The following is a 115343-nucleotide window of genomic DNA, read 5'->3' on the forward strand; positions in this document are numbered from 1 at the left end:
TGATATTTCCCACTCACTAGCAATGTGGAAGTAAGTTCGGTATTCCCGCCAATATTGTAAGCAAACTAAAGCTTGGTCTTCCAAGCTTAACTTGTTTGGATAACCTCGTGTTTGCTTCAAATTAGCTGCATCTTTTAACACCTTAATCATTTCATCAAACGTGCGTTGTTGCACCCCAACCAAACGTTTGAACTGCCGATTCGATAACTTTTTTGTTTGCTCGTATCGCATAAGTAGATTGATTCAAGCGACAAAACCCAATATCATACCATAAAATATTTTTGCAAGAGGTCTAATGTTTTGCGTGACTTAAAAGTAATAGGCGATCGTGCAGCACATAACAGACGATATAACGCTGTCCGTGCTGACTTAGAGAAAATTCGATTAGGCGTTCGGTTAGTAGTAGACGAGTTAATTCAATTAGCAGAATTAAGGCGTTAGGTTTTTTTATCTCCCCAACCTGTTAAACTCTGCGAAGAAAAGGCGGGGAGATTTTTACATGAAATTTGAGTGGAATCCAGATAAAGCGACACTAAACTTTGAGAAACATGGTGTTTCTTTTCAGGAAGCCGCAATTGTATTTAATGACCCCCTATCTATAACTTTTCCCGATCCTGACCACTCCATTGCAGAAAGTCGCTACGTTATTATTGGCTTATCTAGTTTTGGACAACTCTTAGTTGTTGCACATACTGATAGACAGGAAAATATTAGAATTATCAGCGCCCGAAAAGCTACCCGCCAAGAGAAGAGGTTTTATGAACAAGGAAGTTGAAAACGAAATGGAAGATGAATTACGTCCTGAGTACGACTTCGCTCAAATGCAAGGGGGGGTTAGAGGTAAATATGTTGAGCGATATGGTACAAAAACCAATCTAGTACTTTTAGACCCCGATGTTGCCCAAGCTTTTCCTAATGGTGAGGCGGTGAATGAAGCATTAAGATTATTAATGCATATTGCCCAACGCCAGCAGCCCAACACTACTGTGCAACAAACAGAATAAAAGTTGTCGGCTGGAGTTAAAGTCAAGAAGCGATCGCCAATTATCACCATAGAATTACAGTTGTAAGTCACTGATCGCAAGCACCGCAGTTCTTGAGGCGCATGGTGAAAATCCAGTAAAATCAAGGTATGAAATTCGAGTGGGATGAGCAAAAGAATCAAGCAAATATTGAAAAGCATGGACTTGATTTTGCAGACGCGCCTAGAATGTTCAATCTACCACTCCGTATTTCTCTAGATGAACGTCAAAACTATGGCGAGGATCGATGGATTGGACTGGGAATACTTGATGGGCGTGTTGTAGTTGTAGTTTTTACAGAACCAGACGAGCAAACAATCCGAATTATTTCACTTCGCAAAGCTCTGCCTTATGAACGAAAACGCTATGAACAATTCCTCAAAGACGAACTGGGACAAAGTTGACTCCCTCACAGAGGATGAAATCGATACATCTGATATTCCTCCGTTAACCGAGGAGTTTTTCGATAAGTCACGGTGGTGGAAACCTGTAACACCAATGAATGTTCTTGTCCAAGTAGATCCCGACACACTGGCCTGGTTCCAATCTCAAGGTGAGGATTATGAAAAGAAAATGGCTGCGGCACTACGGATTTATGCAGAGGCTCACAAGGTGTAGTCTTAAAACTAATCTCATTAGCAGAATGTTATCTGAATAAACAAGTGCCTCGCAGTGATATTGACCGTATCAGATTTTTCTTTGTGAATTATATCAATATCAAGCTACGATGATGAGCGATCGCTTTCGTGTATAGCAGTTTTTATTTAGATGAAATACGCTTCAACCCCTCCCCACAAGCGGCTACTGTGTACACACAAGTTTTATAAAGTTGCTGCGTAACGTAACGTGAGTGAATTTTTATAAGCCGATACATTAACAGTGCAGGTCGATGCATTAACAGTGCAAATCAACAGAGTTGTATGTACACCGTAGCCACAAGTAAACAGGGGAGCGTTTGCGTAAGCAAATGTGTGACGGGGTGACGACTGTATCGCAACGAACTAGATAACCTCTATAATTCTAGATTTTCAACACACTAACAGTTAAGTCCAATATAAAATATTCGCATTTGGGAAGCGATTTAGAATTTCAGCTTCAAAAAAGCGTTTCATTGTCTTGGTTATATCAGCATCATAAACATACTTAATGCCGCCAAACTTATTGCGCTTGATACGGCGTTTTTCCTCATCCATGTCTAATTTTGATTGCGGATACCAAGTCTGTAAAACTTCTTTTGAGCCAGGTGTAAAACGATGTGAAATTAGCTCAAAAGTCAAGTCACAATTGAAATCAAGTGCTTCGCTAATTGAGTCAAACAAGCGACTGTAGTGTAGCTGCCAATCATCTATAGGCATAATCGGTGCAAAGACTAATCCTATAGGATAGCCGCCACCACCCTTGTCTGATGGTAAAGCTAACTTACGCAACGCCTTCAGCCGCGCTGCTACAGATGCTGTACCGCCTTCAAACCTTCCGGAAATAGGTGCAGCATTGACGCTCATCCGGCATTGAGTGTGACCATTGTGAGGTAAATCGAGTAAGCTATCTACCGCATCAAACTTTGATACCCAGCGTAAATTTGCATTTTTCCGAGTACCAAAATAACGGATGCATTCAGCAAGGCTACCTGTTAAATGCTCAATACTTATCGGGTCAGTGTAGCAACTAACCTCATAAGTTGTTATTTGTTCTGCTCGTTCGTAGACAGTTAAGTTTTCTAAAATTTGCGGTAAGTTAGCAAAAGTACGAATAACTGGCGGGCCTGATAAACTACCAGCCAAATAACAGTATTGGCAGTGTCCCGGACAACCCTCAGCAATGTGAAATTGCCAGTCAGCCGAAGGTGGGATCGGACTAAGCTTAAACTGGCTAGGTGGTGCAGTGACAACCGCGAGAGTACGCTTAGCAAGATTGTAAGTCTCGCGTTCATTTTCACCACGCAAGCCAGTCAGACGGTTACGCGGTAACTCTTTTATTGGTAAGTTAAGTGACTGCACGCGCTCAAAAATCTTTTGTCCCCAAGGCTCATCCAAAGCAGCAGGAGTAAACATGACCTCTTGAGGCATCCACAACCTTGTTGGTTGTGTTAGTAAGTCTGTTTTTGAAATTAGGTCTTTCATATTATTGAGCAAAATTGCTGTGCGTTATCTTTATGGCTGATATCTGCAATTAGTTCTCTACTAATTTATACAATTATTTTTTGATATATTAGGATTGTCATAACTCTATTTTAAAATCACAATTAAGAATTTCTAGCTATCAATGAGCGGATGTTACTCAAAAAAGAGTAGTTTCCCTCACCCTCTATTTGTTCCCATATTAAAATTATCTGTTTAAACAACAACTGTTTAATACTTAAGATAGAAGCTAAAAAATTAGTATGGTTTATCTTAGTCCTCAAGACATAGTTTTCTTTTTTTAACCACTACTTAACCTAAAAACAAAAATAGTTTATTATCCTTGATTTTATTTTTAATTTCTATAGAAATCTACCAAGTATTTCAAGTACATTAATTAGTAATTTGTAACCGACTGTCAAAAAAAAATTTAGCAATCAGTAATTGTTACCTACTTTCACAAAAGATGTAAACCGATGAATTATAACCACTCAAAGCACAATGGCAATTGTACTCCGCGTTTCAAAAAATGCCATCGGCGGACAGAACAAGTTGAAATCCAGGTGCAAGATGACCGCACGGGCATGGATGCAGTCACACTCAAACGCGCTCTTTTAGATAATCTCTACTACATTCAGGCGAAGGATCAAAACTGGGCGAATGCGCATGATTATTACATGGCTTTGGCGTATACTGTACGCGATCGCTTACTCCACCGTTGGCTGAAAACTGTAGAACAAACGTATTTCCACAAAGATGTCAAAATCCTCTGTTACTTATCTGCGGAGTACCTAATTGGGCCGCAGTTGGGGAAAAATTTGATGAATGTTGGACTTTATCAAGAAGCTCGTAATATTCTGCAAGAACTAGGGTTTAATCTTGATGATGTGTTGGAACAAGAAGACGAACCAGCATTAGGCAATGGTGGTTTAGGACGACTAGCAGCTTGCTTTTTAGATTCTCTTTCTAGCCTAGAAATGCCTGCGATTAGTTACGGTATTCGCTACGAATTCGGAATTTTTCAGCAAGTAATTCAAGACGGCTGGCAGGTAGAACGCCCAGACCGCTGGCTGCGATTTGGAAATCCTTGGGAAATTCCCCGTCTCGATTATATTGTAGAAGTTAAGTTCGGCGGACACACTGAGGCTTACACTGACGAACATGGACGCTATCAAGTACGCTGGATACCAGAGCGAACCGTGTTAGGCACACCCTACGATACGCCAATTTCCGGTTATAGCAGCAATACAGTGAATACACTCCGTTTGTGGAGTGCCAAAGCCAGCGAAGATTTCAACTTGCAGATTTTTAACAGTGGCGATTTTACCGACGCTGTAGCAGAAAAAGTTTTTTCCGAAAATATTACCAAAGTGCTTTATCCAAATGACCAAAACTATCAAGGTAAAGAACTACGTTTAGAACAGCAATACTTTTTTGTTTCTTGCTCGCTGCAAGATATGATTCGCAATTATCTACAGACACATGAGAATTTTGACCAATTCTCTGGAAAAGTTGCGATCCAAATCAATGACACTCACCCATCTATTGGCATTGCAGAAATGATGCGGTTGTTAGTGGATGTTCATCAATTAGATTGGGACAAAGCGTGGGATATTACCCACAATAGTTTTGGATTTACTAATCACACTCTGCTATCAGAAGCGTTGGAACGTTGGAATATTGATTTGTTTGGTCATTTGTTGCCTAGACATTTAGAAATTATTTTTGAAATTAACAGCAGGTTCTTAACACAGGTTCGTCTCAAGTATGCTGGAGATAATGAGAAAATAGCTAGACTTTCACTGATTGAGGAAGGTTCAGAGAAGAAAGTCCGGATGGCACATCTTGCTTGTGTAGGTAGTCATGCTATTAATGGTGTTGCTGAACTACATACTGAGTTGCTAAAAAACAACTTGTTTCCAGATTTTTATCAATTGTTTCCCGAAAAGTTTAGCAATAAAACTAATGGTATTACTCCCAGACGTTGGATACTACTTGCTAATCCGAAACTAGCACTGTTAATTACTAACAAGATTGGCAAAGACTGGATTAAGAATTTAGATGAACTCAAGCAATTAGAAGCTTTCATAGACAATGCAGATTTTCGCCAATCTTGGTGGCAGACTAAATATGAAAACAAGCAAGATTTGGCAGAATATATTTTGCAAACAACTGGTATTGAGATAAATATTAATTCTTTGTTTGATATTCAGGTAAAACGCTTCCATGAGTATAAACGTCAGCATTTAAATATACTGTACATTATTACTCTCTATAATCACATCAAGAAAAATCCCAACCTTGATATAGTACCACGGACTGTAATTTTTGGTGGAAAGTCAGCACCAGGTTACGCAATGGCGAAGTTAATAATTAAGCTAATTAATTCTGTTGCTGATGTTATTAATAATGACGCTAATGTAGGTGATAAGCTGAAAGTAATCTTTTTACCCAACTACAATGTTTCATTAGCACAGCGAATTTATCCTGCTGCTGACCTTTCTGAGCAAATTTCTACTGCTGGAAAGGAAGCTTCTGGTACTAGTAACATGAAGTTTGCGATTAACGGAGCGCTGACAATTGGTACACAAGACGGAGCCAATATTGAAATTCGCGATCGCGTCGGTGCAGAAAACTTTTTTCAGTTTGGATTAACTGCTCCTGAAGTTGCTCAACTGAAAGCACAAAAATACAACCCGTGGAATTATTACAACAACCATCCTGAACTTAAACAAGCAATTGACCAAATTGCTAATGGCTATTTTTCTGATGGAAATACAGACTTATTTCAGCCATTAATAGATACGCTGAAAAATCAGGATGAGTATATGTTATTTGCAGATTATCAATCTTATATCGAGTGTCAACAAAAAGTTAGTCAAGCTTATCAACAACAAGAAAATTGGATCAGAATGTCAATATTTAATGCTGCTCGCACGGGTTATTTTTCCTCAGACCGTACCATTCGTGAATATGCTCAAGATATCTGGCATCTTCAGCCAGTAACTATTAATTTAAATGATAGTCAAGAACGAAAGGCAGGCGTGAAAGTAAAAGAAACATCATTATCAATTTAGAAGTAATTAGTAAGCTATTCCATATTTAAGAAAGCATATAATACCAATTCAAAATTAAAAATGACGCTCTCTATGAGAGGCTGCGCCAACGCTAACGCCAATTTTTTGACCTGTACAATCCGCCAAAAGGATACTCAGAGGAGCTAAAGCAAGAATGTTTAAAAATTCCTCAATTAGTCCTCTGAATCCAGTCGCCGGATAAAAATTATCAATTACGAATTATGTTGACTTATCCCTGGTTTTGTATTTAAGGGACTTGCATTCCGCGTTGCACAGCCGGGCGTTGCTGTACTGTCTCTACCCAGCGTTTGAGATTTGGGTAATTGTCGAGTGTTAAATCTTGAAATTCATAAATTGCTACCCACGGATAAGTTGCAACATCTGCAATTGAATAGTTACCACAGATAAATTCATTGTCTTGCAGTTGTTTATTTAAGACACCATAAATGCGTAAAGTTTCCTTTTCATAACGCTCGATAGCATAGGGAATTTTTTCGGGTGCAAAGCGTTTAAAGTGGTTAAGTTGTCCAAACATTGGCCCGACTCCTGCCATTTGGAACATCAGCCACTCTAGAACTTGAAAACGGCTTTTTTGCTCAGTTGGTAAGAGTTTGCCTGTTTTTTCAGCTAAGTAAATTAGAATTGCACCCGATTCAAAAACTTTAATCCCAGTCTCTTGGTCAACAATGGCGGGAATTTTACTATTGGGATTGATGGCAATAAATTCAGGTGTAAATTGCTGTTGAGTAGTAATGTCAATTTTGTGGACATTGTAGGGCAATTCTACTTCTTCGAGCATCACGGAAGCTTTGCGTCCATTGGGCGTGGTGAAGGTGTAAAGATCAATCATCTGCTGCTACCTCAAAATCTTAGTAATTTCCGATGGTAGTGTAGCTTTGATTGAGAAATCAGGCTATTGGCCGATAGAGAGATCACAGTAATAATACAAGAGGGTTAATAAGTTATACCGTTTGACTTTAAAATTGATGCAAATAGGCAGCAGGGGAGCAGGGAGCAGGGGGCAGGGGGAAAGAATTAAAGACCAATCATTTGTATCAAATTATTTCGTGAAATGGTATTACTGGTAATACACATCGACAGCATTTGCTCACTGTTCCAATTGGTAGGGTGCAGCTTGTTTGGTTGTGTTGCAAAAAGTTGTAAAAGATAAAAGCTCTGTATAAATCTGAACGGTTTTATCAAGGTAAAGCATCTCGCCCGATTATATAATTCATTTTTTCTCAGATTAGGGTAAGATAACTAACCTACCAGGTAGATAAAAATGGAAAATTCAAATCGAACAATTCTCGTCACCGGGGCTGGTGGCAATGCGCTTGTGCTGCGAGCCATTCTCGGACAGGAACCACGCACACTACGGCAGTACATTGAAGAGTTGGCACGCAAAGCCTCTGCATGATGCCACACTTGTCTAAGCCGAAATCAGACTAAACAGCAATGTCAACTGCACTCGTATCTGCTTAAAAATCTACCTTAAAGATACTGCCGTATTGCATTGATAACACCTCTTAGCGATCAACCGCTATTCGCTTGTTGGGGTCTTGCTTTCTTACCCAAGTCAAGAATTTCTGCATTTGTGGCTGATTGCGGAGTTTATCTAGAGTATTAAGTTCCTTTGCCAATAACTTGTTATCAAATAAAGCATGAATTTGTCGATGGCAGGCAGAACAGATATTTATAGTCAGACCTGGGTCTTGCTTTTTGCGTTTAGTATTTTGTCGTGGAACTAAATGGTGGACAGTTAAAGAGGCTATTTCTCTTTCACATAGTTCGCAGGAAATTGCTGTTTTTGGATTCTGCATTTGTAAAACCAACTAGTATTTGACTTAGCTTTTGACGGCTCTTTCAATTAACTTCTACAAAATAGTTTGATTCTATTTAATTTTCACTCTAGCAATTTGAAAACTTGAGTGCCGATCTGGTTTTCTTGCTGACCTTGATACAATATTGCCGCTGCAAGAAACGTGCAATCTATAATTGTGGTATTAGAAACGTCAAAAGTGTCATCATGGCGATCGCCTGAGAACGATACCCACTTGTTTGAGAAGCGATCGCTAATTATATTTTGTCATTAAAAAAGCTTTATATATCAACACCCTCACCTGCGCTGTTTTTGAATACAGTTAACGCTTACCAACATACCGCGGCAATTAAAGCCGCAGTTGAATTGAATGTTTTTACTGCCATTAGTCAAGGAATTGAGTCCAGTCAATCCCTTGCACAAAAGTGTCAAACCTCTGAGCGAGATATGCGAATGTTGTGCGATTACTTGGTGATTATGGGCTTTATCACAACGGAAGCAGAAGGCTATAGGCTGACGCCTGATTCAGCGATGTTTTTGGATCGGCAAAGCAAATTTTACATGGGAGATACAGTTGAGTTTCTACTATCCCCAATGATAACTAATGGCTTTAAGGATCTGACTGCCGCCTACTGAACAGCAAGTAATAATTGCATACCAATGGATTGATGACGAGAATGATGTTAAAAATGCCTATTATAAACCATTTAGTTGCAATTGTGAGAATAAGTCAGACTTGCTACGATCGCATTAGAAACCTATAGCATCTGACTATGACAAAGCAGGACACTCCACTCACACCAGAAGCGCTCATAAAAGAAGTCTGTCGGCGAATTCGGGTAGCCCGTAGCTATTGGGATGCTCACAACAACGCTGCCTGTCGGGGTGAACGCAACCGAGCCTTAGCTCTTTACAACACTTTAAGTAAGGAACAAAAACAGCAGGTTCCGCAGGTGTTACGGGTATGGTTGCGTTATCGTAGTGAAAAGTATTTTGGCCCACACCGAACACCGCCCAAGTCAGCACGGAAATCAAAATAACTTTTACTAACCCGGCGTTGTAAGTTATCAAATTTTAGATCTGAATACGGTTTCAATTATCCATTGGGGAATTGAAAGTTTTCACAGAGCCATAAAAGATATATGTAGTATTTGTAGATTCATAATCTAAGTAGCAAAATAGTCAAAAAATAATTAAAGGTTAAATACTCAGATGAAATCTATACAAGACAAACGGGCATTAGTCACAGGTGGGAACCGAGGAATTGGGTTTGCTATTGCCCAAGGTCTACTGGCAAAAGACTATGAAGTGATTATCACTTCGCGATCGCTTGAGAACGCAAAACTTGCGGCTGAGAAACTTCAAGGAAAGGTAATTGCCATTGAATTGGATGTCACTGATGATCGCTCTATCAATCAAGCAGTAAAAACCCTGCACCATAAAATTGATCGGTTAGATATTTTAATCAATAATGCTGGCGTATATCCAGACAAAGATGTAAATATCCTCACCATTGACCGGGAGTTACTTGATTTTGCAATGAATGCTAACACGTTTGGGCCAATTCGGATGGTGCAGGCATTTTTACCCCTATTGGAAAAATCCTCGGATGCTAGAGTAGTTAACGTTTCAAGCGGATATGGAGCATTAGCAGACTTGTCTGACGATGTTCCAAGTTATTGCCTATCGAAGCTGGCATTAAATGGCGCAACGATTATGCTGGCACAAGCTTTGCACTCCAAAGGGATCGTTATTAATTCGATTTGTCCGGGGTGGGTTAAAACAGATATGGGTGGGTCATCAGCACCGCGATCGCCAGAGCAAGGAGCCGATACTGCAATCTGGTTAGCAACTGATGCTCCACGCAATATCAGCGGTAAGTTTTTGCGCGATCGCAAAGTAATTTCTTTTTAAATGGTTCGGATGATAATCCATACAAGCTAAACCCATTCCCAATCTCTGCTGCCAATTGACGGCGACCGAGTTTTTGAATATGCAACTTTAACAACCTAAGTCAAGTACAAGTCTGGCGATCGCATTAGTAGGTTTATGTATATTACAATCCAATTTGATTGCGTGAAAAAACTTAAATATATCTACTAATGTAATCAAGCTAAATTATTGCAATAAATTTTATTGTGTGTAAGCCAGAAAGCCCACACCAGAAGAGTTAAATAGCTTCTCCTCCAAAAGTTTTCTCATCCACTATTTTAATCTTGATAGGGTACTACCTTACGTGTATTTCAGGCAATCAAATATAAGTCATATAGGCTTCTATGGTACGGAGGTTCTGGTGATTAGAATGTCTTAACTAATAAGCTGATACCAGAGATTCTTTTGCCAAAAACCTTAAGAATCTTTCTTTGTAGTCATGCAGCAGCATCCAAAATAAATAAATTGATAGTTAAAATACGATTGTTCTACACTCAAACTAAATTTAGTCAAATACAGGTGTCAATGAAATCTATCCAACGTCCATCCAAACCATCATCACAACAGCCAAAATCCCCCAACCCAAGCCTAAAGCCTGAACTTGTCGCTTACCAATCACGAGAGCAACCCCCAGTTACACTTGAGCCAGATCCAACTCCGATTGATGAGCCGTCAGAAGTAGAGCAGCAAGCCCAAGCGATTCCTGTTTTTACCCCAAGCACGAACGCTACTGAAAAACCGCAATCTTTAGAGAAAGGCAAAGCCGAATCTACATACCCTGTTCTTAGAAAATCCAATTCACCGCAACAGCCTAAGCAGCAGCCCCAATTTAGACCCCGCGATGATGAAGAATTACCATCCCAGCAGTGCCAGCATATCCAATTTTTAGACTGTCACAAACCAGTAGGGCGAATTATCTTTGAATGCTATCACTGCCAACAGGGAATACTCAGCGAGTTTACTGGAAACCCAGTAATGGGAGAATACTTTGGTCGTCCTTCAGTGATTCAGGTAAAAATCAAATGCCCTAATTGTGAGCAGACAGCTATTAGATTGACAACGGGAAAGGTGCTTTCGATAACGGCGATCCCTTCACCTTGGAGGTAGTGCTGAAAAAAACCCAACCCAATGAAGGCTGTCTTTAGTGAAGTAATGTTAAAGCTTGAGGCTATAAGGGACTGATAAATAAAAAATATCCCACTGTTCACAGTCAACGCTCAACAGTCATCAGTCATCAACTTCATAGAGGATAATTTATTTCTTAGAGTTCCCTCATCTGAAATTTGATGAATTTTTGAGATTTACTCAAGCAAAACTATGCCAGTTAATTTAATTATTTTAATTGCGGCAGTGATTGTCGCTGTGTTAATCTTTCGGGCATTGCTCTCTTTATTAAAGACATTTGTGACTACTGCGATCGCAATCGTTGTCATTGTGCTTATTTTGAGGATTTTTGGCTTTAGTCCACAAGACCTGATGCACGAAATTGTTAACTTGCCTCAAATTTTTAAACATTTGGGGAGTGGGAATAAGTAATCAATAGCAGCAAATACTACTCTAAAAATAAGCTTTATTCTTCATCATCTTTATTCCCCTTTTGTTCTTCAGCTTTTGATTAACTCATCCCTTAATGCCATGTGCTTTAATAATCACTACGAGCGCTTCTGGAGTCATGAGGTAGCAAACCCCTAGAATACTGTGAATTTCGGGTGGTGTTGGGTTAAAAAAGAAACTATGAAAATCATCAAACCCATCACCAATTTCTTAGAAACTCGTGCTAGTGCCCCTGCATACGGCGGTTGGGTGCTAGTGGCAACGGCTATTTGTTTTTTTGGCGCAGGTATCAATACGATGGCTGGTTGGCTGTACGCCATTAGCGGCATTAGTTTTGCCCTTTTGGCTGTAGCAGCCATCTTACCACCGCGATCGCTCACAAATCTATCCATTACTCGCCGCCCCATTCAGCCTGTGTCAGCAGGCGATGAACTAACGGTAGAATTAGAAATCTATAACCAGACACAGCAGCCTGTAAGTTTATTGCAAATTGAGGATATATTGCCTTTCGTCTTGGGGAAACCAGTACAAAAGGCAATCGAGACAATTCCTAGCCAAGGCAGTCACCGTTGGGTGTATTCCTACCCTACCCAACGCCGGGGCGTCTATCGCTGGCATACAGTCGAACTCGGTTCTGGTGCGCCTTTGGGGTTGTTCTGGTGTCGTCGTCAGCGTGATTGTGCTGCCAGGGCGATCGTCTATCCTACAGTATTACCGTTGGCTACCTGCCCTTTAGTAGATGAAATGGGGCAAGAAGAAAGCAAAAGAAGCGATTCCCCTGGTCAACCCCAAAAGACAGCGACAACAGGACTAGTGCGATCGCTACGTCCATACCGCATCGGAGATCCCACCCGTTTGATTCACTGGCGCACTAGCGCCCGTTACGGAGAATTACGGGTGCGGGAGTTAGAAATGGTGACTGGTGGACAAGAGATAGTTATTGCCCTTGATAGTGCTAGCAATTGGCAAGAAGAAAACTTTGAACAAGCAGTAATCGCCGCAGCCTCATTGTATTTTTATGCACAGAAACAGCAATTACACGTGCAACTATGGACAGCATCTACAGGTTTAATTAAAAGTGAGCGCTTTGTTTTAGAAACCTTAGCAGCAACTACTACCTTAGAAGAAGCCAGTACAGTAGTTCCCAAAAGTCATCCCTTGATTTGGCTGACTCAAAACTCCCTAAGCCTTTCTACTCTGCCTCAAGGTAGTCGCTGGGTTTTGTGGCAGAATATTTTGTCACCAGCAGAACCAGAAGTCATCAATTGGGAACATCCTGGGATAATTTTGCAAAGCGATCGCCCACTGCAAACCCAACTGCAAAAAACAATAGGTTTATATTAATCAATACTTTCACTAAAAAACCATACCCTAGAAGGATGTGGCTATACGAAAAAAGCTTGCCTGTAAAAGCTGTAAAGCTTTTAGCCTCAGGATGTGGGCTTCTTCTTTCTAGCCCCGACTTCTAATGATTACAAGCCTGATATAAGTTTGCTCAACCGATCGCGCTTGGCATCTTCCCTTAGACGCGTCACAGCGTCGCTTGTTGATGAGAATAAATCAATCTTTTGACTTTTAAATAATGTCTGAAGATGCAACTTGTATTTTGATTAGTTTAGAAGTCAAGCTTCTGTGATTTCCTAGATTGTCTGCGATCCCAGTAGACTAGACATATCAGCCTTTGAGCAAAAGTAAAACAATACGAGTAACTAAGGTTGGGGAAATACACCCAGTAATCCCCTACTACGACTGAGGTACAATGCAAAGAAATATTTAAATTATGAGCGTCCGATCCACATGATCACATCAGAAGTTAACACAAAATCCAGCGATAAAAGCCTAGAGGCAATGCGGCATTTTTCTGAACAATACGCCAAGCGTACTGGAACATACTTCTGTTCTGAACCTTCAGTTACCGCAGTGGTGATTGAAGGATTAGCCAAACATAAAGATGAACTGGGTGCGCCTTTATGTCCGTGTCGCCACTACGAAGATAAACAAGCTGAGGTTCACGCTACATATTGGAACTGTCCGTGTGTACCCATGAGAGAACGCAAAGAGTGTCATTGCATGTTGTTCCTCACTACTGACAACGAGTTTGCTGGAGACAAACAAGAAATCTCTCTCCAAACAATTAAAGAAGTGCGAGACAGCATGGGATGAGCGAAAGCATACCCCAAGAGTTTTGGCAAGGCATAGAACAGTTCAATTCTGGTCAGTTTTATGCCTGCCATGACACTTTAGAGGCTCTGTGGATTGAAGCCAGCGAACCAGAAAAAAGCTTTTATCAAGGCATTCTGCAAATTGCTGTGGCACTTTATCATTTGGAGAATCGTAACTGGCGAGGTGCGGTAATTCTGCTGGGAGAAGGCAGCAATCGCCTGCGGCGTTACCCATCTAGTTACGGTGGTATTGATGTAGATGAGCTATTGAGTCAAAGCGTAGCATTGTTGAAGACATTGCAACAAATAGGAGCAGATAAGATTAGCGCTGGCGATCTGGGTGAAAATGAAGCTTTATCTTTGCCTAGAATTGTGCTAGTTAGCGATTAATCAAGTTTAAGTATGCGAATGAAAACAAGGAAGATAGGGAGAAAAATTACTTTCTTGTCTTTCTTGTTTTTCTTTTTTGGAAAAGATTTCAGTTGTTATTAATGCGATCAACAAGTTACAAATAGACTTTGATCCTGAGAATTCCTATGCTCACTTAATTGATGTTATTAGAAGGGTTAATAGAAACTTTATTACGAAAGCCGTGTTTTTCTCATGTCAGTAGATAGTTGTCAAAAGCTAAAAACTATTTATACCGCTATCTACCATTTTCATGATTAGCAAAACCAAAAAGGTTGTTTGTACCGCATCTGCAATTTTGGCTGCCTTTTGGCTGCAAAGTTCATCATTGGCTAGTGAAAAATTTATCAACGTTGGTGTGGATGACGATGGGAATCCGTTTTTACTGGACACTACCACAATGGGAGACAGCGAAAAAGGCTTTGGTAGTGTGATTAAGGTCTATCAACAAAGTGACAATTTGATGACTGAAGTACTGCTTCAGACTTCATGTGGCGATGACAAACTTTGGATTGTTGGAGCTAGAGTCTATTCTTCAAATGGTGTCAAGTTAAGCGAAAACAAGCAACGAGAGGAAATTTCTGCACGGGGCAGCAGTCCTGGAGCTAATGCAATTCGCTACTATTGCCAAAGTATTGGCGCTCGTGGATGGTAAATTTTTTAGTTTTCAAAATTCTGTAGATGCGATCGCTCCCCTCCACAATCGCCTACAGCCAGCCTTTCACCTCCAAGGTCATCCTGAAGGGCTACCGAGTCACTAATGACCTAGAAATTGCAAATCCCTCTCTAGCCCATGCTGAGAGGGATTTTGGGTATTGGGTATTTGGTATTGGGTTTTTTGACTGCTAGGTTAAATTACTTGCTTTCTCAACTGCTTGCTTTAACTCTTCAAAGGTAATACTACCGTCTTCATCTGAATCATACTGTGCTAGTAACTCTCGGGGGCTACTGGTACCTGTTTCTGCCGAGATGACTGCACTTAAGCCAGGACTAAAAAAAAGCTCATTAATGGAGACTTTGCCGTCTTGATCAAGATCCAATTTATTGAAAAGAGATTGAAGCTCTTGCTCGGTTGCCATAAGTTTGTATCTGAATTAATTTTTCAATTTAATATCTCATTAATATCTCAAAATTAAACAAACTTATATCCTTAGACGTAGAAACAGCTGTCACTCAGGCTGAGATCAAGTGTAGGCTATGATACTGGGTTTACAGTTGGGACAATGAAATTTAATCGGTACCGTCGAGCCAAAGTTCCTACTCAACAATAGATACAGCTAATTTTCAGTCATCGCTTAGACGATGAGTGCGATCGCTATACCTGCCCCACGAGCAAATGCTAAAGGGTAAGGGGTAAAGGTTTGAATTTACCCTTTTCTGTTTCCCCTTGAACCGAACCATATTGCTCCCTGACCTACTAAAAAAATCGCGAAGTATTAGGATTTAATATAAAGTTTTATGAAACCTTGAGGTCGGGGGTAGCGTCACTATTTCAGCGAGTAGTTATCGTGAATCACTCCAGATTGTACGTTTCGTTTCTGGATAAAGTACTTGAGATAATTAAAACACAAGCTCAAATTCTCAATCCTAAATTGCAATCATGCCCTGCTATAAATTGTCCATATCCCAGATGCGTCGTGTTGGATTAGCCTTAATGCTCCCAGTTGCCCTGTTAGGAACTTTTGCTTTCCCGAACCAACTGCAAACCGCTACTGCACAAACATCAAAAGAAAATCGCCCTCTGACTATCCGTGCTGATGTGCAAGAATATAACGCCAAAACTCAAGTAATTACAGCTCGCGGCAATGTGCAAATGTCGTATCCTGCTCGCCAGCTTCAGGCAACAGCTGCCCAAGCGCAGTACTTTAGTAAAGAACGCCGGATAGATTTTAGTGGTAATGTGTATATTTTGCAACAGGGAGGCAACAGTATTCGGGCGGAAAGGGTAACCTATTTAATTGATGAAGGGCGATTTGTCGCCTTACCCCAACCTAATACTCAGGTAGAGTCCATCTACATGGTGCAAGAATCAGATAATAATGCACAAACTGCCACACCCGCCCCAAAGACACCCCAATTCAAGCGTTCTAATTAGCATCTACTACAAAGAAAGGCTGCCTGTAGCGTGAAAATTGTTTTAGAGAATATTCACAAATCTTATAACAAGCGAGTAATTGTCAATCGTGTCAACCTTTCTGTAGCTCAGGGCGAAGTCGTTGGTTTACTAGGTCCCAATGGGGCTGGTAAAACTACGACTTTTTATATTGCTACAGGTTTAGAAAAACCCAATCAAGGAAAAGTGTGGCTAGGTAATCTAGATATTACAGGAATGCCAATGCACAAAAGGGCACGATTGGGTATTGGCTATCTAGCACAAGAAGCAAGTATTTTTCGCCAACTCTCGGTACAAGATAATATTCTATTAGTGTTAGAGCAAACTAATGTGCCACGATGGGAGTGGTCAAGGCGACTAACAACTTTACTGCGGGAGTTTCGCTTGGAAAAATTAGCTAATAGTAAAGGAATTCAACTTTCTGGTGGTGAGCGACGCCGGACTGAATTAGCTAGGTCTCTGGCTGCTGGGCGAGAAGGGCCAAAATTTTTACTTTTGGATGAACCATTTGCGGGAGTCGATCCTATAGCAGTCTCAGAAATTCAGCATATTGTGGGACAATTGCGCGATCGCGGTATGGGTATTTTAATTACAGATCATAATGTCCGCGAAACCTTGGCCACTACTGACCGTGCATACATCATGCGTGAAGGACAAATTCTCGCGTTTGGTACTGCTGACGAACTCTACCAAAACCCCCTCGTGCGGCAATATTACTTAGGCGATAGCTTTCAAGTCTAAATTAAAAATTACAATTGAATTCAGGAATCAGAATTGATGAATTGGTGAATTCAAGAGTCAGGAGTAAGAAAATTTTCTATTTAGCTTTCAGGCTGAGATACTGTACTCTATTTAATCACAAACTGCTATATTTTGTTAAAAAATTAAAATAATAACTTATTGTTCATTTTTGAGGATGAATTTATTAGTTAATATTTGAGTTATTCTGAACTAAATTTTGATACTAAATACAGTAGATATAGCTAAGTGGGGTACAGAATTTAAACTTGAAAATCAGATATGAAAACTATTTTACTCCTGACTCTTGAATTCTAAACGGCAGTCACTCTGGGGAGACACGCCAGTTCCTCCAGTTGAGGAAACCCCGACACTGCACTGCCTCCTTTGAAATTCTGCTGTATGCTTGACTTTACCAGGGTTGCTAATATTTAACTTTTAAAGTTGCTTATGATGTCAAAGAAATTTACGTCTTTCTACAGCTTGCATTCGCTGCTGCCTTTTACGATTATGGATCGTTATCTTGGCAGCGAATTGTTGCCACCGTTTTTCTTTGGTGTCGGAGCTTTTTCTTCAATTGGTGTGACTATTGATGCTGTATTCGATCTAATTAGAAAAATTGTCGAATCTGGGCTACCTGTAGACATTGCTATTCAGGTTTTTTTATTAAAGTTTCCCAACTTTATCGTTTTAGCCTTCCCCATGTCTACACTGCTGGCTACTTTGATGACCTACAGTCGTCTTTCTAGTGAGAGTGAACTAGTAGCCTTGCGTGGTTGTGGGGTGAGTGTTTATCGCATGGTGTTAACTGCTGTAATGTTAAGTCTTCTGGTTACAGCAATGACATTTATATTTAATGAACAAATTGCACCAGCCGCAAATTACCAAGCAGCAATGACTCTGGATAAAGCCCTCAAATCAGACAAGCCAACTTTTAAACAGCAAAATATTTTCTATCCTGAATATCAGGATGCTACGCAGCCCGATGGCAGTAGAAATAGGATATTGACACGCTTGTTTTACGCGGACCAATTTGATGGTAAGCGTATGACAGGCTTAACAATTATAGACCGCTCAACCAAAGGTCTGAATCAAATTGTGGTATCAGAATCCGCTCAGTGGAATGGTTCTCAAAATGTTTGGGATTTTTATAACGGCACAATTTATTTTGTGGCTGCCGATCGCTCTTATCGCAACATCGTTAGATTTGAACATCAACAATTGCAACTACCCCGGACGCCATTAATTTTGGCAGAAAAAAGCCGGGACTATGATGAAATGAATATTAGTGAAGGGTTAGCTCAACTAGAAGTAGAACGCCTCGGTGGCGATCGCCAAAAAATCCGCAAACTTGAAGTCAGGATTCAACAAAAAATCTCCTTGCCCTTTGTGTGCGTAGTTTTTGGCTTAGTCGGCGCCGCGATGGGAAGCATACCCCAGCGCACCGGCAGAGGTACTAGTTTTGGGATTAGCGTCATAGTGATTTTTTCATATTATTTAATTTTCTTTATTAGTGGGGCGATCGGACAAGCAGGTGTTCTCTCTCCCTTTATGGGAGCTTGGTTACCCAACTTTGTTTTTTTAGGAATAGGTATATTTTTATTGATGCGAGTCGCTAAGCGGTAAATATCAGGGACACGGTGACGCTCTGACGCGGGGAAATAAAACACAGAGAGTATATTTTGATAATTCTCCGCCTCAGAGCATCTCCCACTCTTTGCGTCCTCTTGTTTCCGTTTCCCACACCTCAATTACGGATGATAATTTCGACATTCTGGTGCATCTGGATTTTCCTGGCAATATTTCTCAAAAGTCACTTTAGCTGACACCATACCCTCAGCTTTCTGATGAGCTGCTTCCGCCTGGAGTTCTTCTACCTCATCCCAAGCAGCCGCACAGGCCTTAGAATAAGCACCTTGTTCAGTGCAAATAGCACGAGCCTGTTCAATTGCTTTTTGAATTCTCTCTTCTAGTAGTAGCACTTTTGGCGCTTCCACAAAGTCGCTTTTGGTCAAAATGTCGGTAATTGAGATGATACCCAACAATTTACCTTGAATCACAGGCGCTCGATGAATACCAGTGTTAGCAAATAACCGTGCTACATATTCCACACCCAAATCAGGGTTTACCACAATGCAAGGTTTACTCATAATTTCGTAAACCCGCACTTGCTTTGGATCTTTACCGTAAGCCGTTATTTTATAGACAATATCTGTTTCCGTGACAATCCCATAGGCATCATTGTCATGGCGACGATCCACAACTAGCGCACGCAATCTTTTTTGTTTCATCAGCCCCACCGCTTCAGCAACAGTTGCCGATCCACGAATGGTAACTACATTTTTGGTCATGATATCTTCAGCTTTCATCATTGCTGTAGTCTCCTGAAAAATAGTACAGTGCCGCAGGACGCCTTCAGAAGCGTATCAAGGCATTGCAGCGCACAGTTTGCTAATTAGAAGCTGAAAAAGTTGAATTTTTGCCCAGCTACAACAATAAACTTAGAGCAATTGTCAATTCGTGATGTTATCGAATGTGACCAATGCCTAAAAACTAGCTCGAATTCATACTCTTTTTTTAACGGACTTCCAGAAAATAAATTATCCAATTTCATGCCCATCAAAACGACTTTCTCTCCCCCTGCTCCCTGCTCCCCTGCCCTCAAGGCGTTCGCGTAGCGATCGCATTTTTCCACCTCATAATTCGTAATTTGTAATACTCGCCTGCGGCGAGAAGCAAGCTACGTAATTCGTAATTAAGAAAGTCTGATTTAGTTTGGGTTGTGGGGTTTGGATCTGTATGATTATTTTTGGGAAATGGTATTAGTGCTAAATTTTGGTGCTGATAAGTTTTCCAAATAATTAATATTATTACAAATTATTACGTATTTTGTCATATATTAATATTTGCAGCTCTGCTTGCAGATATCTATATTTGTTTAGCGGCGAATAGAATTCGCCAGAATATTTAAACCCATGAGTCAAATAGTCTGGATCGCAAGACATGCTAACCGCCTCGACTTCGTAAACCCCGATTGGTTTCTCACCGCCGAACGACGCTACGATCCACCTTTGTCTGATGATGGTATGATCCAAGCCCAACAGTTAGCAAAGCGTTTAAAAGGAGAGAAGATTGCTCATATTTTTGCTTCTCCCTTCTTGCGAACCGTACAAACAGCAAATGCAGTTGCACAAGTGCTCAACTTACCAATCAAACTCGAAACAGGCTTGAGTGAGTGGCTAAATCCAGTTTGGATGACAGAAGAACCCGAAAGACTCTCAACTCCAGCGTTAACAGAATTATTCAACAGAATTGACATTGCCTACACTCCGCGCATCGCTGCCAATTATCCTGAAACTCAGCAAAAAGTGCGAGAACGTTCTGGACAAACTGCTAGATGTTTAGCTACTGAATTTTTTCCAGACAATATCCTCCTAGTAGCACATGGTGCATCCGTGTTGGGGGCAGCAATGGGGTTAGTGGGAGAAATTGCCAAAACAGAAGTTAAAGCTTCTTTATGTTCTTTGGTAAAAGTGGTACGTGACGAACCAGAATGGTTATTAGAACTAAAGGGAGACACTTCCCATTTAACCCACATAGAAGAAGTGATTCGATTTGCTTAAATCCTAAATTTGGATTTGCAATCATGGCTTTCGCTACGTTGGGTGTATCCTCCAAAAAATAATTTGCGAATAAGTTCTATGACTTTATTACTTGCAGGAGATATCGGCGGTACGAAAACTATTTTGCGGTTAGTTGAAGCCTCAGACTCACAAAGCTTACATACTATTCATCAGCAAAGTTACCAAAGTAGCGATTTTCCAGATTTAGTACCGATAGTGCGGCAGTTTTTGGTTAAAGCTAACACATCAATACCACATAAAGCTTGTTTTGCGATCGCCGGCCCCATTGTCAAAAATACAGCTAAGTTGACTAATTTAGCTTGGTTTCTGGATACCGAACGTCTACAAGAAGAATTGGGTATCCCGCAAATTTCTTTGATTAACGACTTCACCGCTATTGGCTATGGCATTTTAGGTTTACAAAAACAAGACTTGCACCAGTTACAAGCTGGCAAATTGCAACCGGAAGCTCCTGTTGCGATTATTGGTGCTGGTACTGGCTTGGGGCAAGGATTTTTAATTAAGCAGGGAAACAACCATCAAATCTTTCCCTCAGAAGGGGGACACGTTGATTTTGCACCCCGAAACGAGATTGAGTTTCAATTGTTGAAATACCTGCTCAATAAACATGATATTCAACGCGTTTCTGTAGAACGCGTAGTTTCGGGAATGGGAATTGTCTCAATTTACCAATTTTTGCGCGATCGCAAATTTGCCACCGAATCACCAGACATTGCCAAAATTGTCAGAACTTGGGAACAAGAAGCCGGACAAGAAGAGAGAAGTGTCGATCCTGGTGCTGTTATTGGTAGAGCAGCAGTAGAAAAACGCGATCGCCTTTCGGAACAAACTTTGCAATTATTCATAGAGGCTTACGGTACAGAAGCCGGAAATCTCGCTCTCAAACTCCTACCTTACGGTGGCTTATACATTGCTGGTGGAATTGCACCCAAAATTCTGCCATTAATTCAAGATAGCGGTTTCTTACTCAATTTCACCCAAAAGGGTAGGATGCGCCCCCTCCTCGAAGATATACCCGTGTATATTATTCTTAACCAGCAAGTGGGGCTAATTGGTGCTGCTTTATGTGCTGCTGGGTTATAACAGCTAGCATCATCAGTGAGATTAGCATCTTAAAGGCAAAAAATATGACAATTAAAAGTCTATTGTCATTCGTCGCTGCTACCTTTATTTGTGGTAGTTCCGTTTTAGTCGAGGCGCGTCAACCCAAAGCTCCAACGGCTGTTGCTAAACCAACTGTTTCTCAACCTGCACAGCCACAATGGAAATTATTTACTGCTCCAGATGGGCGCTTTAGTGTTTTGATGCCAGGAAGACCGAATAGAAATACACAATTTCAAAAAACTTACATGGGGGAAATTAACTTAGAAATATTTGTCGCTCAACCACCAAAACAGCAAGTAGCATATGTAGTGACTTACAATGATTTTCCTTACAGTTATGGAGAAATGACCGATCCTCAAGCTGTACTTAATAATGCACGGGACATGGCTCTCAAAACGACGAAAAGTAATTTAATTAGTCAACGAGACATTCGCAGTTCAAATAATCATCCCGGCAAAGAAATTGAGTACATCAATTCTGGAGGAAAAATCACTAAAAGTAGAATGTATGTTGCTGAGGGAAGACTATATCAAGTAATGGCAATAACGACGAAAAAACAGCAAAAGACGTTAGCTAAAACTATTACAGGGTATTTAAATTCCTTCCAGATAGTTTTCAAAAAGTGAATTGAATAATTCAGGAGTTAGGAGGAGGCAGTGCAGTCTCAGGGGTTTCCCCTATGAACAACTGCTGTTGAAAATTCATTCTAAATTTTATCCAACTGGCAAATGAATAAACCGATTTAAAACCCTCACCAAATCATAACTTTGGTAGTCTATCCAAACGGCAGTAAAACGAACAATCAGCGGAGGATTCATACCCACCGCTGATTCGATTTTGACGGCTCGCGTTCCGGAATTGACTGATGAGTGTAATGTCCAGCCTATGCAGTTGTTGATAGTAACAGATCCTAATACGGCACAAGTGCGGGTTTTTAAAGTATCTATGCGGTTCGTGTCTGCTATTGAAGCGGTACGCTGGGTGAACCAGAAGACTAATTTAAACCTACACCCTTGAGAAACAATTAATATAGCAGTCCTAAATCATTTTAGATCCAGAGTTGACGATAGCGGCTTAGGGGTTGACGATAGCGGCTTAGGGGTTGACGATAGCGGCTTAGGGGTTGACGATAGCGGCTTAGGGGTTGACGATAGCGGCTTGGGGGTTGACGATAGTGGCTTGGGGGTTGACGGTAGCGGCTTGGGGGTTTATTTTTGTTTGGTGCGATCGCTTAATTATAAAAACTCATTGCCAGCAAAGCAATCTCGAAAAGAGCGATCGCTCTTGAACACCATTTTTTCAGACTAGATGCAGGGTTCGTCTTTGTTTAGTGCGATCGCTTAATTATAAAAACCCATTGCCAGCAAAGCAATCTCCGAAAAGTGCGATCGCTCTTTGATGCCATTTTTGAAGATTAGCTAGCTGTGCGATCGCTTAATTATAAAACTCATTGCAGCAAAGCAATCTCTGAGCGTTACGATCGCTCTTTGATGCCATTTTCTCAGATTAGCTCTGCGGATCGCTTAATTATAAAACTCATTGCCAGTAAAGCAATCTCGAAAAGAGCGATCGCTCTTTGATACCATTTTTTTAGATTAGATGTTGTGATAAATCGCTTGCAAAAGTTTAGGATAATGCTGAGAAATACATTTATAGCCAGTTAATCCAAAAATATTATGGCAGATTGACTGATAACTGATAACTAAAATCACTTAGATGGTTCTGGTTGTAAACCAAGCTTGGCACGAAAATCTTGATTATATTTGGCATATTCCCAATTTTTAGCAGATTTAACTTGCTCAGGAGTCAAGTTGTTGGCATTGCTGAGATTGGCATTGCTGAGATTGGCATTGCTGAGATTGGCATTACTGAGATTGGCATTGCTGAGATTGGCATTGCTGAGAGTAGCACCGACAAGCTCGGCATCGCTGAGATTGGCATCACTGAGCTTGACACCGCTTAGCTTGGCATAGCTAAGTTCAGTATTACTGAGCTCAACACCCGTAAGGTTAGCATTTTTGAAGTTAGCATTTTTGAAGTTAGCATTACTGAGGTTGGCATTGCTGAGGTCTATGTCGCTGAAATCTTTGTTAGCTAAACTTTGACCAAGTTCTACTAATTCTACTAATGCTTTAGTTCTCTTCCAATGATACTTTTGTCCTTTCACATTGTTAAAGTCTTTCCAAGAGTTGCTGATTTTAATCTCCTTCTCAACAATATTCAAATATACCGATAAACTCAGGGGAATAATCAAGAAAAATCCAACGGACTTAAAGCGATTATTCCGCTTTTGCCTGACACTTGCTTCAATAAAATCTTCAGCTTGTTTAGATAATCTCAAATGTTCAGCTTGCTTTTGGTAAAAAACCTTTGCATCTTTCAAAGGTTTTCCCTGAAATAGGTAATCCTTTGCCTTGCCTCTATCTCGCCATTCAACAGCAGCAGCTTCAATTTTCCGCTTTTGTCGCAATATATCCCGACTTTCCTCAATCCACTTGCGTAATAGTGGCCAATTGCGAATTAGCGTTTCATGGGCAACATCAACGACAGCAACTTTTCCAGGACTTAATCCTTTCTCAATTAACGTACTAGTAACAACTAATTTTTCATCAGCTAACTGTTGAATTACTCTATTAATCAAAATTTCTGGATGCTGTGAAGTGACTAAATCCCGTTGCAAAACCTGTCTGCGCGTGTCTTCTGTTCCTTCTCCCAACTGCGTCAATTCTAAAAAAATCCGCTTTGTTGCTTGCTGTTCCTCAGGTGATAATGACTTATAAACTTCTGTAGCGCGTATTTGCAGTGTTCCTCTGACTCTACCCAATCGGCTATAGGCAATAAGAGTTAACTTTTCCTGAGTTCTTTGCTGCCATAGTTGTGTCAGTGTGTACTGCAACAATGGTAAACTCCCCAGTGAGTTCTCTACATCTGCGATCATTTCAAAAACTAATTCAGGTTCTATTTCTAGATTCACCTGTTGGGCAGGTTTGGTAATTGCTGTTTTTAATTCCTCTCGATTCATCGGTGTTACTGTTACTAAATGCTTTTGAATTTTATTAGCTAGTCCCCCATACTCTTGTTCCAGACATTTGCCAAAGAAATCAGCCCGCATTGTAATTATTAGACACAGTTTATTATCATCACGCTGCAAAGCACCTAGCACACATTCAAAAAACTGCTGTCGTTTTGTAATGTCTTGACATTGAGTAAAAGCTTCTTCAAACTGGTCTACCACTAACACCACGCGCTGAGTTTTACTAGCAATAATCAACTGTCCTAAACCAACTGCACCTCTAGCGATTAATTCTTCAGCTTTTGCTAATTGTGAGGCGCGTTCAATATCTGATAAATCCGATTCTACAAATGCCAATGCTAAATTTTGTAAGGGATTAATCCCTGGGCGAAATATTTTCAAATGCCAAGTATCGCTACCTGATAACCTACGTCCTAGCTTTAATTGATAAAGTAAACCTGCTCTGATAACACTAGATTTGCCACTTCCTGATGCTCCCAGCACCGCGAGGAAGTTACCCGATCGCACTTTTTCTAAAAATTCATCAGTTAACGCTGTTCTGCCATAAAATAATTTGGCATCTGCTTCTGTGCAATCGAAATAAGACAATCCTTTGTAAGGACAAATAGCTGATATTTCTACTGTGGAATTCACAGGAGAAGAATTCCATTTCCGGGTGAGATTAATTGCTTCACCAGAGTTAGCAAAAATGGGACGCTGGGGAAAGGGATGATATTGTTGATTGAGTAAGTCTACTAAAGTGTAGTTACTCACCCAACGGTCTTGTTTTGGTTCCAAACCTTGAAGCAGTGCAGCAGTGAGAACGCTGTGTTGGCTGTTAATCTCTTCAAAAGCAACTTCAAAATCACGAGAAGCCGCAATAAAACACCTATCTCTGCCTTTACCCCGATCACCTGGATCTGCCTCTGCAAAATTTAGCACCTCTCCGCTATAGCAGCAATCCAAAATCACAATTTGTTGTCTAACTTCACTTTCTTGCAGCAGTCGCCGCAGCCATTGTAGAGATAATCCCCAATTACCCGCATCGGGGTTGACTTCACTCGTTGCTAAAAAGCCTTCTTGAATTCCGACATTTTTCCGCAACCCATGACCAGAAAAATACAGCAGCGCCGTATCTGGCGGTTTACCATCTGGTTTAAACAATTGGACGATCGCTTTTTCTAACTGAGTTAAATTAACTTTAGTTTGCTTACCAATGCGAATTGTCTGGTTTTCCTTATCTTTGACTGCTGGTAGCCGCGTTACTTGAAATTCGCCGTACTGTTGTAAAATTTGAGCGATCGCTTCACCATCCGCATCTGGTGCGTTAAGACTCTTTAAGCGGTCATACGTATTAATTCCCACCACCAAAGCGTCTCGACTCATATTAGTAAGCTATATGATAGTTTAGTCGCATTATTTCCAGCTTCTACAAGAAATTTACCGCATTTTCCGTAAAAATGTGTAGGGTAGCACAGCTGTGCTACCCTACCCGCAATTCTTTTAGACGAGATTTATTCCATGACTCAACTCACACCTATCTATTTAGAAGATGGCACGATTATTTACATTGAAGCCACAGATAGTATAGATGCACCACCAGTTAACATTGAAGTTTCTCCACAGGGAGAAGAAGAAGCACTAATTGATAAAGGATGGGATGCTGATGCTGCACAAAAACAAATAGTGCAAAATTTCCAAGCAATTGAAGGTACAATTCGGGCTTACACTGTTTATTCACTCAATGCTTTTAAGAAAATCCCTGTTGCTAATATTGATAAAGTAACTCTAGAATTTGGCATCAAAGTTGGCGGTGAAGCAGGCATACCTTACATAACTAAAGGTACGGCTGAAAGTAATCTTAAGATAACAGTAGAGTGTTCATTTCCTGAGCAACCGGAAAAGAAAACTCAGCAATCATGAGTGAGAATATTGAGGCAGCCAAAATTTATATTATCATTGCGGCTATTAATGAAGCCGGGAATATTAAAGAAACAATTGCTACTAGTCAAGTTTCAAAGCCTCTCTTTGTTGTGGGGAGAGATTTGGAGAGGGGTTTATAGTATACTTTACGACTTTTCAAACATGCTTTAAAACTTATCGAAAGTCACAGTCGCCGTTACCATTTATATCACGCAAATTGTCCCCAAAGCGTTAAAAGCCGTCATAGCAGACTGTAGTCTATTTAACTGCTTGCGAGAAATTATCGATTGCTAAAACGTTTATACAGGAAAGCTTCAATAGTATCTGTCAATTATCAAACGGACAAAACAATTCAAAGGCTGTATTTCTTGTTARACAAGCATAAAAATAAAAGGCTCAGCCATTTAAATTTATCAGGGTTTTGAATTTTGAATTCCCTTAAAAGCCAGTTGACTTTACTATTTTCAATTCTTAAATGAGGTTTCGCCAATGACCAATTCAGAATTCGAGAGAGTCACTGTTCGCCCAATGGATGAGTATAATCAAAAGTTAGTATCTTATGTCCATCCGCCAAATTGGGTTAATCCTCAACCCGCTAAGGTTTACGACTTGGTAGTAATTGGTGCTGGGACGGCGGGATTAGCGGTGGCGGCGGGTGCAGTCGGTCTGGATTTGGGTTTAAAAGTGGCGTTAATTGAAAAGCATCTCATGGGTGGAGATAGCTTAAATGTTGGTTGCGTACCATCTAAAACTATGATTCGCTCTACTCGCGTAGTTGGTGAAATCTGGAATGCTAAAGACTTGGGAGTTAATATTCCCCAACATAATATTGATGTTGATTTTCCCACAGTCATGGCCAGAGTGCGGCGGGTAAGAGCTGATATCAGCCATCATCACTCAGCAGAACGATTTGAAAATTTGGGGGTTGATGTTTTCTTGGGTAGCGGTCGATTTGCAAGTAAAAATACCGTGGAAGTTGACGGTAAAACTCTTTACTTTAAAAAGGCTGTAATTGCAACTGGAGCCAGAGCCGCACAACCCACGATTCCAGGACTTGAACAAGCAGGTTACCTCACCAATGAAACGGTTTTTTCTTTAATTCAACGGCCAGAACGTTTGGCGGTGATTGGTGGCGGCCCTGTTGGTTGCGAATTGGCGCAGGCTTTGCGGCGCTTGGGTTCTGAGGTGGTACTTTTTCAGAGCGGTTCTCAGATCCTCAGTAAAGAAGATGCTGAAGCTGCTAAAATTCTGCAAAAGGTTTTAATTAGTGAAGGAATCCGCTTGGTGTTGAATTCCAAGTTGGAAGAAGTGGTAACAGTTACCGAAGGTAAACGGCTTTACTTTTCCTCCAATAGTTACCGAGATTCTGTGACAGTAGATGAGATTTTAGTTGCTACCGGGCGTGTGCCGAATGTCGAAGGTCTGAATTTAGAAGCAGCAGGTGTGGAATACGATCAGCGCCAAGGTGTGAAGGTGAATGATTACCTGCAAACAACTAATTCCAAAATCTATGCAGTTGGTGATATCTGCATGAAGTGGAAGTTTACTCATGCTGCTGATGCGGGAGCGCAGATTGCGCTTAAAAATAGCTTATTTTCTCCGTTTGGCTTCGGACGTACCAAACTCAGTAGCTTGGTAATGCCTTGGGTAACTTATACCGACCCGGAAATTGCCCACGTAGGAATGTACGAACACGAGGCACAGAAGTTAGGCATTGAAGTGACAACGATCGCCATTCCTTTTAGTAGTGTAGACCGAGCGATCGCTGATGGTGAAGAGTTAGGATTTCTCAAAATCCACCACAAAAAAGGTGCCGATGAAATTATCGGTGCAACCATTGTCGCCCGTCATGCAGGTGAAATAATCTCACAACTGACTACAGCAATTGTGAATAAAATCGGTTTGAGTAAGTTAAGTACTGTGATTCATCCTTATCCTACTCAAGCCGAAGCAATAAAAAAAGCAGCTGATGCCTATCGTCGTACACTCCTGACATCAACTACTAAAAAATTGTTAAGGTTTGTAACAATGTTATCTTGAATTGGGTATTGGGGATTGGGAAAGAATTATTTTAATCGTTCCCCAGTCCCCACTGATTTTAAACAGGTTTCCAGCTATCAATCTCACCTGATATCAAGTCTACGTAGTACAACTTGCCATCATCTCCAGCTCTTACATCCACAGGCACTCCTAAATTAGAAGCAAACCGTGTAACTGAAGTAACTTTGTTCTGACTGTCCAATTTTAAAGCATCGATAGTTCCCTGACTGGGATCGAAGATGAACAAAGCATTGTTAAAACTACCACCCGTATAAAAAGTACCTACACCGGTGGAAGTGGAACCGATTGAATGATCGTGGGCGTAAATTGGTGCTGTAACGGTTGTGCCACTTGCGTAGAACTTCTTCGCTGCATCAAGATTAGCATAGGCGCTTTGCTTGATGTTAACGAGATTACCATTTGCATCAACACCACCTTCATAGTATGGCCAGCCAAAGTTTTTACCTGGTCCACCAGTATCCACCTCTTCCCATTTGTACCAGCCCGTGTCACCGATAACAGGAATATTAGTTCGTTGATCTATGGTAAAGCGGAAGGGGTTACGCAGACCTAAGTTATAGACTTTGGAACGATTGCTGTTAAGGTCTTTGTTGTAAATGCTATTGTCGTTAACGTTGTAAAAAGGATTACTTGATAAACCCTGACCAGTAATAGCGTTAATGTGCAAGATTTTACCAGATAGATTATCGATATCCTGGACGCGTTGGGCTCGAGGGTCTGCTCGGTTGTAAGAAGTACCATCACCAAGGCTAACAAACAGTGTACCATCGTTACCAAAGCGTACACTACCACCAGTGTGAGTTGCACTATCAGTGGCCAGAAAATCCTGGACGTTTGTGATGTTGTTGTTTTTGACAGCGTTTATATATTCTTGGGCGTTAGCAAATAATTTGCCAGTGGTTTTGTTTACAATACCTGATGGTGCAGCGTTATTGGTATCATCGCTAGCATCAACTAGTGTGCTGTCTTCGTCTGGGTGACTAATGTACTGCCAAGTGCTATTTTTGCCTAGTAATATAAATTCACTGTTAGCGATCGCAGTTTTGTAACCAGTGTTGGGGTCGGCTGTGTATCTAACTAACCGTACTGCGCGGTTACCTCGCTGATCGGGATTGTCTAAGGTGCTATTGGCATTATTCTTGTCACTTTTTGGATTCGTTTCTGGTGGATCGTAAGTAAACAACAGATAAACATAGTTGTTACCAGTCGGACTCTTACCAAAATCTGGATGTACGGCCATGCCTAGCAAACCGCGATCGGATACATTATTTACTTCTCCAGAAATATCAATAAATGGCTTTGATTCTAAGACGTTTGTAGCGGTGTTGAACACTTTCACCACCCCATTTTTCTGGGCGATGAACATCAGCTTATCGTCGGCTGACCAGTCAAACTCTATAGGCCCATCCAACCCAGAAACCACAGTCTTTTTCTGAAAGTTACCTGTGTCATTATCAATAATAGTCACACTTGTCTGATTAATCGGCAGCGACACCCCAACTGCATTACTAAACTTCAAATTAAACTTTTCATCCGCTTCTGTGACGTTATCATCTATAATCTTAATAGAAATGCTCTTACTGGTTTCTCCGGCTGCAAAGCTCAAGGTTCCAGCTTTAGCCACATAGTCAGATCCAGCTTTAGCAGTTCCATCCACAGTTGTATAGTCTACACTAGCGGCTCCCGAAGCATTACCGCGTGTAACTGTAACTGTTGCAGTACCATCGTTCTCATTAACTGCTGGCTGAGTGAAATTGAGACCTTGACTATCATTATCTATAATTGTGATTGCCAGAGTTCTATCCAATCCTAGTGTTGCACCCTCAGGCTGATCGATAGCGATACTAAAAGTTTCATTTGATTCAGCTAACGAATCGTCAATAATCCGAATTGCTACCTGTTTACTACTTTCTCCTGGAGCAAAGGTGAGTGTCCCGCCCATTTCCTCACCACCATTCCCGTAGTCATCGCCTGGTGTTGCAGTATTAGCTAAGGTAGCATACTTAATTGAAGAAGTACCACTTAAATCACCGCTTCTCAGTACAGTAACGGTCACACTACCATCACCTTCGTTCACACTAGTGGGAGATTGCTTCAAAGTGATAGTAGTTGGGCTAGTCACGGCTGAGGAATACAGTTGAGACTGAGGAATAATTTCCTTGATCTGAGAAGCGCTTGACCAAGATAGTCGAGAGACAGCAGAGTAGGTATTGTCGAAGTACTCTAGTTTAATATCGTACTTTTGACCTGCAACCAAATTGATTGAGCCACTATATTCTGTGTTCGATTGATTGACAAAGTGGTCAATCAACAGTTGGTTATTCACCCAGAGTCGCACACCATCATCACTACTGGTGTAGAAGTTGTAAKTCTCGCTGTACTTAGCTTGTACYTGACCTGTCCAACGCACTGAGAAGGTRTCTGGTTCGATGGTGGAAGGAACTGGAGAACCACTACCCCAACCAAAGTCCACTGTCGCATCTGTGCGAGTTACTTTCAAGTTGGTGAAGTCAGCRTTGTCGTAGTATTGTCCTTGCAGTCCGTTGCCATTACCAGCAGGTGGATTAGTGGGTGTAACCTGACTATAAAGYTGAGACTGAGGAATAATTTCCTTKGTCTGAGAGGTGCTTGACCAAGAYARTCGKGAAACAGCAGAGTAGGTATTGTCGAAGTACTCCAGTTTAATATCGTACTTTTGACCTGCAACCAGATTGATTGAGCCACTGTATTCTGTGTTCGATTGATTGACAAAGTGGTCAATCAGCAGTTGRTTATTYACCCACAGTCGCACRCCATCATCACTAYTGGTGTAGAAGTTGTAATTCTCGCTGTACTTAGCTTCTACTTGACCTGTCCAACGCACTGAGAAGGTATCTGGTTCGATGGAAGGATCTGGAGAACTATCACCCCAACCAAAGTCAACTTTTGCATCTGTGCGAGTTACCTTCAAGTTGGTGAAGTCAGCGTTGTCGTAGTACTCTGCTTTGAGTCCATCTCCCTGAGAAAGCACGCTGCTAGCTCGAGCCAATATACTTGGTTGCGCCTGATCTAGGGCTGCTAGAGTTGATTGACCACCAGTTACTGGACTTGTAGATGTTGACGAGAGTTGATTGAGATTTTGATTCTGTAAATCATTCATTGAAATATATGCCTTACAAGAGAGCTAAAACTAATGCCACGATCAATTGCTTGATGGGTAGTTTTAAATTGAATTTTTGGAAAGAAAATCTGTGACGTTTCTAATCTAATTTATTTATTAATACTATATTAATGAACGCTGATACACATTTTTCTATCTATTATTTCGCCCATTTAGTTTACTACTTTGCTGCCTATTTATATCAATGTAAGAATAAAATAATATGGCTTGACATATTATTTTATATCTCGACTAATAGCAGAATTAATTTAGGGCATGTTAACTCTAATCAAGCTTTGTTTTGTATCTGTAAATTTCAAAGTTTGTGAGATGTGTAATTCAGTTGGTTCAATTTGATATTTAACAAATATAAATCACCATTTGAAAACTTAATAACTTATCTGATGTCTAACAACTGCTTAAAATATGTATATACGTAAGTAGCGTTTAATTCCTCACTTTATGTACTTAAGTGTACCTCTTTAATTAATCAATTAAACATTTCACACTATATCACCGTGTTATGTCTATCTATTTGGTGCAACTTTGTTTAAATATTTACATTCAATATAAATTTTTAAAGGTATATGAAAGTTTTGATGATTTCTAAATAAAAATTACCGACATACAGAATAATCTCATGTTTTTTTCTTTCTATATCGTGATTATATAAAAATCTTATAAAGAAAACTTTGCATATTTAAAGATTTTAAAAAGTGGTATTTATTACTTACTTTATTTTGATTATCAATTTAAAACTTTGTTACAATAATTAGTATAAATARAGTATTTACTTAATAATATTGTTATCATTTGTAACTAATTAATAAAAGTTTTCAAAAATTTTAAATTAATTAAACTTGGAAAAATCACAAGTTTGACGTTGTATAACCCCACTTTCCCCTAGACTAATGGCAGCAACCTTATTCAAACTAGGCTGAGGAAAGTGAACTTTGACTGAAACAAACAATTTAAACTCTACCCTCCAAAACCTCTCACGCAGGCAATTGCGGGATTTAGTGAGGACTCAGCTGCAAATGCTGTTAGAGGCAGGGGACTTGCAGGGAGTAAAAGCTATTCTTGTACCTGTGCAGCCAGCTGATATTGCGGAGGCAATTGAAGGTTTACCAGAAGTAATGCACGCTTTGGCTTTTCGCTTGCTTTCTAAGGATGAAGCGATTGAGGTTTATCGGTAAATCAATATTTTCAAACAAATTTATTAAAAGTTGCTCGCAAGCGGGTTTTATGGTTGTGTAATTCGCGGGATGAACACCGATGAAATTTGCTCGGTTGGCTCGTTGCAGGTAACTCGGCAAGAAGCGATCGCAGGTGCTGTACTAGGCGTTTTAATTTACTTTAATTTCGCACGATTCGTTTTAAAGTTATAATCATTAGTCATTTGTTATTTGCAAAGTCCAAATGACTAATGACAAAGGACAAATCATCAACTTTTACAATTCAGATGCCGTATCTGGAGCAACAATTTCGCCAGTACCTAATTCTAGGAGCGAATCTTGGTCAGTAATTAGTTCGCTAAGCTCCTTTACTTGTAAATTCATTTCCTCGCAAGCTTGTCTGAGTTCTTGTGAAAATTTGTTGAGATCTTCACCATAGCCACATTGATAAGCAGCAGTTTCGATTCCTTGCTTGGCATTTGCTCTAGCACAATCTACTAGTTCTCTGCCATGCAATGGTGTAGGAGATGCCATAGACGTAATTGTTATTTATTGAATGTTTGCTGTTAGACAGATTATCTATATTTCAATATTTAGTCATCTTCCAAATGGAGGAATATTAAGGTATAATTATCAGATATGAATTAAAACTTAACAGTTAAAAATTAAGACTTAGCAGCTAAGAGCTAATAACTATAAATTTATAACTCATAACTCCAAAACTATCAACTATTAACTCCTAACTCCTGACTTCCGATTTTTTAATTTAGCCGTTGACAACATCTTTGCCATTAACATGTAACACTTGACCCGAAACCTAAGAAGCGTCATCTGATGCTAAATATACACAGCTGGGTGCAACTTCTTTTGGTTGTCCGGGTCGTTCTAATTGATCATATATCGCACTGGCAGTTTCCAGATGATTAAATGTCCAGATAAATAATGGCTATAGCGCTAATAATCTTTTTATCAAGGGCGATAAATCTGATTTTTGCACTAATTATGCACGGTTACTTATTTTATGTTAATTGTTCTATGATGTCCTCTATCTTCACGGTAGGGATTTTACTTTTTTTTGCAGACAATTCTATTTCACTACTCTAATTCTGCCTCTAATTCTTTGAATTTTTTGTACTGCCTATCTTTATGCTGCCAGTATTTATTTACTGTTTCTTTAGCTGCAACTGCACTTCCATATTCTGTTCCACCTTCGCGAATTAACCTTTCTCTGACTTTTTTTCGCAAGTCAGAGATGATTTTACCATTAATTTTGCGGGTTTTAGCCCAATCTAAAATAGTTTCTGGATAAGAACTAATACCAATATATTTACCTTCAATAATTTCTGGAAGACTATAACCTTTTAGTTCGCCAATCCAATAATAAATAAATTTCAGGTCTGGGTCTTTTTCTGGAATGTTTTTGTTTGGGTTGTAAATCCGAAAAGTATCACTTAAAGGATTAGTAACACCTGATTGCATCTGCCACTGCCAATTATCAATTGCTAAATCTCCATCTACTAAATAGTTCATGTAGTGTCTAGCACCATGATGCCAAGAAATACCACAATTGATAGTTAAAAATGTGGCACACATCGCCCTGGTGCGAAAATTCATCCAACCCATAGTTTTTAGTTGTCGCATACTGGCATCTATTAGAGGAAAGCCTGTTAATCCCTCTTGCCAACCATGAAATAGTTCTTGCTTTTCTGGTGGTAAATCTAGAGGTGTATACCATTGATCAAATTCTGGATAGCGATTTTTGTAAGCTATTTCTGGGTAAAAATAAAGGCGCTGTGTAAAACTATCGTGCCAGCGTAGACGGTCGCGAAAAGCTTTTAATGAAAATTCTGCCTTCGGCTGATTTATAAGCTCTGCGGCTCGTGCTTTAGTACGTTGGTAAACAATACGAGTTGAAATTGTACCAAAAGTTAGATATGGTGATAAATGCGATGTTGCACCTTGCTGTGCTAGCCAAGGGCGTGAAAGTTTCCAATGATAACCATTGAATCTACTTTTAATAAATGAATTTAATGTAGCTTCTGCCTGGGTTTCTCCACCACTAAAATATATTTGTTCTGTTTGCCAAAAAGCTCGATATTTCTGTTTAAGTTCAGTCAAGGTAATTTGAGGTACATTTAATGAAAGTAATACAGGATTAATTTTAGTAGGAGTTGGGTAAATAGATTGTCTTTGATATGTGTAATACTCGTTAAACCACTGCTCACGATTATCTTGGGATTGTAAAAAGTTATTGAGTCCGAGATGATATTCAAGATTTAATGCTTGATAAAAATTAATTATAGTTGTATCTCGATTAATACCATACTCAACTTGTACATCACGATTAAAAAAAAGCTTTGGTTTATATCCCTGCTGTATTAATTGTTTGGTTAACTCTTGTAGTATTTCTACAGAATTACCTTCAAAAAATATTAATTTGCTACCTAATTGCTGAAGGTTATTATCTAAATTCTCTAAAGACTCAAATAAAAACCGCACCCGTGCTTTACCTACATCAACCCACTGATAAAACCAAGGGTCGATGATAAAGAACGGTAAAACTGCGGCATTATTGGCAGATGATAAGGCGACAATTTCGTTGTCTGCCAAACGTAGGTCTCGGCGAAACCACAGAAGGTGCATAGCTTGATTTTCTCTATCTTTATAATACAATTGTACTAACTAATTGGAATAATGGAACTAGAACCATGACCTATGCCTACAGTATGGATGATGGAGTGCAGGTAGCCAATCAGGCGGCTACTGACATTGAGGCGTGGTTATGGGGAAAGCCAGAAACCATCAGCGTCAACAATGTTGAAAATGACCCCAACTACCAATACAGAGATATTGACCTGATTTGGACAACGCAAACGGATAAAATTTTGATTGAAATTAAAGGCGATAGGTGGAACAAAACTCGTAACTTGTTTTTTGAAACTCATAGCAACCTAGAAAAGGGAACTCCTGGCTGCTTCATGTACACTGAGGCAGATTGGCTATTTTATTACTTTGTGAATACTCGTCAACTCTACAAGCTACCGATGCCAAAAACGCGAGAGTGGTTTCAGATCACGATGAAGCGGTTTCGAGAGCGTGCCACAACAACACCAGCGGGGATTAGTTATTATACAACTATGGGGCGACTTGTGCCGATTACGACAGTAATGATGGAAGTACCAGGGATTAAGATGGAGCAGCTGTAGGGATGCGATCGCTCCTATTGTGAGAGGAAAACGGGAAAGCGATCGCACATTCACGTAGACATCGCATACAAAAAAGCCCAGTCATCTTATAACTGGGCTTTTAGCTGTCTCAATCAATTATTGGAGGTTGAATAGTCTGATCATCAGCCATTAGGCAGTAGGTTGTTCCAGATTAACTTTGACAACTTTGTTCTTTTCTTGCTCAGTTTTTGGCAATGTTAAATTCAAAATGCCGTCTTTATAATCTGCGGTGACATTAGTATTTTGAATTCTAGTTTTCAGAGGAATTACACGTTGGAATTTTCCATAGTAGAATTCGCTCTTGGTAGTGCCCTTGTTTTCTGTTTTAGTTTCAGACTTGCGCTCACCACTAATGTGAACAGCATCTTCGGTGACTTGGATATCCAAGTCTTTAGCATCTAGTCCTGGCAGTTCTAGCTTGAGATGAATCGTATCATCAGTTTCTTGTAGTTCAGCAGCCGGAACTTTGATTAAGTCTTTTTCAAACCGTGCAGATGGTACTCTGGTATCTCCAAGTAAGCCGTTGATGTGACGTTCTAAAGCGTTCAATTCTTGCCAGGGGTTGTAACGAACTAACATATTAATTTATCCTTCGTATCAGTAGTAGTTTGCTCAAGAACTTAGGATTTAATTCCTTGCTTTGATTACCATCTTATGAAAAACTAATAAGATTGTCCGTTCGGTTGTTTCACCTAATAATTGATGATTACCGCCAAATTTATTTGGCAGATTATTAGGTGTAGAAAACTGTAATATTATTGGTTCGGTAAACCCTATAAATATTAAGAATACAGTAATATAAAGGTTTTCACTTCGTTGCAATAGAGTCAGAACTTTCGAAAATTAATTTTGAATTGGTAAGCTGTTCCATATTTAACTTGCATATTTTGGATTGTTGCTTAATTGCTCAATTCCTGTCCCCATATCCTGATCTCCCCATCACCCTTACAACAGTTTTCATGTATTTAGACTACACTCTTGTATTTCTCTGTGCGCCTCTGCGCCTTTGCGTGAGATAAAAAAGATGTGGTTCATTTACCTGAAAATAGCTGTAAGATGCAAACTAGATGTTTTACAGCCTATTAGTTGTGTTCTAGCAGGTTGACAATCTTCCTCACTAACTCCTCTGGTTCTAATGGCTTGGTAATATGAGCTTGAAACCCAGCATTTAGGGCTTTTTGTTGGTCAAGATCTCCGCCATAACCGGTAAGTGCGATCGCCGGAATCGTTCCTCCCTGATTCGGTGGGCGCAAACGAATCTGCTCCATCAGCATATAGCCATCCATATCAGCCATACCTATATCACTCACAATTACATCAGGAATGAAACTATCAAGTACTTGCAATGCTTCTAGCCCAGATGCTACGGCTGTCACTTTTGCGCCATTTAGTTCTAATAAAAATGCTTCAAACCTGCTTGAAAACCGATCATCATCCACGAGCAAAATTTGCAGGTTGCTTAAAGGAGTCTGGGCGCTTGATGTTTTAGGGTTGGTTCGCTCAAGTACAATTGGTGCTGATTGGTTCAAGATCGGTATTTTAACTGTAAAGGTTGCGCCCTGATTTTCACCCAAGCTTTCTGCCTTGACTGTGCCACCGTGCAGTTCTACAATTTGGCGGACGATCGCCAGCCCCAAACCCAACCCTCCAAATCTGCGTGTCGTCGAGCTATCTTCTTGCCGAAAATAATCAAACACATGTGATAGAAATTCCGGTTGAATGCCAATGCCTGTATCGATCACCCGAATTTGAGCCTGCCCTACAATTTGCCTTAATTCAATGATTACTTGTCCGTCATCTGGTGTAAATTTGACAGCATTGGTCAGCAAGTTCCACACCACTTGCTGCAAGCGGGCAGCATCACCAGAGATAGGTGCAGTCGGCTGAAGATCAATCTGTAAGTTAATATTCTTTGCTTCTGCTGTTAAACGCACTGTTTCCAGGGCAGCAGAAATAACAGAAATTAAACTAAGGGGAGTTACCTTTACGGACAGCTTGCCCTGCATGATCCGCGAAACGTCGAGTAAGTCTTCAATTAATTGTGATTGCAGTCTCGCATTACGTTCGATCGTTACTAGTGCTTCACGTTGACGGGCGGCATTGAGCTTGCCTTTTTGCAACAGTTGTGTCCAGCCTAAGATGGGGTTAAGGGGCGATCGCAACTCATGAGACAGCACCGCTAAGAACTCGTCTTTAATCTGGTTGGCTCGTTGCAACTCTTCTGCGTGTTGCTGAATCGATACAATTAGGTTGGCTCGGTCGAGAGCGATCGCTATCTGCTCAGACATCAATTGCAGCAAATCGATTTCTTCTGAGGTAAAGCGAGTGCGGGTGCGGCTACCAAACGAGATGGTTCCTAATAAGCGTTCTTGGACAATTAACGGTTGACTGACATAAGCGGTGCCACTCTGGTTGCGGACAGTTTGGGCACGAGGATCAGTGGTAATTTCAGCGCGGTTGAGAACGATTTGCTGTCGTTGTTGGGCTGCAAAGCCACAGACGCATTCACCAAACTCAATCCATTCGAGCGCCTCAGCCACCTCTTGAGCCACGCCCTCATAGTTTTTCAAATGCAAGATGGGGCGGTTGTCTTTTGACTCGACGATGTAGTTGTAGTAAAAGTCTAACCCTAGCTGGGGTGCGAGTTTGCTGAATAAATTATCTATCAGCGTCATCGGTTGCTCGACCTCCAGGAGATCGGTGGTGATGTCATAGAGCAACCGAAAGCGTTCATCAGCTTGCCGCTGTGAAGTGACATCACGCATGATTTTAATAAATCCTTGCACGTTGTCGGCTTCATCGCGTAAGGGCATCACAAAGCCACTACCCCAAAAGCGGCTACCGTCTTTTCGGATATGCCAGCACTCATTTTCTGCCTGTCCTTGAGTTTGGGCGATCTGGAATTCCCAGCCAACGCGGTCTTTTAAATTGTCTTCAAGGGAATAAAGACTGTGACTGTCACAGCCAATTATTTCTGCTTCTGAATACTTGAACAATTCTTCAGCACCAGCACTCCAACTGGTGATCGCAGCGTTGAGGTCAACGGTTAAAATGGCATATTCTTTTGCACTTGCCATCATTAACCGAAAACGAGCTTCACTTTGTTTAAGGGCAATTTCGATTTTTTTGCGATCAGTAATGTCGTAGGACATTGCCAGTACAGCATCAACTTCACCGCGATCGTTGCGTAAGGGTGTGCCATGAGAGATATAGTAGCGATCATGGCTGTAGTGTTCTGAGGTAAATGATTCGCCATTGAGAGCTTGACGGTAGTAAGGTTCGTAGCTGTCTGCCAGGGCGGGTTCGAGGGCTTGCCAGAGTGTTTTGCCGACAAAGTTTTCAGTAGTCATGCCGACCCACTCCAGCGCTTCGCCTTCTGCCAGYAGGTAGCGCAAATCTCGATCCACAATGAACACAGCGCCATGAGGCAGGTTTGCCGCGACTTGACGCAGGCGGGCTTCGCTTTGGCGCAGTGCTGTTTCGGCAAGTTGGCGATCGCGCTTTTCTTGGGCTTCTCGCAGCGCTCGTTGGACACAAGGAACCAACCGCCGTAAGTTGCGCTTTAGCACATAGTCGGTGGCTCCCAGTTTCAGCGCTTCAATCGCCAATTCTTCGCCCATACTGCCAGAGACGAAAATAAACGGCGTCTCAGGACAAAGCTTCTGGGCAATTTCCAAGGCGGAAATGCCATCAAAACCAGGCAAAGCATAGTCTGCCAAAATCAAATCGAACGTGTTTGTTTCTAATGCCTTGACAAACTCAGCACGAGTTTCTATCCGAAGCAATTCACAATCAGTGCTGCCATCAGTCAGGGTGACATATATCACCTCTGCGTCAAGTGGATTGTCTTCAAGCAAAAGAAACCGCAGTACTGTCATAATTGCACCTCATGTTTCGGGAGCGAAAAGTAGAACGTCGCGCCCTGGTCGATTGCGCCTTCTGCCCAGATGCGTCCCTCATGTCGATGAATGATCCGCCGTACAGTGGCAAGCCCGACTCCCGTGCCAGGGAACTGTTCGTGAGGATGCAGCCGTTGAAACATACTAAATAGTCGATCATGATATTTCATGTCGAACCCTGCACCATTATCTTTGACAAAGATAATCACTTCTTGCTCCTGCTCAATACTACCAATTGTGATGGCAGCTTCGGTGTTATTGCTGCTGTACTTGACGGCATTCGACAGCAAATTTTGCAGTACTAGCTGCAACAGTATCGGGTCAGCCTCTACCGTTGCTAATGGCTCGATTTCCCAGCGGAGCGATCGCCCGATTAGTTCTGGCTGCAATTGTGCTAGTACCTGTTGCACCAATTGACTGATATTAACAGTAGTCAAATGCATTTCTGTCTGCCCTAGGCGGGAAAACTCCAGCAGGTCGTCTACCATTTTTTCTGCCTGAAGAGCTGATTGCGTGATAATGTTGAGAGTCTGCAAACTGGATGCATCGACGAGGGTTGGATTGAGCTTGCCTTGCAACCGTTCGGCAAAGCTGCTGATGTAGCGTAGCGGCGTTCGCAAGTCGTGGGATACTGAGGAAGAAAACGCCTCCAGTTCTTGGTTGATGGCTTCTAATTGAGCCGTGCGCGCTTTCACTTGTTGCTCCAAGCGAAGGTTGAGTGTTTGTACCGCCTGCATTACCTGTTCGCGGTAGATAGCTTCGCGTCGCATCTGTGCTAATTGGAGGTTGGCATTAACTCGTGCTAACAGTTCTCGTGCCGAGAAGGGTTTAATTAAGTAGTCATCTGCGCCAGTTTCTAAACCCTCCACCCGTGATTCTTCGCCAGCACGAGCAGAAAGCAAAATAATCGGGATTGTCTGGGTATTTGGTAAAGCCCGTAGCGATCGCAGCAACTCAAATCCATCCATTCTCGGCATCATCACATCTGCTAACACCAAGTCATAGATGGCACTTCCACCACGCCGGATCGCCCTCAGTGCGGCTAACCCATCATTTACAGTTTCTACCTCGTAGTATTGGTTTAACAACCGCTTGAGATAGCCGCGCATATCGGCGTTGTCATCCACTAGGAGAATACGCGCTCTCTTGGAGGCTGGAGCGTCACAAGAGGCAGGGGAGCAGGGAGCAGGGAGCAAGGGGGAAGACTGGGAGGGAGCTTGAATCTCAGAGCTTTGTGCCTGAACCTCAGAGCTTTGAATTTGAAATTCTGTGCTTTCTTCAAGAGCAGTTCCCCCTGCCCCCTGCCCCCTGCCCCCTGCTTCTTCAGGTAGCCAATGTAAGGCTTCTTCAACAAAAGCATTTGCAGTTACAGCCGTCGACGGCAGTGTCGAGGTAACCTCAATTTGGTCGGCAGGTAGATGGGCGATTCCGGTGGGGATGGTGACGGTGAAGGTTGTGCCTTGGTCTACTGCGCTCGTAACCGCGATCGCGCCGCCGTGCTGCTTGACAAGTTCCTGCACCAGAGACAAGCCAATGCCTGAGCCTTCATAGCTGCGCCCCTTGCCGCCTTTAACTTGATAGAACCTTTCAAAGACGCGAGGCAGTTCTGAAGCGGAAATACCTACACCCGTGTCGCTGACCATTAATTCAACTGTGTTTGCTTTGAATTTGAGCGAGACAGAAATCATCCCCTCGAAGGTAAATTTTAAGGCATTGGAGAGTAGATTCAACACAATCTTTTCCCACATTTCTTGATCGACGTAAATGCGATCGGGCAGAGGAGGACAATCGATAACTAACTGCAAATTGGCATTCTCAATCGCGGAGCGGAAAACACTTGCCAGTTCCGCCGTGTAGATGGATAAGTCGGTGGGTTCGTAGTTTGCCTTCAGGCGATCGGCTTCGATGCGGGAGAAGTCGAGCAGGATATTGACCAGTTTCAGCAAACGCAAGCTGTAGCGGTGGGCGAGTTCTAGCCGTTCCCGTTGTGAAGAAGTTAGGGGATTTACCGAATCGCTCAAGGCATCTTGCACCGGAGCGAGTATCAACGTTAGCGGCGTGCGGAATTCGTGAGAAACGTTGCTGAAGAAGAGAGTTTTGGCGCGATCAAGTTGTGCCAGTGCCTCTGCGCGTTGGCGTTCTTGTTCGTGGGCAGCTTGTTCTCGAATCCGTTGCAGTTCCGATTCGCGCAATTCTACTTCGGTGCGGGCGCGTTCGATGGTCGCCCAGGTTCGTTCGGCTACATCCTGCAACAGCGTGATTTCGCTTTCAGACCACTCGCGGAGTGAGGTATCCGCCACCAGCAAGACCGCGATCAGCCGCCCGTTCTTGACGAGTGGCACGCCCAGAACGGACTGCATACCGATTGAGGTGTAGCGTTCGACAACGCGCTGGTTGAATAGCGGATAAGCTGAGAAGTCCGGGACGTTGAACACGCTTCCCGCGTGCAGGTAATCGGTGAATTCGGGAACGTCCGAGAGGTCATGAACGCCGACCATCGAAGGCAAGCCTTCCTTGACGGCATCTCGCAGAATTGTAGCAACCGTGCCAGTCTGATCGAACTCGTTATAGTAGCACCACCCAACGTCGAAGTGTTCGCAAAGCAGACGGGTTGCCACGCCCTGGATCTCTGCCGGATCGGTGAGCGATCGCAGTGCATCCGACAACTTGACCCGGAACGCATCCATTTCAGCCACATGGCGCAACTGTGCTTCTGCACGTTTGCGAGCAGTGATGTCATCAAAGACCACAGCGACTTGGCGGCTGCCTTCACCTCCGACTCGTGAGGCATAGACATTGAACCAGTGGTCTGTGCCCTGGACATAATTTTCAAATCGCATAGGTTCACCCGTCCGGGCAATTTCAGCGAGAGTTTCAACCCAAAAGGGTTCGAGGTTGAGAATCACCTCATGCACAGTTTTGCCGACTGTATCAGGCAGTCCTGTTTGCTGCTCGAAGACGCGGTTCGTTTCGAGATACCGTAAATCAACGGGTTCGCCGCTCTCGTTAAGAATGATTTCCAGGAGCGAAAAGCCTTCGTCAATCGAATCGAACAGTGATCGATATTTGGCTTCAGACTCGCACAAGGCTGATAAAGCTTGTTTTTGTTCGGTGATGTCGCTCGCCGTACCGAACCATTTGACGATTTCGCCCGTTTCGTTGATCAGCGGAATGGCGCGTGAGAATGTCCAACCCACTGTGCCGTCCAGCCGAATGACGCGGTGTTCCAATTCAAAATTGCTGCGGGTTGCGATCGCTCGGTTTATTGCCGCCCAAACTTGCGGCTTGTCGCTTTCAAGAATGTATGCTTCTGTCCAATCGCGACGCGGATTTTCAGTTGTGGTGATAAACTCTTTGCCTTTAAGGAAATACATCTTGCGCCAATCTGCGCTCATTTCATAAATGATGTCCGAAGCCGCACTGACAAAAGTGCGGAATTTTTCTTCAGATTCGCGCAACGCAACTTCTGCGCTTTTGCACTCGATGGTATCTTTGTCAAGTTCCTGCGCTTGTTGCAATGCCCGTTGTACTGATGGCACTAACCGCCCTAAGCGTTGCTTCAATACATAATCTGTCGCGCCCTGTTTGATAGCTTCAATCGCCAATTCTTCGCCCAAACTGCCAGAGATGAAAATAAACGGCACCTCAGGACACAGGCGACGGGCGATCATTAATGCCGCAATCCCATCAAAATTAGACAAGGCATAGTCTGCCAAGATCAAGTCGATTTCGTCGGTTTCCAGTGTTCTAATAAAATCAGCGCGAGTCTCTACTCGCAGTAGTTCACAGTCAATTTTGCCCTCTCTGAGCGTGGCTTGCACGACTTGTGCATCAGGAAGATTAGCTTCGAGTAAGAGAAACTCAAGTGCTGACATAATTTTCTTCCTGCTGTTTTAGTACTGCCTTGGGTATATATAGCGATTCTTATTTACATGAGGTACACAAGTAGGGGCTGTTCTGTGCCTATACGTGTCAACTTAAGTTTAAACCCTTACCCGATAGATATTTTACCCCACCCCAACCCGACGGTGTACATACAAGAACCGTCCGAAAATTCAATTCCCGTAAAGATAGTATATAAAATATAAAATTTAATTTTTATAAATTCTAATATTTACTATATATAGCTTTTGCGGATTGTATAGAAGTAATAAATCGTGTTGACGCTCAAAATTTGAAAATCATACTTTTTGTCTCTAAACTACCATCAACTATCTCAAACCCTGATTGCTACGTTGAGCGAAGACATATAAGTACCCTTTAAAACCCTGTAAATTTTGAAGCAGTGTCATGTGTGCAAAGGGATTCGGCAATCTTATAACCCAAAAAAGACAAGCTAAGGCAGTAAGCTATTGCCACCAAGGCAGTCCAGAAGCCGTAATTAAAAGCATTTCCCTCTGGTGTTGCTTGAATAAGAAAAATGGTAGAGTTAAGAGCTAAACGATCGCCAAAAATATAAATTAAGATATGGCTGACCAAAAAGATAAAGCTCAAGAAAAAAACCGCCTTGAGCAGCTTCAAGAAGAACAAGGCAACACGGATTCTAAACACTCAGGCGGTGCTGGCGCTTCTGGCGGCAATTCCGGCGCAGGCAAATCTGGCACATCAAAAATTTCTGCCACTGGTACACCTGATGATATTGAAAAAATCGATCAGGAGTAAAGCTGGCTTTGATGAGTCAAGGTTTAACTGCGTCGGCTCTGATTAGTAACTTAATTCAACAATGGTGGATTGAATACTTTATTATTCAGTCCACTGCAACGCCATCGTCACAAGGCGCACCCGAAAGTTAAGCAATGTTCAACACGGTGCAATATTTGTCATACTTAGGGAGCGATCGCTTTTTGCTCAAGAGTTATAAATAAAGCGATCGCTGTGGCTAAATCCTTAATCTTTGCGTCTCCATGCTGAACTATAATTCATCCCAAACCACGGGAAAGGAATAATCTGAAAACGCAGAGTTAACTTGATTTTCACTACTGCGGGTTTCTTCATCCAAAACTTTAACGACTTTGTTATAAATATCTTGTGCTTGTTGAGGGGAATCACCGATGCTGGTTAATCCCAACTTGCCAAACTGCGAAAGACAACCCATAAGATGAAATACTGTGCCTGTTTCAGTACCGCTGTCAAAGTGCAGTCTGTGGTGAGCGATGATATCCATCAAATCATTTGGCAATAATCCCCGATAGCGGTCTTTTTGCAGGTTGTCAGTAGCAACGTAGTATTTGGGACGACCTTGCTGGCTGTAAAATAAGCCTGTGGAAAGATCGTAGCGACCGTTTGTTAATAATTTCAAGGTCATGAATGGATGAGTTGTGCCGCCTTTACGCAGGTTAATTTCGATCGCCTGAATATCCCACTCTCCATTACCCCTGTCAACGTTGATAAAATCTACGCCAAATCGTTCTAAAGCACCTTTCTCGGCTAGCTTTCTGCCAACTTGGAGTCCCAATTGCTGTAATTGCAAACGATAACTTTCATCAGCAGGAAAGCGACAACCAAGATAAATCTGACCGTCTGGGCCTCCAAGAATTTGGTCGTGAGTTGAAAGGATTTCCACTTCCCCACCAGGCGTAATCCGTCCTTGAACGCTAGGCGATCGCTTGATTTCTCCGTCCACAAATGCTTCTACAATTGCGCCTAATTCTGGAATTTTTGCCGAAAAACTCTCCCAATTTTCTTGTTTGGCTTGAAAGCGCATTGTTGAAAAGCGATCGCTAATTACTGCTACCCTTTGAGCGTGAGTACTTTCACTAAGTGCGACATTCTCAATTGGTTTTAAATCTAGTAATGCATTTCCTTCTCCAGAAATACCTTCATTCAGTTTTACTACTAGTTTTCGTAACCTCGGTTGGTGGCGTTCCCACAAATCACTAGCGGCTTCTGCTAAATCGCTGTGATGCCAAACTTTTTCGCTACCATCTGGATGGGGTACTTCACTTTCCTTAAAAATTTGCCGACTACCACTTTTTGTCCCCCAAATCTGTAAATCTGGTGCAGCAGCATACAGTGGTACACCCAGTTTTACAGATAATTCCCCTTCATAAGTCGATGAATTGTAGCATATCATGAATGATTTATCTAGCCTCAAAGCTTGACGAATCCGTTCTAGTAAGCGAGGACGTTCTAAAATCTTTTGACTCAGAGGCTTGAGGGAAGAATCGTAAGTAGAAAGTAGCAGCAAGCGATTGCGAGCATGAGAAAAGGGAATTCCTGGTAAAAGTTGCAAATAATAATCAATGATACTGGGATGCAGTGGTATTGATGTAACATAAATCAGTCTAGTACGCGGATTCCGCAAGCGAATCAAGGAAAACAGCAATCTTTCTTCATAATGTTCGCAGCCTTCTATTTTTCGGAGTTCGCCCTGGTCAATGCTCAGGGAAGGAACAATTAAAATATCTGCTTCACCATTATCAAATAGCTCGATGGTTTTCCAGCGATCGCGCAGAGTAGATTGCAGATGGCGAAACTTTTCAACCTGCTCTAATTCAGAAATATCCAGTGTTGCCATAATCCCTACCTGTCGCGATCCAAAAACTGCTCTAGTCCTCTGGTACATTCAAAGTCACTTTTTTGACAAGTTACTCCTTTGAAAAAATTAATTAATATTAATTTTTTTATTCAAAAGTTGAGTAGCTTGAATTGGTTTAAGCAAACCAGAGAAACTTGGCGAAAAGTGGTAAAAGGTTCTGAGAAAATACCAGTCTAAATTAATATTAACGGAAATATACGAATCATATTTGATTTATGAAAAAGTGTACGATATAATACGGAGAGAGCTATCTGTGTAACAGCGAACAAGAAGAAACCAGCATTTACAAGCAGCGATACCTTCTCTACGAGACGCTTAGTGTAGCTTGGTTCTCCGTTTGGGCTTTAATTCCAACATTCTCTCATTTAAAGTGGATGTTTGAGTGGTTTATCTGAAATACTACCTTTGATTTTATGTCTCTCCAGATGTACGGAGTTTTTTCACAAATCAAATACTAGTCCTATATAAGATTCTTAATTAGGTTTAACTTCCCCACTAGTTTGGTGTAGTTGACAGACTTGAAATTAATAACTAAAAGCCGATTGATGGTAGATTTTGATGCGACCTAACACCACAGGATACGCTTTTTTACTGTTCGCCGATTTAATTAGCCATTGGAATTAGGCAAGTTCATCATTAGAAGTAATAGCAATTCATCCTGATGAGTATTAAGAATTGGTTCTGTTGATAGAAGGAATGTCAATATTGGGATTGTTATTCTATATTTATCAACTGAAGAACGTTTATCAAGTAAAAACAATGAATCTTCTTGCTTGGATTGTTTTAGGTCTAATTGCTGGTGCTATTGCCAAAGCTGTTTACCCCGGTCATCAAGGCGGCGGAATTCTCGGAACAATCTTATTAGGAATTATCGGTGCTTTTGTCGGTGGTAGTTTGGGTGTATTTTTCAGCACAGGAACCTTCACGCTAGCTGCTCCTACCCTCAGTATCCCTGGTATTGCAGTAGCGGTTCTAGGTGCAATTGTTGCCGTTTTCTTATGGAACTTGTTAACTCGTCGCAGTACAATATAATAAATTTAATTAAAATTAATTGTAAAAATCAGGGAATTCATTTCACTATGTTTTCTCCCTGAACTAAAAATAAAGTAGCGCTTACTTGTAATTTAGTAAGCGCTATTATTATTTGAAAAAGTAAATTGTGTTAGAATGTCATATCTAGCGATCGCCCCAAACAATAACTACAGGCTTACTCTAAACAGCTATTAATACAAAGTCACTAAGATACTTTTGGTTGCTGCCAAAGGATGAGTTTCAGTTGAGAACAGTAGCAAGCCCCATTACTAATTTCTCCTTCATGGTCAGCTAACCAATCATAAATTTTTGCAGCTTTTGCTAATGCTATCCTTTCTGAACGATAAAGCCGAGGAGTAGGGCAGTAGGCTTGGCCGTTAATATGTATAGCTGTAATCACCCAATAGTCGCTGTCTTCACCCTCTGGTATAACTTCCAAAAATCCGCTATTGTAAGGCTCGATTATTCCTATATTCATCTACAACCATCACACTTTAAACTCAGACCACAACAAGGCTAATATCAGCCAATTGTTGCAACCCAAGCTGGAATCGTCAGGGAATACAGTAGTAACCCCTGCTAACAATTTTGTATTCGTGGTCAATAGAAATCTGAATTATTGGTCACTTTTTGGCTTGATTTGAGATTAAGAGAGGAAAACAAAGGGCGATGCCTGTGGCGGTAAACTACGCACTGCACTTACATCTTGATTTACCTCATTCTACTTCTGTAACTAATTTAGGGTCAGCTGGCAAGCACCCTTTTCAAACTGATAACTTAATTTTCGATCCTTTTAAATAAGGGTGAGATTGGTTATGTGCAAGATTTGAAGCAATGCCAGCCATCTTGAAAACATGCTTTTAATTTTGAGAACATTATTACCACTTTGCCACTTCTTGCCGCAACTCTCCCATATCTAAATAATCGTTAATAAAAGCCTTCCGTAAAAGTGGATGAGGAATAAATTTATCATACTTTTGAATTTCTGGTGCTTCTGAACTACTAACTAAATCTTCTGTGCTAATTCTTTGCTCGCATAAAGAAGCAATTTCGCGAGAAAGATTATTAAATTTATCCTTGCCTAATTTAATTATTAAATAATAAGGACTTACACCACCAATACTTGTAATTTCTAATGATTCTCGACAGAAAGAATTAAGTAATCTTTCCAAAGTGCGATAACCGACAGTACCCAACCAAGGAAAAATGCAACATTTGCCTTTTTCTAATTGTAAAATATTCTGCTTCTCTAATCCCACTTGCTGCACTAATTGACGAACTGTCTGTAAACGTTGCATAGCATTATTTTGTAAATAGCTATACTCAATATCCTCAAATAAAACTTGCTGCATTCGTTGCAAAACTTTTGTATGAATAGTACCACCGCCACCACGCCAATAAATAGTAGCTATACCCTCAGCTTGTTTCACAACAATAGTTCTTTTTTTAAAGTCAACTTCTACAACTTCCCAAGTTCTTCCAGCTAAAGCAAATTGATTACCAACAGGAATCGGCGCTGCAATACTACCAATTTCAATTGTCCCATACTTAACGGTATATTCTTGTTGCTCAGCAAACACAGCATAAAACTGAAATTTTCTCACTACCTTTTCTCCTGCCAAACCCAGGATTAATTTACCTTGTTCAGTATGTTGAATATGACCAATATCAATTAAATAATGTAGTAATAGTTTAAAATCTTCTTGGGAAATCACAGCAAAGGGCGGTAAACTAAAAATTTCTTTAGCTAAAACATTAGGTGAAATTTCTCCACTTGCTGTTAAAATACTCATTGTCTGATGATAAAGTAAACTTAAAGGATATTTAATCGGTTTKATTGGTTCAATCCACTTTTGTTCTAAATAAAGTTGAATAATAGCGATGGACTGCAAAAGTTGCCAAGGTATTTGCTCAGGTAAAGAAGCTTCCGATAATGGCTGTTTTTCAGTGCAAATAAAGCGCATATCAGCAGCTTCACCTCTTCTACCACTGCGTCCTAGACGCTGTAAAAAGCTAGCTACAGACAATGGTGATTCTAACTGAATCACTCGCTCTAAATGACCGATATCTATGCCTAATTCCAGGGTCAGAGTCGCAGCGGTCACAGCCGGATTGTTGGGTTCACGCATGGCATTTTCCGCTGCTTGCCGCAAACTCGCAGATATACTCCCGTGATGCACATGATATATATCTGCTAGTCCTTGTTCTCTAGCAATTTTTCGCAAAGATGCAATTATAGATTCAGTGCGCGTGCGATTATTTGCAAATATTAGACATTTGCGAGATTTGCTGAGGTTGAAAATATATTCTTCATCAGGTGTCGCCTCTGATTCATAAACTTCATCACTAATATAAAAATGTTCAATGGCTAGTTTGATTTGGCGTTTTATCCCATCTATTTGAGGAGTAACTACTGATTTATCAGTTCCAGAACGCAACCACTCTTCAGCTATGGAATAATCACCGAGAGTCGCTGATAAACCAATACGGCGCGGTTGTTTTTGGGTGAATTTGGCTAAACGTTGTAATTGGCAAATAATTTGACAACCGCGTTCTGAACCCATAAATGCATGAATTTCATCGATAATCACAAACTTTAAATCACCAAATAAGCGAAGTAAGTCGTTATTTTTATTAATTAATAAACTTTCTAAAGATTCTGGAGTAATTTGTAGGATGCCTTGAGGATTTTTTAAAAGCTTGTTTTTGCGAGTTGGAGAAACATCACCGTGCCAATGCCAAACTGGAATATCTGCTTCTTTGAGTAAGTCGTTGAGACGCTCAAATTGGTCATTAATTAATGCTTTAATGGGACTAATATATAATGCACCTATAGTAGTAGCAGGGTAAGTGTGTAATAAAGTTAAAACTGGGAGAAAGGCTGCTTCTGTTTTACCCGCAGCAGTTGCAGCAGCAACTAGCAAGTGAGCATCGGTGTCAAATATCACTTGGCAAGCAGCAATTTGCACTGGTCGTAATTCAGTCCACTGGTGATGATAAATATATTCTTGAATAAAAGGTGCGAGTCGGTTAAAAGCGTTGTTCATGTTTTTTATCTCACGCAGAGGCGCAGAGGCGCAGAGAAGAGAACGCAAAGAAATTTATTGGTCATACACAAAGGACAAATGTCAAATAATATTTTCATCCTATGGACTCAAGGCTGATTGAGCATTTGTCGGTCAAACTGAAATTATAGAAGTAAGTATATAATGAGGCAAAATTCATGAGTAAGCATAAGGAACTGTTACGTGTCATCCTTGCTATATCGATTATTGTGGTTGGAGTGACACACTTTCTGACTCCAGAACCGTATGTGAAAATTATGCCACCACAACTTCCTTACCCTTTAGGATTAGTTTATCTGAGTGGTTTTTATGAAATTTTGGGTGGTATTGGGTTATTAGTCCCGCCTGTAAGTCAAGCTGCTGCTTGGGGACTTATTGCTCTTTTTATTGCGGTTTTCCCTGCCAATATTAATATGGCGGTTAATCATATTAAGCTAGAACATATACCAGATTCACCTTGGGTACAGGTAGTCAGACTTCCTTTTCAAGCAGTTTTAATTGCTTGGGCTTGGTGGTACACGAAACCTTCTGATTGGGAAAAACAAGCTTCTCTAATTCCTAAGTCACTCATTCCTAAAGAATTAGAATTAAAATGAAGTGTTTTTTTACTTAATTAACACTTTTGTTTATTTAGGTAATTTATCAGAACATGCGCGTTGCAACTTTGTTTGGCATAACACTTACTTTAGCAATTGGTATTGGGGAAGTTGCTGTTCCAGTGACTCAAGCAGTGCAACTCAGAGATGGTATAGTCTATTTTGTCCAACCACCGAAACTGGTTGAGGCGGTAACTATTTACAAAGATGTAAATTTTCCGGGCGGGACTTACTATTTTACTATTAATGTGCCGGAAAATGCTGGAGAATCTCTTGGGAAGGTAGCGATCGCTCAACATGAAGGATCAGAGAATATCCGGTACCATCTTGATGATACCCGTGCATTTGTGGGAACACGCGATCACAAAGGAGCAAAATTAACACTAGGCCCAGTCACCAGAGAACGCAAAACACGCACCATTACTGTGAATTTTGACCCACCTGTGACTCCAGGACAAACGGTTACAATTGCCCTCCGCCCTGTAAGTAACCCCAGTTTTTCTGGTGTTTACTTATTTGGTGTTACAGCATTTCCAGTTGGTGAGAAATCCCACGGTCAATTTCTTGGATTTGGGCGGTTTCAGTTCCAAAGCAGCAGATTTTGGTAGTTCCCATCGATAACATTACTTTAATTCAATGGAACATGAAAAGATTATTAATCACTGGAGTCAGTGGTTTCTTAGGATGGCATCTTTGCCAGCTTGCAAAACAAGAATGGGAAATTTATGGTACTTATTTATCCCATCCTATAGAGATTCCTGGTGTTAAAATATTAAAAGTTAATTTAACAGACTTTCAAGAATTGTACCGTATATTTAGTACTATCAAACCAGCAGCAGTTATTCATACAGCTGCACACTCACAACCGAACTTTTGTCAAACTCACCCTGAAGAATCCCACGCAATTAATGTCACAGCATCGTCCAATATTGCTGGACTTTGCGCGGATAATTCTATTCCTTGTGTTTTTACTTCAACCGATTTGGTTTTCGATGGTTTAAATGCTCCTTATTACGAAACTGATTCTGTCTGCCCTGTAAACATTTATGGCGAGCAAAAAGCTTTAGCTGAAGCAGGTATGCTAGAGCGATATCCCATGACCACAGTATGCCGAATGCCTTTAATGTTTGGTGCAGCAACAGCCACAGCAAAAAGTTTTATTCAACCATTTATTCAAACTTTAAAAGACGGAAAAGAACTAAATTTATTTATTGATGAATTTCGCAGCCCAGTAAGTGGAACAACTGCGGCAAAAGGATTATTATTAGCGTTAGAAAAAGTTAGCGGAATTATTCACTTGGGTGGAAAAGAGCGGATGTCACGCTATGATTTTGGTCGGTTATTAGCTGAGGTATTTCAACTACCACTTACTGGAATCAAAGCCTGCCGACAACAAGATGTGAAAATGCCAGCACCCAGACCAGCCGATGTTTCTTTAGATAGTTCTAAAGCATTTGCATTGGGGTATCAGCCTTTATCTCTTAAAGAAGAATTAGAAGAGTTAAGAGTTAGGAGTTTTAATTCCTAACTCTATCACTTACTACTTAATAAGCATCCATTGGCAGACAAGAGCAAACAAAATTCCTGTCACCAAAGGCTGCATCAATACGACCAACAGCAGGCCAGAATTTATATTCGCGAGTCCAGGGGGCAGGGTAGGCAGCTTGTTCGCGAGAATAAGGATGATGCCATTCTCCACTAATCAAACTTTCAGCAGTATGAGGTGCGTTCTTCAAAAGATTATCTTGGACATCCACCTTGCCTGATTCGATTTCGGCAATTTCTTGACGAATAGCAATCAACGCATCACAGAAACGATCTAATTCTTGTTTTGATTCGCTTTCTGTTGGTTCCACCATGATTGTACCCCCCACAGGCCAGGAGACAGTCGGCGCGTGGAAGCCATAATCCATCAAACGCTTAGCAACATCATCGATTTCGATCGCCGCAGATTTTTTGAGCGATCGCAAATCTAAAATACATTCATGGGCAACTAAACCATTTTTCCCTTGATATAAAACTGGATAGTAAGATTCAAGTCTCTTGGCGATGTAGTTAGCATTGAGAATTGCCACTTTCGTTGCTTGGGTTAAACCAGCTGTACCCATCATCGCAATGTACATCCAAGAAATCACTAAAATACTCGCACTACCCCAAGGTGCAGCCGCCACCGCACCAAGATGAGATTTCCCAGCTGACTTGTCGATAGTGACAACAGGATGTCCGGGTAAAAACGGTACAAGATGAGAAGCAACGCCAATAGGCCCCATACCAGGGCCGCCACCCCCGTGAGGAATACAGAAAGTTTTGTGCAAGTTTAAGTGACAGACATCCGCACCAATATCCCCAGGACGGCAAATTCCTACTTGGGCATTCATATTTGCCCCATCCATGTAAACTTGTCCACCGTGGGCATGAACAACTGCACAGATTTCCTGAATTGCCTCCTCAAAAACACCATGAGTCGAGGGATATGTCACCATTAAGGCGGCGAGTTCTAGCTTATGTTTTTCTGCCTTCGCTTTTAAGTCATCAACATCAATGTTACCTTGGGAATCACAGGCAACTGCTACTACCTTCATGCCACACATTACCGCACTTGCTGGGTTTGTCCCATGCGCTGAGGTAGGAATCAAACAGACGTTGCGGTGTCCTTCTTTGCGACTTTCGTGATATTGACGAATTACTAAAAGTCCAGCGTATTCACCTTGAGAACCCGCATTTGGTTGTAGAGAAATTCCCGCAAAACCAGTAATTTCAGCTAACCATGCTTCAAGTTGCCCAAATAGGATTTGATAACCTTGAGTTTGCGACGCTGGGGCAAAAGGATGAATCTTGCTAAATTCTTCCCAAGATACTGGAATCATCTCAGCAGTTGCATTCAACTTCATTGTGCAAGAACCCAAGGGAATCATCGATGTAGTTAGCGATAAATCTTTGGTTTCTAGCTTGTGGAGATAGCGCAATAACTCTGTTTCTGAATGATAACGGTTAAAAACTTGATGAGTCAGATAGGTACTTTGGCGGCTGAAGGGTTTCTCTTTTAAGCGCGATTGTTGGATTATCCAATCCATCTCCTGGATATTCAAAACAAATGGCAGCTCATCTAGCTCATCTGTACCTGCAAAAATCCGGCATATATCTTTAACATCTTCAAATGTAGTTGTTTCGTCCAACGAAATACCTACAGTAGAATTATCAAAAATACGCAAGTTAATTTGATAGGCTTGAGCAGTTTCTAGAATTTCTTGCAGGGGTTTGGTTCCCAACTCTACCCGCAGTGTATCAAAGAATAATTTGGAACTGATGTTATAACCTAGTCGCTGTAACCACTCTGCCAAAATTGAAGTTTTCTCATGTATCCTTTCGGCAATCTTCTTCAGTCCCTCTGGGCCATGATAAACGGCGTACATACTCGCCATCACCGCCAGTAACACCTGTGCAGTGCAGATATTACTAGTAGCTTTTTCGCGGCGGATATGTTGCTCGCGGGTTTGTAAGGCCAGACGCAATGCAGGCTTCCCTTGAGCATCTTTTGATACTCCAATAATTCGCCCTGGAACTAACCGCTTATGCTCTTGTTTGGTTGCAAAGTATGCCGCATGAGGTCCCCCAAACCCCAAGGGAATACCGAAGCGTTGGGTACTGCCTACAGCAATGTCAGCACCAAATTCCCCAGGAGGGGTGAGTAAAGTTAAACTTAAGGGATCTGCTGCTACCGTCACCAATGCACCCTGAGCATGGGCTTTCTCAATAAAAGCGCGGTAATCGTAAATCGTGCCATCACTTGCTGGGTATTGCAGAACAGCACCAAAAATTGGTTCCTCGAAATCAAATGTTTGACTATCGCCAATAATAATGTTAATGCCTAACGGTTTAGCGCGAGTCTGCAATACATCAATGGTTTGCAGATGGCAATCACAAGAAACAAAATAGCTATTTGCCTTATTTTTAGAAACGCCATAGCTGAGGCTCATCGCTTCTGCGGCGGCTGTAGCTTCATCCAGTAACGAAGCATTGGCAATTTCCAAACCTGTGAGGTCGATAATCATGGTTTGGAAATTCAGTAGTGCTTCTAATCGTCCTTGGGCAATTTCTGGCTGATAAGGAGTGTAAGCAGTATACCAACCAGGGTTTTCTAGGATATTACGTCCAATGACTGGAGGGGTAATACTGTCGTAATATCCCATACCAATATATGAGCGGAAAACTTGATTTTTGGCAGCAACTTTTTTTAATAATGTTAGTGCTGCGTATTCACTTTCTGCTGCTGGTAACTTTAGTGGTTGCTTGAGCCGAATTGTCTTCGGTACTGTTTGCTCAATCAGGGCATCTAAGCTAGAAAACCCTAAGACTTCGAGCATTTGCTGGATGTCATCAAAGTTAGGGCCAATGTGTCTTGGTGCAAAATTACTTAACTTTTCACTCGATTGGTCTAGCTGATGGCGATCGCTAGACTTGAGAATAGGGAGATGTGATACCACAAATTAGTCTCCAAATGGTACTATTTAATATTTTGCAACAAATACTGATGAGAGGTGAGTGTAATTTATCAATTTATTTAAATTATCTAAATTTCATAACTTAGGGCTTGCTGGGGAGTGAGGAAGAGGATAGGGGCGCGATAGTAAAGGGGCATAGGGGCAAAGGAGTAAAAGAGAGAATAATTGCTCCTAACTCCTCAGTCAACACTCAACACTTCCAGCCCCATTCCCCAGTCCCTACTCCCCTTCTACCTGAGCGCGGTATTCATCGGCAGTCAAGGCATCATTTACTTCATCAGCATCATTGATACGTACTTTTAAAAACCATCCTTCTCCATAAGGGTCATCTGATATTTGTTCCGGCTCGTCAATCAAAACATCATTGCGTTCTACGACTGTGCCAGTCACAGGTGAATTTAACTCTTCAACGGCTTTCACTGATTCAATAGTGCCAAATCTATCTCCCTTTGTCACTAAATCACCAATTTCTGGCAGTTCCAAAAACACGATATCACCCAATTGGTCTACAGCAAACTCAGTAATACCAATGGTGGCAATTTCGCCATCTAGTCGCACGTATTCATGAGAATCCAGATATCTAAAATCTTGAGGATATTCAAAAGACATATCACTTCCTCTCCCTTATCAAACAATTTATTGCCTTAACAGTCATCCAAGCCATATTTGGTAATGAACCTTACTATAGATTGAGTAACTCACAGAACCGATGCTGAGCAATGAGTGAAAAAATAAAATTTCACTTCTTGAGTTGGTACTCAGAACTGGGCACCACTGAAAACACATTATTCCTTAAAAACCTCAGCACTTATCAGTTAGTGATACGATTTTTTGAGCGATAGAAGGGACGTTTAACTACAACTGCTGGGTAAGCTTTGCCACGAATCTCAACTTCTAATTGCTGACCAACAGTTGCTAACTGTGTGGGAACGTAGGCTAAAGCAATGGGATAACCAACTGTGGGAGACAAAGTACCACTGGTGACTTCTCCCACTACTTTACCTGCTGAGAGAATTTGGTAGCCATGACGAGCAATATTGCGTCCTTGGGTTTGTAAACCTACCAAACGCCGCCGCACTCCCACAGCTTTTTGCTGTTCTAAAACTGCCCGACCAATAAAATCGCCTGTGGTATCTAGGTGAACTAGCCAGCCCAAACCTGCTTCTAAGGGTGTAGTGGTGTCGTCGATGTCTTGTCCGTAAAGTGCCATTGCTGCTTCTAAGCGCAGAGTATCTCTTGCACCGAGTCCACAGGAAATGACGCCAGCATCATGGAGACTTTGCCACAATTTTACTGCCACATCATGATCTACCATCACTTCAAAGCCATCTTCTCCGGTGTAACCTGTGCGGGCGATGAAGGCTGGTTTACCGAGTACCGTTGCTTGGAGATGACCGAATGCTTTGATTGGTTGTAAGTCTTGTTGTACTAAAGGTTGGAGATATTTAATAGCTTTTGGCCCTTGCACAGCTATTAAGGCTTTTTCTAGTGAAAGGTCTTGGAACTGCAATTGATTTTGGTCAAGGTATTGCAATAACCATACTTTGTCTTTAGCAGTAGTTGATGCATTGACTATAATAAACGCCTTTTGTATACCAATGGCATCTTCACCTTGGTAATAAACAATGATATCGTCAATAATTCCCCCTTGGGGATTTAACAACACCGTGTATTGTGCTTGACCAGGTTGCAATCTACTCAAGTCTGAAGGTACTAAAAACTGGAGTTGGGATATCAGATTTTTACCTTGGAGAGTAAATTTGCCCATGTGGGAAATATCGAACATGCCGGCTGTATTTCTTACAGCTTCGTGTTCGCGGCTAATGCCACTATATTGGACTGGCATTTCCCAACCACCAAAGCTGGTAAAGCGTGCTTTGAGTTCTACACCCAATTGATATAAAATAGTTCGCGCCAAGGATTGGGCGTTGTCTTCTTGATTAGCCACAGGTATTTATGTGATCGCACCTCAACATCTCTCTATCCTACGAGATGCTTTCTTATTTAACAGAATATACGATTTGAGATTTTGAATGGAGAATCAAAAACAGGCACAGGGGTAAATAATAACTCCTCGCTCAGCAATAGGGTGTTGGGTGTTGGGTGTTGGGAAAAGAAGAAAGTCTTACTACATCCGACACCCTCCCTCATGAATCTACATAACCTGAAAAGTCAGACACCCCACACCCCATAAATAGCCCCAACGGGGCTTGGTCAACACTCAACAATCAACACTCTTTATTAAGGTTTAATAGTTAATAGTGAAAAATGTTGAGATTTGTTAATTTAACATTATGAAGTATCGGCAAATACTAGCTAGCTTTGTCTTAGCTATAGTTCTTTTTGTTTTTCCGCTCTCAGCCCAAGCTGCAAGTTCTTCCAGTATTACCCGTTCTGCTGGAGACAATCTTCAGGCTAAGGATTACTCTGGTCAAAGTTTAGTTGGTACTGAGTTTACCAATGTCGATTTAGAAAATGCTAACTTTAGCAACGCCGACTTACGCGGCGTCGTGTTTAACGGCACTGTCTTAGAGGGAGTGAATCTGCATGGTGCAGATTTTACTAATGGCATAGCCTATCTAGCAAGATTTAAGAACACTGATTTGAGCGATGCAGTCTTAAGCGAGGCAATGATGCTGCGTTCTACTTTTGAGAATGTTGATATTACTGGTGCTGATTTCACAAATGCAGTTTTAGATAAAACACAAGTGAAAAAACTGTGTACCAAGGCAAGTGGTGTTAATTCTAAAACAGGTGTGGATAGCCGTAATTCTTTAGGATGTAAATAGAATTTTATAAAAGAAGGCAGGAAGCAGAGGGCAGGGAGCAAGGGGCAGGGAAACACAAGAGAATAACAATGCTCAGTCTCCAGTCCCTAATTCCAATCCTGTTCCTCTTTCTTGCCGCGACTTTTATAAATACCGCCCAAGTCGTGCAGTTGGCGAGTTTTCTCAAAAAGCTGTGCTTCCGTCAAACCCCACTGTTGCAAAACTTTATCTAAATCTTTTTGAATGTCTCTCGCCCCTGGAAAGCCTTGATAACGAATTCGCAATCTAGCTAATTCTGCCAAGTTATAGTCTGTTGCTTGTTGAGCGAGTAAAATATCAATAAGGGGGCGATCGCGGTTATAAAGAGGGTGCTGTTGATCTTTACCGCCCGTTGCTTGACTCATTGTCAGTCCTGAATATTGAGTGCTGAATCCTAAGTTTTTAGTTTAACTGAACAAAGGGGACTAAGGATTGGAGACTGGGGACTGGAGACTGAGGGGTTGATAATTATATCTCCTTGTCCTCTTGTGTCCCAATCTCCCAATCTCCCCTCAGTACTCCCCAGACGGCAACTACACCTGAGGTCTTACGGCTCTCACCACTGCCAGTCAAATTTAAATAAAGTTACATTAGTCCTTAAGAAAATACAAAAATCTTTAGATGAGGGTGAATTTTATTTCACCCAAAGTCGAAGCAGCAAGGGAGCAAGAACCCGCTATGTTTGAACACTTCACTTCCGAAGCCATTAGAGTAATTATGCTAGCTCAGGAGGAAGCACGTCGCCTGGGACACAATTTCGTAGGAACTGAACAAATTCTCCTGGGTTTGATGGGAGAAGGAACTGGGGTTGCTGCTAAAGTGCTGGCCGAATTAGGCGTTACCCTCAAAGACGCACGTCGTGAGGTAGAAAAAATTATTGGTAGGGGTTCTGGTTTTGTACCACCAGAAATTCCTTTTACTCCTAAAGTGAAAAGCCTCTTCGAGCAATCGTTTAAAGAAGCTCATAGTTTGGGACAGAATTACATTAACACCGAACACTTACTCTTAGGATTGACCGAGGCGGGCGAAGGTGTGGCCGCCAAAGTGTTGCAAAATTTAGGGGTTGATTTTAAGACTGTCCGCAGTGCGATTACTCGTCGTTTGGGTGAAAATGCGCCAGCTTACGCTGGTGCTGGGAATCAAAAGCGCACCCAAACGCTCAATATGGAAGAGTTTGGCAGAAATCTAACTAAATTAGCACAAACAGGTCAACTCGACCCGATGGTTGGTCGTCAAAATGAAATTGAGCGTGCTATTCAAATTCTCGGTCGCCGCACTAAGAATAACCCAGTGTTGATTGGAGAACCTGGGGTTGGTAAAACTGCGATCGCTGAAGGTTTAGCTCAACGTATTATTAATCAAGATGTCCCCGAATCGTTACAAGATAAGCAAGTCATCAGCCTCGATATGGGGTTATTGGTGGCTGGAACTCGCTTCCGTGGGGATTTTGAAGAACGGATTAAAAAAGTTGTTGAAGAAGTCCGTTCTGTGGGCAATATCATCTTGGTGATTGACGAAATTCACACCCTAGTCGGTGCAGGTGGTACAGAAGGCGGTTTGGATGCAGCCAACATCCTCAAACCCGCTTTAGCACGCGGTGAACTCCAGTGCATCGGCGCAACTACCCTCGATGAATATCGTAAGCATATCGAACGCGATGCCGCCTTAGAGCGTCGTTTCCAACCGATTATGGTCGGCGAACCATCGGTAGAGGAAACTATACAAATTCTTTACGGCTTGCGCGGCGCTTACGAACAGCACCATAAAGTCACAATTTCTGACACCGCAGTGGTTGCAGCAGCCAAGTTGTCAGACCGCTATATTAGCGATCGCTTTTTGCCAGATAAAGCAATAGACTTGATTGATGAAGCTGGCTCTCGCGTTCGCTTGCGGAACTCTCAAAGTTCTACCAATAAAGAACTCAAACGCGAACTCACCAGCGTCACCAAAGCCAAAGAAGCAGCAGTTAAAGTCCAGGATTTTGATAAAGCCGGACAACTCCGCGACCAAGAATTGGAACTCACAAACCAATTACAAGCTACATATGCACAAAATGATAAAAATGTCAATGTTGCTGTAGTTGACGAAGAAGACATCGCCCAAATCGTGGCTTCTTGGACTGGTGTACCAGTTAACAAGCTGACTGAATCTGAGTCAGAGTTACTTCTGCACCTGGAAGACACTCTACACCAGCGGCTTATCGGTCAAGAGCAAGCAGTTACAGCTGTATCTCGCGCCATTCGCCGCGCCCGCGTCGGCTTAAAAAATCCCAATCGTCCCATCGCTAGCTTTATCTTTTCTGGTCCCACTGGTGTTGGTAAAACAGAATTAGCCAAGGCGTTGGCTGCATATTTCTTTGGTTCGGAAGAAGCGATGATTCGCTTAGATATGTCCGAATATATGGAAAGCCACACCGTATCCAAATTAATTGGTTCGCCTCCTGGTTATGTTGGATACGACGAAGGTGGACAGTTAACCGAACTAGTTCGACGTAAACCATACACAGTGCTGCTTTTTGACGAAATTGAAAAAGCGCACCCCGATGTCTTCAATATGCTCTTGCAAATCTTGGATGACGGTCAACTGACTGACGCTAAAGGTCGGAAAGTGGACTTCAAGAATACGCTGATCATTTTGACTTCTAACATCGGTTCCAAGGTGATTGAAAAAGGTGGTAGTGGTTTAGGCTTTGATTTTGATACTCAAGCTGACGCTAGTTACAACCGAATTCGCAACCTGGTAAATGAAGAACTCAAAGCTTACTTCCGTCCTGAGTTTCTCAACCGTCTTGATGAAATTATTGTCTTCACCCAGCTTTCTAGGGATGAAGTTAAGCAAATCGCCGAAATTATGCTTCGTGAGGTTTCTAGTCGCTTAACGGAAAAAGGAATTACCTTAGAAGTTAGCGATCGCTTCAAAGAACGCGTAGTACAAGAAGGCTATAACCCCAGCTATGGCGCTAGACCTTTACGCCGAGCAATTATGCGCCTTTTGGAAGATTCTCTTGCCGAAGCCCTGTTATCTAGTGAAATTACAGATGGAGATACTGCGATCGTTGATGTTGATGATGACTCTCAAGTAAAAGTCCAAAAATCAGCAAAACGAGAGTTGCTATTAGCAAATGTTGGCTAATATATCAGCTAATATTTATACCTAATCACTTTTTGCTGTAATATTTTAGCAACACTCTAGCCTCTTGCTTAGGCAGAGGCAGAAACAGGGGTATCTGCGACAAACATCAAGTGAAATGGTATTATATATTTCACCTCTGGGAGAAAAACCAGAGGCTTTTTTTTAGGGACTGACAAATAAAAAATATCCCACTGTTCACAGTCAACGGTTGACCAAATAATTACTAATTCGTAATACTCACCAAAGGCGAGAAGCAAGCTACGTAATTCGTAATTATTTGGGTACAAGCCCCCACCAAATATGCAGATTTGGTGGTCTTCAATCAGTGGTGGGTACAAGCCCGCACTGATTGTAACTACGAATTATTTTGACAGGAGACAGTGCCTTGCGTATTTTCCAAGAGTTGGCTCTTAGCGTTCCCATCGGGTAGCAACTGGCTCTCAACAGTCAGTAAATGTAAACGGGTTTAGGAGACAGAAGGTTTTATTACAGCGGTTTTCATAATGAATAGACCACAGTAATCAGGTTTGGTCACGGCAAAATATAGGAGTCAGAATTCCCTCCTGTGGCGTCTGCCTCCTGCATAGCTGCCTTCATTTTGAGAATTTATTTGTTGGAGTTTCCTAATGCTGCAATCAGTAAGTCAGCAACAGCACCACTAGATGCTGGATTTTGCCCAGTGATCAGCCTCTTATCTTCAATGGCAAAAGAAGCCCAAGGTTGATCTGCTCTTTTGTAAATAGCTCCTCGCGTTATTAATTCAGTTTCCGTCAAGAAAGGAACAAACTCATCTAGGTGAGCAAGTTTTTCTTCTTCATTTGAAAAACCAGTGACTTCTTTGTCTTTAACCAGTAGCGCTCCATCTGACAATTTGATATTCAGCAAGCCTAAAGCACCATGACAAACCGAAGAGACAAACCCATTATTTTCATAAATTTTTCGGCTGATAGCCTGTAATTCTTCGTTTTCAGGAAAATCCCAAACTACCCCATGACCGCCAGCATAGTAAATCGCAACGTAATCATCTGGTTTGACTTCGCTTGGTTTTAGCGTAGTCCCAAGACGATTCATAAATTCTTTGTTTTGATACCATTCCCAATCACTTGAATCTGTCATTGCCAAACTGTGGGGGTCAATTGGCGTATATCCACCTTGTGGACTTACATAATCAACTTCATAGCCAGCTTCCTCAACTTTTTTAACAAAATGTATAGCTTCTCCAAACCATAATCCCGTAGCCCGATTCATATTCGGATACTTTTCAACACTAGTTAAAACCACAAGTATTTTCTTACTCACGATATCACCCCTGGTTAATTTAAAGTTACTGTTAGTGCTTAGCTATACATTAGTTCTTCTGCTTACTAATGTAAAGTAAGTACTATCGCAGGAGGCAGTTCGCCTAGTACCGCAAGGCGTAATTCGTAATTCGTAATGACACTCGTTCGCCCTTGGCGTCTCCCTTTGGGAGAGGACTCGCTAACGTAATTATCTGTTTGCAAGGGTTTCAGACATTTAAAATGGTTGGTTTATTTCCGCTCTGCTGTACTAGGTGTCGAAGACAAGGTAGTTATTGCTGTTCTTGCTGGAGGTAAAACTATTACTGTTGCTAGCATTCACACTTGTCATGTTAATACATTTTAAGAGATATTAATCTTGATGTAGCAAATTCAAATCATAAATTAGTTCATATAGTGAATAATAAATAGTTAAAGTCTGATTTTTTGTAATTTGCCAGAAAATATTTTCTTGATTTTGTATTACCTCAAGTGAGATTTTAGAGGGATTAGCGTCGATGAAAGCAGAAGACTTCCCCCGTTGATTAACTAAAAATCCCACTCTTTCTAAAGCACGAATAGTCCATATTACTGCAATTCCCTCACCGATGACATTAATTTCTCCTTTGTGCGGTTGATGGAGAGAAAATTCTCCAGAATAAATATCAAACTCTACACCTTCAGTGCGGAAAGTATTAGCAAAAGCACCACTCAAAACTAAATCTTCCGGTGCGCCAATATGTAAAATCCCATTACTCGATAGTAGCCAAACTTTATCAGCAAGTCGCAAAGCTAAGTTTAAATCATGGGTAGAAAGGAGAATTGCTTGATTAGTTTCCCGCGCTAACTGGCGCAACAATTGCATAATTTCTACCCGTCGCGGTAAATCAAGAAATGCTGTAGGCTCATCAAGTAACATCACAATAGTCGACTGAGCCAAAGCACGTGCAATCATGATTTTTTGGCGTTCGCCGTCACTTAATTCGCTAACTTGGCGTTGTGCTAAATGTACTGCTCCCACAGATCTGATTGCCGAATCTACTACTGCTTCATCTTGGGGTGTCAAATTTCCCCACCAGTCAGTGTAAGGATATCGTCCCAGACTCACCAAGGTGTAAGCAGATAGCATTCCCACATCAACTTTCTCGGTAAGTACCAGACTCAAACGTTTGGCTAAATCTTGCGGTTGTAAATCATAGATGTTTTCGCCTAAGAATCGTACTTCACCTGCTATGGGCGGTTGCATTCCGGCTAGCGATCGCAGTAATGTAGATTTCCCCGCACCATTAGGGCCAAGTAAACAAACAAGTTCCCCAGCCAAGAGAGATACAGAAATATCTGATGCAACACACCGAAAAGTTTTCCGAGATGTCTTGTAACCAATAGTCAAGTTGTGAGTTGTCACAATTGAGTAACTCATTATCAAAATAATAACTTATAGCAAATTAACCCTGAAAACACTCTGCGTTACTCTGTGTTCACCTCTATGCACCTCTGCGTTTGAAAAATGTTAAAAAGACTTTCAATATTGTGGTAAGTTGTTGATGCCAGTTAAACCTATCAGAATCCTCAGTTGGCTCGTCAGCGTGGTTGTAGCCATTCAAAGAAAGTCTGTAACAACAACCAAGCATTCAATGCGGCAATCAAAGTTGCTATGGCATAGGCAAGAATTTTGAGCCAGCGAGGATTGACGAACTCTCCCATCAAACGGCGATCGCTTGTAAACATCACCAGGGGAACCACAGCAAAGGAAAGCTGTAAACTGAGAATCACTTGACTGAAAATCAACAAATTAGTGGTGCTACCTTCCCCGAAAAACACAATCGTTAGTAGAGCTGGAACAATAGCGATTAGACGAGTTAACAAGCGTCGTAGCCAGGGACGCAAACGGATGTGTAAAAATCCCTCCATGACAATCTGTCCCGCCAGGGTGCYAGTAAGGGTTGAGTTTTGCCCTGATGCTAGTAGTGCGAAGGCAAATAGAATACTGGCAGGCCCAAATCCCAGTAATGGAGATAGCAATTTGTACGCATCTTGAATTTCTGCGACATCCCGATGACCAGAAAAGTGGAACGTGGCAGCCGCTAAAATTAAAATTGCAGCGTTAATAAATAAAGCAAACGACAACGCCACAGTTGAATCAATTGTGGCAAAGGTGATCGCTTCTCGCTTTTTTTCAGGGACTTCTTGCCAATCGCGGGTTTGGACGATCGAAGAGTGGAGATAGAGATTATGAGGCATCACTGTTGCCCCTAAAATTCCGATCGCAATGTACAGCGCCTCTGGATTTCGTACCACTTGTGACTGGGGAATAAAGCCCTGAACAATACCGCCAATGTCGGGACGAGCAACAAATAATTCAGTCACAAAGCAAACCCCAACAATCGCCATCAGAGTAATCACCAAAGCTTCAACGTAGCGAAAGCCTTTATTTTGTAGAAATAGTACCATCATCACATCTAAAGCTGTAATGCACACACCCACAGCCAAGGGAATGCCAAACAACAATTGTAGAGCGATCGCACTGCCCACCAGTTCTGCTAAGTCACATGCACCAATGGCAATTTCACACAAAATCCACAAGCAGAAGCTAACCTGGGGACTGAAAAAGTCTCGACAGGCTTGAGCGAGATCTCTTCCGCTAGCAACTGCCAATTTGATACAAAGGAACTGCAATAAAATTGCCATCAAATTGGAGACTAGGATGACACTTAGTAACATGTAACCAAATTGGGCACCGCCAGCTAAGTCAGTTGCCCAATTACCAGGGTCCATATAACCCACCGCCACCAGATATCCGGGACCTCCGTATGCCATCATTTTGCGCCAGAAACGACCTTGTTCGGGCACGCGGATTGTACGATAAACCTCTGGTAGAGAAGGGGTGCGTTTAGTCTCCGTCATAACGGCTTGCCTCTATGATAATTTTTGTCCCAAGTCCAAAAAAGCTGAGCAGCTGACTTGGGGACTGTCGAAAGTTGTTTCTCTCTAAATTTTTCATTATTTTCTCATTTTTCAGCCTATCATAGGGCAGGTAAAAATGAAGCAAAAAAATGAGAATAATTATCGGTTGTCTACGGAGAAAGACTATCTGCAAGACACTCTGGGAACACAACAGACAATCAAAGCGTTCGCGTAGCGTCCCGCAGGGATGGAATATTTTTTAATTGGAAGTCCCTTGGATGGTCGCATTCACTTCCTCCCCTAAAACCACTGACTCAATGCCAACTTGATCGAGTTCCCGACCAATCAACACTAATCGCGTTTGACGGGGTTCTTGGAGTTGCCAAGTCCGATCATAAAAGTAGTCAAATCGATTACCAACACCTTGTAATACCATACGCATGGCTTTATTGGGAACTGCGACAAATCCCTTAATTCTATAAATTTCTTGCTGCTGCACCAATGTTTGCAAGCGTTTAATTAAGACAGACGGCTCAAATGCCTGGTCTAGGAGTAGTTGCACAGCATTAATGCCATCATCATGTTCGTGGTCTTCTTCAGTATCGTGATGGCTGGGACGACTATCTAAGTTATCTTCCACAGCCGCATTGAAACCAAGTAATAAATCGCTACTGATTTTACCATCCTGGCAAGGAATGACTTTTACACCAAGGGATAAGTTTTGCTTGAGCCAATCCTGCACCCTAACTTGCGTTTGTTTGTCAACGCGATCGCTTTTAGTCAACAATACTAAATCAGCACAAGCCAGCTGATCTTCAAACAGTTCCTCAATTGGTGTTTCGTGTTCTATGCTAGAGTCGGCTTGTCGCTGTGCTAACAAAGCTGCTAAATCGCCTACATATTGATTGCTTGCCAAAGCTTCACAGTCCACCACAGTGATTACGCCGTCTACTGTTGCGCCTGTGCGAATTTCGGGCCAGCGAAATGCTTGCACCAATGGTTTCGGTAGTGCTAGTCCAGAGGTTTCAATCAACATACAGTCTAGGCTGTCGCGTCGCTTCAATAATTCTTGCATTGCTGGTAAGAATTCCTCTTGCACCGTGCAGCACAAGCAACCGTTGGTGAGTTCAACAATGTTACTGTTAGCGTCTTCTTCATCATCACAAACTTGGCAATCGCGTAAAAGTTCGCCATCAATTCCGATTTCTCCAAATTCATTTACCAAAACAGCAATGCGTCGTCCCTCATTGTTTTGCAGTAAATGGCGAATTAATGTCGTTTTGCCTGCACCTAGAAATCCTGTAATCACTGTGACGGGAATTTTATGCATATAAAGTATGTTGTTTGTTAATTAATTTTGCGATGACAAGAAAGAAGTTATAACCGCAGATATGACACAGTAAAAACTCAAATTTCATCTCTTTACTAATTTGTAAGGATGTGGAAGGTAATTATAAAATCTTCCAACGAGCAGCGAGTCCATACAATTGCTTCGTCATTTCTTTTAGCAATGATAGTTATTGTCTCATGGAAAAATAAAAGCTGGGATGTTCCCAGACAAATAAGCGGATCCATCTTTTTTGTAAATAGTTCTTTCAAAGAAAATTAGGGTCAGCAAACGTAATTTGTCCCCAGGATAAACCATTTACCATCTCATAAAAAGCCGTAATCTGTAGCGTTTTAATATATGTAGCTATGAGAATGTAAAGCTTAGTAATTGTTAAAATATTCATAAAAATATTTAATCTGTGCCTCGCAGACGTACAAAATTTACAAGTCAACTTCGGCGGGCATTCTGACTCACAAGGCAAAGCTTGATTACAGCTGCGGGACAGCGCCGGATTCACACCGGACTTTCCCCGTTTCCTCTAGTAGCTGTTCCCCACTAGAACCGAGATTCCTTTGAATATTAACACAACTGTGATCTGCTTGCGTAGAAATCAATGGTTGCTCGGATACAGGATTCGTTCTTTAGGGGTACAGGTTTCATTCTTTACAAATATTTTTTCAGTCTCCAACATCTAACGTGGTTTAGGTTCAGGAATTGAACGGCTTAAATCCTTAGCCGTTTCTATCCACTCCTGCATCACTATTTCTACATTATGCAAAGCTTCTTGATAAGTCTCGCCATCAGCAGCACAGCCTGGTAATTCTGGGACTTCGGCAATAAAAGCTTGATTTTCCCTACTCCAGTAGAGAATAATTTCATAGCGAAAGGTCATTTTTACTTCCTAGCTGATACTTAAGAATTATTAATCGAACTTGTTTAACTTGATAGCTTTTAGCTTTTCCTCTTTTGTGTTGCAGGTTTAATATTTCCTCAACACCATCTTTGACAAAAATACGATGATCGCCACGAATCCGTTCATTAAAGCCTAGTTTGTATAAGAGTTGCCACAATTGAGCAAAAGGGATGTCTGTATCAGAAGTCCCAGAGAGGATTTTTCCTAAGATTTTGTCTTGCTGACTCACGTTTTTTTGACTGTCTGAATATTTCTATAGTCTCATATTTTTGAAAAATTTTGATGTCTTAGTTTCTATAGTAATATATAAACTTTTTGTCAAAGTCACCTAATACACCAGTTTTATGGAATTAATTAAGAGTTAAAATTGAAAGTTTTTCTGTATTTTTACTCATTTATTTGTTTATATTTGTCCGTTGTTTCAGTATAAACCTAATCAGCAAGCTGACGGCGCTCGCCAAAATAGCAAATGCTGTCGTCGAAATAGCAAATGCGCTTGCTAAAATAACAAATTCGCTCACCAAAATAGCAAATACTGTCGTCGAAATAGCAAATGCGCTCGCCAAAATAGCAAATGCACTTGCTGAAATAACAAATGCTGCCGCCGAAATAGCAAATGCGATCGCTTTTTATTTTTGCGAGGTTGTCAAGCAGAAATACTCCGCTGCTGGCTCATATCACAACCCCACCAAAATGATGTCATTTTTAGAGTAGTTGGGCATAGACATCATCCTCAGCGTTATCCCAAACTGATGAGAGTGATGTTTGAGTGGCTTGAAGCCAAAATTCAGCTTCATCATCAGGAAGCAGAGTTACTAACACTGTTGTTCCTTCGGGTAATTCCGCTGATTCCAGCAGTTGTATTTTTCCTTGTCGAACAGTAGCCCAAAGCGTTTTTAGTATATATATTTTATCAATGGTCATGCTTTGATTTTATGCTTTGATAGCTAAAAGAGCGATCGCTGATTGTATGATGGCATTGTGAGCGATCGCTTTACAGAAAACCTCAAAGACACGGCGTAGACGCGTAGCGCAAAGCCGGAGACTCCGAAAGCTCCGGGCAAGTCGAGTGACATCGCCTGTTGTAGAAAAGTCAGATATACACCAGCAGCTTTCGGTAGGCCACTTCAACCAAATTGTTAAGCTACATCAGACACAGTGTTCTTAAGCTGACCTGACAGTTTTTGTCTGAAAGAGACTCTGATGTTGTCAAGTATCTCCTCATATTTTCTCTTGATACTTTGATTTTGGTTTATTAGTTCAGAAATATGCTGCTGCTCAACAACACCATGAGAAATAGCGCTTTCAATATCCTGTCTAGAACTAAATTCAATTAACCGCCACTTCCCTAGTCTAAAATTACCAAATATCTCTAATACTGAAAATAACGGTATATAATCTAATTCCTCTAGGAAAATCCCGCCCTCATACGCTACTCGTGTAGTTATGTCTAGTTGCTCTGCGAATCTAATAAGGTTCTCTTCACTGGCTTGCTCCCATAATTTATTTCCTGCTAATCTCAACGCTTGCAGGCTTTTCCAGGTATTAGAGTAAGTCTCAAATTTTGATTTAGCATAGTCTTGCCTCAGGCTTTCAACACCAATCTGCTTAACAAAGAAAGTAAACTGATCGGCAAGCGTAGCTTGATTATTAACAAATTGCTCAACTGTAATTCCGTTATTTATATTTGATGTTTCAGCAATCAAGGTGTTTGAGGAATTAATAGAAGTTTCAGCTGAAGAAAAAGCCTGCTGAGATAATACTGAATCTGATAACTGGTGTTCAATTGCTTCAAGTAATGCCTCAAAATCTGACTTGTTATGAATATCTGGGGTTAATGTATTCATATTTTGAAGCATATAAATAAGGATATCAATTGTTGCTCTAAACTCTGTATATTGAGTTACTACCTGTTGAAGATTAATCAAATTAGCACTGGAAGCAACCAATCTGAGCTTAGAATCTAGTCTTTGAATTTGATTGTCCCAGTGAATAATATAATCACATCGATCAACAGGATCATAAATCTTTGCATCTAATAAAGTGATTGGAAAAACGCGATCGTAAAACTGTCCGTTCTTAGATATCTCTAGAAGTTCAAACATGCAGTTGGGTGACTTTAAATATTTATCGCTGATCACGACAACTACACATTTGCCGCAACCAATGTACTTCATAAATTCCTTGATCAGTCCTTTGTAACCTAAGTCACGTTTATCCCGGACAATAGTAATCCCCTTTTTTTGCAAAGCTTGATCCAATCGATTGACAAATTCTTCACTATCACCACCCCAAGCATAGGAAATAAAAACTTTTTTAGATTCTGCTGTCATATTATTTGAAGATGTAGTATAAAGTTACGTCAGTTATATCAAACTTTTGATTTGATATCTATTTTTGACTACATCCAGACCAAAAACTTAATCCTTGCGAGATAATCACATTTTATTTCGTAATAAGCAGCATGCTCAAGACTATTTGGTTCCTTAACTTGAAAATTCCTATAAATTTCAATTATTCAAAAAATAATTCTTCACAATTTATTGTAAACTAATGTCATGACTTGCTCATATTCTTCTTTATGGCTTTGCAAAGCATCCCAAAGCTCAACTTTTTGCTGAAGATTGAGCCAAAGTTTTGGGCCATTTCCTAAAGCTTTACCAAGACGTATTGCTATATCTACTGTAATTGAGCTTTGACCATTAATAATTTCCTGAATCGTTTGATTAGATACTCCTAAAATTTCTGCAAAATTTGCGGTATTAATATCTAAATCATCTAAAATATCTGCAATTATTTCGCCAGGATGTATTGGTCTTACTAATCTATCATCAGTAATATCTTGCCAATTATCCATAATTAATACTTCTTACTTAATAATTTGGTTAACCTTATTTAGCATTTTCTAACCAATTAATATCATATTAACACAGGAGTTAATGATAATCTTCAAGATTGACGTCATAAGCATCGCCATCTTGAAATTTAAAAGTTATACGCCAGTTTCCTGATACCTTTATTGACCAAGTACCTTTTCTATCTCCTTTTAATTCATGCAAATCATAACCTGGTAATCTAATATCTTCTATTATTAACGCTGAGTCTATAACTTCAAGTCTAATTCTAATTTTCTTTTCTAAGTTTGCAGGAACTCCTTTATTAAAGTTTTCTCTAAACAAATTTTCTAATGCTTTATTTTGAAATGTCTGAATCATTTATATTTTATTGTTAAGGCAGGCATAACGCCTGCCCATGTAATCCTACTCGATTCCTTCAATCCGGTCTTCAACTTCTTGGTACAACTCGCGCAGACGATCTAAATTCTCCTCACTAGTCTCCCAATAACCGCGTCCATTCACTTCCAATAAAGTTGATACAACCTTGCGGAAAGAATGGGGATTGAGGTTCATCAACCGTTTCTGCATTTCTTCATCTTTGATGAAGGTTTCGTTAGTATCCTCGTAAATCCAGTTATCCACAGCGCCAGCTGTCGCACTCCAACCCATTGTATTTACCAATCGCTTGGAGAGTTCGCGCACACCTTCATAACCGTGATTCAGCATCCCCTCATACCATTTGGGATTTAACAATTTAGTACGCGCATCTAAGCGCACGGTTTCTGATAATGTCCGCACCTGTGCGTTGGCTGTGGTCGTGTCTGCAATGTAAGATGCTGGTGTCTTACCATCACCGCGCAGACTTGCCACAAGCTTAGTGGGATCTGAATCGAAGTAGTGAGAAACATCCGTCAAACTAATCTCAGAAGAATCGAGATTTTGGAAAGTTGCATCAGCAGTTTTCAATGTACTTTCAAAAATCTTTCGAGATTCGTCCATGATTCCGGGGTTATCGGAATTGAAGGCGAAGGATTTGCGGTTGAGATACATTTCCTGTAACTCGGCTTCGCTATCCCAAGTGCTGTTTTCTACTGCCAAGTTAATATTTGATGAGTAGGAACCAGAAGCATTGGAGAAAACGCGTGTTGCTGCTTGACGCAGATTAATCCCCATGTTTTCAGCTTGTTGCAAAGCGTGTTTGCGAACAAAGTTCATTTCTAAAGGTTCATTTGCCTCAGCCGCCATCTTCACGCCTTGGTCTAGGAGGTTCATTTGGTTGATGAACAAGTCGCGGAATACACCAGAACAGTTGATTACTACATCAATTCTGGGGCGTCCCAATTCTTCTAAAGGTATCAATTCTAACTTGTTCACCCGTCCCAAGGCATCGGGAACGGGACGCACGCCCACCATCCACATAATTTGGGCGAGGGATTCACCGTAAGTTTTGATGTTATCGGTTCCCCAGAGGACACAAGCGATGGTTTCGGGCCATTTACCTTCGTCTTCCACCTTATTACGTGCCAAAAGCCTGTCTACGACAATTTTGGCTGATTGGACTGCTGCTGTTGTGGGGATGGATTGCGGATCGAGTGCATGAATATTTTTACCCGTAGGTAATACATCCGGGTTGCGGATGGGATCGCCACCGGGGCCGGGTAGGACGTACTCGCCTTCTAAACCTTTGAGTAATCCTCCCAGTTCGTTGTCAGCACAAACTTGCTGGAGGCAGAATTCYAAATACTCRAATAGGGGTTTGAGTGTGGGTGTATCAACTTTGGGATAACCTGCTTTATGCAATGCTTCTACCCAAGGTTCTTTTTTGCCCATGTTGAAAAAATTCAATCGGGAAACCAGAGAAACTCGTCCTTCCGCGTCGGTTTGCTCTTGCACAAGGGCGCTAACTGCTGCACGGGTGGCTAAGGTAATATCTTGCAATAACTGGACATCTTCTAAAATGCCTTTGTCGTTATTTTGGTAAATATCGTCAATGTTACGCCCAATGCTGTTGGCGATAATTCGGGGTAAGCCAACAAGTTCTTCTTCTTGACGATCTAAGCTAGCAATATTGACGAGAGTTGCGATCGCTTCTTCTGCACTTGGCGGTTTACCAATGATGTGCAACCCACAAGGCAGCAACCGAGACTCAATTTCCATCAATTTGCGGTAGACGWTGCCAACAATATTGTCGCGATCATCGGCACTCATTTCTCTGGCATCGGTTTCTGGCAGATTAATATCTTTATCCAGATTCACAATTCGGCATTTATCCATGATGGAGTTGACAATGGGAATGCCGCGTCCAGTATCTTTCAAGGTTTGATAAGAAGCAATCAATTCGCTGAGTTCCTTCAAACCTTTGTATAAACCAGCATTTTCTGCCGGCGGTGTCAAGTAAGAAATTGTTTCGGCATAACTCCGGCGCTTGGCAATTGTCGCCTCACTCGGATTATTAGCTGCGTAATAATATAGATTGGGAATTGAACCAATCAAATTATCTGGATAACATTCCCCAGACATCCCCATCTGTTTACCTGGCATGAATTCCAAGGAACCATGAGTGCCGAAGTGCAGCACTGCGTCGGCTTTCCAAATTTGCTCTAGGTAAGTGTAATAGGCAGCAAAACCGTGGTGGGGACTAGCGGAACGAGAGAACAACAGCCGCATCGGGTCGCCTTCGTAACCAAAGGTAGGTTGGACGCCGATAAAGACGTTACCGAATTGCTTACCATAAATCAGCAGGTTTTGCCCATCACTGTTGAGATGTCCCGGAGGTGGGCCCCAGTTTTCCTCTAAACGTTGAGAGTAAGGTGTCAGCGCTTCATACTCAGGAACCGACATTTTGTAAGCAACGTTCAGTTCCGGGCTGCTGTACTGCGCTTGGGCATCGTGGATGACTTCTTGCATCAGCGCTTCGGCTGATTCTGGCAATTCTGGTAAGTCGTAGCCGTTATTTTTCAGGGCTTTCATTACCTCGTAGATGGAACCGAAGACATCCAAGTAAGCGGCAGTTCCGACATTGCCTTTATCTGGCGGGAAGCTAAAAACGGTAATCGCAACTTTTTTATTCAGCTTCGGCTTGCGGCGCAGGTTAGCCCATTTTAAAGCGCGTTGGGCTACAGCTTCCATCCGGTCTTGGAGAGCGATCGCCTTTCCGGTTGTCCCATCCCTACCCGATAAAATTATCGGCTCGATTGCCCCATCTAATTCCGGGATCGCAATTTGCAAAGCTACTTGAATTGGATGTAACCCTAAATCGCTATCCATCCACTCTTCTGTGGTTTGGAAAACTAACGGTAACGCCACCATATAAGGACGGTTTAAGCGTTTGAGGGACTCAATTGCTTTGGGATGGTCTTGTCTGGCTGGTCCACCTACTAAAGCAAAACCAGTCAGCGATATTACTGCATCTACTAACTGTATATTAGTAGTCGGTTCATAAAAGTAGGCATCCACAGGCTTGGAGAAATCCAAACCACCAGCAAATACAGGTAACACCCGTGCGCCTAGTGCTTCCAACTCCTGCACCATTGCTACATAATGGGCGTCATCCCCGGTAACTAGGTGAGTGCGTTGCAATACTAACCCAATACAAGGAGCTAGGGGATCTTTTAAATCGCTAGAAATATCCTTACGAGCTGTATACCAATTAAGGTACTCTCTGACATCTTCAAACATACTGGGAGCCAAAGGATGCCAAATCCCTAAATCGGGATAAACCACTGGCTGCTCGTATGTAGAAGGTGCAAAATTTTGTTTGTCTAAACCTTTAAATACATATTTATCAGCTAGCATCAGTAAGAAGTTCTCCAGATTTTCGGGAGAACCACCTAGCCAATACTGAAAACTGAGCATGAAATTTCGCGCATCCTGTGCTTTATCCATTGGTAGGAACTTCAGCACTTGCGGCAGTGTTCGCAAAAGCTTCAGCATCCCATCTTGGAATCCCGCACCTGATTTTTCTTTGCGTTTCCGCATAAATTGGGCGATCGCACTTTTTGACTGACCCAACTGTGCCAAAGAAAAGCTGCCCATTTTACTCAGGCGCATGACTTCTGGCATCGAGGGAAAGACAACCGAAACGTCCAAGCGATCGCGGTGTGGTTCTACTGCTGCTACTACTTTCTGCGCTAAATCTTCGATAAAAATCAGAGAAGCGATGAAGATATTTGCATTCTCAATTTCTCGTTTGAACTCTTCGTAGTTCTCTGGGTCGCGGAGTTCCTCAATCAAGTACCCGCTGATTTCAATCGCTAAGTTAGGATTGTTCGCGTTAATCGTGCGAACTGCTTGCGACAATGCACTCTGGTACTGGGACTCAAGCACGACATAGACCACCTTGATTAAATTACGTCCGCGTAAATTATCTGGCGCAATGTGTCGAATGGTGGACTTGACGTGGGTGAACATGCTTCTTCGGCTCCTTTGATGCGTGTTCTCTACTGGAAGTTCATAGCGGCTGATGCCACTAAAATTAACTTGTTTTATTCGGCAATATGAGTTTTTTATCAGAAAATGCTTACCCACTGGGGATTTTATTCCTCATCTGACACAAATCGATATAAAAAATGCAATATTTATTAATGTATGTTGACAACTTATTTAAGTAATTACTTCTGTTTATGTAATACTTCTTTACATTGTTATTTAACTATTCAGTTATAAAGATTAATATAGCTTCTGCGATCGGAGAGATTTTGAATGTCTGTTAATAAAATCATTGATTAATACTACCAGTACAGGGATTGGATGTATATCTGGGGTTGTTTATCAGCACAAGATAATAACTGCTCATATCAAGTTCGGCTAATTACTTACAATTATTGTTGGTCTATTTGGTAATTGGGAAAAAGCGAATTGGTAATTGGAATAAATAACTGACGATTACCCGTTACCCATTACCTATTACCTGCCCTCACAGATATATATCATAAGTATTCAATCGGATTTGATATCAGTGGCAGCAGTAAACAGAAAGAAGATTAACGCAAGAATCGTTAATAATTAGCAGCCAAAAATATAAAATTATAAAAATAGGGAGTCAAGATTATTCTTACACTCCCCAGAATTTTTTAGTTATTAGGTGAAAAACTATGCGCCGACAGCTTCTTTTGCGGCGTACAATACTTCAGTTGATATCTCTTTGATGCCCCGATCGCGGGCAAATTTCTCAGTATTACGCTTCACTTTTCCGCGCACAAATCCCGGAATTTTATTCAATTCGGCTTGACCATCTTTTGTCCAGGTGAGGTCAGAATCAGCAGAAATTCCTTTAGTAATTACTTCTTTGGTATCATGACCTCCAAAGATTTCTAACAGATGATCTTCCATTCCCAAAGTGAAGGAATTGTAGATTAAATCTGTAATCTGATTTGTACCTTCGTAACCCATAAATGGTTTGTAACCAATGGGAAAATTCTGGATGTGGATAGGTGCAGCAATGACGCCGCAAGGAATATCCAATCGCTTACCAACGTGGCGTTCCATTTGCGTGCCGAAAATAGCAGAGGGTTCGACGCGGGCGATCGCATCTCCAATTGCGCCATGATCGTCTGTAATCAGCACTTCATCGCAATATTCGCTCACCTGTTCCCGGAACCAGTCTGCATCATATTTACAGTAGGTTCCAGCCCAAACTACGTGAATGCCCATTTCCCGTGACAAAATTTTCGTGATGGCGGCGGCGTGGGTGTTGTCCCCAAATACCACTGCTTTTTTACCAGTCAAGTTTTGACAGTCAATAGAACGCGAAAACCAAGCAGCCTGGGATACATGCAACGTTTGCTCGTTGATAAAGTCTTCATAGTTTACATCAGCACCTTGGGCGTTAATTACCTGCTGAATTTTTCGGATACAACGAGCAGTTTCCACTACACCCATTGGAGTAATGTCTATGTATGGCGTTCCGAATTCTGCTTCTAAATAACGAGCTGCCGCTAAGCCGAGTTCGCGGTAAGGTACTAAGTTAAACCAAGCTTTGGGCATTTTCTTCAATTCGTTAACTGAAGCGCCTTCCGGAATTACAGTATTCACTTCAATTCCCAAGTCAGCCATTAACCGCTTGAGTTCGGTGGAGTCGTGCTGGTTATGAAAACCAAGAGTGGAAATACCGATGATATTAACAGATGGCTTTTCAGTTTTGCCTGCTGGCAATTCGCCTTTTTTGCGGGCTTTTTCAATGTAGAATTGCACAATTTGATGCAGAGTGCGATCAGCTGCTTGCAGTTCGTTGTAGCGGTAATGGTTCACGTCCGCCAGCATTACGTCGCCTTTGGCTTCCAGCTGCGCCCGTTCCACAAAGTTGTGCAAGTCTTCTTGCAAGATGCTAGAAGTGCAGGTGGGAGTTAACACAATTAAATCTGGGCGTTCCTCGGCGTCTTTGCGGGTGATATTATCTACCACTTTTTCTTGAGAACCGCGTGCCAAAACGTTGCGATCGACGACGCTGGTTGTGACTGGGGTGAAGTTCCTCTCCCGTTCTAGCATCGAGCGCATGACGTTGAAGTAGTCATCGCCTAATGGAGCGTGCATGATTGCATGAACGTTTTTGAAAGAACTAGCAATCCGGAGAGTGCCGATATGGGCTGGGCCTGCATACATCCAGTAAGCCAATTTCATTAGTGTCTTTTCCCTTTTCAAGTCAAACAACACAGAGTCCTATAAGAGTTGGACTATAAGTGCATGATTATTTATTCAATCGTTTTTGATTGTCGCAAAACTTGGATCTCGGATGAAGTAAAGACTTGTAAGGGTTTTGTCTGGAGTCTGTAGGGGTAAGCATCGCCCAAACCTCGTTCCTGATTGGAATCTAGCTTTTGACTTTGACAATATTACTATTGCTTTTTCAAATAAATCTTAATTTTTCGGCAAATTTGTTTTCAATTCAGGGCGATGTATTAACTATTTAGCTGATTGTATAGCAGGAGGCAGTTCGCGTAGCATGTCGAAGACAAGGCAGCTATGCTGGAGGTAAAACATTACTGTTCCTAACATCCAGGCTTGTCATTATGTCCTAACCTTTTATTCGCTTGCTAAGGTTTGAGTCATCATTTATTCCTCGACTATTGACCGTTAACTGTTGATGGTTAAGAGTTAACAGTCAATAGAAACAGACATGATATTAGTTATTGCCGAAAAATTTCTACTTTTTCTAACACTACCTCTTGATTTGGACGGTCTCTAGTCGTAGGCACATTAGCGATACGGTTGACTACATCCATACCTTGGACAACTTCACCAAAGACACTGTGTTTGCGGTCAAGATAAGGCGTTGGTACTTCTGTAATGAACCATTGCGAACCATTAGTACCGGGGCCTGCATTAGCCATTGAGAGGATACCTGCACTAGAATGTTTCAATTCTGGATGAAACTCATCTGTAAATTGATATCCCGGACCACCAGTACCCCAGCGGTTGGCCATATCCAGATAACGACTTAGGGGATCGCCACACTGAATCATAAAATTAGGAATGACTCGGTGAAAGCGAACCCCATCGTAGGCAGGAGTACCTTTGAGAGATTGACCGGTTTTCGGGTCTTTCCAGTCGATTGTTCCAGTTGCTAGACCAACAAAATTTTTGACGGTATTAGGGGTTTTTTCTTCCTCTAAACGAACTACAATTTCGCCTAAAGAAGTAGTTAAACGAGCGTGAAGTTTGCCATTGCCGGGAATATTAATTTCTGGAAAATTCATGAGATATCCTATGAATGAAAACAGCCAGTACTTGACCTATGATAAGCCGAGCGGTATTCAAGTTGCAGGTTGATAAATTATGAAAAAACTCAACTTAAAATACTTGACAAAAAGAATATTTTACTCAGGTAAATTAATTGCTGGATTGCGGTTGAAGAATCCTCTAGGCGCTAGTTTAAATCCAACTCGATGAATTGGCATTACAGGCCAATCTTCCGATCGCGGAATATGAGTCACGCCCATTGTGTACCATAACACGATATCTTCACCCGTTAATGATTCATCATCTGTAATATATTTAGGTAAACCTTCTCCGGGTTGAGTTTGATTAGGATAATCACCGCCAGCGTACAGTTCGCTGGGTTTATATTTTGTTACCCAAACATGATGTGTGGCGAATTCTGCTCGTTGGCGGATTTTTGAGCCTTCTACAGGAAAAAATCTGGAATTTCCTTCTGGGATCAGCATATATCCAGGCGCAGCACCAAGAGCATTCTTTTTATCTGCGCTCACAATCATCCATTTGCGATTGTGTTTCATATCCATATCGCGCACAGCAGCCGTTTCTTTAATTAGTGGAGTTTCTACAAGTGCGATCGCATTTCCTGAAGAATTTTTTTCATCTATTGGTAAAGCGTTAACATTCATTTCTATCATCGAATTAGCTTTACCATCTACATCCAAATCTAGGCGATAGTTAAAAAAGTGCTGGTGATTTACTCCTATAATGTTTTTAGCAATCAAAGACCCATAGGAATTATCTTCAGATTTTTCGGCAGCTGTTCCCTGTGCCAGTACAATACCTGTTAATTCGTTTTGTACTTCTAAAGTTCCATCTTCGTGAAAAATCCAATTAATGCTGTAATCATAGTTGTCAATTGCCACTGTCATCGTCATCACTAATTCTCGATGGCGACGGACATCATTACGTTGAGTATTATATTCATAGTGCTTCCAGAGCATTCCATTATCGCGCTCGTAGATACCGATAACCCCTGGCATCTTGTAAGATTCTCCCTGTTCATTAGCAAATATTGCATCTAATAAAAGACCGTTTTCCGGAATTTCCTTACCTAACTCCATCTTATTTGCTAATAAACCAAAGTTATATTCACCAACATCAAAGGCATTTCTAAACGACCATGTAGGCTCAGGATTGCCATAAGGAACTACCATTTCCGAGAGGCTAGCACGATATAAAACTGGCCGGACATTTTCCCCATCTTTGGATGTCACTTGGTACAGCACCAATCCACTACGAGGATGCATTAGATAGCGAAATTTCCAACCTTCCCAGCTAATTTCGTTATCATGAATTTGGAAACTTTTACCATTAGGTTGGAGAATCTTTAACGCTTTGAGTGGTGAAAGTAATTTACCCAAAGACTTAACATCATAGTCCCAATTTTCTTCCGAGAAAGGTACTTTTCCCCTGTCAATCAAAGTGGCCATTTTACCTGTATTCAAATTGACTGTTGCTACTACTCCTTCAATCGGACTACCGTAATAGTTCCAATGTTTTCCTTTGTAATAAGATAAGCCTCGACAAAGGCGATTACCTGTTTTTTGTTCCTGTTCGCTTAGGACTCCTGGTGCCCACCAACTAATTTTAACTTGCTCAAAATCCGTAATTCCCCGCTTTCGCATCGCCGCTTGCCATCGGGGATCGGCTCTTACTACCTGGTTTGCTAGTTCATATTCTGAATTGAGGAGTGCAGGTTGGATAGAGGGTATTTCTTTCCAAGAACTTAAAGTTTTACTTGTTAAATCAACAACTCCTTCAAAGGTTTTATTTTGGGAACGTTCATAGATTATCAAAAAAGCTCGGCGTTTGAAAAGTTTACCAGGTGTGAAATTTAGAACTTCTTCTTTATCTGGTTCTTGTAAAGCAATAAGTGGAAAAACTGCCATTTCGCTCAAAGTTTTTTCTCTATTGATAACCGAAACAGCTGTAGTAATTTCTGCTTCTGTTAACGCACTTAAAGGATGGGAAATTGCAACCTGTTGAGCAGATAATCTTCCTATTAATCCAAATGAGATAGAAATGACAACAATGATAGTAATAGCTAGTCTAAAAAAATACCTTAGCCGCTTAATCATCTTTAACTTTTGACAAAAGACGTGATAGTTATCTATTTCCAAGGCAAAACTTCAAAACCGATAAATTAAGAGAAGAAAGCTAAATTAATTTGCTAGTAGTATTCCTGATTCCAAAATCTATGAGTTTAATCAATTGTTAGTTTTATATTCAAACCTGGTAACACTGTATACAGTTGTAGGAAATTAGAGTACATTGTCATGCAGCAAACGAATTCAGGTGACACGTACATTCTTTGGTGTTTGTGCTTGTTTGGTATCTGTGGCGGACAAAGATTTTACACCGCACAAATTGGTACTGGTTTGATATACCTCTTCACAGTCGGTTTTTTTGAAATTGGTCAACTCATCGATTTGGCACTGATTCCTGGTATGGTTGAAAAGCGAAATATTTATCTGCGTGGGCTATATAGTAATGGAACTCCTAATGTTAATCAATCAGTTACATTGAATATTGGTGAGATTCCACAACTTCAACAGTTACAGGCGATACAGTCACTAACGCAATCTACTGTTAGTCCGATGCAAAAGCTACTCACGGCTGCAAAGGAACATAATGGCTAACTTTCCATTGCTCAAGCAGCCATCTATACTGAGTTAGAATCAGAGCGTCTCAAAGAGTTGCTTGAAGAGGCAACCAAGATAGGGTATGCTCAAGTGAACAACGATCCAAATACTGGAGCTATCCGTTATCACTTTGATGTGTAACGTTTAGGATTAACTGTGATAGCGCTATAGCAAGGAAAATTACAAGGGAAATATTTAATATACTCTCACGTAATTAGCGATCGCTCTAGCTGCTATGGTTATATTGGCAAAGAGCGATCACGCTATGATAGCTAATATTTAGATGGATTTAGATATATTATGCAGAAACTAAACGACGTAAGGATTCAGCACGACGTTTAGCAATAGGATTATTGGGAGCAAATTTGAGTGCTTCTTCGTAAGTCTGTAATGCTTGAGTGTTTAATTTTTTCTTCTCATAAGCGTGACCGAGATTATTTAACCCTGTCACGTAGTCTGGTTGAGATTTGAGGGCTTCTTTGTACTGACGAATTGCTAAGTCATATTGCTCTTGAACAAAGTAAGCGTAACCTAGTCCATTGTAAATGGGGGCAATATTTTCTTCACCCTCTTCTGGGGCAGCTTTCAGAGCTTTTTGAAATAATGCGATCGCCTGGGAATATAATTTTTTTTCGGAATAAATACTGCCTAACTCGTAATATTCTTGAGTTGTGCCCTTTTCTTTCTCTAATTTCTTGCGTAATTTAGAAAAAGAGTTTTCAATCTTGCGAGTTTTGAAAATTTGGCGAAAAACACCCACAAGTGTAAATGCAAGCAGACCTACCAAAATTGAGAGATAAACTACAGCTAGATTATTATCCATTACCTACAAATAAAAATATTAAAAGTTACTTTTGTATCTATATTGTCATTTGTCATTTGTAAATATTAATCACCAATGACTAACTTATGGTAAACCCCAATATTGGGCGCGTTGAGCGAGCCAACCTTCTGCTATGTAACGAGCGATCGCTTGATTGAGTTGTCGTCTTAATTCATCGTACTGCAATCCTTTGGGCATTACTACAGATAAGGGTTCAGTTGATAGCTTGGTTGGCAGTAGATGATATTGCGGATATTCTTGTACCCAACCACCGAGAACGCTAGCATCTGCGGCAAAGGCTGCAACAGCGTTATTTTCTGTTTGCTCTCGCGCTTCTTGGTAAGAATTAACTCCTACTAACTCGCTGTTTGGCAAATAGTATTGTACTTTGGCAATTGTACTGGAGTTATTGAGTACAGCAATTTTTTGTTTTGCCAAATTCTTTAACTGCTGCACAGAAGCTTCTTTGGTAATTAATACAGTGCTATCTAAGTAGTAGGGAACGCTGAAATTAACTATCCGGGCGCGTGAAGCAGTTGCGGTTACCCTAGCGATAGCTAAATCAACTTTCTTGTCTAAGACTACGGACAAGCGATCGCGATTCGCTACGGGTTGAAATTTGACAGCATCTTTTTTACCTAGCAAATCAAGTGCTAACTGCTGTGCCAAGTCAATTTCAAAGCCTTGCAAATTGCCGCTATCATCTTTAAATCCCAAAGGACGTAAGTTATCTTTAACTGCAATAGTAAAATAACCCCGTCGCTGTATTTTTGGCATTTCAGCGGCAGATGCAATTAATCCTGTGCCGACGAAGCAAAAGTAGCAAATGAAAATTATAGTAGCGGATAATACCAGATGTAACCGAGTATTTTCGTGCCATCTGTTACATCGGTTATTCATCCGTTACCACCTTTATCTTTTAGCTTGATTGGCTAATTCAGCTACTTTGCCGAAGCTTGTAGGATCGAGTACTGCTAGTTGTGCCAACATTTTGCGATTTAGTTGCACATCAGCTTTTTTCAGATTGCCAATCAGCTGGCTGTAACTCAAGCCGTGTTGTCTTGCAGCAGCGTTGATCCGAGTAATCCACAAGCGACGAAAATCGCGCTTTTTCTTTTTGCGATCACGATAGGCACTCCGCAGTGCCTTCATCACTTGTTGGTTGGCAGTTCTAAACAGAGTTGAGTGGGAACCGCGAAAACCTTTAGCTAGTTTGAGAATTTTATTGCGGCGTTTGCGAGCTACGTTACCGCGTTTTACCCGTGTCATATACTTAATTTCCTACAAGGACTTACAAATATGGGAGCATCAAGCGCACATTTTCTTCATCGCGTTCGTGTACAAGTGTAGTCTTGGACAGGTTACGCTTTTTGTTGGAAGTTTTATGCTCTAAAAGGTGGTTTTTGAAAGCTTTGCGACGCACGATTTTGCCGCTGCCGGTGGCACGGAATCGCTTCGCTGCTGCTTTACGAGTCTTGAGTTTAGGCATTGTCTAGCTTTAATTCGACACAATCCCTCATTATATACCATCTGGATTGCTTCAATGGCAATTAATTCAACGATTTTAACTAATCGCAAAATTGTCAAAGGGAACTTGCCAGGAAATTTGGGGAGCGATCGCAAGGTTTATACCATCGAGAAAAATAATTAGATTGGTGCTGTGATGACAAAAGCACAATAATGTTACAATAGACTAATTTTTAAAGATTTAGTGAAGATATTCTAGGAAATATGTAACTTTACTTAAGTATTTATCCAAAAAAAGTACATCCAATTATAATTGATTTACACTTGAGAGGAAGAAATTTGTGCGTTCTTGAGTTAGTTAGGCAAACAGGCTAAAGCAGCTAATTTTATCTTTAATCCTTTCCTAACCATTCTTTAAGTCTGAGATGGTTTTTTAGTTAATAATTTGATGGAAACACTGACATTTGGGCGGTATTTCTCATGAATTTTCTTAGCGTTATCAGGGATACAGTTAGCAAAAATAGTGAAGAAGTATTTAATCTGCAATAAAGTTTAAGAACTTTTTGTAAAAAATATTAATTGACCATTATTGTATAGGAAAATTTTCTTTATCATCTTTTTGGAGACTAATACGATGTTTACTAATGCAGTAAAAAGTATGATCAAAAACACTCCCATTCACAAGTGGGAGTATATCGATCAAAAGATTGAGCTACGCAGGAAAGGAAAAAGAATACAATTTATAGAAGAATTTTTGCCAAAAAACGGAATTGGTGCGGAACTAGGAGTATTCAAAGGTCATTTGTCCCCTATTCTTCTGGAACATACTGATGCAAAAAAACTGCACCTTATCGACCCTTGGTATTTCTTGGCAGCTACTTGGCCATGGGCAAACGGCAACCAAAGTACGGTTGATGCTTTGAGAAAAATTCTGCAAACCTTTAAACAAGAAATTGAAGATGGACGTATCCTAATACATGTGGGCGATGATGTTCAAGTACTTACCACCTTTTGTGATCAATATTTTGACTGGGTTTATATTGATACATCTCATGAGTATGAACATACTAAGCGCGAGTTGCAGATACTAGCTAATAAAGTTAAGGAAAATGGTGTAATAGCAGGGGATGATTGGCAGCCTGACCCAAGTCGTAGGCATCATGGAGTTTATCAAGCTGTAAATGAGTTTGTTGGTTCTCAAGAGTATAGTCTCGTATACTCCGATCCAGATACTAAGCAATGGGCAATAAAGAAGAGATAATATCAAGTTCGCTTAATTACTTATAATTCAAAATTCTTTGCATACTTGTGTAAGGGCGTCAGCCCTATTTAAAACTATTCATCAGAACATGATGTAGCGCTGCCGTAAAGCTTGGTGGTTATGCTGCTTAGTACGCGTTTGGAGAAGATTTATTTGGCTATCATTGCTGAAGTGGCGACACATTCAGGAAACTGGCGCTTTAATGCCGGAAAAACCGGACAAGGCGCTTGTTCTTGTAAATTTTCTGGTTTACTCCAAGTAAAGGGGGCTTTCTGTGCCGCAGACATCCATAATAAAAGCTTTGCTCGTGTCATAGCAACGTAGAGTAAACGGTACTCTTCAGATATTTTTAACTGCTTTGCCAGCTCCCATGCTTGTGTCACATCTGGTATGGTAGATTCTCCGTGCAGAGCAGCACGAATTTGGGCACGGGCTACTTCTGATAAGGTAAAATCGCCTAAGAATTGGCTTTGGGGAGGAACCCAAAATCTTCCCGGAATTAAGTTTTCGTGCAGAAAGGGAATAAAAACATAATCCCAGTCCAGTCCTTTGGCTTTGTGCATAGTAATGATGGTTAGTTGACCGCGACGAGTGTAACGTTCTTCGGAATCTTCGGTTTCCACTGGTTCAAACCGTTCAGAACTAACGATTTCACTTAAAGCTGACAGCATTGCCCTCATTGAACTATTGCTAGCTACCTGCTGATTTACCCGTTCTGCTAATTTATCAGCAGTTGCCAATTCCGCCTGGTCGTAATTTAAGGTCAAGGCGAGGAAAGAAATTAGTTGATACAGGGGCAGTTCCAAACGAGCGCGGAGTAAACTGCGACATAAGTGTGCGGCTTTTTGTACTGGTTCTGACTGGGGTGCTGCTAGAGGACTCGGATACAAAAATTCTTCTGGAAGACTAGCAAGGGCGTTGAGGTCTTGAGTAGAAATTAGCTGACGCTGCACCAATGTTTCTAGTGCAGCTTTGAGGTAATCAGGAGAGTGGGGTCGATCGCAAAATTGTAGCAATGCCAAAATTTCTTGGGGTACATGAGAGCGGCGATCGCGTTCTCCCACATCATAAAGTGTAATATTATGCTCTTTGCACACAGGTGCTAAAGCCTCAGCCAGCCATCGTCCTTGGCGATTCTCTCGCACTAAAATCGCTGCACTATTTTTTGTAGGATCTTTGCCAAATAACTCGATCGCTCTTTGAGATAACAATTCAACGGTGTGATGAATATCACGCGGAGTATATAATTCCAGTCCTCGTCCTACTGGTGCTGGATTGGCATTCGTTTGCGGATCACCAGCATCAACAGGGCGAATTGTCTGTAAGCGAAATGGTACTTGTCGATTATCAGTATCAGGTAATGGAGACTTTGTAGAGACGCGATTCATCGCGTCTGGGTTACGGTTAGTTGTTGACCACTGATTATTGATCCATTTAAGAGCAAAGTTAGCAGCTTCAATAATTATTTTCGTACTGCGACCGGCTCGATCCATCGTCGCCAATCGTTGAATGCGATCGCACTCTTGGCAAAATTGCCGAAAATAAATTGGATCGGCTGGGGTAAAAGTGGAGTTAATCGCCTGGTTGGGGTCGCCGACGCGCACCAAGTTGAGTGCTGAGTGCTGAGTTGGAAATTCTCCCCATCTCCCCATCTCCTCATCTTCAGAATTACTTGCCAAAATTTCCAACAACCGCGTCTGTAGGGGACTAGAATCTTGGGCTTCATCTTCAAAGACGGCGAAAACTTGGTTTTGCTCAATGCGGCGGGCGCTGTCGTTTTCTAAAACCCGTAGTGCAGCTAAAATCATCTCGTCATAGTCAATGAAGTCACGCGATCGCATTAAATTTTGATATTGCTCGTACAATCCGGCTGCTACACTTAAAATTGCATATTCGTCTGTGGTTTGTTCGCTCCATTCTTGCAATAATTCTGGCGATATCCCAGAACTTTTAGCTTCATGAATTACTGTATTAGCTAATTCTGGTAAGACTTCTGTCCGCAGTACAGATTGGCGACGTAACCTTTCTGTCTCTTCTCCATCAAATTGATGACCTTCTAATAACCGCAAATAACGTTCTGGATTATTTCCAATCCATTGCTCTACGGCTGTGCGGATTAAGCGGTGACTTTGAGTTGGTGTAATTAATGTGACGTATTCTAACTGCAACCCTGATAAATCGGGATGGCGACTGGCAATGTTCAACGCTAAACCATGCAAAGTATAGACAAAAAAGCCTGTTTGAGGTAGAGATAAATCATCTCGTAAGTATTTGCGAATCTTGGTTTTAATATTGGCAGCAGCGGAGCGAGTAAAAGTGACAACCACTAACTGACGGCGCAAAGATGAGCGCGATTCAGCAGAGCGTTCATACTGCCGTGCAAGCGCGATTGCTGCCGCAGCCGCCATTCCAGTGGATTTACCTGCACCAGGAACGGCGGAAATAGCTAGAGGCCCAGATTGCCAGTCAGCCATTTGTTGCTGTCCGGGACGCAGACTATTGCGGATGCGTGCTATAGCTTCTGCCCGGAGAGATGACACGGGCGATCGCTGCAATACTTCTGAATCGAGATGTTCTTGAGGCACGGTAACAGTGAGGTTATTCTTTCTGAATATAGCGGTTCTTAGGTCTTGTGTGTAACTTTGCGTCCCCAGGATGAAGGTGATAAGGGAAATGGGGGAGTTTGACGTTTTGAACCCGGAAGTTGCAGCTTTGAACTCGAACGTTGAGCCTTTGAACCTGGAAGTTGCAGCTTTGAACTCGAACGTTGAGCCTTTGAACCTGGAAGTTGCAGCTTTAAACTCGAATGTTGAGCCTTTGAACTCGAATATTGAGCCTTTGAACCTGGAAGTTGCAGCTTTGAACTCGAATGTTGAGCCTTTGAACCTGGAAGTTGCAGCTTTGAACTCGAACGTTGAGCCTTTGAACCTGGAAGTTGCAGCTTTGAACTCGAACGTTGAGCCTTTGAAGTTCAAACTTTAAGTTTTATAGCCGTAGTCACACACGTTAGGACACTTGAAAAGGGTGAATGCAATAGTTTTACCTCCTGCCTCCTGCTATAACTCTCCTCCTCATCTCCTTGTTCGCCACTAATTGATTCTGATTCCTGAATTCTTCTTCAGAGAAAACAGCTACAACAGGATTATGGTCGCTTAAGTTATCCCAAGTCGGTGCAGAAAGTACTTTGCATTCATCAAGATATTGATACCAACAAGCAGGTGCAAAAATACCATCGCAATGGTAAGGCTTTGTCTGGTCACCACTCCAGCGTAGTGTTTGTGGCAAATTGGTTGATGTAGCGATTGCAAACGCCGAAGTAATCTATCAATACCATGTTATTTATTTTTGCTATATGATATAAAAATTTACATTAAATAGACCCTTCGACACTGAACACACTGGTTTATGGGTAAACTAAAAAAGCACTGGCTATCCCAGCAGCATAAGGCTTAGAGGTTACCACAGAAAACTTAAAGGGGTATACAAAATGCTCAAGACAAGTTACGACTTTGACCAGGCTATCCTACCTGTAGGATCTTCATTAAAGACTAATATTCTGCTACGTTTTCGTGCTGATATAGCTGAATCTCCCCGACGTAACCTGAATCTTTCCCTGGTAATTGACCGCTCAGGCTCTATGGCAGGCGCTCCCTTACATCATGCGCTTAGAGCCGCTGAATCTGTGGTGGAGCGACTTGAGCCAGAGGACATTTTCTCAGTGGTTGTTTACGATGATGAAGTAGACACGGTTGTAACGCCTCAACCTGTGAAAGACAAAGCTGCACTGAAAAATTCGATTAAAAAAGTTAGAGCAGGAGGTATTACTAACTTATCCGGCGGATGGCTCAAAGGCTGCGAACATGTAAAGACGCAACTCGATCCGCAAAAAATTAACCGTGTTCTATTGCTTACTGATGGTCATGCCAATATGGGTATTCAAGACCCGAAAATACTAACGGCGACATCGGGGCAAAAAGCCGAGGAAGGGATCGCCACAACTACTTTAGGTTTCGATCAAGGTTTCAACGAAGACTTGCTGATTGGTATGGCAAGGGCTGCTAACGGCAATTTCTACTTTATTCAAAGTATTGATGAAGCAACTGAAGTTTTTAGCATTGAGTTAGATAGTCTCAGAGCAGTAGTAGGTCAGAATCTCAAGGTGAGAGTTGAGTTGGCTGATGGTGTCAGTCTTGTAGATACCTTAAGTTTGGCTAAAGTCAGCCATGATGCGGGTGAAACTGTCATCACCTTGGGAGAGCTTTATGAGGGTGAAGACAAACTTTTGGGGTTGAGTCTAGAGATACCCTCTACTCAAGTCGGTGAATTACCTGTGATGAAGTTGCATTACACTGCTGATGTTGTGCAAAATGACGTAATTCAAAGTGTATCCGGTACAACGGATGTCGTTGCAAAAGTTGGTACTGTTGAGGAAGCAGCTCTAGCCTCTTCGAGCCATATCATCCTTGAACTCAGCCGCCTCAACATCGCCAAAGCTAAAGAGATAGCCCTCGATTTAGCTGAGCATGGCAAACATGAAGAAGCTGAGCAAATCCTCCGGGCGCTGGTGAAAGATTTGCGCGATAGAGGGTTGAATGAGAATTTTGAAATTGCTGAAGAGATAGATCAGTTAGAGTATTTCGCGGGTCGCATCGCCCAAAAAGCTCTCGGAAATGCTGGACGTAAAGAACTGCGGGATCAAAGTTTCCAGACGATGACGCGCAATCGCAGCGATTTGGTAGCTCGCGGTGTCACAGCCGGCGATGAAGTGTACGCGATGTCGGTTGTCAATGAAGTTGGTTCGGGCGTAGAGCTACACTGTCTGCGTGAAGGGGGTAAGCTGCGAATCAAAGTCATATCCGATGGCTACGATTCCACCAAGAACGTCCAGTTTCCACGAGCAATTCGTGCTGAAGGTGCACGCTATGTAGTTGAAGGATTGGAACCTTCAAACGATGGGAGTTTCTACCGTGTCAGTGGTAACATCACCCGTCTTGCTCGACCTGGGGAAGCAGATATCTTCGTTGCCCCTAGACAATCAAGGTCAACTAGCACAGGCAAAGCATCCAAAGGCCCCGCTAGTGCCGCCGACCTACCAACAATTGATGCTATAAAGGATGGCATTCTCGTTCAGTGCGTCAAAGATGGCAGCAAGCTTCGTGCTAGGGTAGTTTCCGACGGATATGAACCCGATTGGAACATGCGTTTTCCGCGATCGGTTCGTGAGGAAGGAATGCTTTACGTCGTTGATGAAATCAAAATCGGCCCTGATGGCAAGTCCTATATTGCCTGTGGTGAAATTAAGCGATTTGTACAACCTACCATCACMAATTAATATCAGCAACAAATGAAACAAGGATATATAGCAGTTTTTGCTGGAATTCAGAGGGTTGCATGGTTAGCGTTGCGTGGTTAAGGAACCCACGCTTAAAAACGTGGGATTGAGACAAGGACGCTTTATACCGGGCTGCGCCCCGCTACGCTAACGTGCTACGCATCTCGGTATAATTCTTTTTTGAAACTGGGCTTTAAACCCAGAATTAAAGTTTTTATTTATACCCCACACCCTGTTTTTTTGTAAAACTATTACTGTTGCTAGCCTTCACGCTTGTCATTATGTCCTAAAGGGTGTGACTACGGCTGTAGAATTCAGAATTAATTAGTAGCGGCTTTTAATCTGTCACTAATGAAACGTCAGTCTCCAACAAAGGCGCACGTTTATTTTTGCGGTAATTACAGTCTCAGTTCTTGTACCTTTTTCAACCTTCCAACTGATCTCACTTAAATCTACATATTTAGTGTTCTGTTTCACCGTTTATTCATCCACTATTCACACAGAATTTTCAAGCTGAATTCTGGCTCGTGACTCTTTAATATTCATTGTTAAATAGAACACACTTAATAATCTAAGCGATTATGCCCACTGTGTATGTCTTAAGAATGAAGATTTCGGCTATGACATTGAGAAGTATTAAGGGGGTGTGGGAGAGTTCTGATTTTGTTTAACCAATATCAACTCAACAAAGGAATTTATCATGGTTAATCCAATTCAATCTGTTGATCTCGAAACCACCATTGCGGCGCTGCAACAAGACCCAACCAAAATCTCAAGCAACAAAGCCTTCGCTATCATTGACGCTTGGCAGCAAAAGCTTGAGGGTGATGATATTGCTGAAGATTTGGGTGAACTCAAAGAAGCTATCCAAAGTCGAGACACCGCCGCTATTTCTAGAATTCTCACTGACTTAGGTGAGGATACAACAGGAGTTGCGACAGATCTTCCTGCTGATGTTGCTGCAAAAGTGCAGCAACTTGGATCGTTGCTTAAGCAAGTAGGCTCAAGAGCAAAGTAGGTTTGACTTTTGTAGCTAGTTCTGTAAAAAAGTAAATTGCAACGATTGTTGTTGATTAAGTCGGGATTGAGTTTGACCAAGCTGGATATTCAGTAGTTCAGTTGTTGAACTCAATTCCAAAATCAATGACTATTTGAGAAACACAGTATTGGTAAGTTATTACGCCTCGATCGCCGGCTCGTAATCATTTGGGTTGTCAAAGCCTGCAATCCAAGCAGCAGCTTGATGACAGCTTTGMATATATGGGGGAACGCGCAAAACATGAATGTGTCCTGTGGATGGACAAGTGACTTTCAAAACCATAAACGGCTCGTCATCCTCAAAAGGAATGCAGATAAGTTGACGCTCTCCACCAGCGTCTCTATCTCGATGACGGACTAACCCTCCCACTTGCTGCAAAAATGTCTCGTATCCCAAACGTTCAATTAGTACACGCCGTAACTCAACGTTCTCAATATTGAGGATATCTTGCCCACTTATCGAGTCTGATTCAAAGGCAATGGTATCGCTCACCTGCACACCTCGCCAGCGCAAAACGAAACCATGCCCTCTAGGTAAACTGGTAATGCCGCTCCCAGCTAACTCAATCCAATGGGTGACGTGGAGACCTTTGGAAACAGAAGTCAGATTCACACAATCGCTGATATCTAGACTTTCACAAGTAAGATTTTCAGGTAAATTGTGAAGTCGCAATGCACCGCTTAAATCCAAATGACCCAAAACGCGCATTCCATCCCATGCACGATGCTCAAGGATGAGTTTTCTAGCACGTTCACCTGATATCGGCTCGTGGCTTTCTTTTGGGCGCTGCTGAACTGGTTTATTCGGCACCCGCCCATTTGACATTATCCTCAGCATTAGTCTGCGACCTCTACGTAAGCGTCAGGGCGGTATTCACGTTGTCTCCAGACGCGGTAAAGTCCTTGAGGTAATTCAATCGCGCGATGTTCTTCATGAACTAAGGTCGCAGTTGGTTGTTTAACCTCAAGATAAAGTTCGCTACCATTTACCCACAACTGAATAGCATCCGATTGCTGAATGCGATGGCTGTGTCCTGTGAGTTCACCATGAGCCAGAGTCGCACCTACACCTTTTTGAGCGTTTATCGGTAAGCTAGCAATTCGTCTAAGCAGAACATCGCCATGTCTGTAGAGCATACCAGCTTGATGAGCTTGAGAGTTATTACGGTTGTTCAACATACCTTTATTATACAAGATATTGGTCATTTGTTATTTGTCCTTTGTCCTTAGTGAAATGATGAGTTTTAACTAATGACCAATGACCAATGACTAATGACCAATGACTTTATTCGTCAATCTGCCATGAATCTTTAGTTATTTCTTCATCCAGAATTTTCTTAGCACGCACAATAATAATGATTCGTCCTAATAAAGGAATTTCTGGCTCAGTTTCAAACCATTGAAAATCTAATTCACCAGCGTTTTCAACAACAAAATAGTTGGAAGCATCCCATTGTCGTTGGGCACGATCTACTACTACCACGACTGATTCTATTCGACTTTGGTTTTGGTTGGGCAAGCGATCGCTAGAAGCTAAAATTGCTACTGGATCTTCTGCTGCCAACAGTACTTGCCAACCCGGTAACGAAAGCCAAGCTTGCTCTCCGGCAAATTTGACCATCCGAAATGGTTCAATTTCTGTGATTACAGGCACAGCTTGCAAATCTTGCGGTGATAATGGCAACTCGCCCACCACTGGCACGATTCGAGGCAATTGTTCTTCTGATTCCAGGCGGTAAAAGGGTAAAATTGGAGCCGGACGTTTGGGAACAGTAGTAAAATCAGTCAGTAATTGTTCGATTTGTTTCCTGGCTGTTGGCGTGTGAGCAAAACGCAAACCCTTGGCAATTAAGCGCGATCGCTCTTGTAAATCTGAGTTTTGGCGTGCCAGTTTCCAAGCTTGGTGAGCAACTGCATCACCTGGATGGCTAGAAAATCCTTCTGGCAAAGTACGCAAATAAGAGAATTCTTTAATTGCTTTGGCAACTTCCCGCGCTTCATCAGCATCGAGTTTGTGGATGAAAATCAGTTCGGCAGCGGCAGCGCGTTCTTCTTGAGTAAGCAAACGCAACTCGTATAAAACATCACTACCTCGTGTGGTGTAGTGCGATTGCACTGCTTCCGAAACTCCTGACTTTTCTAAAGAATTGTAAACTTGAGAGCCAACAATCACCTGATTTTGTTGAATCGGCTCAAATCCAGTGGCTTCAAAAATTTCTTGGGGATTGTAGCCGGTTTTCTGCAACGAGGCGATCGCATACCCCCATTCCACCCAATTGCCTTGCTTTTGCCTCAACTTTCGCAGTAACTCTTGTGCTACATCGCTGGCAGTATTTTCGGGATTCTGAGCGTTGGGTGGTAGATCAGTCATAAATCAGTGTGTGAGCTTCAACTTGAGAGGTTGATTAATACCTCATGAGCAAGTTTTATTTTAATCTATCAACTACCCAGAGCTACTTTATTAAGTTGATTTGTAGCAAGTTCAACTAAATCACTAAGATATTTCCGGAAGCAATTTTTTCCGTATTGAATAATTAAATGTGTCTAAAAAGATAGACTACCTCCGTAATAACCCATGATAAAATCCAGCTATTCTCAATTAAGCTTGGTATGGAATATAACAAGATAATGAAATATATAAGGAAAATATCTTATGGATAATCCTAGCCTCGAAATAAATAAACTCCAATATCAAGTGATGACTCTCGAACGACCAAAAAAGCTGAAAATTTTAGTAGTTGACGATGAGCCAGATAATCTCGATCTACTTTATCGTACTTTTCGACGCGATTTTAATGTTTTGAAAGCTGATAGTGGGGTAAATGCCCTACAAGTTTTGGCAGCAGAAGGGGAGGTAGCGGTGATTATCTCCGATCAACGGATGCCAGAAATGAAAGGAACTGAGTTTCTCAGCAAGACTGTACCTCAGTTTCCCGATACAGTCAGGATAATTCTCACCGGATTTACTGATATTGAAGACTTGGTAGAAGCGATTAACGCTGGACAAGTCTACAAATATATTACTAAGCCTTGGGATCCAGGAGAACTCAAGGCAGTGGTGCAAAGAGCAGCAGAAACCTACGACTTACTCAAGCAACGTACAGAAGAATTACGCCGCGCTCATGCTCAAATAGCCTTGTTGAGTGTTTTGGTACAGGTAACTCAAGCAGCTTGCAGCTTAGAGGAAACTCTCACCCCAATTGCTAGGGCTTTTGATGAAACTTTCGGTACTCAAAGGTGTATTATACAACTTATAGATGAAAATACTCTGCTTGAGATTCAAGGAAATTACAGCGATACAGGTACAATAGAAAACTGGCTTTCCCAAGATTCTCTCACTCAAGAAGCGATCGCCACACGGCAAATGCAAGTTTCATTGAATATACTTAAAGATACTAAATTAAACAATGTTATTCATTATCAAAGCAGTGGTATACAAGCACATTTAGTGATGCCGATTAGCTACCGCAATCAACTATTGGGTGTATTGTCGCTACAGTGGAAAAAACCTTGCATTTTGCGAGAAGATGAATTAAAGCTGATTGATTTATCAGCACAACTAGTGGCGATCGCACTGACTAGTAGTAGCTGCAATCAAACCATTGTGTAGTTGTCATTAGTCATTTGTCCTTTGTGCTTAGTTTTTGGTAAATGAGCAATGACTAATGACCAATGATTAACGACTAAATAACTAATGACTAACGAAATTCAGTCCATTTTTAACCGCATTGCTCCAGTTTATGACCAGTTGAACGATTGGTTGAGTCTTGGACAACACCGAATCTGGAAAGAAATGGCAGTCAAATGGAGTGCTGCTAAATCAGGTGATACTGCACTAGATTTGTGTTGCGGTAGCGGTGATTTAGCTTTTCGTTTGGCACGGCGTGTAGGAGTAACAGGACGAGTGTATGGAGTAGACTTTTCTGCAAACCTGCTAAAAACTGCTAAAGAACGCTCGCAAAAGCAGTACCCCGAACCTGTTATTGCCTGGGTAGAAGCCGACGTGTTAAATTTACCCTTTAATGATAACGAATTTGATGCCGCAACAATGGGCTATGGTTTAAGAAATGTTAAAGATATTCCCCGCAGTCTCCAAGAGCTATACCGTGTGCTGAAACCGGGTGCTAAAGCGGCGATTTTAGACTTTCATCAACCGAGTAATCCTCAGCTACGCGGCTTTCAGCAATGGTATCTGGATAGTTTTGTGGTTCCAGTTGCAGATTTTTTGGGCTTAAAGGAAGAATATGCTTACATTAGTCCCAGCTTAGACCGCTTTCCCCTCGGCAAAAAGCAAGTAGAGTTAGCTCATCAAGTTGGTTTTACCGTTGCCACACACTACCCCATTGCGAACGGTATGATGGGAGTGCTAGTAGTCAGTAAATTTTAAATTTTAGATTTGCAATTTTGGATTGGGGGCTGCGGAACAGGTAATAACTAATTGAAATTCGTTAGTAGTTATTGAAAGATAACTCACGACTAATAACCGCCAATTAACAATCCCTAATACCTAATTTCTAATCTAGAATTCAAAATCTCAAATTCTAAATCCCAAATTCTGTGGACTGGTCTCATCTTTGGCTTTATGTTTCTCCCCCAATACTGGGTGGAATTATTGGCTATTTTACAAATGATATAGCCATCAAAATGTTGTTCCGTCCCTACCGAGCAATTTATATTGCTGGACGAAGAGTACCCTTTACCCCTGGATTAATTCCCCGCAACCAAGAACGTCTGGCTCAGAACATTTCCAATACAATTATGGGGTCGCTATTAACGCCACAAGAATTGCAAAATCTGGCACGGCGTCTGTTACAAACAGAACGGGTACAAGCAGCAATTCTCTGGTTATTACGGTTAGCGGTCGAACAAATCAAAACAGATAAAAACCAAAAGAGTGCGAAAATCGTAGCAGGAATTTTGCGGGATTTAATAGGAGAATCCTTGCCAAGATTACTGAAGGTTTTGGCGCGACGAGAAGACTTTTTGGAAGCGCAAATAAATCAAGTTTTTGACCAGATATTGCTAGAGTTTCAACTGACTGAAGAACAAGCCACACGGCTTGCTGATTGGTTATTGCAAGTAATATTACCACCAGATGTATTGCGGCAAGTAATAGTTGATTTTTTGACTGATCGCACAATTCAAATTATTGATGAAGGCTTTCGGGAAAAAACCAGTGGTACCTACTGGGTAGTGGCAAATTTATTTGGTTTACGTAATACTCTCACCCGACTAAGGACTTTTTGTTTAGATGAAAAAGAGGCTACCAATACTCGCTTGCAGGAATTAACTCAAGATTTGCAAGTGCGCGATCGCATTCGGAAATTACTGCAAAATTTATCATTACAAAACTTACCAATTGGAACGGTACGCCAACTACGAAAGACTACACGTGAAAGTGTCCGTCATTACGTGCAAACAAGTGGCAGCGATTTGCTACAAGGGTTAACTGATTCTGTGAATTGGGAAAATATTGCTGTAGTGCTGTTGAATCGTCTGAGTACTTCACCCGTTGTCAATACTTCTTTAGAAGTAATGAGTCAAGAATTAGCTTTTATTTTAGAGAAGTATTTGGAAAAAGATTTAGAAGCAATAGTGGCACAAGTGATTCCGATTTTGTCCATAGATGAAGTGATTGTTGACCGTGTGAAATCTACTTCTCCTGCTGATTTAGAAGCTGCTATTGAAGGAATTGTCAAAAACGAATTACAGGCAATTGTAACTTTAGGCGGTATTTTAGGTTTTGTTGTGGGATTATTTCAAACAGGGTTTTTACTTTTGAGTCAATTTTAAATTTTATCAAAGTATAGTTGTCGGAATAAAATTAAGCGATCGCCTTTGAACACGAGGTTTAAGTAAAAAGCGATCACTATTGTTTTTATTTAGTTTTGCTCTGAACACTTGTGAATGCGTTGACGTAGCCCCCCGCAAGTATCGCCCCAATAACTAATGACTATCTGTCCTTGAAAAAAGCTCTAGCACTGGCTACCTGTGGAGCAAATTCAGCCAGAGTTAGAAGCTGTTCGTCACGCTTAGTAGAGGTTATTTAACCAGTTAGCTTCAGGTCCGATTTTTAACTAATGGGCAGGAGGAGAATCGAACTCCTATGACCGCAAGGTCGCCACATTTTGAGTGTGGTGCGTCTACCAGTTTCGCCACCCGCCCTTATATTCAACTTAACTATTATACTATATTGAGTGATTTTGCAGCAACAAATCTGAAGATTGATTTTCAAAGTATTGCTAAATTAATAGTTTTAAGTATTTACGCCAATATACTATTTAGCTGTATTACATAGCTGGCAAGTATTTCCAAACAGAGAATTCTCTGCTTAGGATGTCTCAATGATTTGAGTCCTGTATTTTTACTGTTTACTCTTATAGGGATTCACTTAACTTCAGCGCTTAAAGGCGTGTAAACATTAATAAACTAGGGTCAATATCCTCTAGCTTGGCACAGCCGCTAAGTGCCATTGCCAAACTTAACTCGTCTTGGAGAAGTGAGATGACATGAGATACACCAGCTTGTCCTGCTACAGCTAGTCCCCACAAAATCGGTCGTCCGATAAGTACCGCTTTTGCTCCTAATGCTAAAGCTTTAAGAATGTCTGTACCTCTACGGATGCCTCCATCCAACACTACTTCTAACCTACCATTGACTGCTATTACTATTTCTGCTAGAGCATCTAAAGAAGCGATCGCACCGTCGAGTTGTCTGCCTCCATGATTAGAAACAATAATTGCTTTGGCTCCATATTCTACAGCCCGCAATGCATCATCTGAGCGTAAAATTCCTTTGAGTACTAGAGGTAGTGGAGATATGGACTGCAACCATTCCAAGTCCCTCCAAGTGACTGCTGGGTTTAGCTGTTGGGCAAAATAGGTAAATAACCCAGATTCGCCTTTTTCATGGGAAATATCTATCCCTGATATAGTTGCAAGATTAGCCAAATGTAGGTCTACAGGTAAAGCAAACTCATTACGTCTATCTTTTTCACGCTGTCCGAGAACTGGTGCATCTACAGTTAGACAAAGTGCTTTGTAACCTGCTTTATATGCTTTTTCTACCAAAGCACGAGTCAATCCCCGGTCTTTGTGGATATAAAGCTGGAACCAGCGCAGAGAATCTGGAAAGTGTTCGCAAGCGCTTGCTACTTCTTCAATACTTTTTGTTGCCATTGTACTTAACACCATGCCGACACCAGCTGATGCTGCGGCTGAGGCGGTGGCAATTTCTCCATCGGGATGAGCTAGACATTGAAAAGCCATCGGTGCAACTAGTAAAGGTAGTTGCAGAGGTTGTCCTAAAATGGAGGTATTGAGATGGCGATCGCTAACATCAACTAATATCCGAGGTCGCAGCTTGATTCGCTCAAAGGCAATACGATTATCTCGCAAGGTGATTTCATCCCAAGCACCACTACTGTAGTAATCAAGTGTCATTTGGGATAGATACTGTTTTGCGAGTTTTTCGTATTCAAAGAGGTTAATAGGTTGAAAGCGATCATCGTTGGGTACAACTGTCATGGTAGCGACCGTGGGTTAAGTGATGGAATGTCTTTTTAATTCCATCAAAATTATGATATATCGCTAAGGAACCTATTTAATAATTCTTCTAATTTTTGTTCATAAATAGGTGATAAATGTATAATTAAATTTCTATCCTCATCTTCTATATTTTTATTTCTTTCTAACGTGGTCTTTAAAGTCGATAAAAATCTATCGCTTTGGAACGTAAAGGATTATTTGAGGAAAGTGCTTCTGGTTCGTCTATTGCTTGTTCCGGTTTTTTATTAATAATTAAAAAGCTTGTGTTCTTAATTCATAATTCGCAAATTCTTAATTACGAATTACGAATTACGAATTACGAATTACGAATTATTTGCTCAAGAGATATTGCCTTGCCTAGTGATTCTGGTAAATTCACCAGTTTCGCCACCCGCCTTTGGGTGCAACTTCACCATCAGTAGATTTAAATCCGTGACCTTGAATTAGAGATTGATATTCTGTGCTGCTTGCCCAGCGGTCAATTTCTCGCGCCCGTAGCACTGGTACCGGATGAGTTAATTGGGCTGTACGGGCAGCTTTGACCATTTCACCAAGTTCAGTCTTGCTAATATCATCGTAAGCGCGGGCTTGGGCAACAAAGGCATCGAGGTTTAATTGCGGTGCTAAAGTGGGAGAACCACCAGCTAGTTTCATCAATACGGACATAACAACTTTAGGGTCTTGGGTTGCTAACAATGCAGCGCGATCGCAGGTAAACTCAGCACAGCGCACCCATTCCAAAAGTTGTGCTTGTATTGCTTGGGCAATAAAGGCTCCGACATTCGGCACAATTGCCGCAGCTAATATTAGTAAATTTACAGGTGTCAAATAAACGCTATGGTCACACTTGAGATGTCCCAACTCGTGGGCAATTACTGCTTGGATTTCCTCTGGTGTGAGGATATCAATTAAGGAAGTATGCACAACTATAAAAGGTTGCTTACCCCGTACAGCAAAAGTATAAGCGTTGGGAGCTGGATGCTGTCGGACATACAATTGAGGAGGCTCTATATCCAAGATTTTGCAGGCTTGTAACAACAACTGATGTAAATCAGGCAATTGTTTCTCACTCACCAGAACGCTTGAGGCAATATTTTCTACATAAAAAACCTGCTCTGCCATTGGGCCAAGCCAATTTCGCACCAACATATCGATGCCTGGTATCTGCTTGAGCGCATTAGTAGCTTCCAGGTCTAATGGATGACGAAATGAGTCAGCTTTTAAACCAATCAGGGGGGTTTTGAAGAAAGACATAGTGCAGCAAGCTATAAAAAATACAACTATGGAATCTGGCTGGTTAAATGAAACAGCCTCCCAAAGATAGTATAGCGATTAAGTCGGGTCGGCATTACCCACTAAGATATTTAGGGGGCATTGGGCATTGGGAGTATAGGATGGTCGGGTGATGGGGTGAAATGCTCTTTGCATCACCTCATCACCTCATCAGAGCATCAATCTCAACTTATCAATTTCAACTTGATAGGCTAGTGACACTGGGAAGGATTTGTGCATCTGTTGATACTTCTCCCACTCGTAGGATTTTAGCTCCCAATTGCTGCAACTTCGCATCAAGTCGATCATAGCCGCGATCAAGGTGTTGTAATCCCTGAATTGTGGTTTGTCCTTCTGCTGCTAGTCCTGCTAATACTAGTGCTGCGGATGCTCGCAAGTCAGTACCTAATACTGGTGCACCAGACAGCTTCGGTACTCCCCTAACGAAAGCAGCATTGCCTTTGACACGAATATCTGCTCCCAAACGATTTAACTCTGAGGCATGACGCAAGCGATTTTCAAAGACAGATTCGTTAATTACGCTGTCGCCTTCGGCTAATGTCAGCAAAGCCATGAACGGCGCTTGCATATCTGTAGGAAAACCTGGATGGTATTGGGTTTCAATATCTGTTGCCTTCAGGGTTTTTGCTGGGAGAATACGTAAGTGTTCAGGTGCTTCCTCGATTATTGTCACTCCAATATCGCGCAGCTTGGCAATCACTGGTATGAGATGTTCTGGAGCGACCGGTGAGAGCATAAGTTCTGAGCGGGTAATTGCTGCTGCTACTAAAAACGTTCCTGCTTCAATGCGATCGGGGATAATACTGTAATCAACAGAATGCAACTTGGGGACTCCTTCGATGATAATTCTGCTAGTCCCTGCCCCAGTAATTTTTGCTCCCATCGCATTACAGAAGTTAGCTAAATCAACTACTTCCGGTTCTCTAGCAGCGTTTTCAATGATTGTTTCGCCTTCTGCCAAGGTAGCCGCCATCATCAAGTTTTCCGTCGCTCCGACACTGGCGATGTCTAAATAAATTTTCGCTCCTTTTAACCTGCGGTTGCTACCAGGAACGTAGGCGTTACAAATGCCATGTTCAATTTGCACCTCCGCTCCCATTGCTTGCAGTCCCCGGACATGCAAATCAACTGGTCTTGCTCCGATAGCACAACCACCTGGTAAGGGCATCTGCGCTACTCCCAGTCTTGCCAAAATCGCACCAATGGCAAAAAAGCTTGCCCTCAACTGGGTAACTAATTCGTAGGGAGCTTTTGATGTTTTAATTTCGCTGGCGTTGATGTCTAAGATGTCGCCCTGGCGTTTTAAACGTACACCCAAAGCCGATAACACCTGACCCATCCTCTCTACATCCGCTAACAAGGGAACATTGCGGATGCGACAATCACCTGGACACAGCAATGCTCCAGCCATGATTACTAATGCTGCATTTTTTGCCCCACTAATTTTTACATCACCTCGCAAAGGATGCCCACCCCAAATTTGCAAGACTGAGGAGTCCGCTTTGGGAGCAAATTTGGCATCTGGTAAGCTGCTAGAAGGATTAATAATCCTACCTCCAAAATTAATATGTATTTTATATGTCTGAAGTTGGTTTTGATTCTACAGTAAAGATTCAATTTGTCCACGTTTTAGAACAACATCTGTGATTGAAAAATTATGTTTTTACTCATAAATTAACAATCAAAACCAGCACTAGTAAGCTTTTCAAGCTTTTGAGAACTTTAACAAAAAAGACTGGCTCAGTAGTACTTACAAGTAACAAAAAATACTCAATAATCTAACTTAGGTATTTACTAAAAATCAATACTCCAATGGATATTTTAGAGCATTGCTGAATGAAGGGATGAATTGATTTATATAGATATAGTTTGATACTTAAAATAATCAACTAATTAATTAATCGACTATTTTACCATTTCTTATTTTTTAGAAGACCATAATATTTTCGGGAAAGACGTAGAATATAATCTCTAATTATTGTATTTTTTATTTATACTTTTATCAAATATGTTTGAGTTATATAAGAGTTTCCTTCAGTGATAAAACTTGGGCAATTTTCAAACTGTGTCATCTAAAATAAATTAATTAGCTATTATTAAGTACAATTTATAAAATATTTATCACTATAAATATATATGTTATTATATATTAAAAAAATAAAAAGTTATTTATTTAGATAATTTAAAAACAAGTAACTTTGAATTGTTATTGTAACATTCATGAATAAGGGTTATATAGGCATTGATAGTAGTCATGGGTTGGTTTTTTAAGGGCGATCGCTCTGACGAGTTGAGCATTTTCCTATTGAAGGAGTATATTTTGAGAAAATGCGATCGCTAACTTGAGATTAACTATAAAACTTTCAATCAAAGTAATTAAAGCGAATTACCAACTATTTAATTTGTTTTCTCAAGGATGGTATCAGAATCATAATTCCTCTAACAACTTCTTCAGGGGTAGCCGTGCCATTGATTACCTTTGATACAATTGACATCATTTCTAAAGCTAGATTTGTTAGAATTCCACTTGCTTCTAACCGCTTCAATTCCAAAACGTCAATACCTGCTGCTAATTCATCTGAATACTCTTCTACACTCACTCCAAAATCTTCAATTTTTGACATAGCTATAATTTCCTGTTTTTTGTTCAACTTCTATATCCAAGCATCTTATCGTAGCTATTAAGTCCAGCGATGTCTGTCTTGAAAAGTTCAGATTGGCGGAAGCCGCTGCTCCGACTTTTCGCTATGACGGGCGTAGCTGCGGCATCAATTAAGCTGGAGATGCAAAAGAGCCGTCGCCAAGTGGGAACACTAGACTTAGACATTGCTGGAAGTCACCCCACACTATGAGCATGACACTTACAAGTCTTCGAGCGGCCTTACAAAGCCTGCCCGAAAATGCACCTGAACCTGTTGTTAACGACCTTTTCGCTCCTCACTTACTGAGAGCATTAGGGTTTCAATCTGAAGAAATTCATCCAGAATATAACACTGGTGACGGAGATGTTGATAAAGCAGCTAGGAAAACCATTAAAGATGATATTTTTTTACATACAAAATCTAATCCATATCTGCTACTGGAGTTGAAAGGGAGGGATATTAACCTATCTGTAAATACTGCACAGTATCAAAAAACGGTTCATCAACTGAAGCGTTATCTACTTGCACCTAATTGTCAAACAGTCCAGTGGGGGATTATTACTAATTCTTGCCATATTCAACTGTTTCGCAAGCATGGAAAAGTGATTTATCCTGCAACACAGTGTCTTCCACTTGATGCAGATAATATTGATAATGTAGTTGCTTCAATTCGGAAAAAAATTGAAAATCCCACTAAAGCCTTAACCATTGCAATTTATAACAACAAAGGTGGGGTAGGTAAAACGACAACTACTGTTAATTTGGCAGCTATCTTAACTTTTTTAGGGAAAAAGGTTCTAGCGATTGATTTCGATCCAAATCAACAAGATTTAACGAGTTATTTAGGTCTTCCATTAAGTAATGGTAGTGTATTTGAGGCTCTTACAGAACGGAATATAGAACTTCAAAGTTCTCTACATCCTTATAAATTCCCTCTAAGGAAGGTTAATTCAGAACTTAGATTTGATATTATTCCTGCCGATCTAAAACTGACAGATGCATCTGAAAATCTGTTGCGTAATTACTTAAAATTTCACACTCTTTATGACAAATTAGAGTTCTCAAGGCAAGAATACGACTATATTTTGATAGATCCACCACCCAATTGGCGAGTGTTTAGCCAGCTAGCTGTATATGCGGCTGATGTCGTTCTCATTCCCACAAAGCATAACAATCTTTTCTCTTTAGAAAATGCAGCAATAGCAATCAAGAAATTCATTCCTGAAGTCCAATCTCAAAAAGCTGATGGTAGCCCTATTCCATTGCCAATTTTTTTCAATGGAGAAAAGATTACATTACCTCAGATAGCAGTTACTCAACAAGAAATTAATAATATTCTTAAAACTGCTAAAAAAGAGGGATTTGATTTACTGCCTTACTTCTATCCCAAGTATACCAATGCCAACAAAGACCTTCGTATTCATCAGGTTCCAAGCTACGCTAACATAGCTGGTTCAGTTTTCTCACGTATTCCTGCGGTTTATCGAGATCGATCTGCTCATGAATATTACAAAAATCTAGCAAAGGAGTATTTTTTACAATGAGTAGCCTCAGCGATATTGGAAACTTGATGCATTTATATTTAGATGAAATTGACCCTGGTGAAGGAACTGATGCACCTGAATTTTTAATTAAAGCTTCAGCTCATTTACTGAATCAAAAAGGTGGAAGAAATTGGATTCCGGTAATTGTAAAAGAAACTGGCAAAAATAAGTATCAAGTCATTGCTAACTCTTTCATTTATGCAATTGCAGAAGCCGCTGGTTTAGATCGTGTTTGGTGCATTATTACCGATGGTAGTAATGAGACAATTGGAGTCACAAAAGTATTGGCAGGAGAAGAAATTCCAAAAATCAATCTCTCTAAGGCATCTAGGGATGAAATTAAAGCAGCATTAGAGTATTTAGTCAAGCAACCAGATAGCATTCTCAAAGCAGTTAAACCTGCTATAGCTACAAACCGAATTGATGAAGCTCCTCGTGAATATTGGAAGACATTAGATCCAATTGTTGATTTAAAGTGTGGCATTACCAAAGGTAAAAAACTTGATGCTTTAAATCAAGTGTTTTATCTAACTCCTCAACCAATGCCAGATACAACTACTGATATCGGTGTTCTCAAAACAATGACAACAGCCGATCTAAAAGTGATGGCAAAAAAACAAGGAATTACTGGCATCACTAAAATGAAAAAAGACGATCTTGTTAAAGTATTGAGTAAGCCTTCAAAGTAGCGATCAGTCTTCCTCCAATCGAGCTTGTCTCCAAATATTTCTCTCCTCCTTTGCGAACCTCTGCACTTTCCTTTGCGCCCCTTTGCGTTAAAAAACATTACCCCTCTCCGCAACCCGGAAAGGGGTTAATCACTGATGAAACTCAGCACTAATTAATAAGCGTCTTGCAATTCGTAAAAATCAGGCGAGACATAATCTTTCCGCAAAGGCCAACCTACCCAATCTTCTGGCATCAAAAGTCGTTTGAGATTTGGGTGTCCTTCATAAATAATGCCGAACATATCGTAAGACTCGCGTTCTTGCCAATCAGCGGTCTTCCAAATCCAATACACTGAAGGCAGTTTTGGATTATCTCGTGGTAAGAACACCTTTAAGCGGACTTCTTGGGGGCGATCGCTATTATCACCCACTTTAATCAAGTGATATACACTCACCAATTCCTGTCCTGGCCCAAGGTCAATACCACCTTGAAACTGGAGATAATTAAACCCATAAGCATACAGGGCTGTAGCGGTGGGGAGCAAGAAATCTGGCTCCACCTTAATTATCTCTACCCCGTTTTTGTCTGGTGGCAAAAACTCATGCCCAAAACCATTTTCTGTTAACCACTGAGAAACTTTACCAGCTTCTACCAATGACTCTTCTTTGGCTGCTGGTATTGGTTTAGATTCTTCTTCAGCCACGAGTTTGTTCCTCCTTTTGTGTCTTTGCTGTCAGCAATGCAGGTGGTACTGGCATACCAATCGCTTGTGTCAATTCTTTTGGTGGTACAGAGCGAGTTTCTGACTGCAAATACTTCCCAGTTAAAATTTCTTCTACTGGTTTGAGGTTATGAGTCGTGCTGTAATAGCGGTGAGTTTGCTTAATTTTATTCCGCTCTTGCATCGAATCATTAGCAATTTTCTTCCGCAACTTAATAATCGCGTCGATAATTGCTTCTGGACGAGGAGGACAACCAGGCAAGTACACATCCACAGGAATCAGTTTATCAACTCCACGCACTGCCGTTGGAGAATCAACACTGAACATCCCACCAGTAATCGTGCAAGCTCCCATTGCAATTACATACTTCGGTTCTGGCATTTGTTCATAAAGCCGCACCAGTTGAGGTGCCATCTTCATAGTAATTGTCCCTGCCGTAATAATTAAATCGGCTTGGCGGGGGCTAGAACGAGGAATTAGTCCAAAACGGTCAAAATCAAATCGTGAGCCGATTAAAGCTGCAAATTCAATAAAGCAGCAAGCAGTGCCAAATAGCAACGGCCATAAACTAGAAAGCCGTGCCCAGTTGTAGAGATCGTCAACCGTGGTCAAAATCACATTTTCTGAAAGGTCTTGAGTGATTGTCGGACGATCAATAGGGTTGATGATTCGCTCTTTGTCCTGGGTTATTAAGTTAGAATTCAAGACCATTCCAAAGCTCCTTTACGCCATGCGTAAACTAAAGCGACTACAAGAATTGCAATAAAGACTAGCGCTTCAATAAATGCCAATAACCCTAGACGATGGAAAGCTACCGCCCAAGGATACAAGAACACAGTCTCCACATCAAAGACTACAAAGACCAGGGCAAACATGTAGTAGCGGATATTGAACTGAATCCAGGCTCCCCCGATGGGTTCCATTCCAGATTCATAAGTGGTACGCCGTTCAGGGCTATAACCACTGGGTCGTAGGAGCTTGGATGCTGAGAGCGCTAAGGCAGGAACTAGGCTACAGACTATTAAGAAGCCTAGAAAGTACTCGTAACCGCTGAGGACAAACACAATGAGTATCTACCGCTTATGAAGTATTTAAGTTGGGAGTGGGGAACTCAGGGCCCCCACCAAGTGGGGATTAGGGGAGATGGGGAACTCGCGGCCCCCACGTTAGCAAAGCGGGGCAAAGCCCAGTGGGGATTAAAGTCATCGAAAGTGGAAACTAGGGATTGGGAACTGGGAAGCAAGAGAGGAGTTGCAGTAAGTTTTTACCCTCTGCTTCTCTCCAATGCCCTATGCCCCATGTCCAATTACCAATACCTAACCCCCAGTACCCAATCCCTTGAATTGCGTTACTTTCTTTTACATTATATCTTTTTGATTTTTCTGAAATCTACGAAACAAATGCACTTCAGGTATTTGATTCGTTTTTGGTATTGATAGAAAAGTCTAACAGTTATGTCATAATTTTTAACGTATATTTAAGATTTCTCCTCTGCGAGGCCTTAGTCATGAGCGAACCAGCTGTTGAGACTTCAGTGTTAGACCGCTATGAGTGTCGCGCCTGCGGTTATGTATACGAACCCGAAAAGGGAGACGACAAACATGACATTACTCCAGGAACAGCTTTTGCAGAACTCCCAGTCACTTGGCGCTGTCCAGTTTGTAGTGCCAAGAAAACGGTTTTTGCCAACATTGGTCCTGTAGGTACTGCATCCGGCTTCAAAGAAAATCTCGGTTACGGTTTGGGTGTCAATAACTTAACGCCAATCCAAAAAAATATCCTAATTTTTGGCGCTTTGGCTGTTGCATTTTTGTTTTTTCTCAGTCTCTACGGTTTACAATAAGACCCGCTTGAGAGTGCTGATTACTGAGTGTTAACTGCTGAGTTAGGAGTTCTCAATTGTGAATTCTGAATTCTCAACAGACCCTCATTCTGTTTTACCAAGTCTATAAAGCGACTATAGCCTTTAAGCTAAACCTTTTAGAAAACCCCTACACAAATTTAGAACCAATCTAAGAGATACTGATGCATTCAATTCTAAAAAGTTGGCAACGAATATTTGCCTTGTTACTCGTAGTTCTGATGTGTATAGGTTGTAGCAAAGTCCCCTCTGTTAACTACAACCCTTGGAAAATCATTTCTGTGCCAACAGATGCGAAGTTGCTAGATATTGCTTTTACTGATAATCCTCAGCATGGCTACTTAGTCGGTAGCAGTGCCACACTATTGGAAACCAATGATGGAGGTGATACTTGGAAACCAATAACACTGCAACTAGATGAGCAAAAGTATCGCTTTAACTCAGTAAGTTTTTTTGGGAGAGAAGGCTGGATTGCTGGAGAACCTGGATTTTTAATTCATACCACTGATAATGGTGCTTCTTGGTCACGGATTGCTCTGAGCGAAAAGCTACCGGGTAACCCGATCGCAATTAAAGCACTAGCAGACAGCAAAGCCGAGTTGGCTACTGATGTGGGAGCCATCTATCAGACTACAGACGGAGGGAAAAACTGGAAAGCCCAAGTGGAGTCAGCAGTTGGTGTAGTGCGTAACTTAGAACGTTCTGCTGATGGCAAATATGTTGCTGTTTCCGCTAAGGGTAACTTCTACTCAACTTGGGAACCAGGGCAAAATGCTTGGGTTCCTCATAACCGCAATAGTTCTCGGCGGGTAGAAAACATGGGTTTTGCTGACAGTGGTCAGTTATGGATGCTAGCCAGAGGAGGTCAAATCCAGTTTAGCGAACCAACTAAACCTGAAGAATGGCAAAAAGCACAAAATCCGGAATTATCCACCAGTTGGGGTTTACTGGATTTGGCATTCCGCACACCCAATGAAATTTGGCTCGGTGGCGGTAGCGGTAATTTGCTACGCAGTACCGACGGCGGCCAAACCTGGGAAAAAGACCGTGAGGTAGAAGGAGTAGCTGCTAATTTGTACAAGATTGTTTTCTTCCAACCAGACCAAGGATTTATAATTGGCGATCGCGGTGTCTTGCTCAAATATCTTCCAAACCCAGAAACAACTTCTTCACAAGCAACTTAATGGGGGCAGGAGAAATGGGGAGATGAGCAGATCAGGAGATGGGGAGAAAATTTTATCCCACCACCCCATCACCCCACCCCCCATATTCCCAATCACTATTTCTGAGAAGAACGTTGCAACTTGTAACTCTTTCTAAACTTTGTAGGATAATAAACTCAATACATTCTTTGTGAAGGTAGGGATTTAAATGTCAGGTACCACTGGAGAACGTCCGTTTTCGGATATCATTACCAGCGTTCGTTATTGGGTAATTCATAGCATCACCATCCCCGCATTGTTTATTGCTGGTTGGTTATTTATCAGCACTGGACTGGCTTATGATGCTTTTGGCACACCGCGTCCTAATGAATATTTCACACCAGCGCGGCAGGAAGTGCCAATCGTGAAGAACCGTTTTGAAGCGAAAAAGCAAGTTGAACAATTTATTGGAAAGTAGTTTGAGATCATGACTAGCGGTAATAACATCAATCAACCAGTTACCTATCCAATTTTTACTGTCAGATGGTTGGCTGTTCACACTTTAGGTGTACCAACTGTATTCTTTTTAGGCGCGATCGCCGCAATGCAATTTATTCAACGCTAGGAGCAAGTTATGGAAAGATCGCCCAATCCTAATAACCAACCGGTTGAATTAAACCGGACTTCGCTATACCTGGGACTATTGATGATTTTCGTTCTGGGAATTCTGTTTTCTAGTTACTTCTTTAATTAACTAGAACTACTGTTGTTAATCTTTTTTTATTGAACGTGTGTTGATTTKTTCTTAAGGGAGGAAATAAGCTGTGTCTGGAAGTGGGAGAATTCCCCTGTGGGTCGTCGCTACGGTCGCAGGATTAGGTGTAATTACAGTCTTAGGCATTTTCTTTTATGGTGCCTACGCCGGGCTTGGTTCTTCAATCTAAAACTAGTTTGAACAGAATACTATAAAGTCTGAATTTTTTAGCATTTGTTGAGAAATCAGCATTAAACAACCGTCTATCTCTCTGAGACAGGCGGTTGTTTGCAACTTATTTCAAGGAAGGTGAAGTACAAAACTTAAGCTTGATACCCTGACGTTAAGCCTCTTTTACTTCTCTTTTACTTTAACAATTTTGACTTGTGAATTTCCCACTCATAGTGTACGGCCTATTAACTCTATAATAAATTCAATGAAGTTACTAGAAAATTACAGCAGATTTCCCAGAAGGTAAAGTACGCAACGATTCGTCTTAAAGCTAGGTATAAAGCTTATTTACTTGCGAGTTTACCAATTCTGACTTCTGAATTCTGCTGTAATATTCAGGTAATTGGTAAAAAGTTAAGCAATATATTACCTATTACCAATTAACTCATAAACCAATCAAGCAATATCTTCGCTTTCTATGTATAAAAACAGAAATGCGAATACCACACCTGGTACAATCCAACCAATGATCGGAACGAAGATAGCAGGCAGGTAGGAAGTGCTAGCCAACATCGTAGGCAAAAATTCAAATGCCATAGTAAAAGTTCCTGTTAAATCACACTACAATTCAAGATGAGCTTACTGCAAAGTGTGCCAGATTTTTTAAATTCTAAAGATTTTTAACACAGCCCATATTGCGAGTGGGAGGTGGGGAGTAAGGAGTATGCATGAGGAGATGAGGGAGGCCGAGGTAAAATTCCTAACTCCTCAATCAACAGTTGACAGGATCTAGTGCGTTGGACGGGTTAAGAGGCTTGTTCGCGTAGCGTCTGTGATCGCACAAGCAACTGGCTCTCAACAGTTAACCATCAACAGTCATATACCCAATAGCTCATCTAGCTCTAAGTTTGGTAAGTCTGGAGGAATCACAGTACGTACTATTGTGACTTTATGACTCTCCTGTTGGGTTGTCGGCTCTAGAGCGATCGCTTCCAAACGAATTTCCAAACAGCCAAAGGGAATATTTAATTGGGTGATCACTTCCAGTCCTCCCAAGGCGTTAGGTAATAAATTTGTCAGTAAATGGGGACCGTCTAATAACCAACGAGTTTGATAATCTTCAACCCATAATTTGATAGCAACTTGTCGAGAGACTTCAGGCAATACTATACGTACTATCACAGACTTGCCAGCTATTAGTTCGCCCTCTGGTACATGCAGTTGGGGAATTGGTAAAGGCTCAATGGCTACCGTATTTATAGATAGGAGATGAAATAAATCTAATGCTGGTTGCTCCTGTTGTTCCAAGGCATAACTCTTGGTTGCATCGGCTTCTAATTCACTATAGGTATCATCTACAACAATTTCTTGCGCCAACCAAGCTGATGGTATATTTGTGTTTATCGGAGGAGGGGGCGGTATTTGTGATAAAGGTGGCAAAAATATCGGTTCTTCTAAGATTTTTTCTACTTCTGTATTTTCCTCTATAATCAGGTCTGTTTTGTCTACTATATCTGTGTATTCCAGTATTTCTGTGTTAGTATCTATACTTAATGATGAGTTGACATCAATAACATCAACTTGACCATTGGCAGTTTCTGGGCTAACAGAAAGCGGCGTTTGCTGATTTAGAACGTAGTTATCGTCACCTTGTGGTAGCAGTTCATTTATAGGTTCAGGCAAAGAATATCCTTGGCTGTGTATCCATTTCCTGAGTAAGGGAGATGAGTAAAGTTTTGTTTGAATGAATTCTGGATTTGGTTGAGCTAGTACTTGAGCAACAGATTCTTCTTGGATTTCTGAATTTGGTTGAGCTAGTACTTGAGCAACAGATTCTTCTTGGATTTCTGAATTTGGTTGAGCTAGTACTTGAGCAACAGATTCTTCTTGGATTTCTGAATTTGGTTGGGCTAGTAATTCAGTTGTATTTTTATCTTCACTGATAATTGTGTCCGAATTCGGTATGTCCTCAGTCACTTTAATTTCCGATATATTTAGGGCATTATCTTTTACTTCTTCTTTAGGACTTGGCATTTGTAGCCGTTTCAAGTATGGAAAAGTCCTGTCGAGTACTGGTATTCGACGTTGCCTGATAACTAACTGCTCCAAGTTGATAGTAGCTATGGTCGCATCCTTTTCTAGAAGTTCGCTCTGTGTAGGAGATTCAGCAACAACATCTGTGGGAGTATTGACATCCGTTTGAATGGGGGGCAGTTTCGGTAATTGAGGTGAACTTGCTRAATTCTTCAGTTGAGATGTTCGTAGGGTGGTTTCTCGAAGAACTTGCAGATTAATTTGCGGTGGTAGAGGTGTATTTGGCGATGAATTGATTAGCAAAGGCTGGTCTGTTTTTCGCAGTTTGACCAGATTCAATAATTTTAAATCGAGCTTAACAGCTGCCTTTGATTCTGTGGAGCTAGCACAGGACGATGGTGCTATCAGGTCATTTGATGATGTGCTAGATTTTGCTACGGCTGTGATTGCCAGTAATTGTGTTACGTCTGCTGTAATGGTGAAGGACTGGCTGGCTAAATGTATAACTTCACCAATGTCGGCAAATTTACCATATAAACTGATATCTGCCAAAATTAATTTTGATTCACATTCAGCAGGAATATCAATCGAAGTATTGATAGTGAAAGGCAGTTGTTGGTCTGGTAAGGATTGGCCTACCTGGGTCAAGATTTGCGACTCTAAGGGCGATCGCAGTTCAATTTTTAATTCGAGTCCACGGGCACTTTTTGAAGATAATGTTTCAGCTAATTCTAGATTCGTTTTTTCCTCAAGTTCTACCTGCCCATTAATTGTGAGAGCTTGTCCCCAACGAGCAATATAAGTATCCCGATCTAAAGTTAGCAATAATGGTGGCAGGGGTTGTGTTGCTGAAGAATCTATAACCTTTTCATCTTTGGACAGCGGTTCAGAAGTCGGTAAAGCTAATTCTATTAAATTTTGTAAAATTTGTTCTGCCGTCTCACCTTTGAGCCATACAGGACTGACAGGCTCATCGATCACTATATCTTCTTGTTTGGTTGCATCTGGCACAACAACTGTGTCAGCACTGCTATCTGCATCTTCTTGTTTGGTTACATTTGGCACGATAGCTGTATCAACTGTGTTATCTGTATCTTCTTGTTTGGTTGCATCTGGCACAACAACTGTGTCAGCGCTGCTATCTATAGGAATTAGTAGTTCTGTGGGGATACCCATTGCCAGTTCTGGTGTTTCCACAACGTATGGAGCATCAAGCATGGGGCATGGGGGAGTCACTGCGGTCTTGGCAAGCTGCTCCGGTCTTCTGGTCTCCTCAATTGGAGGAACCGACGTATCTCCTGAAGTAGAGCAAGTGGCGTCATTGCCAAGAGGCACAGAAGAAAGACTTACTGCAACTTCTCCCTTGCTCCCTTGCTCGCCTGCTCCCTTGCTCGCCTGCTCGCCTGCCCCCCCTGCTTCCTCAGACAGGACTTGCAGTTGGACGCAGTATTGCCAAGATTTACCAAGCATATCGGACATCAAATCGCCCGAACAGCGTAATTCCCAAACTCCTGGCTCAAAGTAAGTAAAGGGAACTACCGCCATTAAGCCTTCTGAGTTAGTGCGACGCAATCGCTTGAAAATTCGCTGTTTTGGTGTAACTTCCTCTGTTAAAAAGTGAGTGACCCGGATTTCTACATCTGTATTTTGCAGGTTAGAACGAGCCAGAACTCTATACTGCCCTTGCAAAATTTCTAAATTCGGCGATTCTAGGATATGCCAGGAGCGATCGCCTTGCTTCTGTATCAGAAATTGCCAGTGTTCCATTGTGAGTGATGCCCAGACCGACAAGCCGCCCAGTAATATTGTGTATTAGCTTGTTTGCAAGTTTACCCCAGTAATTTGTAATTGCATCCTTAAAAAGGCTATTAGGTTAACTTAGTTTCATATACTTAAATTTTCCTAAAGTCAATACCCTAGAATCAGCCTTTTTCAGTAAACAATCCAATCTTCAACAGAACAGAACATACAATAAATTAAGATTCACTTGACAATTTTGATTTAATTGTCACATCTGCATTTTTGCTACTAACACTTAGGATGTAGCTCTTAAGTATAGTTGGCGATCGCAAATCAGTATAGCTGACAGTGCGTTGTCCGTTTAGACCGCTACAACGAGTGTGCTTCTTGAAGTCAAATGTCGGTGACAATGAAAATTTACAGGAGGGATTAGATGCTAGTCATTTTAATGGACGAGCAAATCCTTGCCCCTGAGCAAGTTTGCCAGTCTTGTTTACTCGCTGATGACAGTGGTCAACCCCGTTGGCGTGGCGGTCAACTGCGTTGTGGTCAAGCCATTCGCAAACTTACTCAACAACAGCCAGACCAGTATGAGTGTGTAATGGGTTTTCGCATAGCCCATGTAGAATAATTTAATTTGCCAGCAAGAGCAAGCAACTGCGTTATCCTAAGGTCAAGTAGCTGTTCAAATATAACCATAGGAGAATCCATAATGTCTTGGCGCGGGTCTACAACAGTCTGGGATCGAATTTTTGCTTGTTTACCTTACCTGCTGCCCTTAATAGATGGTTTAATCTTTAGCAGGTTTTTATTGAATGATTTTCCAGCATTACGAGTCCTGCTTTTACCCCTGCAACCAGTACTAATAATTTACGGTAGTTTAGGACAATTTGGACAACTAATCGTGTTCTTTGCCTTGTTTTTATTGGTGGTAAGAAACGAAAAAATCAGTCACTTCATTCGTTTTAACACGATGCAGGCAATTCTTTTGGATATAGTTATATTTTTATGTTCCATACTAGTGCAAATTTTAGGACAGGTTCCTGGCACTGGCTTTGCAATAGAAACAGTGGCTAACACTATCTTTATAGGTGTAGTGCTAGCAGTTGGATATTCAGTCATCCAATCTTTGATTGGGCGTTATGCAGAAATTCCAGCCATTTCTGATGCAGTGTACATGCAAGTTCGTTAGTCTTTAACGGGTCGCTACGGTGTTTTCCAAGCGACCAATACCTTCAATTTCTACACGGACGCGATCGCCTAGTTGCAATCGACTTACACCCTCAGGCGTTCCTGTAAGCACCACATCCCCCGGTAATAGTGTCATTACCTGACTGATATAAGATACTAAAACATCTGGCGGAAATACCATTTGGTCGATAGAGGCAGATTGGACTGGATTGGCGTCGTCATTCACAAAAGTCTGCAATCTTGCTCCCGGATTTAATTCCCGGACAATCCAAGGGCCTAAGGGACAGAAAGTATCAAAACCTTTGGCTCGTGTCCACTGACCATCTTGTTTTTGTAAATCCCGCGCTGTTACATCATTAGCGATTGTGTAGCCCCAAATTTTAGTTTGGGCAATTTCTGGTGTACAGTCAAAAACGCGATCGCCAATCACTAATGCTAACTCTCCTTCATAATCTACTCGTTGCGACTGGGGAGGATATTTAATTTCCGTTTCCGAGGGAATAATCGATGTAGTTGGCTTGAGAAAAATTAGCGGCTCAGAAGGCACGGGAGTTCCCATTTCTGCGGCATGATCTGCATAATTCTTGCCCACCGCTACAATTTTCGATGGAGCGCAGGGAGCCAAAATTTGGTAATTTTCTGGCGTCAAAGTCAAATCAGTGGCTTGCCCTTGTAACCAGGGCGGAGCATCTAG

At 41.4% G+C, this 115343-nt stretch carries 111 protein-coding genes, 1 tRNA gene, 2 pseudogenes and 1 riboswitch (1 of these 115 running past the window's edge); of the genes and pseudogenes, 58 read left to right on the top strand and 56 right to left on the bottom strand.

Annotation, left to right across the window (positions count from 1 at the left end):
• On the bottom strand, positions 1-231 hold a 231-nt coding region (locus tag FCR06_RS17965; protein WP_138497177.1), incomplete at its 3' end, for a helix-turn-helix domain-containing protein.
• Positions 232-300: 69 nt separating this feature from the next.
• On the opposite strand from FCR06_RS17965, the gene FCR06_RS32750 reads away from it, so the two are divergent.
• The 5 genes from FCR06_RS32750 to FCR06_RS17985 all read left to right on the top strand — a co-directional run bounded on the left by FCR06_RS32750 (position 301) and on the right by FCR06_RS17985 (position 1640).
• Entirely contained in the window at positions 301-441 is a 141-nt protein-coding gene (locus tag FCR06_RS32750; RefSeq protein ID WP_189523473.1) for a hypothetical protein, read from the top strand.
• A 58-nt stretch (positions 442-499) separates the two neighbouring features.
• Positions 500-775, top strand: coding sequence for a BrnT family toxin (locus tag FCR06_RS17970; RefSeq protein ID WP_138502074.1), 276 nt, complete (start codon positions 500-502; stop codon positions 773-775).
• Positions 759-1004 (top strand): hypothetical protein, encoded by a 246-nt coding sequence (locus FCR06_RS17975; RefSeq protein WP_138502076.1) that lies wholly within the window; start codon positions 759-761, stop codon positions 1002-1004. The genes FCR06_RS17970 and FCR06_RS17975 overlap by 17 nt, the downstream gene beginning before the upstream one ends.
• Positions 1005-1132: 128 nt before the next feature.
• Positions 1133-1426, top strand: a complete 294-nt coding sequence (locus tag FCR06_RS17980; RefSeq protein WP_138502078.1) for a BrnT family toxin — start codon at positions 1133-1135, stop codon at positions 1424-1426.
• Positions 1389-1640, top strand: coding sequence for a BrnA antitoxin family protein (locus FCR06_RS17985; protein ID WP_223280183.1), 252 nt, complete (start codon positions 1389-1391; stop codon positions 1638-1640). The genes FCR06_RS17980 and FCR06_RS17985 overlap by 38 nt, the downstream gene beginning before the upstream one ends.
• Positions 1641-2065: 425 nt before the next feature.
• On the opposite strand, the gene FCR06_RS17990 is transcribed toward FCR06_RS17985, so the two are convergent.
• The gene (locus tag FCR06_RS17990) at positions 2066-3088 is read right to left on the bottom strand and encodes a spore photoproduct lyase family protein (RefSeq protein ID WP_411268004.1); all 1023 of its coding nucleotides are present in this window, start codon (positions 3086-3088) and stop codon (positions 2066-2068) included.
• A 527-nt stretch (positions 3089-3615) separates the two neighbouring features.
• On the opposite strand from FCR06_RS17990, the gene FCR06_RS17995 reads away from it, so the two are divergent.
• Positions 3616-6216 carry a glycogen/starch/alpha-glucan phosphorylase gene (locus FCR06_RS17995; protein WP_138502084.1) on the top strand — a complete coding sequence of 867 codons (2601 nt, stop codon included), beginning with the start codon at positions 3616-3618 and terminating at the stop codon, positions 6214-6216.
• 247 nt (positions 6217-6463) lie between these two features.
• On the opposite strand, the gene FCR06_RS18000 is transcribed toward FCR06_RS17995, so the two are convergent.
• The gene (locus FCR06_RS18000) at positions 6464-7066 is read right to left on the bottom strand and encodes a glutathione binding-like protein (RefSeq protein ID WP_138502086.1); all 603 of its coding nucleotides are present in this window, start codon (positions 7064-7066) and stop codon (positions 6464-6466) included.
• 432 nt (positions 7067-7498) lie between these two features.
• On the opposite strand from FCR06_RS18000, the gene FCR06_RS34285 reads away from it, so the two are divergent.
• Positions 7499-7633 (top strand): hypothetical protein, encoded by a 135-nt coding sequence (locus tag FCR06_RS34285; protein WP_262984682.1) that lies wholly within the window; start codon positions 7499-7501, stop codon positions 7631-7633.
• Positions 7634-7742: 109 nt separating this feature from the next.
• Here FCR06_RS34285 and FCR06_RS18005 read toward each other — a convergent pair whose 3' ends face one another.
• On the bottom strand, positions 7743-8036 hold the full coding sequence (locus FCR06_RS18005; RefSeq protein WP_138502088.1) for an HNH endonuclease: 294 nt from the start codon (positions 8034-8036) through the stop codon (positions 7743-7745).
• Between the two features lie 311 nt (positions 8037-8347).
• On the opposite strand from FCR06_RS18005, the gene FCR06_RS18010 reads away from it, so the two are divergent.
• From FCR06_RS18010 to FCR06_RS18050, 9 genes are all read left to right on the top strand, one after another.
• Entirely contained in the window at positions 8348-8671 is a 324-nt protein-coding gene (locus FCR06_RS18010) for a methyltransferase dimerization domain-containing protein (RefSeq protein WP_223280184.1), read from the top strand.
• A 137-nt stretch (positions 8672-8808) separates the two neighbouring features.
• Complete coding sequence (locus tag FCR06_RS18015; RefSeq protein WP_138502090.1) at positions 8809-9075, top strand: Precorrin-3B methylase; 267 nt, start codon at positions 8809-8811, stop codon at positions 9073-9075.
• A gap of 172 nt (positions 9076-9247) precedes the next feature.
• Positions 9248-9949 (top strand): SDR family NAD(P)-dependent oxidoreductase, encoded by a 702-nt coding sequence (locus FCR06_RS18020; protein WP_138502092.1) that lies wholly within the window; start codon positions 9248-9250, stop codon positions 9947-9949.
• Positions 9950-10492: 543 nt separating this feature from the next.
• Complete coding sequence (locus tag FCR06_RS32755; RefSeq protein WP_189523474.1) at positions 10493-11074, top strand: hypothetical protein; 582 nt, start codon at positions 10493-10495, stop codon at positions 11072-11074.
• Positions 11075-11284: 210 nt separating this feature from the next.
• On the top strand, positions 11285-11503 hold the full coding sequence (locus FCR06_RS18030) for a hypothetical protein (RefSeq protein WP_138502094.1): 219 nt from the start codon (positions 11285-11287) through the stop codon (positions 11501-11503).
• Positions 11504-11701: 198 nt separating this feature from the next.
• Complete coding sequence (locus tag FCR06_RS18035; protein WP_138502095.1) at positions 11702-12865, top strand: DUF58 domain-containing protein; 1164 nt, start codon at positions 11702-11704, stop codon at positions 12863-12865.
• A gap of 453 nt (positions 12866-13318) precedes the next feature.
• Positions 13319-13684, top strand: a complete 366-nt coding sequence (locus tag FCR06_RS18040; protein WP_138502097.1) for a ferredoxin thioredoxin reductase catalytic beta subunit — start codon at positions 13319-13321, stop codon at positions 13682-13684.
• Positions 13681-14073 (top strand): DUF309 domain-containing protein, encoded by a 393-nt coding sequence (locus FCR06_RS18045; RefSeq protein WP_138502099.1) that lies wholly within the window; start codon positions 13681-13683, stop codon positions 14071-14073. The genes FCR06_RS18040 and FCR06_RS18045 overlap by 4 nt, the downstream gene beginning before the upstream one ends.
• A gap of 271 nt (positions 14074-14344) precedes the next feature.
• Positions 14345-14746: a hypothetical protein gene (locus tag FCR06_RS18050; RefSeq protein ID WP_138502101.1), complete on the top strand. Its 402-nt coding sequence runs from the start codon at positions 14345-14347 to the stop codon at positions 14744-14746.
• Between the two features lie 190 nt (positions 14747-14936).
• On the opposite strand, the gene FCR06_RS18055 is transcribed toward FCR06_RS18050, so the two are convergent.
• Positions 14937-15170 carry an EF-hand domain-containing protein gene (locus FCR06_RS18055; protein WP_138502103.1) on the bottom strand — a complete coding sequence of 78 codons (234 nt, stop codon included), beginning with the start codon at positions 15168-15170 and terminating at the stop codon, positions 14937-14939.
• Positions 15171-15688: 518 nt separating this feature from the next.
• Here FCR06_RS18055 and FCR06_RS18060 point away from each other — a divergent pair.
• The 3 genes from FCR06_RS18060 (at position 15689) to FCR06_RS18070 (ending at position 18568) form a co-directional block, all read left to right on the top strand.
• Positions 15689-16186, top strand: coding sequence for an LptA/OstA family protein (locus FCR06_RS18060; protein WP_138502105.1), 498 nt, complete (start codon positions 15689-15691; stop codon positions 16184-16186).
• A gap of 30 nt (positions 16187-16216) precedes the next feature.
• Complete coding sequence (lptB, locus tag FCR06_RS18065) at positions 16217-16945, top strand: LPS export ABC transporter ATP-binding protein (protein WP_138502107.1); 729 nt, start codon at positions 16217-16219, stop codon at positions 16943-16945.
• Positions 16946-17452: 507 nt separating this feature from the next.
• On the top strand, positions 17453-18568 hold the full coding sequence (locus tag FCR06_RS18070) for an LptF/LptG family permease (RefSeq protein ID WP_138502313.1): 1116 nt from the start codon (positions 17453-17455) through the stop codon (positions 18566-18568).
• 125 nt (positions 18569-18693) lie between these two features.
• Here FCR06_RS18070 and FCR06_RS18075 read toward each other — a convergent pair whose 3' ends face one another.
• On the bottom strand, positions 18694-19314 hold the full coding sequence (locus tag FCR06_RS18075; protein ID WP_189523475.1) for a CP12 domain-containing protein: 621 nt from the start codon (positions 19312-19314) through the stop codon (positions 18694-18696).
• Positions 19315-19917: 603 nt separating this feature from the next.
• On the opposite strand from FCR06_RS18075, the gene FCR06_RS18080 reads away from it, so the two are divergent.
• The 5 genes from FCR06_RS18080 (at position 19918) to FCR06_RS32760 (ending at position 22998) form a co-directional block, all read left to right on the top strand.
• A complete protein-coding gene (locus FCR06_RS18080) occupies positions 19918-20565 on the top strand; it encodes a histidine phosphatase family protein (protein WP_138502109.1) in 648 nt (215 codons plus the stop codon).
• 78 nt (positions 20566-20643) lie between these two features.
• Positions 20644-21669: a glucokinase gene (locus FCR06_RS18085; protein ID WP_138502111.1), complete on the top strand. Its 1026-nt coding sequence runs from the start codon at positions 20644-20646 to the stop codon at positions 21667-21669.
• Positions 21670-21713: 44 nt separating this feature from the next.
• Positions 21714-22316 (top strand): hypothetical protein, encoded by a 603-nt coding sequence (locus tag FCR06_RS18090; RefSeq protein ID WP_138502113.1) that lies wholly within the window; start codon positions 21714-21716, stop codon positions 22314-22316.
• Between the two features lie 211 nt (positions 22317-22527).
• Positions 22528-22707: a hypothetical protein gene (locus FCR06_RS18095; protein WP_138502115.1), complete on the top strand. Its 180-nt coding sequence runs from the start codon at positions 22528-22530 to the stop codon at positions 22705-22707.
• A 141-nt stretch (positions 22708-22848) separates the two neighbouring features.
• Positions 22849-22998, top strand: a complete 150-nt coding sequence (locus tag FCR06_RS32760) for a hypothetical protein (protein WP_189523476.1) — start codon at positions 22849-22851, stop codon at positions 22996-22998.
• Between the two features lie 400 nt (positions 22999-23398).
• On the opposite strand, the gene FCR06_RS18100 is transcribed toward FCR06_RS32760, so the two are convergent.
• The gene (locus FCR06_RS18100; RefSeq protein ID WP_138502117.1) at positions 23399-26089 is read right to left on the bottom strand and encodes a pentapeptide repeat-containing protein; all 2691 of its coding nucleotides are present in this window, start codon (positions 26087-26089) and stop codon (positions 23399-23401) included.
• Positions 26090-26224: 135 nt separating this feature from the next.
• Here FCR06_RS18100 and FCR06_RS18105 point away from each other — a divergent pair, with 135 nt between their 5' ends.
• The 3 genes from FCR06_RS18105 (at position 26225) to FCR06_RS18110 (ending at position 28666) form a co-directional block, all read left to right on the top strand.
• A complete protein-coding gene (locus FCR06_RS18105; RefSeq protein WP_138502119.1) occupies positions 26225-26626 on the top strand; it encodes a CU044_2847 family protein in 402 nt (133 codons plus the stop codon).
• Positions 26623-26766 carry a hypothetical protein gene (locus FCR06_RS32770; protein ID WP_189523478.1) on the top strand — a complete coding sequence of 48 codons (144 nt, stop codon included), beginning with the start codon at positions 26623-26625 and terminating at the stop codon, positions 26764-26766. Before FCR06_RS18105 ends, FCR06_RS32770 begins: the two co-directional genes overlap by 4 nt.
• A gap of 349 nt (positions 26767-27115) precedes the next feature.
• Positions 27116-28666 carry a mercuric reductase gene (locus tag FCR06_RS18110; protein WP_138502121.1) on the top strand — a complete coding sequence of 517 codons (1551 nt, stop codon included), beginning with the start codon at positions 27116-27118 and terminating at the stop codon, positions 28664-28666.
• A 58-nt stretch (positions 28667-28724) separates the two neighbouring features.
• Here the strand turns inward: FCR06_RS18110 and FCR06_RS18115 are convergent, their stop codons facing one another.
• Positions 28725-31826 (bottom strand): PA14 domain-containing protein, encoded by a 3102-nt coding sequence (locus FCR06_RS18115; protein ID WP_138502123.1) that lies wholly within the window; start codon positions 31824-31826, stop codon positions 28725-28727.
• Between the two features lie 953 nt (positions 31827-32779).
• Here FCR06_RS18115 and FCR06_RS18120 point away from each other — a divergent pair.
• A pseudogene (locus tag FCR06_RS18120) lies at positions 32780-33016 on the top strand (magnesium transporter); the annotation flags it as partial.
• A gap of 36 nt (positions 33017-33052) precedes the next feature.
• The gene (locus FCR06_RS32775) at positions 33053-33214 is read left to right on the top strand and encodes a hypothetical protein (RefSeq protein WP_189523479.1); all 162 of its coding nucleotides are present in this window, start codon (positions 33053-33055) and stop codon (positions 33212-33214) included.
• A 63-nt stretch (positions 33215-33277) separates the two neighbouring features.
• Here FCR06_RS32775 and FCR06_RS18125 read toward each other — a convergent pair whose 3' ends face one another.
• The gene (locus FCR06_RS18125) at positions 33278-33535 is read right to left on the bottom strand and encodes a hypothetical protein (RefSeq protein ID WP_138502125.1); all 258 of its coding nucleotides are present in this window, start codon (positions 33533-33535) and stop codon (positions 33278-33280) included.
• Positions 33536-34096: 561 nt separating this feature from the next.
• Positions 34097-35644, bottom strand: a complete 1548-nt coding sequence (locus FCR06_RS18130) for an FAD-binding domain-containing protein (RefSeq protein WP_138502127.1) — start codon at positions 35642-35644, stop codon at positions 34097-34099.
• A 65-nt stretch (positions 35645-35709) separates the two neighbouring features.
• Between FCR06_RS18130 and FCR06_RS18135 the strand changes: the two genes are divergently transcribed.
• Positions 35710-36207, top strand: coding sequence for a hypothetical protein (locus FCR06_RS18135; protein ID WP_138502129.1), 498 nt, complete (start codon positions 35710-35712; stop codon positions 36205-36207).
• A 150-nt stretch (positions 36208-36357) separates the two neighbouring features.
• On the opposite strand, the gene FCR06_RS18140 is transcribed toward FCR06_RS18135, so the two are convergent.
• The 3 genes from FCR06_RS18140 to FCR06_RS18160 all read right to left on the bottom strand — a co-directional run bounded on the left by FCR06_RS18140 (position 36358) and on the right by FCR06_RS18160 (position 44002).
• Positions 36358-36807, bottom strand: a complete 450-nt coding sequence (locus FCR06_RS18140; RefSeq protein ID WP_138502131.1) for an Hsp20/alpha crystallin family protein — start codon at positions 36805-36807, stop codon at positions 36358-36360.
• Positions 36808-37310: 503 nt separating this feature from the next.
• The gene (locus tag FCR06_RS33610; RefSeq protein ID WP_223280185.1) at positions 37311-40106 is read right to left on the bottom strand and encodes a response regulator; all 2796 of its coding nucleotides are present in this window, start codon (positions 40104-40106) and stop codon (positions 37311-37313) included.
• Complete coding sequence (locus tag FCR06_RS18160; RefSeq protein ID WP_138502133.1) at positions 40103-44002, bottom strand: ATP-binding protein; 3900 nt, start codon at positions 44000-44002, stop codon at positions 40103-40105. The genes FCR06_RS33610 and FCR06_RS18160 overlap by 4 nt, the downstream gene beginning before the upstream one ends.
• Positions 44003-44594: 592 nt before the next feature.
• Here FCR06_RS18160 and FCR06_RS18165 point away from each other — a divergent pair.
• Complete coding sequence (locus tag FCR06_RS18165; RefSeq protein WP_138502135.1) at positions 44595-44789, top strand: hypothetical protein; 195 nt, start codon at positions 44595-44597, stop codon at positions 44787-44789.
• 250 nt (positions 44790-45039) lie between these two features.
• Here FCR06_RS18165 and FCR06_RS18170 read toward each other — a convergent pair whose 3' ends face one another.
• Positions 45040-46644 (bottom strand): peptide ligase PGM1-related protein, encoded by a 1605-nt coding sequence (locus FCR06_RS18170; RefSeq protein ID WP_138502137.1) that lies wholly within the window; start codon positions 46642-46644, stop codon positions 45040-45042.
• Positions 46645-47006: 362 nt separating this feature from the next.
• Here FCR06_RS18170 and FCR06_RS18175 point away from each other — a divergent pair.
• Positions 47007-47123 (top strand): annotated as a pseudogene (locus FCR06_RS18175) (IS630 family transposase); the annotation flags it as partial.
• Between the two features lie 301 nt (positions 47124-47424).
• Positions 47425-47697 carry a GlsB/YeaQ/YmgE family stress response membrane protein gene (locus FCR06_RS18180; RefSeq protein ID WP_138502139.1) on the top strand — a complete coding sequence of 91 codons (273 nt, stop codon included), beginning with the start codon at positions 47425-47427 and terminating at the stop codon, positions 47695-47697.
• Positions 47698-47902: 205 nt separating this feature from the next.
• Here FCR06_RS18180 and FCR06_RS18185 read toward each other — a convergent pair whose 3' ends face one another.
• Both FCR06_RS18185 and FCR06_RS18190 read right to left on the bottom strand, forming a co-directional pair.
• Positions 47903-48175, bottom strand: coding sequence for a hypothetical protein (locus FCR06_RS18185; protein WP_138502141.1), 273 nt, complete (start codon positions 48173-48175; stop codon positions 47903-47905).
• Positions 48176-48575: 400 nt separating this feature from the next.
• Positions 48576-50744: a DEAD/DEAH box helicase gene (locus tag FCR06_RS18190; protein ID WP_138502143.1), complete on the bottom strand. Its 2169-nt coding sequence runs from the start codon at positions 50742-50744 to the stop codon at positions 48576-48578.
• 176 nt (positions 50745-50920) lie between these two features.
• Between FCR06_RS18190 and FCR06_RS18195 the strand changes: the two genes are divergently transcribed.
• Genes FCR06_RS18195 through FCR06_RS18205 form a run of 3 tightly spaced genes read left to right on the top strand, consistent with a single transcriptional unit; the run spans position 50921 to position 52886 of the window.
• Entirely contained in the window at positions 50921-51358 is a 438-nt protein-coding gene (locus FCR06_RS18195; RefSeq protein WP_138502145.1) for a DoxX family protein, read from the top strand.
• Positions 51359-51411: 53 nt separating this feature from the next.
• Positions 51412-51966, top strand: a complete 555-nt coding sequence (locus tag FCR06_RS18200; RefSeq protein WP_138502147.1) for a DUF2808 domain-containing protein — start codon at positions 51412-51414, stop codon at positions 51964-51966.
• Positions 51967-52001: 35 nt separating this feature from the next.
• Positions 52002-52886, top strand: a complete 885-nt coding sequence (locus FCR06_RS18205; RefSeq protein WP_138502149.1) for an SDR family oxidoreductase — start codon at positions 52002-52004, stop codon at positions 52884-52886.
• Between the two features lie 16 nt (positions 52887-52902).
• On the opposite strand, the gene gcvP is transcribed toward FCR06_RS18205, so the two are convergent.
• From gcvP to gcvT, 3 genes are all read right to left on the bottom strand, one after another.
• Positions 52903-55842 (bottom strand): aminomethyl-transferring glycine dehydrogenase, encoded by a 2940-nt coding sequence (gene gcvP, locus FCR06_RS18210; protein WP_138502151.1) that lies wholly within the window; start codon positions 55840-55842, stop codon positions 52903-52905.
• A 237-nt stretch (positions 55843-56079) separates the two neighbouring features.
• Positions 56080-56469, bottom strand: coding sequence for a glycine cleavage system protein GcvH (gene gcvH, locus FCR06_RS18215; RefSeq protein WP_138502153.1), 390 nt, complete (start codon positions 56467-56469; stop codon positions 56080-56082).
• Positions 56470-56671: 202 nt separating this feature from the next.
• The gene (gene gcvT / locus FCR06_RS18220) at positions 56672-57808 is read right to left on the bottom strand and encodes a glycine cleavage system aminomethyltransferase GcvT (RefSeq protein WP_138502155.1); all 1137 of its coding nucleotides are present in this window, start codon (positions 57806-57808) and stop codon (positions 56672-56674) included.
• A 346-nt stretch (positions 57809-58154) separates the two neighbouring features.
• Between gcvT and FCR06_RS18225 the strand changes: the two genes are divergently transcribed.
• Positions 58155-58649, top strand: a complete 495-nt coding sequence (locus FCR06_RS18225) for a pentapeptide repeat-containing protein (protein ID WP_138502157.1) — start codon at positions 58155-58157, stop codon at positions 58647-58649.
• A gap of 86 nt (positions 58650-58735) precedes the next feature.
• Here the strand turns inward: FCR06_RS18225 and FCR06_RS18230 are convergent, their stop codons facing one another.
• Positions 58736-59032, bottom strand: coding sequence for a DUF3288 family protein (locus FCR06_RS18230; RefSeq protein ID WP_138502159.1), 297 nt, complete (start codon positions 59030-59032; stop codon positions 58736-58738).
• 313 nt (positions 59033-59345) lie between these two features.
• Here FCR06_RS18230 and FCR06_RS18235 point away from each other — a divergent pair, with 313 nt between their 5' ends.
• Positions 59346-61799, top strand: coding sequence for an ATP-dependent Clp protease ATP-binding subunit (locus FCR06_RS18235; protein ID WP_138502319.1), 2454 nt, complete (start codon positions 59346-59348; stop codon positions 61797-61799).
• Positions 61800-61867: 68 nt separating this feature from the next.
• Here FCR06_RS18235 and FCR06_RS18240 read toward each other — a convergent pair whose 3' ends face one another.
• The 7 genes from FCR06_RS18240 to FCR06_RS18270 form a co-directional block, all read right to left on the bottom strand.
• Positions 61868-62137, bottom strand: a complete 270-nt coding sequence (locus FCR06_RS18240) for a hypothetical protein (protein WP_138502162.1) — start codon at positions 62135-62137, stop codon at positions 61868-61870.
• A 268-nt stretch (positions 62138-62405) separates the two neighbouring features.
• On the bottom strand, positions 62406-63098 hold the full coding sequence (locus FCR06_RS18245) for a type 1 glutamine amidotransferase domain-containing protein (RefSeq protein ID WP_138502164.1): 693 nt from the start codon (positions 63096-63098) through the stop codon (positions 62406-62408).
• 351 nt (positions 63099-63449) lie between these two features.
• A complete protein-coding gene (locus FCR06_RS18250; RefSeq protein WP_138502166.1) occupies positions 63450-64496 on the bottom strand; it encodes an ABC transporter ATP-binding protein in 1047 nt (348 codons plus the stop codon).
• A gap of 161 nt (positions 64497-64657) precedes the next feature.
• Positions 64658-65980 carry an Nramp family divalent metal transporter gene (locus FCR06_RS18255; RefSeq protein WP_138502168.1) on the bottom strand — a complete coding sequence of 441 codons (1323 nt, stop codon included), beginning with the start codon at positions 65978-65980 and terminating at the stop codon, positions 64658-64660.
• Positions 65981-66239: 259 nt separating this feature from the next.
• A complete protein-coding gene (cobW, locus tag FCR06_RS18260; protein WP_138502170.1) occupies positions 66240-67310 on the bottom strand; it encodes a cobalamin biosynthesis protein CobW in 1071 nt (356 codons plus the stop codon).
• 437 nt (positions 67311-67747) lie between these two features.
• Positions 67748-67891: riboswitch (cobalamin riboswitch) on the bottom strand.
• A 110-nt stretch (positions 67892-68001) separates the two neighbouring features.
• Entirely contained in the window at positions 68002-68202 is a 201-nt protein-coding gene (locus FCR06_RS18265) for a type II toxin-antitoxin system HicB family antitoxin (protein ID WP_138502172.1), read from the bottom strand.
• A complete protein-coding gene (locus tag FCR06_RS18270; protein ID WP_138502174.1) occupies positions 68186-68452 on the bottom strand; it encodes a type II toxin-antitoxin system HicA family toxin in 267 nt (88 codons plus the stop codon). Before FCR06_RS18270 ends, FCR06_RS18265 begins: the two co-directional genes overlap by 17 nt.
• Before the next feature lie 170 nt (positions 68453-68622).
• Here FCR06_RS18270 and FCR06_RS32780 point away from each other — a divergent pair, with 170 nt between their 5' ends.
• Positions 68623-68937: a hypothetical protein gene (locus FCR06_RS32780; RefSeq protein ID WP_189523480.1), complete on the top strand. Its 315-nt coding sequence runs from the start codon at positions 68623-68625 to the stop codon at positions 68935-68937.
• Here FCR06_RS32780 and FCR06_RS18280 read toward each other — a convergent pair.
• The 9 genes from FCR06_RS18280 to FCR06_RS18320 form a co-directional block, all read right to left on the bottom strand.
• Positions 68929-69147: a hypothetical protein gene (locus FCR06_RS18280; protein ID WP_223280186.1), complete on the bottom strand. Its 219-nt coding sequence runs from the start codon at positions 69145-69147 to the stop codon at positions 68929-68931. The two genes, FCR06_RS32780 and FCR06_RS18280, sit on opposite strands and share 9 nt — an antisense overlap.
• A gap of 9 nt (positions 69148-69156) precedes the next feature.
• Positions 69157-69354: a hypothetical protein gene (locus tag FCR06_RS18285; protein WP_138502176.1), complete on the bottom strand. Its 198-nt coding sequence runs from the start codon at positions 69352-69354 to the stop codon at positions 69157-69159.
• Positions 69355-69362: 8 nt separating this feature from the next.
• Complete coding sequence (locus FCR06_RS18290; RefSeq protein ID WP_138502178.1) at positions 69363-70556, bottom strand: toll/interleukin-1 receptor domain-containing protein; 1194 nt, start codon at positions 70554-70556, stop codon at positions 69363-69365.
• Between the two features lie 200 nt (positions 70557-70756).
• The gene (locus tag FCR06_RS18295; protein ID WP_138502180.1) at positions 70757-71080 is read right to left on the bottom strand and encodes a HigA family addiction module antitoxin; all 324 of its coding nucleotides are present in this window, start codon (positions 71078-71080) and stop codon (positions 70757-70759) included.
• Positions 71081-71159: 79 nt separating this feature from the next.
• Positions 71160-71438, bottom strand: coding sequence for a type II toxin-antitoxin system RelE/ParE family toxin (locus FCR06_RS18300; RefSeq protein WP_138502182.1), 279 nt, complete (start codon positions 71436-71438; stop codon positions 71160-71162).
• A 45-nt stretch (positions 71439-71483) separates the two neighbouring features.
• Positions 71484-75470 (bottom strand): magnesium chelatase subunit H, encoded by a 3987-nt coding sequence (locus FCR06_RS18305; RefSeq protein WP_138502184.1) that lies wholly within the window; start codon positions 75468-75470, stop codon positions 71484-71486.
• Positions 75471-76151: 681 nt separating this feature from the next.
• A complete protein-coding gene (gene bchB, locus FCR06_RS18310) occupies positions 76152-77678 on the bottom strand; it encodes a ferredoxin:protochlorophyllide reductase (ATP-dependent) subunit B (protein WP_138502186.1) in 1527 nt (508 codons plus the stop codon).
• A 506-nt stretch (positions 77679-78184) separates the two neighbouring features.
• Positions 78185-78754, bottom strand: a complete 570-nt coding sequence (locus tag FCR06_RS18315) for a peptidylprolyl isomerase (RefSeq protein WP_138502188.1) — start codon at positions 78752-78754, stop codon at positions 78185-78187.
• Positions 78755-78874: 120 nt separating this feature from the next.
• A complete protein-coding gene (locus FCR06_RS18320; RefSeq protein ID WP_138502190.1) occupies positions 78875-80854 on the bottom strand; it encodes a primary-amine oxidase in 1980 nt (659 codons plus the stop codon).
• A gap of 198 nt (positions 80855-81052) precedes the next feature.
• On the opposite strand from FCR06_RS18320, the gene FCR06_RS18325 reads away from it, so the two are divergent.
• Positions 81053-81415: an NINE protein gene (locus tag FCR06_RS18325; protein ID WP_223280187.1), complete on the top strand. Its 363-nt coding sequence runs from the start codon at positions 81053-81055 to the stop codon at positions 81413-81415.
• Positions 81416-81716: 301 nt separating this feature from the next.
• Here the strand turns inward: FCR06_RS18325 and FCR06_RS18330 are convergent, their stop codons facing one another.
• The 4 genes from FCR06_RS18330 to rpmI form a co-directional block, all read right to left on the bottom strand.
• Entirely contained in the window at positions 81717-82241 is a 525-nt protein-coding gene (locus FCR06_RS18330; protein ID WP_138502193.1) for a tetratricopeptide repeat protein, read from the bottom strand.
• An 84-nt stretch (positions 82242-82325) separates the two neighbouring features.
• Positions 82326-83141, bottom strand: coding sequence for a transporter substrate-binding domain-containing protein (locus FCR06_RS18335; protein WP_138502195.1), 816 nt, complete (start codon positions 83139-83141; stop codon positions 82326-82328).
• A gap of 12 nt (positions 83142-83153) precedes the next feature.
• Positions 83154-83510 carry a 50S ribosomal protein L20 gene (gene rplT / locus FCR06_RS18340; RefSeq protein ID WP_138502197.1) on the bottom strand — a complete coding sequence of 119 codons (357 nt, stop codon included), beginning with the start codon at positions 83508-83510 and terminating at the stop codon, positions 83154-83156.
• A gap of 22 nt (positions 83511-83532) precedes the next feature.
• Positions 83533-83730 carry a 50S ribosomal protein L35 gene (gene rpmI / locus FCR06_RS18345; RefSeq protein WP_138502199.1) on the bottom strand — a complete coding sequence of 66 codons (198 nt, stop codon included), beginning with the start codon at positions 83728-83730 and terminating at the stop codon, positions 83533-83535.
• A 612-nt stretch (positions 83731-84342) separates the two neighbouring features.
• On the opposite strand from rpmI, the gene FCR06_RS18350 reads away from it, so the two are divergent.
• Complete coding sequence (locus FCR06_RS18350) at positions 84343-84969, top strand: class I SAM-dependent methyltransferase (RefSeq protein WP_138502201.1); 627 nt, start codon at positions 84343-84345, stop codon at positions 84967-84969.
• Between the two features lie 149 nt (positions 84970-85118).
• On the opposite strand, the gene FCR06_RS18355 is transcribed toward FCR06_RS18350, so the two are convergent.
• A complete protein-coding gene (locus FCR06_RS18355; protein WP_138502203.1) occupies positions 85119-87554 on the bottom strand; it encodes an ATP-dependent helicase in 2436 nt (811 codons plus the stop codon).
• An 88-nt stretch (positions 87555-87642) separates the two neighbouring features.
• Here FCR06_RS18355 and FCR06_RS18360 point away from each other — a divergent pair, with 88 nt between their 5' ends.
• The gene (locus tag FCR06_RS18360; RefSeq protein WP_138502205.1) at positions 87643-87951 is read left to right on the top strand and encodes a hypothetical protein; all 309 of its coding nucleotides are present in this window, start codon (positions 87643-87645) and stop codon (positions 87949-87951) included.
• Between the two features lie 57 nt (positions 87952-88008).
• On the opposite strand, the gene FCR06_RS18365 is transcribed toward FCR06_RS18360, so the two are convergent.
• Complete coding sequence (locus FCR06_RS18365) at positions 88009-88254, bottom strand: hypothetical protein (RefSeq protein WP_138502207.1); 246 nt, start codon at positions 88252-88254, stop codon at positions 88009-88011.
• A gap of 202 nt (positions 88255-88456) precedes the next feature.
• Between FCR06_RS18365 and FCR06_RS18370 the strand changes: the two genes are divergently transcribed.
• Positions 88457-90301, top strand: coding sequence for a vWA domain-containing protein (locus tag FCR06_RS18370; protein WP_138502209.1), 1845 nt, complete (start codon positions 88457-88459; stop codon positions 90299-90301).
• A 700-nt stretch (positions 90302-91001) separates the two neighbouring features.
• Positions 91002-91319, top strand: a complete 318-nt coding sequence (locus tag FCR06_RS18375) for a hypothetical protein (protein ID WP_138502211.1) — start codon at positions 91002-91004, stop codon at positions 91317-91319.
• A 159-nt stretch (positions 91320-91478) separates the two neighbouring features.
• On the opposite strand, the gene FCR06_RS18380 is transcribed toward FCR06_RS18375, so the two are convergent.
• From FCR06_RS18380 to FCR06_RS18390, 3 genes are all read right to left on the bottom strand, one after another.
• Positions 91479-92165, bottom strand: coding sequence for a DUF6745 domain-containing protein (locus FCR06_RS18380; protein WP_223280188.1), 687 nt, complete (start codon positions 92163-92165; stop codon positions 91479-91481).
• A gap of 11 nt (positions 92166-92176) precedes the next feature.
• On the bottom strand, positions 92177-92545 hold the full coding sequence (locus FCR06_RS18385) for a hypothetical protein (protein WP_223280189.1): 369 nt from the start codon (positions 92543-92545) through the stop codon (positions 92177-92179).
• Positions 92546-92624: 79 nt separating this feature from the next.
• Positions 92625-93710, bottom strand: coding sequence for a RuBisCO accumulation factor 1 (locus FCR06_RS18390; protein WP_138502214.1), 1086 nt, complete (start codon positions 93708-93710; stop codon positions 92625-92627).
• Between the two features lie 282 nt (positions 93711-93992).
• On the opposite strand from FCR06_RS18390, the gene FCR06_RS18395 reads away from it, so the two are divergent.
• From FCR06_RS18395 to FCR06_RS18405, 3 genes are all read left to right on the top strand, one after another.
• The gene (locus FCR06_RS18395; protein WP_138502216.1) at positions 93993-94949 is read left to right on the top strand and encodes a response regulator; all 957 of its coding nucleotides are present in this window, start codon (positions 93993-93995) and stop codon (positions 94947-94949) included.
• Positions 94950-95033: 84 nt separating this feature from the next.
• A complete protein-coding gene (gene ubiE, locus FCR06_RS18400; RefSeq protein ID WP_138502218.1) occupies positions 95034-95726 on the top strand; it encodes a bifunctional demethylmenaquinone methyltransferase/2-methoxy-6-polyprenyl-1,4-benzoquinol methylase UbiE in 693 nt (230 codons plus the stop codon).
• Positions 95727-95896: 170 nt separating this feature from the next.
• On the top strand, positions 95897-97132 hold the full coding sequence (locus tag FCR06_RS18405) for a DUF445 domain-containing protein (protein WP_138502220.1): 1236 nt from the start codon (positions 95897-95899) through the stop codon (positions 97130-97132).
• A 288-nt stretch (positions 97133-97420) separates the two neighbouring features.
• On the opposite strand, the gene FCR06_RS18410 is transcribed toward FCR06_RS18405, so the two are convergent.
• The 5 genes from FCR06_RS18410 to FCR06_RS18430 all read right to left on the bottom strand — a co-directional run bounded on the left by FCR06_RS18410 (position 97421) and on the right by FCR06_RS18430 (position 102803).
• Positions 97421-97504: transfer RNA gene (locus FCR06_RS18410), tRNA-Leu, on the bottom strand.
• A gap of 239 nt (positions 97505-97743) precedes the next feature.
• Positions 97744-98865, bottom strand: a complete 1122-nt coding sequence (locus FCR06_RS18415; protein WP_138502222.1) for an alpha-hydroxy acid oxidase — start codon at positions 98863-98865, stop codon at positions 97744-97746.
• 396 nt (positions 98866-99261) lie between these two features.
• Positions 99262-100140: a M48 family metallopeptidase gene (locus tag FCR06_RS18420; RefSeq protein WP_138502224.1), complete on the bottom strand. Its 879-nt coding sequence runs from the start codon at positions 100138-100140 to the stop codon at positions 99262-99264.
• A 217-nt stretch (positions 100141-100357) separates the two neighbouring features.
• Positions 100358-101725 (bottom strand): UDP-N-acetylglucosamine 1-carboxyvinyltransferase, encoded by a 1368-nt coding sequence (murA, locus tag FCR06_RS18425; RefSeq protein WP_138502226.1) that lies wholly within the window; start codon positions 101723-101725, stop codon positions 100358-100360.
• An 847-nt stretch (positions 101726-102572) separates the two neighbouring features.
• Positions 102573-102803, bottom strand: coding sequence for a hypothetical protein (locus FCR06_RS18430; RefSeq protein WP_138502228.1), 231 nt, complete (start codon positions 102801-102803; stop codon positions 102573-102575).
• Between the two features lie 69 nt (positions 102804-102872).
• On the opposite strand from FCR06_RS18430, the gene FCR06_RS32785 reads away from it, so the two are divergent.
• The 3 genes from FCR06_RS32785 to FCR06_RS18440 are packed head-to-tail and all read left to right on the top strand — an operon-like array spanning position 102873 to position 105054.
• Entirely contained in the window at positions 102873-103031 is a 159-nt protein-coding gene (locus tag FCR06_RS32785) for a hypothetical protein (protein ID WP_189523481.1), read from the top strand.
• A 2-nt stretch (positions 103032-103033) separates the two neighbouring features.
• Positions 103034-104365 carry a ParA family protein gene (locus FCR06_RS18435; RefSeq protein ID WP_223280190.1) on the top strand — a complete coding sequence of 444 codons (1332 nt, stop codon included), beginning with the start codon at positions 103034-103036 and terminating at the stop codon, positions 104363-104365.
• A gap of 26 nt (positions 104366-104391) precedes the next feature.
• Positions 104392-105054, top strand: a complete 663-nt coding sequence (locus FCR06_RS18440) for a Rho termination factor N-terminal domain-containing protein (protein WP_223280191.1) — start codon at positions 104392-104394, stop codon at positions 105052-105054.
• Positions 105055-105206: 152 nt separating this feature from the next.
• Here FCR06_RS18440 and FCR06_RS18445 read toward each other — a convergent pair whose 3' ends face one another.
• Genes FCR06_RS18445 through ndhC form a run of 3 tightly spaced genes read right to left on the bottom strand, consistent with a single transcriptional unit; the run spans position 105207 to position 106820 of the window.
• Entirely contained in the window at positions 105207-105737 is a 531-nt protein-coding gene (locus FCR06_RS18445; RefSeq protein WP_138502234.1) for an NAD(P)H-quinone oxidoreductase subunit J, read from the bottom strand.
• On the bottom strand, positions 105730-106467 hold the full coding sequence (gene ndhK / locus FCR06_RS18450) for a photosynthetic/respiratory NAD(P)H-quinone oxidoreductase subunit K (RefSeq protein ID WP_138502236.1): 738 nt from the start codon (positions 106465-106467) through the stop codon (positions 105730-105732). Before ndhK ends, FCR06_RS18445 begins: the two co-directional genes overlap by 8 nt.
• Positions 106458-106820 (bottom strand): photosynthetic/respiratory NAD(P)H-quinone oxidoreductase subunit C, encoded by a 363-nt coding sequence (gene ndhC / locus FCR06_RS18455; RefSeq protein WP_138502238.1) that lies wholly within the window; start codon positions 106818-106820, stop codon positions 106458-106460. Before ndhC ends, ndhK begins: the two co-directional genes overlap by 10 nt.
• 443 nt (positions 106821-107263) lie before the next feature.
• Here ndhC and FCR06_RS18460 point away from each other — a divergent pair, with 443 nt between their 5' ends.
• The 6 genes from FCR06_RS18460 to FCR06_RS18485 all read left to right on the top strand — a co-directional run bounded on the left by FCR06_RS18460 (position 107264) and on the right by FCR06_RS18485 (position 109703).
• Positions 107264-107599: a rubredoxin gene (locus FCR06_RS18460; protein WP_138502240.1), complete on the top strand. Its 336-nt coding sequence runs from the start codon at positions 107264-107266 to the stop codon at positions 107597-107599.
• A 182-nt stretch (positions 107600-107781) separates the two neighbouring features.
• Complete coding sequence (locus tag FCR06_RS18465) at positions 107782-108801, top strand: photosynthesis system II assembly factor Ycf48 (protein ID WP_138502242.1); 1020 nt, start codon at positions 107782-107784, stop codon at positions 108799-108801.
• Between the two features lie 187 nt (positions 108802-108988).
• Complete coding sequence (gene psbE, locus FCR06_RS18470) at positions 108989-109237, top strand: cytochrome b559 subunit alpha (RefSeq protein WP_138502244.1); 249 nt, start codon at positions 108989-108991, stop codon at positions 109235-109237.
• Positions 109238-109246: 9 nt separating this feature from the next.
• Positions 109247-109384, top strand: a complete 138-nt coding sequence (gene psbF, locus FCR06_RS18475; protein ID WP_015115279.1) for a cytochrome b559 subunit beta — start codon at positions 109247-109249, stop codon at positions 109382-109384.
• 9 nt (positions 109385-109393) lie between these two features.
• Positions 109394-109513 carry a photosystem II reaction center protein L gene (locus FCR06_RS18480; protein ID WP_138502246.1) on the top strand — a complete coding sequence of 40 codons (120 nt, stop codon included), beginning with the start codon at positions 109394-109396 and terminating at the stop codon, positions 109511-109513.
• A 70-nt stretch (positions 109514-109583) separates the two neighbouring features.
• The gene (locus FCR06_RS18485; protein ID WP_073644363.1) at positions 109584-109703 is read left to right on the top strand and encodes a photosystem II reaction center protein J; all 120 of its coding nucleotides are present in this window, start codon (positions 109584-109586) and stop codon (positions 109701-109703) included.
• 437 nt (positions 109704-110140) lie between these two features.
• On the opposite strand, the gene psaI is transcribed toward FCR06_RS18485, so the two are convergent.
• Positions 110141-110281, bottom strand: coding sequence for a photosystem I reaction center subunit VIII (gene psaI, locus FCR06_RS18490; protein ID WP_138502248.1), 141 nt, complete (start codon positions 110279-110281; stop codon positions 110141-110143).
• Between the two features lie 279 nt (positions 110282-110560).
• Positions 110561-113485 carry a hypothetical protein gene (locus FCR06_RS33615; protein ID WP_223280192.1) on the bottom strand — a complete coding sequence of 975 codons (2925 nt, stop codon included), beginning with the start codon at positions 113483-113485 and terminating at the stop codon, positions 110561-110563.
• Between the two features lie 406 nt (positions 113486-113891).
• On the opposite strand from FCR06_RS33615, the gene FCR06_RS18500 reads away from it, so the two are divergent.
• Both FCR06_RS18500 and FCR06_RS18505 read left to right on the top strand, forming a co-directional pair.
• Positions 113892-114089, top strand: a complete 198-nt coding sequence (locus FCR06_RS18500; RefSeq protein ID WP_138502250.1) for a hypothetical protein — start codon at positions 113892-113894, stop codon at positions 114087-114089.
• A gap of 81 nt (positions 114090-114170) precedes the next feature.
• Positions 114171-114650 carry a Tic20 family protein gene (locus FCR06_RS18505; protein WP_138502252.1) on the top strand — a complete coding sequence of 160 codons (480 nt, stop codon included), beginning with the start codon at positions 114171-114173 and terminating at the stop codon, positions 114648-114650.
• Positions 114651-114653: 3 nt separating this feature from the next.
• Here the strand turns inward: FCR06_RS18505 and FCR06_RS18510 are convergent, their stop codons facing one another.
• A protein-coding gene (locus FCR06_RS18510; RefSeq protein WP_138502254.1) for a fumarylacetoacetate hydrolase family protein crosses the window boundary here: on the bottom strand, positions 114654-115343 show its 3' portion. It continues 84 nt past the right edge of the window; only the last 690 of its 774 coding nucleotides appear in the window; the start codon falls outside the window, past its right edge; the stop codon is at positions 114654-114656.

Origin of the sequence: Nostoc sp. PA-18-2419 (assembly GCF_005869855.1) — a bacterium.
In the GTDB taxonomy this organism is placed as follows: domain Bacteria; phylum Cyanobacteriota; class Cyanobacteriia; order Cyanobacteriales; family Nostocaceae; genus Nostoc.

What these genes read in the sequence shown, in the direction of transcription:
- FCR06_RS17970 (WP_138502074.1), top strand. Translation starts at nt 500, where the DNA reads ATGAAATTTGAGTGGAATCCAGATAAAGCGACACTAAACTTTGAGAAA.
- FCR06_RS17975 (WP_138502076.1), top strand. Translation starts at nt 759, where the DNA reads ATGAACAAGGAAGTTGAAAACGAAATGGAAGATGAATTACGTCCTGAG.
- FCR06_RS17980 (WP_138502078.1), top strand. Translation starts at nt 1,133, where the DNA reads ATGAAATTCGAGTGGGATGAGCAAAAGAATCAAGCAAATATTGAAAAG.
- FCR06_RS17985 (WP_223280183.1), top strand. Translation starts at nt 1,389, where the DNA reads ATGAACAATTCCTCAAAGACGAACTGGGACAAAGTTGACTCCCTCACA.
- FCR06_RS17990 (WP_411268004.1), bottom strand. Translation starts at nt 3,088, where the DNA reads ATGCCTCAAGAGGTCATGTTTACTCCTGCTGCTTTGGATGAGCCTTGG.
- FCR06_RS17995 (WP_138502084.1), top strand. Translation starts at nt 3,616, where the DNA reads ATGAATTATAACCACTCAAAGCACAATGGCAATTGTACTCCGCGTTTC.
- FCR06_RS18000 (WP_138502086.1), bottom strand. Translation starts at nt 7,066, where the DNA reads ATGATTGATCTTTACACCTTCACCACGCCCAATGGACGCAAAGCTTCC.
- FCR06_RS34285 (WP_262984682.1), top strand. Translation starts at nt 7,499, where the DNA reads ATGGAAAATTCAAATCGAACAATTCTCGTCACCGGGGCTGGTGGCAAT.
- FCR06_RS18005 (WP_138502088.1), bottom strand. Translation starts at nt 8,036, where the DNA reads ATGCAGAATCCAAAAACAGCAATTTCCTGCGAACTATGTGAAAGAGAA.
- FCR06_RS18015 (WP_138502090.1), top strand. Translation starts at nt 8,809, where the DNA reads ATGACAAAGCAGGACACTCCACTCACACCAGAAGCGCTCATAAAAGAA.
- FCR06_RS18020 (WP_138502092.1), top strand. Translation starts at nt 9,248, where the DNA reads ATGAAATCTATACAAGACAAACGGGCATTAGTCACAGGTGGGAACCGA.
- FCR06_RS32755 (WP_189523474.1), top strand. Translation starts at nt 10,493, where the DNA reads ATGAAATCTATCCAACGTCCATCCAAACCATCATCACAACAGCCAAAA.
- FCR06_RS18030 (WP_138502094.1), top strand. Translation starts at nt 11,285, where the DNA reads ATGCCAGTTAATTTAATTATTTTAATTGCGGCAGTGATTGTCGCTGTG.
- FCR06_RS18035 (WP_138502095.1), top strand. Translation starts at nt 11,702, where the DNA reads ATGAAAATCATCAAACCCATCACCAATTTCTTAGAAACTCGTGCTAGT.
- FCR06_RS18040 (WP_138502097.1), top strand. Translation starts at nt 13,319, where the DNA reads ATGATCACATCAGAAGTTAACACAAAATCCAGCGATAAAAGCCTAGAG.
- FCR06_RS18045 (WP_138502099.1), top strand. Translation starts at nt 13,681, where the DNA reads ATGAGCGAAAGCATACCCCAAGAGTTTTGGCAAGGCATAGAACAGTTC.
- FCR06_RS18050 (WP_138502101.1), top strand. Translation starts at nt 14,345, where the DNA reads ATGATTAGCAAAACCAAAAAGGTTGTTTGTACCGCATCTGCAATTTTG.
- FCR06_RS18055 (WP_138502103.1), bottom strand. Translation starts at nt 15,170, where the DNA reads ATGGCAACCGAGCAAGAGCTTCAATCTCTTTTCAATAAATTGGATCTT.
- FCR06_RS18070 (WP_138502313.1), top strand. Translation starts at nt 17,453, where the DNA reads ATGGATCGTTATCTTGGCAGCGAATTGTTGCCACCGTTTTTCTTTGGT.
- FCR06_RS18075 (WP_189523475.1), bottom strand. Translation starts at nt 19,314, where the DNA reads ATGATGAAAGCTGAAGATATCATGACCAAAAATGTAGTTACCATTCGT.
- FCR06_RS18080 (WP_138502109.1), top strand. Translation starts at nt 19,918, where the DNA reads ATGAGTCAAATAGTCTGGATCGCAAGACATGCTAACCGCCTCGACTTC.
- FCR06_RS18085 (WP_138502111.1), top strand. Translation starts at nt 20,644, where the DNA reads ATGACTTTATTACTTGCAGGAGATATCGGCGGTACGAAAACTATTTTG.
- FCR06_RS18090 (WP_138502113.1), top strand. Translation starts at nt 21,714, where the DNA reads ATGACAATTAAAAGTCTATTGTCATTCGTCGCTGCTACCTTTATTTGT.
- FCR06_RS18100 (WP_138502117.1), bottom strand. Translation starts at nt 26,089, where the DNA reads ATGAGTCGAGACGCTTTGGTGGTGGGAATTAATACGTATGACCGCTTA.
- FCR06_RS18105 (WP_138502119.1), top strand. Translation starts at nt 26,225, where the DNA reads ATGACTCAACTCACACCTATCTATTTAGAAGATGGCACGATTATTTAC.
- FCR06_RS32770 (WP_189523478.1), top strand. Translation starts at nt 26,623, where the DNA reads ATGAGTGAGAATATTGAGGCAGCCAAAATTTATATTATCATTGCGGCT.
- FCR06_RS18110 (WP_138502121.1), top strand. Translation starts at nt 27,116, where the DNA reads ATGACCAATTCAGAATTCGAGAGAGTCACTGTTCGCCCAATGGATGAG.
- FCR06_RS18125 (WP_138502125.1), bottom strand. Translation starts at nt 33,535, where the DNA reads ATGGCATCTCCTACACCATTGCATGGCAGAGAACTAGTAGATTGTGCT.
- FCR06_RS18130 (WP_138502127.1), bottom strand. Translation starts at nt 35,644, where the DNA reads ATGCACCTTCTGTGGTTTCGCCGAGACCTACGTTTGGCAGACAACGAA.
- FCR06_RS18135 (WP_138502129.1), top strand. Translation starts at nt 35,710, where the DNA reads ATGACCTATGCCTACAGTATGGATGATGGAGTGCAGGTAGCCAATCAG.
- FCR06_RS18140 (WP_138502131.1), bottom strand. Translation starts at nt 36,807, where the DNA reads ATGTTAGTTCGTTACAACCCCTGGCAAGAATTGAACGCTTTAGAACGT.
- FCR06_RS18160 (WP_138502133.1), bottom strand. Translation starts at nt 44,002, where the DNA reads ATGTCAGCACTTGAGTTTCTCTTACTCGAAGCTAATCTTCCTGATGCA.
- FCR06_RS18165 (WP_138502135.1), top strand. Translation starts at nt 44,595, where the DNA reads ATGGCTGACCAAAAAGATAAAGCTCAAGAAAAAAACCGCCTTGAGCAG.
- FCR06_RS18170 (WP_138502137.1), bottom strand. Translation starts at nt 46,644, where the DNA reads ATGGCAACACTGGATATTTCTGAATTAGAGCAGGTTGAAAAGTTTCGC.
- FCR06_RS18180 (WP_138502139.1), top strand. Translation starts at nt 47,425, where the DNA reads ATGAATCTTCTTGCTTGGATTGTTTTAGGTCTAATTGCTGGTGCTATT.
- FCR06_RS18185 (WP_138502141.1), bottom strand. Translation starts at nt 48,175, where the DNA reads ATGAATATAGGAATAATCGAGCCTTACAATAGCGGATTTTTGGAAGTT.
- FCR06_RS18195 (WP_138502145.1), top strand. Translation starts at nt 50,921, where the DNA reads ATGAGTAAGCATAAGGAACTGTTACGTGTCATCCTTGCTATATCGATT.
- FCR06_RS18200 (WP_138502147.1), top strand. Translation starts at nt 51,412, where the DNA reads ATGCGCGTTGCAACTTTGTTTGGCATAACACTTACTTTAGCAATTGGT.
- FCR06_RS18205 (WP_138502149.1), top strand. Translation starts at nt 52,002, where the DNA reads ATGAAAAGATTATTAATCACTGGAGTCAGTGGTTTCTTAGGATGGCAT.
- gcvH (WP_138502153.1), bottom strand. Translation starts at nt 56,469, where the DNA reads ATGTCTTTTGAATATCCTCAAGATTTTAGATATCTGGATTCTCATGAA.
- FCR06_RS18225 (WP_138502157.1), top strand. Translation starts at nt 58,155, where the DNA reads ATGAAGTATCGGCAAATACTAGCTAGCTTTGTCTTAGCTATAGTTCTT.
- FCR06_RS18230 (WP_138502159.1), bottom strand. Translation starts at nt 59,032, where the DNA reads ATGAGTCAAGCAACGGGCGGTAAAGATCAACAGCACCCTCTTTATAAC.
- FCR06_RS18235 (WP_138502319.1), top strand. Translation starts at nt 59,346, where the DNA reads ATGTTTGAACACTTCACTTCCGAAGCCATTAGAGTAATTATGCTAGCT.
- FCR06_RS18250 (WP_138502166.1), bottom strand. Translation starts at nt 64,496, where the DNA reads ATGAGTTACTCAATTGTGACAACTCACAACTTGACTATTGGTTACAAG.
- cobW (WP_138502170.1), bottom strand. Translation starts at nt 67,310, where the DNA reads ATGCATAAAATTCCCGTCACAGTGATTACAGGATTTCTAGGTGCAGGC.
- FCR06_RS18265 (WP_138502172.1), bottom strand. Translation starts at nt 68,202, where the DNA reads ATGACCTTTCGCTATGAAATTATTCTCTACTGGAGTAGGGAAAATCAA.
- FCR06_RS18280 (WP_223280186.1), bottom strand. Translation starts at nt 69,147, where the DNA reads ATGACCATTGATAAAATATATATACTAAAAACGCTTTGGGCTACTGTT.
- FCR06_RS18290 (WP_138502178.1), bottom strand. Translation starts at nt 70,556, where the DNA reads ATGACAGCAGAATCTAAAAAAGTTTTTATTTCCTATGCTTGGGGTGGT.
- FCR06_RS18295 (WP_138502180.1), bottom strand. Translation starts at nt 71,080, where the DNA reads ATGGATAATTGGCAAGATATTACTGATGATAGATTAGTAAGACCAATA.
- FCR06_RS18300 (WP_138502182.1), bottom strand. Translation starts at nt 71,438, where the DNA reads ATGATTCAGACATTTCAAAATAAAGCATTAGAAAATTTGTTTAGAGAA.
- bchB (WP_138502186.1), bottom strand. Translation starts at nt 77,678, where the DNA reads ATGAAATTGGCTTACTGGATGTATGCAGGCCCAGCCCATATCGGCACT.
- FCR06_RS18315 (WP_138502188.1), bottom strand. Translation starts at nt 78,754, where the DNA reads ATGAATTTTCCAGAAATTAATATTCCCGGCAATGGCAAACTTCACGCT.
- FCR06_RS18320 (WP_138502190.1), bottom strand. Translation starts at nt 80,854, where the DNA reads ATGATTAAGCGGCTAAGGTATTTTTTTAGACTAGCTATTACTATCATT.
- FCR06_RS18325 (WP_223280187.1), top strand. Translation starts at nt 81,053, where the DNA reads ATGCAGCAAACGAATTCAGGTGACACGTACATTCTTTGGTGTTTGTGC.
- FCR06_RS18330 (WP_138502193.1), bottom strand. Translation starts at nt 82,241, where the DNA reads ATGGATAATAATCTAGCTGTAGTTTATCTCTCAATTTTGGTAGGTCTG.
- FCR06_RS18335 (WP_138502195.1), bottom strand. Translation starts at nt 83,141, where the DNA reads ATGAATAACCGATGTAACAGATGGCACGAAAATACTCGGTTACATCTG.
- rplT (WP_138502197.1), bottom strand. Translation starts at nt 83,510, where the DNA reads ATGACACGGGTAAAACGCGGTAACGTAGCTCGCAAACGCCGCAATAAA.
- rpmI (WP_138502199.1), bottom strand. Translation starts at nt 83,730, where the DNA reads ATGCCTAAACTCAAGACTCGTAAAGCAGCAGCGAAGCGATTCCGTGCC.
- FCR06_RS18350 (WP_138502201.1), top strand. Translation starts at nt 84,343, where the DNA reads ATGTTTACTAATGCAGTAAAAAGTATGATCAAAAACACTCCCATTCAC.
- FCR06_RS18360 (WP_138502205.1), top strand. Translation starts at nt 87,643, where the DNA reads ATGGGGGAGTTTGACGTTTTGAACCCGGAAGTTGCAGCTTTGAACTCG.
- FCR06_RS18375 (WP_138502211.1), top strand. Translation starts at nt 91,002, where the DNA reads ATGGTTAATCCAATTCAATCTGTTGATCTCGAAACCACCATTGCGGCG.
- FCR06_RS18385 (WP_223280189.1), bottom strand. Translation starts at nt 92,545, where the DNA reads ATGACCAATATCTTGTATAATAAAGGTATGTTGAACAACCGTAATAAC.
- FCR06_RS18390 (WP_138502214.1), bottom strand. Translation starts at nt 93,710, where the DNA reads ATGACTGATCTACCACCCAACGCTCAGAATCCCGAAAATACTGCCAGC.
- FCR06_RS18395 (WP_138502216.1), top strand. Translation starts at nt 93,993, where the DNA reads ATGGATAATCCTAGCCTCGAAATAAATAAACTCCAATATCAAGTGATG.
- ubiE (WP_138502218.1), top strand. Translation starts at nt 95,034, where the DNA reads ATGACTAACGAAATTCAGTCCATTTTTAACCGCATTGCTCCAGTTTAT.
- FCR06_RS18415 (WP_138502222.1), bottom strand. Translation starts at nt 98,865, where the DNA reads ATGACAGTTGTACCCAACGATGATCGCTTTCAACCTATTAACCTCTTT.
- FCR06_RS18420 (WP_138502224.1), bottom strand. Translation starts at nt 100,140, where the DNA reads ATGTCTTTCTTCAAAACCCCCCTGATTGGTTTAAAAGCTGACTCATTT.
- FCR06_RS18430 (WP_138502228.1), bottom strand. Translation starts at nt 102,803, where the DNA reads ATGTCAAAAATTGAAGATTTTGGAGTGAGTGTAGAAGAGTATTCAGAT.
- FCR06_RS32785 (WP_189523481.1), top strand. Translation starts at nt 102,873, where the DNA reads ATGTCTGTCTTGAAAAGTTCAGATTGGCGGAAGCCGCTGCTCCGACTT.
- FCR06_RS18435 (WP_223280190.1), top strand. Translation starts at nt 103,034, where the DNA reads ATGACACTTACAAGTCTTCGAGCGGCCTTACAAAGCCTGCCCGAAAAT.
- FCR06_RS18440 (WP_223280191.1), top strand. Translation starts at nt 104,392, where the DNA reads ATGCATTTATATTTAGATGAAATTGACCCTGGTGAAGGAACTGATGCA.
- ndhK (WP_138502236.1), bottom strand. Translation starts at nt 106,467, where the DNA reads ATGGTCTTGAATTCTAACTTAATAACCCAGGACAAAGAGCGAATCATC.
- FCR06_RS18460 (WP_138502240.1), top strand. Translation starts at nt 107,264, where the DNA reads ATGAGCGAACCAGCTGTTGAGACTTCAGTGTTAGACCGCTATGAGTGT.
- FCR06_RS18465 (WP_138502242.1), top strand. Translation starts at nt 107,782, where the DNA reads ATGCATTCAATTCTAAAAAGTTGGCAACGAATATTTGCCTTGTTACTC.
- psbE (WP_138502244.1), top strand. Translation starts at nt 108,989, where the DNA reads ATGTCAGGTACCACTGGAGAACGTCCGTTTTCGGATATCATTACCAGC.
- psbF (WP_015115279.1), top strand. Translation starts at nt 109,247, where the DNA reads ATGACTAGCGGTAATAACATCAATCAACCAGTTACCTATCCAATTTTT.
- FCR06_RS18480 (WP_138502246.1), top strand. Translation starts at nt 109,394, where the DNA reads ATGGAAAGATCGCCCAATCCTAATAACCAACCGGTTGAATTAAACCGG.
- psaI (WP_138502248.1), bottom strand. Translation starts at nt 110,281, where the DNA reads ATGGCATTTGAATTTTTGCCTACGATGTTGGCTAGCACTTCCTACCTG.
- FCR06_RS18500 (WP_138502250.1), top strand. Translation starts at nt 113,892, where the DNA reads ATGCTAGTCATTTTAATGGACGAGCAAATCCTTGCCCCTGAGCAAGTT.
- FCR06_RS18505 (WP_138502252.1), top strand. Translation starts at nt 114,171, where the DNA reads ATGTCTTGGCGCGGGTCTACAACAGTCTGGGATCGAATTTTTGCTTGT.